We start from the raw sequence: 115,343 nt of genomic DNA on the forward strand, positions 1-115,343 counted from the left end.
CGCGCCTGCCGGGTTCGGCCACCGACATCGCCCTGGCGCGCAGTGTCATCGGCCTGTGCGCGGCCTATGGCATCACCGTGATCGCCGAAGGGGTGGAAACCCAGGCCCAGGCCGAATGGCTCAAGGACAACGGTTGCGCCTACGTGCAAGGCTTCCTGGTGGCGCGGCCGATGACCGCCGCGGATGCTGGCAACTTCCCGGCGGTTTTCCCATGGGCCTCGTGATTGGCTAAACTCGCGTCTCCTTGTGCCGACCCGCCTGCCATGACTGCCCTACGTTACCTGCAAGCCTACCCGCCCCACCTCCAGGAGCAGGTGCGTCAGATGATCGCCAGCGATCGCCTGGGCGACTACCTGCGCCAACGCTATCCCGAGGGGCATGGGGTGCAGAGCGACAAGGCGCTGTACAGCTATGCCCAGGAACTCAAGCAGGCGTACCTGCGCAGTGCGCCGCCGCTGGACAAGGTGCTGTTCGACAACCGCCTGGACTTGACCCACCGCGCCCTGGGCCTGAATACCGCGGTGTCGCGGGTGCAGGGTGGCAAGCTCAAGGCGAAGAAGGAAATCCGCATCGCCTCGCTGTTCAAGGAGGCGGCGCCGCAGTTTCTGCGCATGATCGTGGTGCATGAACTGGCGCACCTGAAGGAGCGCGACCACAACAAGGCGTTCTATCAGCTCTGCCAGCACATGGAACCGGACTACCATCAACTGGAATTCGACCTGCGCGTCTACCTGACCTATCGGGAGCTGCCGGGCAACACCTGAGGGACACGCACCCCATGACCACGGAAGTGAGCAAGACCCGCAGCAGCTTTTACCGCCGCCTGTACGTGGCCTGGCTGATCGACAGCCAGACCGCCACCAGCGTGCCGGCCTTGATGGAGGCCACCGGCATGCCGCGGCGCACCGCCCAGGACACCATCGCCGCCCTGGCCGACCTGGACATCGTCTGTGAGTTCGAACAGCAGGCCGGGGCGCGCAACCACGCCGGGCATTACCGGATCCGCGACTGGGGGGCGATCGACAAGCAGTGGATCATCCAGCACCTGCGCCAGATCAGGGATGTGCTGGGCTATCCGTGATTGCTGCGTGGTCGCGGTGGGGGCAACGGTCTTGCTGTAGGAGCGGCACAAGCCTTGAAGGTGACGCGCCCCCGGCGCTTTCAACCCTTGCGCATGCCGATATGAGGAATGTCGTCCTCCAGGTACTCCTCGCCCACCACCACGAAACCATGCCGGGCGTAGAACGCTTGCAGATGAGCCTGCGCGGACAAGTACACCGGTGTGCCGGGCCAGCAATGCTCGGCCGCCTCCAACCCCTTGAGCAGCAAGGGGTGCCCCAACTTCTGATCGCGCACCTCGGCGGCCGTCACCACCCGCCCGATGACCACCTCACCGCGCTGTGATTGCGGGTCGAGCAGGCGCAGGTAGGCCACCAGCCGCTCGCCGTCCCAGCCCATCAGGTGCAGGGTGTCGCCACGCAGGTCGAGCCCGTCGACCTCCTGGTAGGCGCAGCGCTGCTCGACCACGAACACCTCGGTGCGCAGTTGCAGGATGGCGTAGAGTTGTTCCTTGGTGAGGTCGGTATGGTGCTTGCAGATCCACTCGATAGGCATGGACAGGGACTCCTTGGGTTGACCGTCGATCATCGCAAATCCGGCCCGGGCCGACGAGGGCCAATGCTGCGTACCCGGTTCGGCCAAAATAGAGGCTAAATGACACTATCGTCCGCTGTCGCCAGGATGCGGCTTGTGTAATCTGCAAAGGTTGTTGCTAGAGATCGCCGTCACCAGCGTGGACCCCAAACTGCGAAAGGATTTGAGCATGCGGCCACTGCTTTGCGTTCTTGGGTTACTGGGACTGTTCTGCGTGGGGCCGGCCATGGCCCAGGGCAAGCTGCGGCTGGTGGCCGACAGCTGGCCGCCGTTCACCGACAGCGCAATGCCCGGCGGCGGCCTGGCCACCAGCATCGTCACCACGGCACTGAGCCGCGCCGGCTATGCCACCGAGTTCGAGGAAGTGCCCTGGGCTCGGGCGCTGATGGGCGTCGGCGAAGGGCGCTACGACGTGCTGATCAACGCCTGGTACAACGATGAGCGCAAGCTGATCGGCCTGTTCTCCGGCGCTTACCTGGTCAATCGCATTCGCCTGCTCAAGCGCCAGGGCGAGACGTTCGCCTATCAGCATCAGGCCGATCTGTATCCCTACAGCATCGCCGTGGTGCGCGATTACGCCTATTCCCCTGAATTCGACAGCGACGCGCGCCTGAACAAGGTGCCGGTGCGCAATTTCTCGTCGGCGGTGCGCATGCTGGCGGCCGGGCGGGTCAACCTGGCGGTGGAGGATGAGTATGTGGCCCGCTACAACTTGCAGCGCGAGCCGCAGCAGGTGCGTGAAGGCGTGGCATTCGTCGAGCCGCCGTTGGGGGAGAACAGCCTGCACATCCTGGTCAGCCTCAAGCACCCGCAGCACCAGAAGATCGTGGCGCGTTTCGAGAAGGCCATCGCCACGATGAAGGCCGATGGCAGTTACGCCCGGCTGCTGCGTCAACATGGCTTCTGAGCGTTGCGCGCGCTCGCCAGCAAGGCTGGCCCTTGCAGGGCGTGCTCAGCTGGCGGGGCTTTCCTTGATCAGGTGCCCGGCCAGTGTGCGCAATGGCCCCAACTGCCGGCAGATCAGCGCCAGTTGCGTCTGCACCAGCCGTTGATGCTCGTCCAGCTCCTCCGGCATCTGTTCCAGGGCGTTGGCCAGCGCTTCCTCGGCATCGCTGTGGATCGCCACCGGTAGCCGCGCCGCCAAGCCATTGGCGATCTCGTCGAGGCTCGACGCCAGGGTCTTCCCGGCGCCATCGAGCAACTGCTCGTGCACCTCTGCCGGCAGCGCGGTGTCGCGGTGTGCGCCCAACCCCGACAAATAGCTGAGCAGGGTGTGCGACAGCACCAGGAAGCGGAAGCCCACGTCGGCCTCCTTGCGGAAGTGCCCGGGCTCCATCAGCATGTTGGCCAGGGTGGTCGACAGCGCCGCATCGGCGTTGTGCGCGTTGCGTCGGGCCAGGCGGTAGGCGAGGTCGTCGCGCTTGCCGTGGGCGTACTGCTGCATGATCTGGCGCAGGTATTCGCTGGCGCAGGCCAGGGTGTTGGCCAATACCTTGTTGAGCCGGCGGCCTTGCCAGTCGGGCAGGAACAGGAACACCGCGAGGATGGCGATCAGGCTGCCGACCAGGGTATCGAACAGGCGTGGCAGGAACAGCCCGTAGCCATCGCCGATCTGGTTGAAGCAGAACAGCACCATCAGGGTGATCGCGGCGGTGGCCAGGGTGTAGCGGGTAGTGCGGTTGACGAAGAACACCACGCCGGCCACCACGGCGAATGCCGACTGCACCAGCGGGTTGGGGAACAGGTCGAACAGCGCCCAGCCCACGGTCAGGCCAACGGCGGTGCCGAAGATGCGCTGCACCAGCTTGCGCCGGGTCGCCCCGTAGTTGGGCTGGCAGACGAACAGCGTGGTGAGGATGATCCAGTAGCCCTGGGTGGGGTGGATCAGGTGCACCATGCCGTAGCCCACCGACAACGCCAGCGACAGGCGCAGGGCGTGGCGGAACAGCAGCGAGGTCGGCGTCAGCTGGGTGCGCAGGCGCTTCCACACGTCCTTGAGGGTGCGCGGCGAGCGATCGAGCAGGCTGCTGTCGCTGGCGTCGGCCAGGCTATCGGGGTTGCTCGCGGCGCTGAGCAGACGGTCCAGGGTCGACAGGTTGGCGGCCAGGGCGCGCAGCGAGCGCAGCAGGCCGCGCCAGGCCGGGTTGTGCTGGGTGCGCAGGTGCTCCAGCGAGGCGTTGAGGTCTTCCAGGGCTTCGGGGTAGCCGCTGGCCAGCACGAACGGCTGGCGCAGGCGGATCGAGCGGGCCAGCTCCTGGCACGACGCGCCCTGTTTGCGCAGCAGGCGCTGGCAACGGAACATCACGTCGCTGTGGAAGAAGGCGTCGGTCAGGGCGTTGTACGGATAGTGCGAGGCGCTCACCCGTTCATGGATGTCCTGGGCCAGGAAATACAGCTTGAGGTAGCGGCTGACCTTGGAGTTGGGCTGGCTGTTGCCGACCCGGTGCAGGATGATTTCCTTGGCGGCGTTGAGCGCCGCCACCACCTTGCCGTTCTGCCGGGCCAGCTCCAGGCGCGTGGCCTCGACGTCGAGGGTGCGCACCGGCTCGAACAGGCTGGCCTTGAGCTTGAGGTAGCTGCCCAGCTCGAAGAACAGCTTGGCCAGGCTCTGCTGTACCGGCTGGTTGGAGAACAGCGCCTGCCACAGCACCGACAGCAGCCCGTACCAGGCCGCGCCAGCCACCAGCAGCAAGGGTTCGTGCCAGAAGTCGCTGACCTGGCCACCGCGCTGGTCGACACCGATCATGGTGTACACCGAGAGGATCAGCGTGGCCGAGGCGATTGCCCCGTAGCGCTCGCCCAGGGCGCCGAGCATGGTCAGGCCGAAGGCCGCCAGGGCCAGGGCAACGGCGAAGATCCAGGGGTAGGGGAACAGCAACTCCACCGACAGCGCGGCGATGGCGAAGCACACCAGGGTCACGGCCAGGGCGCTGAGGCGGCCCTGCCAGCCGTCGTCGGTCTCGGCCAGGGCGCTGGCGATGATGCCGAGGAACAACGGGATCAGCAGGCTCATCTCGTTCTGGTACCAGCACCAGGCCATGCTGCCGGTCAGGGCGATGGTCACGCGGATGGCGTAGCTGAACTTGTCTTGGCCCCACAGGCGACGCAATGAATGGCGGAACGAGCTCGATGACATGATGGCCCTGGGCTGAGATCGGTTGAATAGCTTCGAGGCCGCTTGGGGCCGCTGTGCGGCCCTTTCGCGACACAAGGCCGCGCCTACAGGAGATCGCGTCCCTCTGTAGGCGCGGCCTTGTGTCGCGAAAGGGCTGCGCAGCAGCCCCAAAAAATGGCACTCCGAGCACAGACCAGCAAGAAGCGTTCCGTGCTGCTGAATGGATTCTACCTTAGACGAACTGCGCCGCCGCGTTGGCCGATGCCCAGGCCCACTGGAAGTTGAAGCCCCCCAGGTGGCCGCTGACATCCAGCACCTCGCCGATGAAGTACAGCCCCGGGCTTTTCAGCGATTCCATGGTCTTGGACGACACTTCGCGGGTGTCCACGCCACCGAGCGTGACCTCGGCGGTGCGATAGCCTTCGGTACCGGCCGGGACCACCTGCCAGGCCGACAGCTGCTCGGCGACCTGGGTCAATTCTGCCGGTGTGTACTGCTTCAGCGGTTTCGAAACGAACCACTGTTCGGCCAGCAGGTTGGCCAGCTTGCGGGTGAACACCTCGCCCAGCACGGTCTTCAGCTCGCTGTTGGGACGCTCGGCCTGCTGGCCTTGCAGCCACTCCAGCGCGTCGCGGTCGGGCAGCAGGTTGATCTCGACGGTGTCGCCGGCCTCCCAGAACGACGAGATCTGCAGGATCGCCGGGCCGCTCAGGCCGCGGTGGGTGAACAGCAGGTTTTCACGGAAGCTCGTGCCATTGCAGCTGGCGACGCAGTCCAGCGAAGTGCCCGACAGCTCGGTACACAGTGCCTTGAGCTGGGGCTCGGTGATGGTGAACGGCACCAGGCCGGCGCGGGTCGGCAGCAGTTCGTGGCCGAACTGGCGGGCCACCTGGTAGCCGAAGCCGCTGGCGCCAAGTGTGGGGATCGACAGGCCGCCGGTGGCGATCACCAGCGACTGGCAGGCGAATGGCCCGGCGCTGGTCTGCAGGGTGTAGCCGGCCTCGGTCTTTTCGATCTTGTCGATGCTGGTGTTCATGCGCAGCTCGGCGCCGGCCTGGTCGCATTCGGCCAGGAGCATGTCGAGGATGTCGCTGGACTTGTTGTCGCAGAACAGCTGGCCGAGCTTCTTCTCGTGGTACGGCACGCCGTGCTTGCCTACCAGCTCGATGAAGTCCCATTGGGTGTAGCGGGCCAGCGCCGACTTGCAGAAGTGCGGGTTGTGCGAGAGGAAGTTGGCGGGCTCGGTGTACAGGTTGGTGAAGTTGCAGCGCCCGCCGCCGGACATGAGGATCTTCTTGCCCGGCTTGTTGGCGTGGTCGAGCACCAGCACCCGGCGCCCGCGCTGGGCGCTGAGCAGGGCGCACATCAGGCCGGCGGCGCCGGCGCCGAGGATGATCACGTCGGTGGAATGCACGGTGTTACCTCTTCGGAATTGCCGGGGCTGCTGCGCAGCCCTTTCGCGACACAAGGCCGCTCCTACAGGAATATGCGATCCCCTGTAGGAGCGGCCTTGTGTCGCGAAAGGGGCGCGAAGCGACCCCAAAATAGGTCAGACGATACGGACTTTCAGGGCCCGGCCCTTGATCTTGCCGCTGTTCAGCCGCTGCATGGCCTGCTTGGCCACCGCCCGCTCCACCGCCACGAAGGCCACGAAGTCGAAGATGGCGATCTTGCCCACCTGCTTGCCCGGCAGCCCGGCATCGCCGGTCAGCGCCCCGAGGATGTCGCCCGGGCGCAGTTTGTCCTTGCGCCCGGCGCCGATGCACAGGGTGGTCATCGGCGGCAGCAGCGGCTCGCCGCCCTTGCTCTTGAGGTTGTCCAGCTGTTCCCAGCGCAGCGGCTTGTTCTGCAGGTCCTCGATGGCCTGGGCGCGGTGGCCCTCGGCCGGGGCCACCAGGCTGATCGCCACGCCCTTCTCGCCGGCGCGGCCGGTACGACCGACGCGGTGCACGTGGATCTCGGCGTCACGGGCCAGCTCGACGTTGATCACCAGGTCCAGGCCATCGATGTCCAGGCCGCGGGCGGCGACGTCGGTGGCCACCAGCACCGAGCTGCTGCGGTTGGCGAACAGGGTCAGCACCTGGTCGCGGTCGCGCTGCTCCAGGTCGCCGTGCAGGGCCTGGGCGACGATGCCCTTGGCGGTGAGGTGGGCGACCAGGTCCTCGCACTGCTGCTTGGTGAAGCAGAACGCCACGCAGGACTGCGGGCGGTAGTGGCCGAGCACGCGGGTCACCGCCTCCAGGCGCTGCTGCGGGTCGATCTCGATGAAACGCTGCTCGATCTGGCTATCGCTGTGCAGCGCCTCGACCTTGACTTGCTGCGGCTGGCGCATGAAGTCCTTGGCCAATTGCTCGATGCCAGCCGGGTAGGTGGCCGAGAACAGCAGGGTCTGGCGGCGCGATGGGGTCTTGCCGATGATCGCGGCGATGGCGTCGAAGAAGCCCATGTCGAGCATGCGGTCGGCCTCGTCGAGCACCAGGGTGTTGAGCCCGTCGAGCACCAGGGTGCCCTTGTCCAGGTGTTGCTGGATGCGCCCTGGGGTGCCGACGATGATATGCGCGCCGTGCTCCAGCGAGGCGATCTGCGGGCCCAGCGAAACGCCGCCGCACAGGGTGAGGATCTTGATGTTGTCCTCGGCGCGGGCCAGGCGGCGCAGTTCCTTGGCCACCTGGTCGGCCAGCTCCCGGGTTGGGCACAGCACCAGGGCCTGGCAGCCGAAGTAGCGCGGGTTGATCGGGTTGAGCAGGCCGATGCCGAAGGCCGCGGTCTTGCCGCTGCCGGTCTTGGCCTGGGCGATCAGGTCCTGGCCCTTGAGGATGACCGGCAGGCTCTGGGCCTGGATCGGCGTCATCGAGGCATAGCCCAGGGCGTCCAGGTTGGCCAGCATGGCGGCGGACAGCGGGAGGGTGGCAAAGGCGGTGGTTTCAACGGTCACGAGGCGGGCCTGCTGCGAAGCGAAAAATGCCGCACAGTCTACCAGCCTCATGGCCATTCGCCCTACGACTCGACGTGATGTTCCGGACGACGGGCGCGCCTTCCGTCTGTCGGCGCCAGTTGCAGGAAGATCGCCGCCGCCAGCATGGCCATTACGCCGATGGTGACGAAGGTCAGCTGGAACGCCCCCAGGGTGCTTTCTACGCCTTCGGCGCTGCCGGCGGCGGTGAAACCCCCGAGTAGTGCGCCGGCGCAGGCCACGCCCAGGCTCAGCGACAGTTGCGCGACCACCGACAGCAGGCTGTTGCCGCTGCTGGCGCTGGCGTCGTCCAGGTCGATCAGGGTCACGGTGTTCATCGCCGTGAACTGCATCGAGTTCACCGCCCCCAGTAGCGCCAATTGCACCAGCAGCACGGCATAGGGCGTCTGCCCGTCGACCAGGCCCAGGCTGGCCAGCAGGATGCCCAGCAGCAGGGTGTTGCCGGTGAGCACGATGCGGTAGCCCAGGCGCTCGATCAGCGGCCTGGCCACCGACTTGGCAAGCATCGCCGCCGCCGCCAGCGGGATCATGCTCATGCCGGCCTGGGCCGGCGAGTAACCCAGCGCCACCTGCAGCAGCAACGGCACCAGGAACGGCAGCGCGCCGCTGCCCAGGCGCGCGAACAGGTTGCCGAGAATGCCGATGGCGAAGGTGCGCACGCGAAACAGCTGCGGCGAGAACAGCGGCTCCGGGTCACGCCCGGCGCGCAGCCAGTAGGCGGCCAGGCAGGCCATGCCGGCGAACAGCAACAGCATCACCCGCAGGTGCGGCAGGTGCAGTTCGCCCAGGCCCTCCATGGCGATGGTGATCAGCACCATCGCCGCGCCGAACAGCAGGAAGCCGGGGGTATCGAAACGGGTGCGCTCGCTGCCGCGCAGGTCGGGGATGAACTTCCACACCGCGTAGCAGCCCAGGGCGCCCACCGGCAGGTTGAGCAGGAAGATCCAGTGCCAGGTGAGGATCTCCACCAGCCAGCCGCCCAGGGTCGGGCCGAGCAACGGGCCGAGCAGGCCGGGGATGGTGATGAAGCTCATGATCCGAACCAGTTCGCTGCGCGGGTAGGCGCGCAACACCACCAGGCGCCCGACCGGCAGCATCAGCGCGCCGCCCAGGCCTTGCACCACCCGGGCGAAGATCAGGAAACCGAGGCTGTTGGCCATGGCGCACAGCAGCGAGCCGAAGCTGAACAGCAGGATGGCGCAAAAGAAGATGCGCTTGGTGCCGAAGCGGTCGGCGATCCAGCCCGAGGCCGGGATCAGCAGGGCCACGGTGAGCATGTAGGCGATGATCACCCCCTGCATGCGCAGCGGGTCCTCGGCCAGCGAGCGCGCCATGGCCGGCAGCGCGGTGTTGAGGATGGTGCCGTCCAGCGACTGCATGAAGAAGGCGATGGCCACCACCCAGGGGATCCAGCGGGCGGTGACGGGGTCCAGCGGGGGGCGTTCGGGCATGGCTTGCTCTTCCGTCAGTGCCGGCCCTATCGCGGCTAAAGCCGCTCCTACAGGGATCGCATACCCCCTGTAGGAGCGGCTTTAGCCGCGATAGGGCCGGCAAGGCCAATTACAAAGTCAGGGTCAGCCCTTTGACCAGCGCCCCCGGCAGATGGCTCGACCCGGTGCTGCGCTCGCTGTAGGTGCTGCTCGACAGGATCATCTCGCGCTCCTGGGTCAGGTCCTCCAGCTGGCTGCCCAGCAGGCTGTACAGGCTGTCGTCGAAGCGCATGGTGCTCACCGGCCCCTGGATCTGCCCGTTCTCCACCCAGAAGGTGGCGAAGCGGGTCAGGCCGGTCATGCGTGCCGCTGGCAGGTCCGAGTAATTCAGGTACCAGAGGTTGCTGATGTACAACCCGGTGCCCAGGCGCTCTAGGATTTGCCTGCTGGCCAGGTTGCCCGGCGCCAGGCTCAGCGCGCAGGGCGATTCGTAGCTGTCGGCGCCATTGGCCTGCAGGGCGAATTCGGCGGCGCTGCGGGCGCTGACCAGACGCTCCCGCGCCTGGCCCTCGCCAATCAGCAGCAAGTCGCGGCGCGGCGAGCCTTCGTCGGAGAACGCCGGGCTCAGCGAGCCGCTGACCTGTTCGCTGAAACTCACCAGCGGGCTCAGCCGCGCATCGCCGTTGTAAAGGCGCTGCAGCGGGCTGTTGCCGGTGGCCAGGGCCTGGCCCGAGAAACCGCCCCAGCCGAGCATGCCGGCGATCTCGTCCATCGCCGCCGGGGCCAGGTAGGCGCGGTAGCTACCGGGCTTGAGGGTGATCGCCGGGCGGCCGAGATGCGCAAGCTGCTCGCGGGCCTGGCGCAGGCGCGCGACGAAGGCCTCGGCGCTCCAGTGCTGGCCGGCATAGTTGGCTTTGACCGCCTCGCCATTGCCATGGAACAGGCTCCAGTCGATGTTGAAGCTGTTGGCCTGGTGCCAGCCGAAGGCACCGTAGGAACTGGCGAAACCCCGGCAGATGGGGCCGGCGGCATAGATGCCGACCAGGTCCAGGTCGCCGGCTTCGCGCGCGATCAAGGCCAGCACCTCGTCCAGCTCAGGCAGCGTCGGCTGCAGCAGGCTGTGGCTGTGCCAGGCGCTTTCGTCGAGGCTCAGGTAGGGGTCGAGCGGCAGCAGCGCCAGGGTCTGGCGCAGTTGCTCGAGGCCCTCTTGCAGGCGCTGGCGGTCGAGCCCGGCATCGTCGCCCAGGGTGATGTGCTGCTCGGCCTGGCGGCCTTCGCGAACCAGCCGCAGCTGTACGCTGGCCTGGCTGACCAGCCCGGCCTGGCGCACCTTGGCGTGGTTAAGGCGCACGAACTGCGAGTGCTCGGCGCTGTAGCCGAGGGTGAACTGCTCATCTGCCGCCACGGCGCCGCGCAGGGCGCCGAGCAGGTCTTCGAAACGTTGTTGATAAGTGCTCATCAGGCGTCTCCCCCGAATACGTCGATCTGGCGGAACACGCAGGCCGGCGAGGCATGACCGACCCGCACCACCTGGTTGGGTTCGCCCTTGCCGCAGTTGGGTGTGCCGAGCACCTGGAAGGTGCTGCGATCACCGACCGCCGACAGGTTGCGCCAGAAGTCGGCGGAGATGCCGCGGTAATTCGGGTTCTTGACGATGCCCTTGAGCTCGCCGTTTTCGATCAGTTGACCCCACTCGCAACCGAACTGGAACTTGTTGCGCGCGTCGTCGATGGACCAGGAGCGGTTGGTGCGCATGAGGATGCCGTGTTCGATACCGCCGATCAGTTGCGCAAGCGACTGGTCGCCCGGCTCGATGTTGAGGTTGGCCATGCGGTCGATCGGCGCGCGGTTCCAGCTGCAGGCGCGGCTGTTGGCGACGCCGTCCAGGCCCGAACGCAGTTGCGAGAGGGCGCCACCCAGGGGGCGCACCAGCAGGCCATCACGGATCAGGAACTGCTTGCTGGCCGGGGTGCCGTCGTCGTCGAAGCTGTAGCTGGCCAGCTCCTCGTGGATGGTCGGGTCGAAGGTCACGTTGAGCAGTTTCGAGCCGTATTGCAGGTGGCCGAAGTCGCTGGCTTTGACGAAGCTGGTGCCGGCGTAGTTGCGCTCGTCGCCGAGAATGCGGTCCATTTCCAGCGGATGGCCGATGGATTCGTGGATCTGCAGCATCATCTGGTCGGGCATCAGCAGCAGGTCGCGCTTACCGCCCGGGGTGTTCGGTGCCAGCAGCAGTTGCAAGGCCTCGTCAGCCACGCGTCGGGCCGCGCCGACCAGGCCGCAGCGCTCGATTACCTCGAAACCACCCTGCTGGCCGAAGTTGTCGCGGCCCAGGGTACGGCTCTGGCTGTCCTGGCCATTGCTGGCGGTGACGCCCAGGCCTGGGTAGACGAAGCGCTGGGCATGGCGCAGCTCGGCGCCGGCGGAGTTCAGGTAGGTCTGCTCGACCAGGCTGATACCCAGGCTGGCCTGCCAGTCCACCAGGCGGCTGTCCTTGGGCACGCTGGCCGATTCGGCGGCGAGCAGCTCAAGGCAGTCGGCGAGGTTGGGCAGGGCTTGCTCGAAGTTGGGCGAGACATGGTCGTGGCGCGCGCTCGGCGCGGGCTGGCCGCTGAGGTCGAGCAGGCTGTGGGCCTTGATCTGCCGGGCCAGTGCCTCGGCCTGTTGCAAGGCCCTTTGCAGGCCGCCCTGCGACAGGTCGGCGGTGGCCGCGTAGGCCTCGACGCCCGCGACCCGCACGGTGAGCATGGCGCCCTCGTCGCGGCTGAAGTACGGCGGTTCGGCGACGTTGCGCCGAACCGACAGGGACTGGTGCGATTGCTTCACATGGCGAAGCGAGAACACTTCGGCCGTGCTGCGCAGCGCGGCGAAGCGCTGGCGCAGCAGGGCGCTGGAATCGAACATGCGGGAACCTCCGTGTGCGCGGTGGCTCCCCCTAGAACCACCCCTCTTGCATTGCGAGGCAAGTGTCGTCGCGGGCCTCGAGCAACGCGAGGTCATTATGGCAGCCCGGCACCTCCCAGGTGAGGAAATAACGCGCGGCCTGCAGCTTGCCCTGGTAGAAGTCGCGGTCGCTGCCCTTGAGCAGGCCAACTTCGGCATGGATGGCCTGTTCCAGCCAACGCCAGCCGATCACGCAGTGGCCGAACACCCTCAGGTACAGCGCCGAGTTGGCCAGGGCGCCGGCGACCTTGCCCTGGGCCAGGTCGCCGAGCAGGGCCAGGGTCACGCCTTGCAGGCGGTTGACCAGTTGTTCCAGCGGCTGGCGCAGCGGGTCGAGGCTGGGGTGGTGGCTGGCGCGCTCGGCGGTGGAAGCAATCAGGCGGATCAGCTGCTTGAGGCCGGCACCGTTGTTCTGCGCCAGCTTGCGGCCCAGCAGGTCGAGGGACTGAATGCCCTCGGTACCTTCGTGGATCGGGTTGAGGCGATTGTCGCGGTAGTACTGCTCGACCGGGTATTCACGGGTGTAGCCGTGGCCGCCGAGGATCTGGATCGCCAGTTCGTTGGCCTTCAGGCAGTAGGCCGAGGGCCAGGACTTGACGATGGGGGTGAGCAGGTCGAGCAGCTCCTGGGCCTGGCGACGGGCGTCGGCATCCGTCGCGGTGTGGGTGTCGTCGAACAGCCGGGCGGCGTACAAGCCAAGGTCGAAGGCGCCTTCGACATAGGCCTTCTGCGCCAGCAGCATGCGTTTGACGTCGCTGTGTTCGATGATCGGCACTGCCGGGCTGTGCGGGTCCTTGTTGTCCGGCAGGCGCCCTTGTGGGCGCTGGCGGGCGTAGTCCAGCGAATACAGGTAGCCGGCATAGCCGAGCATCACCGCGCCCATGCCGACGCCGATGCGCGCCTCGTTCATCATCTGGAACATGCAGGCCAGGCCCTGGTGCGGCTGGCCGACCAGGTAGCCCACGCACTGGCCATTGTCGCCGAAGTTCAGCGCGGTGGAGGTGGTGCCGCGCCAGCCCATCTTGTGGAACAGCCCGGCCAGCACCACGTCGTTGCGCGGGCCCAGGCTGGCGTCGGCGTTGACCAGGTACTTGGGCACGATGAACAGCGAGATGCCCTTCACCCCGGGCGGTGCGTCCGGCAGTTTGGCCAGGACCATGTGCACGATGTTCTCGGACAACGCGTGGTCGCCGCCGGAGATGAAGATCTTGTTGCCCTTGAGCCGGTAGCTGCCGTCGCCTGCGGGTTCGGCGCGGGTGCGGATATCGGCCAGCGACGAGCCGGCATGGGGCTCGGTCAGGGCCATGGTGCCGTAATAGCGGCCTTCGATCATCGGCTGCAGGAACAGCCGCTTCTGCTCGTCGCTGCCGAAGCTTTCGATCAGGTTGGCCGCGCCCATGGTCAGGAACGGGTAGGCCGTGGTGCCGGCGTTGGCGGCCTGGAAGTGGGCGAAGCAGGCCTGCGATACCAGGCTGGGCAACTGCATGCCGCCGACTTCGAAGTCGCGGTTGGCGTTGAGGAAGCCAGCTTCGAGGAAGGCATCCACCGCAGGTTTCACTTCCGGGATCAGCTCGGCGCGGCCGTCCACGTAGCGCGGCTCGTTTTCGTCGGCCTTGCGGTTGTGCGGGGCGAAGTATTTTTCGGCGATGGTGCGGGCGGTGGCCAGTGCCGCGTCGAAGGTCTCGCGGCTGTGCTCGGCGAAGCGCGGGCGCTGGGTCAGGGCCTCGGCGTCGAGGACTTCGTAGAGTTCGAAGGCGAGGTTGCGGGGGCTGAGCAGGGTCTCGGGCATGGGGGGCGGTCCTGAGGCGGGATACTGCGAGTCTAGGGGGTTGTGAGGGATAAGAGGAGGTTAATAGGTTTGGGTGATAGGGCTGTAAAAGCTGCAATGAAAACCTAGTGGTCTGGTGCCCGTGATAACAGCCCTAATAGGAGAAATTTCCTACAACTTTTTCGGAGGCCCTCATAGGGCATCGTCGAGCGGCATAATGTAAATGTCAGTCTTTTGCACGGACGGATTGGCAATGGAAGACTTGGTTCGCTGGTCAAAGGTAAAGAAAGAACAACTATGCAGAGTCGAAGATCCTTTTTTTTCGACATCTATAATTAGAGAATACTTGAAAAGCATGGGGTATGCGCAAAAGATATATGGTGTGAGTGACCTCCTAGGAGAGTGTGGGTTGTATGGTTCGATTGATCTGGATGGCGTTCAAGTTGATAGGGTGCTAAGTCGGGTTGCTTCAGGTGAGTGGATGCTCATTCGGAATGAAGCTTTCAAACCGATAGATCTTGAGAAGTGTTGGTACGCAAAGATGTGTAACAATAGTTTCGATAGTGACTGGTTGCTTAACACGTTGTCAGCAACGATGGGGTCGGGGAAATGGAAAATAGTAGATATACGAGTTAATAAGCTTTCTTCCGGCGCTGCTTTTGTTGCGAACTTTTTGGTGTCGAGAGGGGATGAGGGAAGAGTTTTCTTATCCTCAGGGAAAGATTTTGCAAACACGACAAGAACAGTAACTCAGAGATGGGTGCCGCTTGGGAGTGAGGAGCGCGACTTTGCGTCGTCCTCTGCAGTTCATAGATATGGGAAGGAGCATAAGATTACGCAAATTTATGTGGAAGCTGACGATGCTTGGGATATTTCGGGATTTTCATGGCATTGGCGGCCAGTCGTCGCAGATGAGGAATACGAACTCAAAGACAAGTGATGTGGAGTCCAAAATTGAAGCGTTCAGTTGAGTTGTTTTGGGCGGGGATGGATGCCTTTTACATCTTTTTCGTTGTGTTTAGTAGTTTCAATAGAGGTGTGATCCCCTTCGTGAGCGACTTCAGATCCGCCCTTGAAAACATGGAGCATTGGGGGGGAGGGCTTGAGTTTATGGTGTGGATGGGGCTTGTTGCCCAGATTTCACTTATAGCTAGTAGTTTATTGCTTTTCCTCGGCAGGGTTTTGGGAGTTTACCTGGCAGCCATTCAGCTTCCTTTCAGAGTCTTCTTTGTAATTCCGTCCTTTGCGTTGATTTTGCTCTTGCCTGATGTCGGTACATGGGTTTGGTTGAGCTTGATCACTGCCTCTGAATTGGCCAAATCTTGGAGCCTTTGGTGGCTGTGGAGAAGGCGTGGGTGAAAGTAGAAAGGATGGGGGTACGAGAGGGCCGCGATCACGGCCATGAAACCCGAAAACGATTGAAAGGGGGACTGTTTGTACATTTATCGATAATGGGCTCTGAGCTTGCCTTTAGCGGTACGGAATACTTTGGCCTCAGCCGGATTGTCGGCGAGTATCTGGGCTAGCTGTCGAATGCGCTGAGCAGATTCTATACACGGTTTATCAGTCTTTGGCGTGTTGGGGGCTTTTGTAGCCATCCCGACCTCCAATGGGGCGCGCAGGTTTAAGATCATGGTGAAGCTCAAGAAGCGATCGTTGGGTTTGCCAGTGTAACGATCCATGCAGGTGCCTGCCCTGACACGCCCTCAAGACATCACCCATAAAAAAGGAGAGCCGAAGCTCTCCTTTTTCATCCCATGGCCTCAGCCGATGGTCATCAGGCTGGCGTTACCACCTGCCGCCGCGGTGTTGACGCTCACCGCCCGCTCGATCACCAGGCGCTCCAGGGCGATCTGGTGGTCACCACTGGACAGCCCGTGCACGCCGACGATCGCCCCGGCACGCTTGGCCACTTGCTCGCAGACGCCGCGCAGTTGGTCCGAATCACCGTGGTGAATGACGGCGTCGAAGGCCACCTCGTCCTTGCTCCAGTCGGCCACCAGCTTGACCTTCGCTTGCAGCTCCTTGGGCAGGCGTGCGCGCACGGTCTTGGCCGGCTCGCCGTCCTGGAACAGCGCCGCGCTGCCCACGGCCAGTACCGCCGCCAGCTGGGCCAGCAGGTCGGCCTCGTTGTCGGCCAGGCACAGCACGTGTTCGCGTGGCAGCACGGTGTAGGTGTTGCGCTCGCCGGTCGGGCCTGGCAGCACGCGGCTGATGCCGCTCTGCGACTGCTCGGCGAACTGTTCGCACAGCGCGGCCAGGTCGCTCAGCTGGCTGCTGGCAGCCCAGGTCTTCAGCGTGGTCAGCGGCTTGAGCTGCTGGTCGCGCAGGGTGGTGTCGGCGGCAACGCGCGCGTCGTCGGCCTGGAAGTGGCGGGCGATGGCGTCGGCAGGGCGGGTCGACAGCAGGCGGTAAAGGTACAGCGGGCCGCCGGCTTTCGGGCCGGTACCCGACAGGCCTTCACCGCCGAACGGCTGTACGCCGACCACGGCGCCGACAATGTTGCGGTTGACGTACATGTTGCCGGCGTTGACGTTGTCCACCACCTTGGCGATGGTCTCGTCGATGCGGGTGTGCACGCCCAGGGTCAGGCCGTAGCCGGAGGCATTGATCTGCTCGATCAACTGGTCCAGGTCCTTGCGGTTGTAGCGCACCACGTGCAGTACCGGGCCGAAGATCTCGCGCTTGAGCTCGTCGAAGCTCTCCAGCTCGATCAGGGTCGGCATCACGAAGGTGCCGCGCTTGATCTCCTCGCCCTCGGCGATGGCCACCTGGTAGACGCTGCGGCCTTTGTCGCGCATGCCCTGGATGTGCTTCTCGATACCCGCCTTGGCTTCGGCATCGATCACCGGGCCGATATCCACTGGCAGGCGCTCCGGGTTGCCCAGGCGGCTTTCGGCCATGGCGCCCTTGAGCATTTCGATCACACGGTCGGCGGAGTCTTCCTGCAGGCACAGCACGCGCAGGGCCGAGCAACGCTGGCCGGCGCTGTCGAAGGCCGAGGACACCACGTCGATCACCACCTGCTCGGTCAGTGCCGAGGAGTCGACGATCATCGCGTTCTGGCCGCCGGTTTCGGCGATCAGCGGGATCGGCCGGCCCTGGTTGTCCAGGCGCCCGGCGATGTTGCGTTGCAGCAGGCGGGCGACTTCGGTGGAACCGGTGAACATCACGCCCTTGACGCGCTCGTCACCCACCAGGCCGGCACCGACGGTTTCGCCGCGGCCGGGCAGCAGTTGCAGCACGCCTTCGGGGATGCCGGCGTCGAGCATCAGGCGCACGGCCTGGGCGGCGACCAGCGGGGTCTGTTCGGCGGGCTTGGCCAGTACCGGGTTGCCGGCGGCCAGGGCCGCGGCCACCTGGCCGGAGAAGATCGCCAGCGGGAAGTTCCACGGGCTGATGCACACCACCGGGCCCAGCGGGCGGCAGTTGTCGTTGCGCAGGTCGTTGCGTGCCTGCACCGCGTAGTAGCGCAGGAAGTCCACGGCCTCGCGCACTTCGGCGATGGCGTTGGCGTAGGTCTTGCCAGCTTCGCGCACCAGCAGGCCCATCAGCGGCTGGATATCGGCTTCCATCAGGTCGGCGGCGCGTTCGAGGATCGCGGCGCGCTCGGCGGGCGGGGTGGCCTGCCAGATCGGCGCGGCGTTCAGCGCGCACTGGATGGCATTGTCGACGTCGGCGACGGTGGCTTCCTGCACGTGGCCGACGATGTCGCGGTGGTCGGCAGGGTTGAGCACTGGCGCGGCGGCCTCTTCACTGGCGGCGCAGGCCAGCAGCGGAGCGGCTTTCCAGTCGTTGTGAGCGGTTGCCAGCAGGGCGCAGGACAGCGACGCCAGGCGGTGTTCGTTGGCCATGTCGATGCCGGCCGAGTTGGCCCGCTCGCTGCCATACAGCTCACGCGGCATGGGGATGCGCGGGTGCGGCAGGCCGATGCTGCCTTCCTGGGCGCCCATGCGCTCGATGCTGGCGACCGGGTCGGCGACCAGTTCCTGGATCGAGATCGAGTGGTCGGCGATGCGGTTGACGAACGAGGTGTTGGCGCCGTTTTCCAGCAGGCGGCGGACCAGGTAGGCCAGCAGGGTTTCGTGGGTGCCGACCGGGGCGTACACGCGGCACGGACGGTTCAGCTTGCCTTCGGAGACCTTGCCGACAACTTGTTCATACAGCGGCTCGCCCATGCCGTGCAGGCACTGGAACTCGTACTGGCCCGGGTAGTAGTTCTGTCCGGCGATGGTGTAGATGGCCGACAGGGTGTGGGCGTTGTGGGTGGCGAACTGCGGGTAGATGGCTTCTGGCACGGCCAGCAGCTTGCGCGCGCAGGCGACGTAGGAAACGTCGGTGTACACCTTGCGGGTGTACACCGGGTAGCCTTCCAGGCCCTCGACCTGGGCGCGCTTGATCTCGCTGTCCCAGTAGGCGCCTTTCACCAGGCGGATCATCAGGCGGTGGCGGCTGCGCTTGGCCAGGTCGATGACGTAGTCGATCACGTACGGGCAGCGCTTCTGATAAGCCTGGATGACGAAGCCGATGCCGTTCCAGCCGGCCAGCGACGGCTCGAAGCACAGGCGCTCGAGCAGGTCCAGCGACAGCTCCAGGCGGTCGGCTTCCTCGGCATCGATGTTCAGGCCGATGTCGTATTGCTTGGCCAGCAGGGTCAGCGACAGCAGGCGCGGGTACAGTTCGTTCATCACGCGCTCGTACTGGGCGCGGCTGTAGCGCGGGTGCAGGGCCGAGAGCTTGATCGAGATGCCTGGGCCTTCATAGATGCCACGCCCGTGCGAGGCCTTGCCGATCGAGTGGATCGCCTGCTCGTAGGAGGCCAGGTATTTCTGCGCGTCGTGCTCGGTCAGCGCCGCTTCGCCGAGCATGTCGTAGCTGTAGCGGAAGCCCTTGGCTTCGAACTTGCTGGCGTTGGCCAGGGCCTCGGCGATGGTCTCGCCGGTGACGAACTGCTCGCCCATCAGGCGCATGGCCATGTCGACGCCCTTGCGGATCATCGGTTCGCCGCTCTTGCCGATGATGCGGGTGAGCGAGGAGGTCAGGCCGGCTTCGTTGTGGGTGCTGACCAGCTTGCCGGTCAGCAGCAGGCCCCAGGTGGCGGCGTTGACGAACAGCGACGGGCTGTTGCCCAGGTGCGGCTGCCAGTTGCCGGTGCTGATCTTGTCGCGGATCAGCGCGTCGCGGGTGCCTTTGTCGGGGATGCGCAGCAGGGCTTCGGCCAGGCACATCAGCGCCACGCCTTCTTGCGAGGACAGCGAGAACTCCTGCAGCAGGCCCTGGACGATGCCGGCACGGCCGCCGGCGCTCTTCTGGTTGCGCAGTTTGTCGGCCAGGCTCGCGGCAAGCTTGTTGGTGGCGTCTGCCTGCGCGGCCGGCAGGCGCGCCTGCTCCAGCAGCATCGGCACCACTTCCTGCTCGGGGCGGCGGTAGGCGGCGGTGATCGCCGAGCGCAGCACCGACTGTGGCAGGATGCTTTCGGCGAACTCCAGGAAGCACTGGTGGGCGTGGTCGGCTGGCACTTCGCCGGCGTCGTCGCCGGCAGCGGTGGCGTGGCCATTGAGGTCGTTCAGGGTGGCGCCACCCTCGAGCTTCTCGAGATAGTTGAAGATCGCTTGCTTGATCAACCAGTGCGGCGTGCGGTCGATGGACTGCGCAGCCGCTTTGAGTCGCTCACGGGTCGGGTCGTCGAGTTTGACCCCAAGGGTGGTCGTCGCCATTTCTTATCCTCGTTATTGGCCACGGATGTGGCCTAAGCTGTCGGCAAGATTAGCCTGTAGGACAATCGGGGTGCAACCGGGTGCAACCCGAATTTTTCGCGCCTTGGGTGCAACTCGTCTGAAGGGCTTTTCTGAACAGCCGAAAAGGCCGTTTTTGGTGCGTTTAAGTATGAAAAAGGCTGTTTTTGCTCCGAAAGGGAGCAAGAAAAGGGTTTTTTCTGAAAATGCAGGGTCGGGTGCAACTTGCAAATGAAAAATGGTTGCACCTGATTCATGTTGTTGCATAGGATGCGCCGCCTGGGTGCAACCGTCTGCTGCATGGCGGCTGCAAGAGATAAAAACAACGCCAGGGCACAACTCATGGGCAATCCACTAACGATCACCTTCGTGATCTACATTGCGGCAATGGTGCTGATCGGCTTCGCCGCCTATCGCTCCACCAAGAACCTTTCCGACTATATTCTCGGCGGCCGTAGTCTCGGCAGCGTGGTCACCGCGCTTTCCGCCGGCGCATCGGACATGAGCGGCTGGCTGTTGATGGGCCTGCCGGGCGCCATCTACTTCGCGGGCCTTTCCGAGGCCTGGATCGCCATCGGCCTGACCGTCGGCGCCTACCTGAACTGGCTGTTCGTCGCCGGCCGCCTGCGCGTGCAGACCGAGCACAACGGTGACGCCCTGACCCTGCCGGACTACTTCTCCAGCCGCTTCGAAGACAAGACCGGCCTGCTGCGCATCATCTCGGCCATCGTCATCCTGGTGTTCTTCACCATCTATTGCGCTTCCGGCATCGTCGCTGGCGCTCGCCTGTTCGAAAGCACCTTCGGCATGCCCTACGAGACCGCCCTGTGGGCTGGTGCCGCGGCGACCATCGCCTACACCTTCGTCGGTGGCTTCCTGGCGGTGAGCTGGACCGACACCGTGCAGGCTTCGCTGATGATCTTCGCGTTGATCCTGACCCCGGTGATCGTGCTGATCTCCACCGGTGGCTTCGACCAGACCTTCGCGGCCATCGAGGTGGTCAACCCGGCGCACTTCGACATGTTCAAGGGCGCCACCTTCATCGGCATCATCTCGCTGATGGGCTGGGGCCTGGGCTACTTCGGCCAGCCGCACATCCTGGCGCGCTTCATGGCCGCCGACTCGGTCAAGTCGATCGCCAACGCCCGTCGCATCTCCATGACCTGGATGATCCTGTGCCTGGCCGGTACCTGCGCCGTGGGCTTCTTCGGCATCGCCTACTTCTCGGCGCATCCTGAGCTGGCGGGCCCTGTCACCGAGAACCACGAGCGTGTGTTCATCGAGCTGGCCAAGATCCTGTTCAACCCATGGATCGCCGGTGTCTTGCTGTCGGCCATCCTGGCGGCGGTGATGAGTACCCTGAGCTGCCAGCTGCTGGTGTGCTCCAGCGCCCTGACCGAAGACTTCTACAAGGCCTTCCTGCGCAAGAACGCTTCGCAGAAGGAACTGGTATGGGTCGGTCGCCTGATGGTGCTGGCGGTCGCGCTGATCGCCATCGCCATGGCCGCCAATCCTGAGAACCGCGTGCTGGGCCTGGTGGCCTACGCCTGGGCAGGCTTTGGTGCCGCCTTCGGTCCGGTGGTGCTGATCTCGGTACTGTGGAAAGGCATGACCCGCAATGGTGCCCTGGCCGGCATCATCGTCGGCGCCCTGACCGTGATCCTGTGGAAGAGCTACGTCGGCCTGGGCCTGTACGAGATCATCCCGGGCTTCCTGTTCGCCAGCATCGCGATCTTCGTGGTGAGCAAGCTGGGCAGCCCGTCGAACAGCATGGTTTCGCGCTTTGAAACCGCTGATGCGCAGTATCACGCCGACAAGTAATACCTGCTGATTCAGCGCTGTCCCTGTCGCGGGGCAAGCCCGCTCCCACGCAGCCTCTACAAGTGGCGTGGGAGCGGGCTTGCCCCGCGATGCTTTTGGCGGCCGCCAAGGCAAGGTAAACTTGCCGCCTTCGCAGGAGCCGCCATGAACTATCGTCACGCCTTCCACGCCGGCAACCACGCCGACGTCCTCAAGCACATCGTGCTCACCCGCCTCATCGCCCTGATGTCGCGCAAGGAGCAGCCGTTCGCCTACATCGACACCCACGCCGGCCTGGGTCTGTACGACCTGCAGGGCGATCAGGCGAGCCGTACCGGTGAATACCTCGAAGGCGTCGCCCGCCTGTGGAACCGCGACGACCTGCCGGCCGTTACCGCCGATTACCTGGGCGTGATCAAGCGCCTGAACAAGAATGGCGAACTGCGCTACTACCCAGGCTCGCCTGAGTTGGCCCGGCGCCTGATGCGCGAGCAGGACCGCGCCCAGCTCAACGAAAAGCACCCCGAAGACGGCGTGCTGCTCAAAGAGAACATGAAGAAGGATCCGCGCGTCACCGTGCACCTGGGCGAAGGTTGGCACATCCCGCGGGCGCTGCTGCCGGTGCAGGAAAAGCGCGCGATCATGCTGATCGACCCGCCGTTCGAGCAGGCCGACGAACTCAAGCGTTGCACCGTGGCCATGAAAGAGGCGATCGGTCGCATGCGCCAGACCGTCGCGGCCATCTGGTACCCGATCAAGGACCAGCGCTCGCTGACCCGCTTCTATCAGGACCTCACCAGCACTGGCGCGCCAAAGCTGCTGCGGGTCGAGCTGTACGTGCACCACCAGGACAGCCCCCAGGGCCTGAACGGCTCGGGCCTGGCCATCGCCAACCCGCCGTGGGGGCTTGAGGACGAGCTCAAGGCGCTGCTGCCGTGGCTGGCCAAGGAGCTGGCGCAGACCGCCGGCAGCTACCGCATGGACTGGCTGATCGCCGAGTAAGTCGCGCGCCCCCTGTAGCAGCGGCCTTGTGTCGCGAAAGGGCTGCAAAGCAGCCCCGGCAATCCCCGCGACACAACGGAAACCTGGGGCCGCTACGCGCCCCTTTCGCGACGCAAGGCCGCTCCTACAAGGGGGCGGTGTGTCCGCCATCTTTGCGTTATAATCCCGCCCTTTAGCCGCCATCCGCCCGAGTGGCCGGTGGCGCACTTCATACCGATTTGAGAGGCTAGACCCTTGGCACTGACGATTCTTGGCCTGTCCGGCGCCCTTAGCCATGACCCTTCCGCGGCCCTGTACATCGACGGCAAGCTGATTGCCGCCGCCGAAGAAGAGCGCTTCGTGCGTGACAAGCATGCGAAGAACCGCATGCCCTACGAGTCGGCGAAGTTCTGCCTGGAACAGGCCGGCATCAAGCCGTCCGACGTCGACGTGGTCGCCATTCCGTTCGCGCCCATCAGCCTGTTCGGCAAGGCCCGCTGGCACTACGCCAAGCGCTACTGGTACGCCCCGGACCGCGCCCTCGACGCGCTGCTGATGGGCAACCGCCGCTACAAGCGCTACCGCAAGAAGATCGTCTGGTGCCTGGAGCAACTGGGCTTCGATCCGAAGAAGATCAAGATCGAGCCGGTCGAGCACCACCTGGCCCACGCCTCCAGCGCCTACCACTGCTCGGGCTTCAAGGAAAAAACCGCGATCCTCGGCATCGACGGCAAGGGTGAGTACGCCACCACCTTCTTTGGCTACGGCGAAAACGGCAAGATCCACAAGATCAAGGAATTCTTCGACCCAGACTCGCTGGGCGGCCTGTATGGCGCGATCACCGAGTTCCTCGGCTTCGAGATGCTCGACGGCGAATTCAAGGTCATGGGCATGGCGCCGTATGGCGACGCCAGCAAGTACGACTTCTCGCGCCTGGCCAGCTTCGAAAACGGCGAGCTGGTGATCAACACCGAGTACGCCAACGTTATTGGCCTGCGCCGCTACAAAGAGCAGGGCAAGGGCTTCTACTTCTCGCCCAAGCTGATCGAATGGCTGGGCCCGAAACGCGAAGGCGACATCGCCGACGAGCCGTACATCCACTACGCCGCCAGCATGCAGGCGCTGTTCGAGAAGCTGGCCCTGCAGATGATCGACCACTACCTGGGCGATACCCTGAAAGAGACCGGCAAGCTGGCCTTCGCCGGCGGCTGCGCGCTGAACGTCAAGCTGAACCAGAAGATCATCGCCCGCGACGACGTGAAAGAGCTGTTCGTCCAGCCAGCGTCCGGCGACGCCGGCACCGCGGTCGGTGCCGCGGCCTACGTCTCCCACGCCCGCGGCGTGCCGGTCGAGAAGATGGAGCACGTCTACCTCGGCCCTGCGTACTCCAACGAAGACGTGATCGCTGCCTGTGCCCGTCACCCGAGCCAGCCGAAATGGCGCAAGCTTGAGAACATGCCAGAGCAGATCGCCAAGATCATGGTCGATGGCAACCCGGTGGCCTGGTTCCAGGGGCGCATGGAATTCGGTCCGCGCGCCCTGGGTGGGCGTTCGATCATCGGCTGCCCGAGCGTGGAAGGCGTGGCCGATCGCATCAACCACCAGATCAAGTTCCGCGAGCGCTGGAGGCCTTTCTGCCCGTCGATGCTCGACACCGTGGCGCCGCAGATGATCAAGATCGATCACCCGGCACCGTTCATGACCTTCACCTTCGAAGTGGCTGAAGAGTGGAAGACCCGCGTGCCGGAAGTGGTCCACGAGGACGGTACGTCCCGTGCCCAGGTGCTCAAGCGTGAGTACAACCCGCGCTACTACGACATGATGAAGGCCCTCGAGCACCTGACCGGCAACGGCGTGTCGCTGAACACCTCGCTGAACCGCCGTGGCGAACCGATGATCTGCTCGCCGACCGATGCCCTGAACATGTTCTTCGGCTCGGACCTGCAGTACCTGATCATGGAAGACATCCTGGTGGTCAAGGACGGCGCGGCACCTTATGACCAGCCGCTCTGAATTGCGCGTCCTGCAGTTTTGCCACGGCTATGACGGGCCGTTCCTCGATTGTGCCCGTCAGTACGCCAACCTGTTCCAGGGCAGCGGCTACAAGGTCACCACCGTGTTTCTCACCGGGGCAGCCGACGCGCAGGTCGCGGCCGGTTGCGCCTCGGACGAGGTGCTGTTCCTGGAATTCAGCTCCAAGGCCGTGCGCGGCCTGAAGCTGGGTGCCATCGCCGCGCTGCGCAAGATCGCCGCGCAACGCAACTTCAGCTTCTGCATCGCCCACCGCTTCAAGCCGATCTACGTCGCGCTGCTGGGCACTGGCCTGCCGGTGATCGGCGTGCACCACGCCTTCGGTGACTATGAACGCAAGGGGCGGCGGCTGTTCGCCAACCTGTTTCGCAAGCGCCTGAGCCTGCTCGGGGTATCGGACGCGGTGCGCGACGACATGCGCCACTGCCTGGCGCAGTGGCCCGCTGAACGCATCCAGACCCTGTACAACCGCATCGACGTCGAGGCGTTGCAGGCCAGCCTGGTGCCCCGCGACGAGGCTCGCCGCGCGTTGGGGCTCGATGAGCAGGCGTGGGTGGTCGGCAACGTCGGCCGTCTGCACCCGGACAAGGACCAGGCCACCTTGCTGCGAGGTTTCGCCGAAGCCTTGCCCGGCCTGCCGGCCGGCGCACGCCTGGCGATTCTTGGCAAAGGTCGGCTGGAGGCCAAGCTCAAGGCGCAGGCCGTCGAACTGGGCATTGCCGGGCACGTCGATTTCCTCGGCCAGGTGGTGGATGCCCGCCGCTATTTCCAGGCGTTCGACGTCTTTGCCCTGAGCTCGGACCACGAGCCGTTCGGCATGGTTCTGCTCGAGGCCATGGTTGCCGGAGTACCGGTGCTGGCCACGGCCTGCGGCGGCGCCCGCGAGGTGGTCGAGGGTGTCGGCGTGCTGTTTGCGCTGCGCGATGCCGCGCAGTTGGCCCAGGGCCTGCAACACATGGCCGGGCTGGATGCGCAGCAGCGCGCGGCCTGCGCCCAGCATATGCTGCTGCGCCTGCGCCAGCGCTTCAGTGACCAGGCGGTCCGCGAGGCCTTCTGGCAACTGCCGCACGTGCGCGCGCTGGTCGCGGAGGCCTGATGCTCAAGCATTTTCAAGCCTGGCGCGAACGTGGCTGGCAGGTTATCGACGCGGCCGCCTACGCCGAGGCCTGGCAGCGTTTCGGGGGCAGTGTCGCGAGCCACCCTCTGGTGCTCGAACAGTTGGCCGAGCTGGCCGATATCCCGGTGCGTTACCTGGGCTGGCAGCAAGCTGGCGAGCTCAAGGCCGCCGTGCCGACATGGGGGCGTCATCTGGCGCTGTCCAAGGACGTGCTCAAGCGCCACGGCAAGAAAGGCCTGTTCGACCTGGGCAACGCCGAAATTATCCTGCCCGCCGCCTGTGATGCCGCAGCGCCCCTGCGCCACGCCGGGCGCTACCTTTCGGCGCTCAATGAGGGCCGCTTCAGCGGCTTGAAGGCACAGCCGGAGCAACTGGCCATGGCCCGTGCGCACGAAGACCTGTCGAAGAAGTTTCGCTACAACCAGCGGCGCGAACTACGCCTGCTGGAAGAGGCGGGCGGGCTGGTGCGGCCGATCAGCGATTTCAGCGCGGCCGAGATCGCCGCCATGTACTGCGATCTGTTCCAGCGCCGCTGGGGCTTCCCGGCAACCGGCGCGGCGCGCATGGCTGAGGTGGTCGAACGCTTGCGCGCGCTGCTGATCGGCTCGGTGTTGTTTCTGCAGGGCGCGCCGATCGCCATCCAGCTGGTGTATCGCGTCGAGGCTGCGCAGTGGATCAGCGTCGAATACGTCAACGGTGGCGTCGACCCTGAAACCAAGGCCTTCAGCCCCGGCAGCGTGCTGAGCTTTCTCAATACCCAGGCTGCCTGGGAGGACGCCAATGCCCGTGGCAAGGCGTTGCGTTTCTCATTCGGGCGAGCAGATCGCGAGTACAAGGACCGATGGTGCAACCCTGTGCCGGTGTTCCAGTCATGAGTCGCAAGCAGCAACTGCTCAAGCGCCACCGGCGCAACAAGCGTATCGGCCTGCTGGCGGCGTTGGCCGCTCTGCTGTTGCTGGCGCTGTTCAGCTGGTGGTGGCTGCCGTTGCTGTTGCTGCCGCTGCTGTGGGTGGCGCACGAGGCCTGGTTCGCCGACCACCTGTTCTATGCGCCGACCGACGACTACGCCTATCGCTTCGCGCAAACCGACGAGGTGCCTGGGGTCAGCCTTGCAGCGGGGCGCCTGGTTGTCCCGGGGCTGCAAGTGCAGGGTGATGAAACCCTGGTGCTGCAGGTGGGCCTGCGCTGTGGCTGGCTGGGGCGCTTGCTCGATCCCGGCGTGCGCGTGTCCTGCGCCGAAGGTGACGACCTGCAGGTCTTCGAGCGCGGTGTGCGCGGCCTGCGCTATCTCAATCTCAGCGGCATGGGCCCGGCGTTGGCCGAAGGGCGCCTGACCCTGGCCGGTCGCTATTGCCGACTGGTCGGGCAGCCTCGGCTGTGGCTGTTCCGCCAGGCCGATCCTCGTCGCCAGCGGGTCATGGTCATCGCGCCACATGCCGACGACGCCGAGTTGGCGGCCTATGGCCTGTATCGCCAGGCCGACGAAGCCTGGATCGTTACGCTGACCGCGGGTGAAATCGAGGCCGAGCATTACCAGCGGATGGGCCTGGAGCGCGCCGAGGCCGCGCGTCTGAAAGGGCGTCTGCGGGCTTGGGACAGCTTGGCGGTGCCGCTCTGGGCGGGTGTGCCGCAGGCGCGGTGTGCGCAATTGGGTTATTTCTGTCTGCAACTGCCAGCCATGCGCGCGGCGCCGGATCAGCCGGTGGGATCGCGCGAGGCCGAACTGAGCGACACGCGACCGTTCCGCCAGCTCAACAGCCTGGCCCTGCCGGGCGACGATGGCGTGCCGAGCTGGAACAACCTGCTGGCCGACCTGCGCGCGCTGTTGCTCAAGGCGCGCCCTGAGGTGGTGGTCATGCCGCATCCGGCCCTTGACCCGCACCCTGACCATGTCTGCGCCGAGCAGGCGGTGCGCGAGGCCTTGCAGGGGCTTGAGTGGCAGCCGACGCTATTGCTCGGCTACGCCAATCACCTGCACGATAACGACCGCTGGCCGATGGGCGACAGTGGCGCAGGGGTGGCGTTGCCACCGGTGATGGACGACCAGGCGCTGGGGAGGCCCTGCTGTCTGTCACTTGACACTGCGCTGCAATACGACAAGGCCATGGCGCTGGGTATGATGCATGACCTGCAGCCGCGGCCGCCGTTCAAGCGCCGCCTGCGCCGGCTGATCCAGCGCTGCCTGGCGGGGCGTCGCCCTTCACCGTTCGGTGAGAACGAGTTCTTCCGCAAGGCGGTGCGCCGCCACGAGCTGTTCTGGATACTCAAGTAGAACAACGATGTATGGATACATCAGATAAAGTGAGCTTCAAGTGAACCTACCGACTCCACGCGTCCTGTTCGTCATCCCGTATTTCGGGCAATGGCCGTTCTGGATGCCGTTCTTCCTCGAAAGTTGCCGGCGCAATGCGGATATCGACTGGCTGTTGTTCAGCGACTGCGGCATGCCGGCGGATGTGCCCGCCAACGTGCGCATCGAGGCGATCAGCTATGGCGAATACTGCCAGCTGGTGTCCGAGCGCCTGGGTATCGACTTTGCCCCGCAGCAGCCGTACAAGCTGTGCGACATCAAGCCGGCGCTGGGCTATATCCACGCGGACCGCCTGGAAGGCTACGACTTCTGGGCATTCGGCGATATCGACCTGGTGTATGGCGATCTGCGCGCGTATTTCACCAACGAGCGCCTGGCGCGTTTCGACTTTTTCTCCACCCATGAGCGGCGCGTGGCCGGGCATCTGTGCCTGATGCGCAACACGCCCTGCAAGCGTGCCTTGTTCATGGGCATGAAGGGCTGGCGCACACGCTTCACCGACCAGGAGCACCACGCGCTCGACGAAGGGGCGTTCAGTCGCTTGTTCCTGCGCCGCAAGAACCTGCCCAAGCCGTTGTTCAAGCTGTTCGGCCAGCTGAACCCGTTGCGTCGGCGCAGTGATTTCACCGAGGCCTACAGCACGCCGGATGGCTGCATCGCCTGGCATGACGGCAGCAACGTGTTCCCCAAGACCTGGTACTGGCGCGAGGGGCGCCTGAGCAACGATCTGGATGGCGAGCGCGCTTTCCCTTACTTCCACTTCGTGTGCTGGAAGCGCAACGAATGGTCGAAGCTGGCCATACCCGACCCGCAGCAGGTGCGTGACATGGCAGCCTCGTCGAACTGGGTCATCAATGACCGCGGTTTTCATCAGGAAAACGTATGAAGCAGCGTTACAAGGTCTTGCAGTTGCAGCCGGACTACAACATCAAGCAGCATGATTTTGCCGACCTGGCCGAGCAGATCTTCAAGGCGCTGCCGGCCGAGCGCTTCGAGACCACGATGGCCTTCCTCAAGGGCAAGCCGGCCCCGGGCCAGCCGGTCAGCCGTGCCGAGCGCTCGGTGTATTTCGAGTTCTCCGACAAGGCGCTCAAAGGCATGCGCCTGAAAGCCCTGTGGCAGTTGTTCCAGTTCTGCCGTCGGGAGAAGTTCGATGTGGTCATCTGCAACCGCTTCAAGCCAGTGAACATGCTGCTGCAGCTCAATCGCTGGTTGAAGATCCCGTTGTGCATCGGGATCTCCCATGGTTTCGGTGAGTACGACCGCTTCTACCGCCGGCGGCAGACCCAGCGCCTGATCAGCCGGAACTGGCAGTTCGTCGGCGTCTCGCCCGCAGTCAAGCAGTACCTGCTTGACTGCAAGTGTGGCTTTACCGATGCCAATACCCACGGCATCACCAATGCCATCGATATCGAGCAGGCCGAAGCCCTGCAGCTTGACCGTGCCGAGGCTCGGCAGCGGCTCGGCCTGGCGCAGGATGCCCGCCTGATTGGCGCGCTCGGGCGCCTGGTGCCGGTCAAGGGACATACCTATCTGCTGCAGGCGTTCGCCGCACTCAAGGACAAGTACCCTGACGCGCAATTGGCCATTATCGGTGCCGGGCGCGAGCAGGCACGCCTGCAGGCAGACATCGAGCGCTTGGGCCTGGGCGGGCGCGCGCACTTGCTGGGGTTCCAGGAGAATGCCTTGCAGTATGTCCGGGCGTTCGATGTGTGGACCATGCCGTCGTTGGCCGAAGGGCTCGGCCTGGCGCTGCTCGAGGGCATGAGTGGCCACCTGCCAGTGATCGCCACCGACGTGCCGGCCATGCTGCCGTTGATCCAGGGTGCCGGCGGCCTGGCGGTGAAACCCGCCGACGTGGCCAGCCTGACCGCGGCCTTGGATGCTTACCTGGCACTCGACGATCAGGCCCTGCGCGCCAAGGGTGAGCAGGCTTATCAGTATCTCAACCACCACCACGACATCGAAGTGTTCCGTCAGAAGTATCTGAAGTTGATCGAGTCGGGCTTGTCCGCTGCAAAGGAGTCGAAATGACTGCGTACCAACCCCTGGTGACGGTGATCATCGCATCGTACAACCACGGGCCCTACATTGAGGAAAGCATCCTCAGTGTGCTCAATCAGACCTACCCGAACATCGAGTTGCTGGTCGTGGATGATGGCTCGCCCGACGACAGTGTGGAGCGCATCCAGCGTCTGCAGGAAAAACACGGTTTCGATTTTCGCGTGCAGAAGAACATGGGGCTCACCCACACGCTCAATAGCGCGGTGGCTCGGGCCAAGGGCGAGCTGATCGCGCCATTCGGTTCCGATGACATCATGATGCCCGACCGCATCGCGATTCAGGTCGAGTACATGGCCGACAAGCCGGAAGTGGGCATCTGCGCAGGCAACATCGAGCTGATCGATTCGCAGGGCACGCTGTTCCCCGAAGAGCGCCAGCGCCGCAACGTACCGTTCCGGCGCATGGACTTCGACGACATGTTCCTCGAGCGCAAGCCTTATCCGCCGGCACCGACCTTGCTGTTCCGTCGTGAAGCGCTGGAGAAGGTCGGTGGCTTCGACCCGAACATCCGTCTCGAGGACTTGCTCATCGAGCTGAAGGTCACCCGCGCCGGGTACTTCATCGACGGCCTGAGTGTAGTGATGGCGCGTTATCGCAAGCACGCGACCAACTCCTACAAGAACCACCGCTTCATGATCGACAACATCATGCGCACCTACGCCTTGTTCCGCGACCACCCCTGCTATGAAGAGGTGAAGTACAAGGCGCTGAACTCGATGTTCCTGAAGACCAGCAACCGTGATCGGGCGCTGGCTCGCGAACTGCTCGCGCAGATCCCGCTGCGCCAGTTCACCCGCAAGACCTGGCGGGGGCTGGGCCGCCTGTACTTCAGCCCGCTGGAGCGTGGCTGAGACAAATGAAGAAGGGGCGCGTTGCGCCCCTTCTGCTACCTCGTCTCTGTCGCCTCAGGCCCTGTTCGCCTGGATATGCCGCTCGAGGCGTGCCACGGCCGGGGCACTGGCCTGGTCGGCATAACCTTCCAGCAACTGTGCGACATGGGCCTCGAACAGCCAGCCACGGTCCTGCTGGTAGCGCTGCATGTGGCGCAGGTTGCGCTGGCGCAGTTCCAGTGACAGAGGGGACGGCAGGATGCGCATGTCGGCCACGTCGATCAGCGCCAGTTCACCTTCATTGATCAGTACATTGCCCAGGTGCAGCGAGCGGAAGTACACGCCTTGCTCGTGCAGCTGCGCCAGGTAGCGGCCAAAGCGCAGGGTCAGCGCCTGGCGCGCCTCCACGCTGGGCGCCTGTTCCAGGGCCTGGCGCAGGGTGTGCCCCGGCAGCGGCTGGTAGTGCACGGCGGTGCTGTCGTCGGCAAGGCGGTACAGTCCGAGGATACGCGGCGCCACGAAGCCCAGGGTGACCAGTTGCTGGCTATTGTTGGCAAAGCGCGTGGCATAAGGGTTGAAGCTGCCGGAGGTAAGCCAGCGGCGACGACGGAACAGCTTGAGGAAGCTGCCATCAGCCAGGCGCAGGACCTTCGGCCCCAGGCCGTCTTCCTCGATGACGTGGGCGTTGGCCATGAGTTGGCGGGCAGCCTCTGGGGCCAGGGCCTGCATCACCTGTTGGGGCAGCATTCCTGTGCGCCGGGCGATGTTCAAGGCGCCAAGCAGCGCGAGGGGGATCCACAGCAGGAACCAGTGCTCCTTGGGCCGGGACATGATACCGCCGCCTTCGGTCAGGCCGGCGGCGATGCCGTACATCAGCAAGGTGGAGGCCAGCACGAACAGGGGGTTGGCGCGATTGCGCCAGCCGCTGTACAGGCCGTACCCCAGCAAGCCCAGCCAGGGCAGCAGGCCGAGCAGGCCAACGTCATAGAGCACGCCAAGGGCAAAGTTATGGGGTTCGCTCAGGGTGTAACCGGCGCTTGTATCCAGCGTCAGCGGCGTGCCATAGCCATGCCCCAGCAGTGGGCGCTGGCTGATCAGCTCGAGTGCCATGCGCCAGATTTCAAAGCGCAACGAAGAGCCTCGCTCCAGAATCATCTGCCCGAAAAGCAGCACCGTCGCGACCGCAGCCAGCACCAGGCCGGCCAGCAATAGTTTGGCGCGGCCGTCGCGGCGCAGGCAGGCCAGCCAGATTGCGGCCAGGGTCATGGCCAGCAGCGGTGTGCGTGAACCTGTGGCAAGGATCAGCACGCCCATCACCGCCAGGGCGCAGCCACTGATCGCCAGTACCCGCAGGTCGCGGCTGGTCATGCACAGCACAAGCCAATAGATGCTGAAGAAGCCAAACAGATGCGAGCTCAGCAGCGGATTGTCCAGTGCGCCACCCCCGATCAGGCGCTGATCAGTCGGCGGGTGCTGGAAAAAATCGACCAGCGCCGGCAGGGTGCCGAACAGCGCCACCAGGGCACTGGCCAGTAGCAGCGGTGGCAAGGCTTCCAGGCGGTGGCGCACGAGCAAGGTCATGCCGGCGAACAGCATGAAGATATGCAGCGGGCGCTTGATCAGGCTGGACGTGCCCTCATCGCTGGCGCTCCAGCCCAGGCTGACGATGGCAATCGCGGCGAACAGCACGAACAGCTGTACCAGTGGCTCGCGCAGCAAAGGCTTGAACTCGCCTGGGCGCAGGCACAGGGCGAGCAGCGTCGGAATGCTGAACAGCGCGTAATAGAGCTTGTGCTGCACGCTACGTTCGGGGAACAGGAACAGCGCGCTGAGCAGGAAGAACAACCCGGCCGGTAGCAGCCACAGGCTGATCGTATCGAAGAGGCGGTTGGCCCCGGTCTTGACGCAACTCAGATGCATGGCAAGGAACGACGGTTGAAAAAGGGGCGGCCATGTTAGCGCAAGTTGTCCGGCGGTGCGCTGTCATCTGGCCAGCTTGGATGCAGTTCCGGCGCCTGTGGTAAAGTCTGCGTCCCTCTTTGGATTGCTCACCTGTCATGACCGAAACCAGCGGCTCCTCGAGCCCTTCGAGCCTGAAGATCTACTTCCGCCTGCTCGGCTACGTGCGGCCTTACATCGGCCTGTTCCTGCTGAGTATCGTGGGCTTTCTGATCTTCGCATCGACCCAGCCGATGCTGGGCTACATCCTCAAGTATTTCGTCGACGGGTTGTCCAACCCCGAGGCCAGCCTGTTCCCGAACGTGCCCTACCTGCGCGACCTGCAACTGCTGCACACGGTACCGGTGCTGATCATCCTGATCGCCGCCTGGCAGGGGCTGGGCTCCTACCTGGGCAACTATTTCCTGGCCAAGGTCTCGTTGGGGTTGGTCCATGACCTGCGCGTGCAGTTGTTCAACAACCTGCTGACCTTGCCCAATCGCTACTTCGACCAGAACAACTCCGGGCACCTGATCTCGCGGATCACCTTCAACGTGACCATGGTCACCGGCGCGGCCACCGATGCCATCAAGGTGGTCATACGCGAGGGCATGACCGTGGTGTTCCTGTTCGGCTCGCTGCTGCTGATGAACTGGCGCCTGACCTTGGTGATGGTGGCCATCCTGCCGTTGATCGCCTTCATGGTCGGTCGCGCCAGCAAGAAATTCCGCAAGCAGAGCAAGAAGATCCAGGTGGCCATGGGCGATGTCACCCACGTCGCCTCGGAAACCATCCAGGGCTACCGCGTGGTGCGCAGCTTCGGCGGCGAGGTCTACGAGCGCGAGCGCTTCCTCAAGGCCAGCCAGAGCAACACCGACAAGCAACTGCGCATGACCCGCACCGGCGCCATCTACACGCCGCTGTTGCAACTGGTCATCTACATGGCCATGGCTATCCTGATGTTCCTGGTGTTGTACCTGCGTGGTGATTCCTCCGCAGGCGACATGGTGGCCTACATCACCCTGGCCGGCTTGCTGCCCAAGCCTATTCGCCAGTTGTCCGAGGTCAGCTCGACCATCCAGAAGGGCGTCGCCGGTGCCGAGAGCATCTTCGAGCAGCTGGACGAGCCGCAGGAAGTGGACAAGGGGACCGTGGAGCGTGATGCGCTGAGCGGCCGTCTCGAGGTGCGCAACCTCAGCTTCACCTACCCGGGCACTGAGCGCCAGGTGCTCAGCGATATCGACTTCACGGTCGAACCGGGGCAGATGGTGGCACTGGTCGGGCGCTCTGGCAGCGGCAAGTCGACCCTGGCCAGCCTGATTCCGCGCTTCTACCACCACAGCAAGGGCGAGATTCTGCTCGATGGCGTCGAGGTGGAGGATTTCAAGCTGCTCAACCTGCGCCGGCACATTGCCCAGGTGACCCAGCATGTGACGCTGTTCAGCGACACGATTGCTAACAATATCGCCTACGGCGACCTTGCCGGAGCCCCCCGCGAAGCGATCGAAGCCGCGGCCGAGGCGGCTTACGCCAAGGATTTCGTCGAGCAACTGCCGCACGGTTTCGACACCCAGGTCGGGGAGAACGGCGTGCTGCTGTCCGGTGGCCAGCGCCAGCGCCTGGCAATTGCCCGGGCGCTGCTCAAGGATGCGCCGCTGCTGATCCTCGACGAGGCCACCTCGGCCCTGGATACTGAGTCCGAACGGCATATCCAGGCGGCTCTCGACCATGTCATGAAGGGCCGTACCACCCTGGTCATCGCCCACCGCCTGTCGACCATCGAGAAGGCTGACATGATCCTGGTCATGGATCAGGGGCGCATCGTCGAACGCGGCAACCATGCCACGCTGATGGCCCAGAACGGCTACTACGCCCGTCTGCACGCCATGGGCCTGGACGAGCCCGACACCGCCGACGTGACCTGATACCTGGCAGGGCGGCGGCGCCCTGGATGGCGCCGCCGTTTCGCCTGTCCCCTCGACAGATGCCTGGGCCGGCGCGCTCAGACGTTTGTTCGCCTGTGCTAATATCCTGCCCCTGTTCACTTTTCCAATATGGGTTGCCCATGAAGTTGTCCATGCCGCGTTTCGATCAAGCCCCCGTATTGGTGGTCGGCGATGTCATGCTCGACCGCTACTGGCATGGCGGTACTTCACGTATTTCGCCTGAAGCGCCGGTGCCGGTGGTCAAGGTCGATCAGATCGAGGACCGCCCCGGCGGTGCGGCCAACGTTGCCTTGAACATCGCCGCCCTCGGCGCCCCGGCGGCGCTGGTTGGCGTCACTGGCCAGGACGAGGCTGCCGACAGCCTTGCCAACAGCCTGCAAGCCGCCGGCGTGCGCTCGATCTTCCAGCGCATCGCCCACCAACCGACCATCGTCAAGCTGCGGGTGATGAGCCGTCACCAGCAACTGCTGCGCATCGACTTCGAAGAGCCCTTCGCCACCGACCCACTGTCGCTGGGCGCCGAGGTCGACGGCCTGCTCGAAGGCGTCAAGGTGCTGGTGCTGTCCGACTACGGCAAGGGGGCGCTGAAGAACCACCAGGCGCTGATCCAGGCCGCTCGTGCCAAGGGCATCCCGGTGCTGGCCGACCCCAAGGGCAAGGACTTCTCGATCTACCGCGGCGCCAGCCTGATCACCCCGAACCTCAGCGAGTTCGAGACCATTGTCGGTCGTTGCGCCGATGAGGCCGAGTTGGTCGGCAAAGGCCTGAAGCTGCTCGAGGAACTGGACCTGGGTGCCTTGCTGGTGACCCGTGGCGAGCACGGCATGACCCTGCTGCGCACCGGCCATCCGGCCCTGCACCTGCCGGCCCGGGCCCGCGAGGTGTTCGATGTCACCGGTGCCGGTGACACCGTGATTTCCACCCTCGCCGCCGCCATCGCCGCCGGCGAGGACCTGCCCCACGCGGTGGCCCTGGCCAACCTGGCCGCTGGCATCGTGGTTGGCAAGCTGGGTACCGCGGCCATCAGCGCGCCCGAGCTGCGCCGGGCGATCCAGCGCGAGGAAGGTTCCGAGCGCGGCGTGCTGGGCCTGGAGCAGTTGTTGCTGGCCATTGACGATGCCCGCGCGCACAACGAGAAGATTGTCTTCACCAATGGCTGTTTCGACATTCTTCATGCTGGCCATGTCACCTATCTGGAACAGGCTCGCGCCCAGGGTGATCGCCTGATCGTCGCGATCAACGACGATGCCTCGGTCAGCCGCTTGAAAGGCCCAGGCCGGCCGATCAACAGCGTCGACCGGCGCATGGCGGTGCTGGCTGGTCTGGGCGCGGTGGACTGGGTGATCAGCTTCCCCGAGGACACCCCGGAGAACCTGTTGCGCCAGGTGAAACCTGATGTGCTGGTCAAGGGCGGCGACTACGGCATTGACCAGGTGGTTGGTGCCGATATCGTCAAGGCCTATGGCGGCACGGTGAAGGTGCTGGGCTTGGTGGAAAACAGCTCGACCACGGCGATCGTCGAGAAGATCCGCAAGCACTGAGGTGGATCATCGTGGTGCCTGGCACCGGCTGTGCCGGTGTTCGCCGGCAAGGCCGGCTCCTACGCCGTCTGTGACCTGCAATGCCCGTAGGAGCCAGCCTTGCTGGCGAACCAGGCACCGCGCGATTCGCCGGCAATGCCGGTGCCCACAGCCCCCATCGCCCGTAGGAGCCAGCTTGCTGGCGAACCAGGCACCGCGCAATTCGCCGGCAACCCTGCGCCCACAGCACCCATCGCCCGTAGGAGCCAGCCTTGCTGGCGAACCAGGCGCCGCGTGATTCGCCGGCAATGGCGGCGCCTACAGCACCCACCGCCCGTAGGAGCCAGCTTGCTGGCGAACCAGGCACCGCGCAATTCGCCGGCAACCCTGCGCCCACAGCACCCATCGCCCGTAGGAGCCAGCCTTGCTGGCGAACCAGGCGCCGCGCTATTGGCCGGCAACCCGGCGCCTACAGGACGCGGGCGAGCAGTTTCTTGGCCTTGTCACTGAACCGCTCCAGGTGCGACGCCGGTTCGCGCTTGCGCTCCACCAGGCCCTGCAGCTTCAGCCAATCCTTCCAGCGTACCCGCTCATCCCGCACCACCCAGCCATCCTGTGGCGCAAAGCTCTCGGCCAGCCACAGGCCGCGGGTGCTCGCCTGCACCAACTGGTCCTTCTTCAGGGTGTACAGCTCAGCCAGCGGTTGACCATCCTGCAACGGCATCAGGTACAAATCCGGCCGCTTGCGGTTCAGCCGTGCCACCAGTTGATCGCCTTCGAGTCGTTCGTCGACATGGAACAGGCTCAGCCCCTTGGCCTCCCGGGGCACCTGCAGGCGCAGGTCGTAGATAAGCTGCAGCGATGCGGTGGGCAGGTGCACATAGGCCCGTGGCCGTTCCAATAGCATCAGGTTGGCGCAGTGCACCGGGCGAGCGGCGCCGGACGCCGGCGTCAGCACGAAGGGCAGGGCTTCGCGATAGTGCAGCGCGGCAGCGTAGGGCGCCGGCAGCCAGGTGTCGTTGAAGCGCCCGCCCAGCCAGCCCTCCGGGGTTTCCAGCAGGCACTCCTCGGCCACCTCCTGGATGGCGGTGTGCAGCGGCAGGTTCAACTCGTGGGCAGGCACGTAGCCGGAGATCAGCTTGAGCACCACGTCGCCGCGGTCCTGGCGGCGTTGGCGCACCAGCACCCAGTAGTCGCGGCCCTGCCAGTGCAAGGTCAGGCGTACCGACACGCCGAGGTTGGCCAGTTCGACCACGAAGCGCTGCGGGTCGGCCAGCTGGATGGCCTTGCGCCGCTGCAGGGTCTGGGCGAAGTTCAGTGGCATGCCGATGCTCTGGTAGCTCAGGCCCTCGGGGCTGGCCTCGACATGCAGGGGCAGGGTCTTGAAATTGCTCGGATTCTTGCGGATCAGCGTTCGCGGCACGAGGCTCCTCCTTGCGTTGACTCCGGGCCCGGGCGGCTCAGGGCCGGCCGAGAATACGGGCGACGGTGGCCACGTTATGGGCCAGGTGCAGCGGATTGATGGTGCCGACGATGGCACTGCTCACGCCGGGGTGGGCAAACAGCAACTCGAAACTGGCCTGCACCGGGTCGACCCCGGGCGCCAGGCAGATATGCCCGCTGGCGAGGGCCTTCTTCACCAGGATGGCCTTGCCGTGTTCGGCAGCGTAGTCGAGCACCGGGCGCTCTGCCTGCTCGTTGAGGTTGTAGGTGACCATGGCGCAATCACCTTGCTCCAGCGCTTTCAGGCCGCCAGCGACGGTCTTGCCGGACAGCCCATAGCCGAGGATCTTGCCTTCCTGCTTCAGCGCCGCCAGGGTTTCATACACGCCCTGCTGCTCGAGGATGGCCAGGTCGTTGCCGTCGGAGTGCACCAGCACCAGTTCGATACGGTCGGTTTCCAGGCGCTTGAGGCTGCGTTCCACCGATCGGCGGGTATGGGCGGCGCTGAAGTCGAAGTGCGACTGGCCGGCGTCGAACTCCTCGCCGACCTTGCTGACGATCACCCACTGCTCGCGCTGGCCGCGCAGCAATGGGCCGAGGCGCTCTTCACTGCGACCATAGGCGGGTGCGGTGTCGATCAGGTTGATGCCCAGCTCGCGGGCTTGGGCCAGCAGCAGGCGGGCGGCATCGTCATCGGGGATGGTGAAGCCGTTGGGGTATTTCACCCCCTGGTCGCGGCCCAGCTTGACCGTGCCCAGGCCCAGTGGCGAAACCCGCAGGCCGGTGCTGCCCAGCGGGCGCTGATGGTCGTGCAGGGTTGGCAGGCTCATGGCAGCAGTTGCTCCCAGGCCGGCACGCCCAGCGCCGGGCGGGGCAGGTCGGCGAGCTGTGCTTGCGCGGCTGGGCGGATGCCATCGCGTTCGAAGCTGGCCAGTACGCGGTCGGCGAAGTCCGGCGCCAGGGCCAGCTTGGTCGGCCAGCCCACCAGCAGGCGCTGCTGCTCGGCGAGGAAGGCGTTGTCCGGGCGCGCCAGGCCCGATTGCGCAGGCTCGGCGCGGTCGATACGCAGGGTGGCCCAGCGCATCTGGCTTTGATCGACCCAAGGCATCAGGCTGGCGACCTCCTTTTGCGCCGCGGCAATTTGCGCGGCAGGCTCGCGGGCCACGCCATCGGCCTCGGCCAGGTCGCCACCGAGGTACCACACCCACTGGCCGTCGGCCGCCGGGTGGCTGGTCACGGTGATGCGCGGCTTGGGCCCGCCCCCCAGGCAATGGGCGTACAGCGGCTTGAGGTTCGGGCCCTTGGCCAGGACCATGTGCAGTGGCCGGCGCTGCATGGCTGGCTGGTTGAGGCCGAGGGCGCGCAGCAGCGCTTCGGTGCCGCCACCGGCGCTGAGGACGATGCGCTGCGCGCGGATCTGGCGGCCATCGACGATCAGCCCGACCAGCTCATCGCCTTCGCGCAGCGGCTCGATGCGCTCGCCGGCCAGCAGGCTGTCGCCGGCCAGTTGGGCCAGGTTGGCCAGCAGGCTGGGGACGTCGATGACCAGCTCGGCCAGGCGGTAGACCTTGCCCTTGAACGCGCGGTCCTGCAGGGCCGGCGGCAATTGCTCGCCCTTGACCTGGTCGACTCGGCCGCGCACGGCCTTGCTGGCGAAGAAACTGGTGAGGTTGCCGGCCAGGGTGCCGGGCGACCACAGGTAGTGGGCCTCGGACAACAGGCGGGTGTGGGTGAGGTCCAGCTCGCCGTTGCCGGCCAGGGCCTCGCGCCAGCGCCGCGGCATGTCGGCGATGGCCTCGGAGGCGCCGGTCAGGGCACCGTGCAGGGCGTACTTGGTGCCGCCATGGATGATGCCCTGGGACTTGATGGTCTGTTCGCCGCCAAGGCTGGCACGCTCCACCAGCACCGTCGAGTAGCCCTGGCCGCGCAGGCGGGCGTTGAGCCAGAGGCCTGCGACCCCGGCGCCGACGATCAGCACGTCAGTGGAAATGGCAGATGGCATGCGGGCACCTCGAAAGCTGGGACAGGTGCGCAGTATACCGCGTCGGGCCGGCATGGGCTTGGCGATCCTGGGGCCGATGCGCAGCCCTTTCGCGACACAAGGCCGCTCCTGCAGGGACCGCCAAGGCCTCAGATCGGCCGCAAAATCCTCAGGGGAGCATCAATGCCCGGCAGTATTGGAAAACACCTGGATCACCACCACGCCGCCAACGATCATGGCCATGCCCAGCATCGCCGGCACATCCAGCTTCTGCCCGTAGATCACCAGCGCCGCCACGCTGATCAGCACGATTCCCAGGCCCGACCAGATGGCATAGGCGATGCCCACCGGGATGCTGCGCACCACCAGGGTCAGCATCCAGAACGCCACGCCATAGCCGCACACCATCAGCAGCAGTGGCAAGGGTGTGCTCAAGCCCTTGACCGCCTTCATGGACGCCGTGGCGATGACTTCGGCACAGATGGCGATGGCGAGATAGGTATAGGCGTTCATGGTGCGGGTCCTCCGTTGCTGGTCGGGCATTCTAGGGGATCCCTGGATGCGGTAAAGTCATTTCCTATCTGTAATGGAGATAGGTGGCCATGGCCGAGCAGTGGAATCTGGAGCAGCTTCGTCTATTCGTGCGCACCGCCGAGCTGCGTTCGTTCTCGGCCGTGGCCCGTGAGCAGCGCAAGGCGCAGTCGGCGGTGAGCAATGCCATCGCGCTGCTCGAGGCCGACCTGGGCGTGACCCTGTTCGAGCGCAGCAGCGGCCGCCAGCCACGCTTGACCGAGCGCGGCGGCGCGCTGCTCGAGGATGCCCGCGAGCTGCTGCGCCAGTGCGAGCGCCTGGACGGTCGCGCGCTGGCGTTGATGCGGGGCCAGGAGGCCCTGCTGCGGGTGGCCCAGGATGAAGCCATGCCTTACCAGCCGGTGATCGACAGCCTCGACGAACTCGCCGCGCGCTATCCGTACCTGGAAGTGCAACTGGCCAGCGGCGCCCAGGGCGATGTGGCGCGCAAGCTGGTGGAGCGGCGCGCCGACCTGGGCTTGTTCTTTCACCACGAGCGCATTCCGGCTTCGCTGGAGCGGCGCGCCCTGGGCAGCGTGGAAATGGTCACGGTCTGCGCCATCGACCATCCCCTGGCGCACCTGGCCAAGGTCACTCGCCAGCAACTGGCACGCCACAGGCAACTGTTGATCACCCCGCAGCAGAGCGGTTACCCCGGTGGCGAGGCGATCAGCCCGCAGGTCTGGCGCTGCGACAGCTTCTACGCCATGGCCGAGCTGCTCATGCGGGGCCTGGGCTGGGCCTGGCTGCCACGGCATGTGGTGCAGTACCCCACCTACCAGACCCAGATGGTCGAGCTCGACAGCGAGTGGCGCCCGCCGGCATTGGTGGCGGAACTGGCCTGGCGTCGAGACGAACCCCTGGGCCCGGCGGCGCAGTGGCTGGCCGAGCGCTTCGCCATGCACCTGCGCGCGATCGGCTGACAGGCCTTTTCATCCAGTTCCTAGTAAACTCCGCCGCCATGAACAGAACCCTCTATACCCTGCTGTTTCACCTGGGCCTGCCGCTGGTCGCGCTGCGCCTGTTCCTGCGCGGGCGCAAGGCGCCGGCGTACCGCCAGCGCATCGGCGAGCGCTTCGCCTGCCAGTTGCCGGCCATGCGCCAGGGCGGCATCTGGGTGCACGCGGTGTCGGTGGGCGAGAGCATCGCCGCCGCACCGATGGTCCGCGCCCTGCTCAAGCAGTACCCGGACCTGTCGATCACCCTGACCTGCATGACCCCGACCGGTTCCGAGCGCATCCGCGCGATGTTCGAGGGCGAGCCACGGGTACAGCACTGCTACCTGCCTTACGACCTGCCCTGGGCGGCCGGGCGCTTCCTCGACCATGTGCGTCCGCGGCTGGGCATCATCATGGAAACCGAACTGTGGCCCAACCATATCCACCAATGCGCCAAGCGCGGCATTCCGGTGGCCTTGGCCAATGCCCGCTTGTCGGAGCGCTCGGCCCGTGGCTACGCCCGCTTCACCGGCCTGACCCGGCCGATGCTCGAGCAGATGAGCCTGATCGCCGTGCAGACGGCCACCGAGGCCGAGCGTTTCCGTGCACTGGGTGCGCGCAATGAGTGTGTGCAGGTGACCGGCTCGATCAAGTTCGACCTGAAGATCGACGACCAGCTGCTGCCCCGTGCCCAGGCGCTGCGTGCGCAGTGGGGGGCAACGCAGCGCCCGGTGTGGATCGCCGCCAGTACCCATGAGGGCGAAGATGCGCTGATGCTCGAGGCCCACCGTGAGCTGCTCAAGGTGCACAGCGACGCGTTGTTGATCCTGGTGCCGCGGCACCCCGAGCGCTTCGATGCCGTGCATGCTTTGTGCGCCGAGCAGTTCGCCACGGTTCGCCGCTCCGGCGCTGCGGCGGTCGAGGCCAGCACCCAGGTGTTGCTTGGCGACACCATGGGCGAACTGCTGTTCCTCTATGCCCTGGCCGATATCGCCTTCGTCGGCGGTAGCCTGGTGCCCACCGGCGGGCACAATCCGCTGGAGCCGGCGGCGCTGGCGCTGCCGGTGATCATGGGGCCGCACGTGTTCAACTTCCTCGAAATCAGCGCGATGCTGCGCCAGGCGGGGGCGTTGCAGCAGGTGGACGATGCCGAAGGGCTGGCCGGCGCGGTGCGCCGTTTGATCGAGCTGCCGCAGGATGCGCGGCGCATGGGCGAGGCGGGCAGGGCGGTGATGCAGGCCAACCAGGGGGCGTTGCAGCGGTTGCTGGATGGCTTGGCTGCGTTGATCCGCTGATCTGTGAAATGCCGCGACCCCTGTAGGAGCGGCCTTGTGTCGCGAAAGGGCCGCGAAGCGGCCCCGGCGATCCATACGGCGCAGCTGAAACCAGGGGCCGCTGCGCGCCCCATCGCGGCACAAGGCCGCTCCTACATCAAGGCCTGCGTTCGAAGTTCTTCGCCGCCGCGGCCGCCAGGTCCGGGGGCAGGAAATCCTTGTCCGGGTTGTAGTCGGCCTTCAGGTACCGGCCCAGGTCCTGCAGGTCCTGCGGGCTCAGGGTGCCGGCGGCCTGCTTGAGGCGCAGGTTGTCGAGGATGTAGTCGTAGCGGCTGTTGTTGTAGTCGCGCACCGAGGTGTACAGCTGGCGCTGCGCATCCAGCACGTCGACGATGTTGCGGGTGCCGACCTGGTAGCCGATCTCGGTGGCCTCCAGCGCGCTCTGGTTGGAGATGATCGACTGTTTGCGCGCCTGCACCTGTTCGACATCGGTGTTCACCGCGCGGTGCAAGTTGCGCGTGTTCTCCACCACCTGGCGGCGCAGGCTCTCGCGTTGCTGCTCGCTCTGGGTCAGCCGTGAGTAAGCCTCGCGCACCTGGGAGCTGGTCAGGCCGCCGCTGTAGATCGGGATATTCAGCTGCAGGCCGACGCTGGTCTGCTCGACGTCACCGCCATAGCGCACGCCGTTCTGCGAGGGGTTGGTGAAGCCCAGGTTGTCGTTGTCGCCTTTCTGGTACTTGGCCACTGCGTCCAGGGTCGGTGCGTGGCCGGCCTTGCGCTGGCGCACCGTCTCTTCGGCCGCGGCCACGGCGTGGTTGGTGGCCAGCAGGTTGAGGTTCTGCCGCCCGGCGGTCTCGACCCAGGCCTTGGCGTCGTTGGGGATCGGCACCTGCACCGGCAGGCTGTGGACCACGCCCTGGATCGCCGAGTACTGGCGGTTGGTCAGGGTGATCAAGGCTTCGAAGGCATCCTGCACCTGGCGCTCGGCGATGATCCGGTTGGCCCGGGCGGTGTCGTAGCTGGCTTGCGATTGCAGCACGTCGGTCTTGTCCGAGAGGCCGACGTCGAAGCGCTCGTTGGACTGGTCCAGCTGGCGTTTGAAGGCGGCTTCCTCGGCCTTGGTCGAGGCCAGGTTGTCCTGGGCGCGCAGCACCGCGAAGTAGTTCTCGGCGGTTTGCAGGATCAGGTTCTGCTCGGTGGCCGACAGCTCCAGCGCGGCCTGTTCGTTGACCGCTTCGGCCGCCTGTAGCTGGAACCAGCGGTCGGCGCGGAAGATCGGTTGGGCCAGGGTGGCGCTCCAGGCATTGCCGCTGCGGTTGGAGGTCACCGACGGTTCGTCGAGCTTGGTGCGGGTGTTCATCATCTCGGCACCGGCCGAAAGGTTGGGCAGCAGGCCGGCACGGGCCTGGGGCACCACTTCGCGGCGGGCACCGTAGTCGGCGCGGGCAGCCGCCAGGTCGGCGTTGTTGTCGACCGCTTCCTGGTAGACGCTGACCAGGTCGGTTTTCACCGTCGTGGGCGTGTCCACTGCCCACGCCACTCCGTTGGACGCACAAGACACGGCAATCGCCAGTGAGAGTTTGCGCAGCATAGGGCAATCCTTGATCAAGATTTATTTACTGTACTGTCGGGTATCGAGCGATGGGCCAGTGTAGTGCCGCGCGCTTTCGCCAACAATCCGCTGCTTGCGCCATTTATCGCGCCTGGATATACCCGCTTGGCTTTGCCGACCACTCCAGTCTAGACTGCGCATGTTCTTGTCGGGGTGCCTTGAAGCAAAGGCTGAGATCGCAGAGGTGCGGATCCCGTTGAACCTGATCAGGTTAGCGCCTGCGTAGGGAACAAGATTGCTCTCAGTCCCGGGAGCCTCTTGTGCCAGGTCCGGGATCGCCACAGCTGCTTGCAGCCCACGGCACCCCACATCCGGCACTGCACTCGTCACCCCGAGTGCGTCCACGCCTTTCAGGTTCACCCCGACATTCCACCGCTGGAAGCTGTCTGGAGAGCCTGTGATGAGCAAACAAGAAAAATCGATCCACCTCAGCGAGTCGGCGCAAGTCGATCAGCAGTCCGTGCAACCCTTGCCCAATTCGCGCAAGGTCTATGTCCAGGGTTCGCGCCCCGACATCCGCGTGCCCATGCGCGAGATCAGTCTGCACGACACCCCGACCGATTTCGGTGGCGAGCAGAACGCCCCAGTGCTGGTGTACGACACCTCGGGTCCCTACACCGACCCTGAGGTCATCATCGACGTGCGCAAGGGCCTGGGCGATGTGCGTTCGGCATGGATCGATGCCCGTGGCGACACCGAGCGCCTCGAGGGCCTGAGCTCGCACTTCGGCCAGCAACGCCTGAACGACGCCGAGTTGACCAAGCTGCGCTTCGCCCACGTGCGCAACCCGCGTCGGGCCAAGGCCGGCGCCAACGTCACGCAGATGCACTACGCCCGTCAGGGCATCATCACCGCCGAGATGGAATACGTCGCCATCCGCGAGAACATGAAGCTGCAGGAGGCCCGCGCCGCCGGCCTGCTCAGCCAGCAGCACGCCGGCCACAGCTTCGGCGCGAGCATCCCGAAAGAGATCACCCCCGAGTTCGTCCGCGAAGAGATCGCCCGCGGCCGCGCGATCATCCCCGCCAACATCAACCACACCGAGCTTGAGCCGATGATCATCGGCCGCAACTTCCTGGTGAAGATCAACGGCAACATCGGCAACAGCGCCCTGGGTTCCTCGATCGAGGAAGAAGTGGCCAAGCTGACCTGGGGCATTCGCTGGGGCTCGGACACGGTCATGGACCTGTCCACCGGCAAGCACATCCACGAGACCCGCGAGTGGATCATCCGCAACTCGCCGGTGCCGATCGGCACCGTGCCGATCTACCAGGCCCTGGAAAAGGTCAATGGCGTCGCCGAGGACCTGACCTGGGAGCTGTTCCGCGACACCCTGATCGAACAGGCCGAGCAGGGCGTGGACTACTTCACCATCCACGCAGGCGTGCTGCTGCGCTATGTGCCGCTGACCGCCAAGCGGGTCACCGGCATCGTCAGCCGTGGCGGCTCGATCATGGCCAAGTGGTGCCTGGCGCATCACAAGGAAAACTTCCTGTACACGCACTTCGACGAGATCTGCGAAATCATGAAGGCCTACGACGTCAGCTTCTCGCTGGGCGACGGCCTGCGTCCCGGTTCGATCGCCGATGCCAACGACGCGGCGCAGTTCGGTGAACTGGAAACCCTCGGCGAGCTGACCAAGATTGCCTGGAAACACGATGTGCAGTGCATGATCGAAGGCCCCGGCCACGTGCCGATGCAACTGATCAAGGAGAACATGGACAAGCAGCTGGAGTGCTGCGACGAGGCGCCGTTCTATACCCTCGGCCCACTGACCACCGACATCGCCCCTGGCTACGACCACATCACCTCCGGCATCGGCGCGGCGATGATCGGCTGGTTCGGGTGCGCCATGCTCTGCTACGTGACGCCCAAGGAGCACCTGGGGCTGCCGAACAAGGATGACGTCAAGACCGGCATCATCACCTACAAGATTGCCGCGCACGCCGCCGACCTTGCCAAGGGCCATCCGGGCGCGCAGATTCGCGACAACGCCTTGTCCAAGGCGCGCTTCGAGTTCCGCTGGGAAGACCAGTTCAACCTGGGCCTGGACCCGGACACCGCGCGCGCCTTCCATGACGAGACCCTGCCCAAGGAGTCGGCCAAGGTCGCGCACTTCTGCTCGATGTGCGGGCCGAAGTTCTGCTCGATGAAGATCACCCAGGAAGTGCGTGAGTACGCCGCCAAGATCGAAACCGTGGACGTCACGGTCGAGCAGGGCATGCGCGAGCAGGCCGAGCGGTTCCGCCAGGAAGGCAGCCAGCTGTACCAGAAGGTTTAAGTAGACCTTGGGGGCCGCTTTGCGGCCCTTTCGCGACACAAGGCCGCTCCCACAGGTCCTCTGTATGGCTCAAGCCATGCGCGGAACCTGTGGGAGCGGCCTTGCGTCGCGAAACGAGGACGCAGTCCTCGCCAGCCACAACCCCATACTTCGGCGAGCCCCCATGACAACTTCCAGCCACTTCTCCCCCGACCACCCGGTCCCCAGCCACCATCGCCAGTTCGGCGCCCGCGACCTGTTCTCGCTGTGGTTCTCCCTCGGTATCGGCCTGATGGTCCTGCAGGTCGGCGGCCTGCTGGCGCCGGGGCTCGGCCTGGCGGGCTCGATCCTGGCGATTGCCCTGGGCACAGCGGTGGGCGTGTTGCTGCTGGCCGCGGCGGGGGTAATCGGCAGCGACACCGGCCTGTCGGCCATGGCGACCCTGCGCCTCACGCTCGGTAGCCATGGCGCGCGCCTGCCAGCCTTGCTCAACCTGCTGCAACTTGTGGGCTGGGGTTCGTTCGAGATCATCGTCATGCGCGACGCCGCCAGCCTGCTGGGGGCACGCGCGTTCGGCGACGCCAGCGGCTGGAGCAGCCCGCTGCTGTGGACCCTGTGCTTCGGCGCCCTGGCCACGTTGCTGGCGGTCAGCGGGCCGTTGGCGTTCGTGCGCAAGGTGCTGCGCAAGTGGGGGATCTGGCTGCTGCTCGGCGCTTGCCTGTGGCTGACCTGGAACCTGTTGGCCAAGGCCGACCTGGCCGCGCTGTGGCGCCGCCCGGGCGATGGCTCGCTGTCCCTGGCGCTGGGTTTCGACATCGTGATTGCCATGCCGCTGTCATGGTTGCCGCTGATCGCCGACTACTCGCGCTTCGGCCAGCGTGCCAGCCGGGTATTCGGTGGTACGGCGCTGGGCTTTTTCATCGGCAATGCCTGGCTGATGAGCCTGGGCGTGGCCTATACCCTGGCCTTCGCTCCTGGCGGTGAGGTGAATGCGCTGCTGCTGGCGCTGGCCGGTGCCGGGCTGGGTATCCCGCTGTTGCTGATCTTGCTCGACGAGTCGGAGAACGCCTTTGCCGACATTCATTCGGCAGCTGTGTCCAGTGGCCTGCTGGTGCGGCTCAAGGTCGAGCATCTGGCCTTGGCCATCGGTGTGCTGTGTACGCTGATCGCCCTGCTGGCGCCGCTGGCGCAGTACCAGAATTTCCTGCTGCTGATCGGCTCGGTGTTCGCGCCGCTGTTCGGCGTGGTGCTGGTGGACCACTTCGTGGTGCGCCGCAGGCGCTTGCCGACCCTGGTGCGGGGGCTGCACTGGCAGGCATTGCTGGCCTGGGCGGTGGGGGTGGCGGCCTATCACGTGATGGCGACCCAGGCGCCGGAGCTGGGGGCGACCCTGCCGGCACTGCTGCTGGCAGGGGGGCTATACAGGCTGCTGGCGCTCAGCCGCGGCCAGGAAACAGCTCGGGCTTGAGCACGCCGTTGAGGCGTGGGTAGGGGATCTTCAGCTCGACGTGGCCCATGGCATAGGGCGCGATGGCATAGACCTCGTACTTGATCACCACCGCGCCGTAGGTCAGGGCGATGTGCGGCGATTGCTTGAACGGCCAGGTCTTGACGAACTCGGGGTCCTTGTCCATGCCGGTGCTGATCAGCCAGGCGCGGTGGGACTCCTCGGCGGTCTTCCAGAAGGTCGCGGCCTGGCCGGGCAGCAGCATGTCGTCCAGGGTCAGCACCTTGTCCAGCTTGCGCGAGTAGTTGATGAAGCCGCGCCCGGGCATGCCGTGGGCGCCGCCGCTATCGAGGTAGCTGGACAGCTCGACGATCACCAGCCCGTCATGCTGCTCGCGTACCTTGGCCTGCAGGTAGCTGCTGTTGCGCTTGTCGGCGCGGGCCAGGTAAGCCTGTTCATAGGCTTGCAGCGAGGCCGGCGGGGTGCCGCGCTGGTTGTCCTCGGTCAGTTGCAGCAGGCGTTTCTCGACGATGGCGTCGAGTTTCGGCAGGGCCGGGAAGTGCACGGTGTCGATGTTCACCAGCGGGCAGTCGCTTTCGCTGCAGCCGGGCTTCACGTGCTCCCAGGCCTCGCGCTTGACCTCGAGCGGAGCCCGGTAATTGGGCGCGAACAGGCTCTGGCAGGCGCCGAGCGCCAGTGCCAGAACGGCCACGGAAGTCAGTTTGACTAGCCTCATGTTGATCCTTGCGGGGCAGTGATGATCGGCCTTGGACCGCCTGCGCGGCCTTCGGTTCGCCACTAAGCTAACAGAGAGCGCCGCGCCTGTCCCGGCCGCCCGAACGGTCGACGGAAAGGGATGAAACCGGCCGGTTCGCAGAGTAGGATTGCGCGATGCGGTAAACGAGGTATCAAGGAGTTTGCATGACGGACACGTTCAATCCAGCGCCCACCCAGATCGACATCGTTCGGCGTGAGCCACTGTTCAAGGGCTTCTACAAGCTCGACAAGGTTCATTTGCGCCACGAATTGTTCGCCGGCGGCATGAGCCGCGAATTCACCCGCGAGCTGTTCGTGCGCCATGACGCGGTGTGCGTGCTGCCCTACGACCCGCAGCGCGACGAAGTGGTGCTGATCGAGCAGTTCCGTGTTGGGGCCGTGGGCAAGATCGACAATCCGTGGCTGATCGAGATGGTCGCCGGCCTGATCGACAAGGACGAGCAGCCCGAAGAAGTCGCCCACCGCGAAGCCGAGGAAGAAGCCGGCCTGAGCTTTTCGGCGCTGTGGCCAATGACCAAGTACTTCCCGTCACCGGGCGGCAGCGACGAGTACGTCCACCTGTTCCTGGGCCGCTGCGTCAGCCAGGGCGCCGGTGGCCTGCATGGCCTGGAAGAAGAGAGCGAGGACATTCGCGTGCGCGTGTGGTCGTTCGAGGATGCCCTGCAGGCCGTGCGCGATGGGCGCATCTGCAACGCCGCGGCGATCATCGGCCTGCAATGGCTGGCGCTCAACCGTGATGAAGTCCGAGGTATGTGGAAGTGAACCTGCTGCGCGAGCGCTATCGGGTCGACCTGGTCGGGCTGCAATCGGCCTGCGAGGCCAACTATGCCCGGCTGATGCGCTTGCTGCCCGACATGCGCACCACCCAGAGTTCGCGCCGCATCGGCATGACCCAGGGCGACCAGATGCTCGGCGTGCTGGTGCTCGAGGTGCTGCTGGCCTGCCCTTACACCACCACCCTCAAGGTGCGCCAGGAGCACAGCCTGCCCTGGCTGCCGGTGCCTGAGCTGGAAGTGCAGGTGTATCACGACGCGCGCATGGCCGAGGTGGTCAGCGCCGAGCACACCCGCCGCCTGCGCAGTATCTACCCGTATCCCAACACGGCGATGCACCAGCCGGACGAGAAAGCCCAGCTCAACCTGTTCCTGGGCGAATGGCTGAGCCACTGCCTGGCCTGCGGCCACGAACTCGAAGCGGTGCGCTGAAATGTGACCTGTGTCGGTTTCGTGTGTTTGCGCCAAACCGATCCGCCGCCATAATCGCTGCTGAATCCGTTCGAGGAGACGGCCGTTGCCGCAGCCACCCCATTTCCCGTCACCCGTCCATGTGGTGCAACTGACCGACGCCCACCTGTTCGCCGACCCGGCGGGCACCTTGTTGGGCCTCAATACCCGCGCCAGCCTCGGGCACGTGGTCGGCCAGGTTCGCCGCGAACAACCGCGCATCGACCTGCTGCTGTGCACGGGCGATCTTTCCCAGGATGCCAGCGGCGAATCCTACGCAGCCTTTCGCGAGCTGACGTCGACGCTCGGCGCGCCAGCGCGTTGGCTGCCGGGTAACCATGACGAGGCGCGGATCATGGCCGAGGTGGCGCCGGAACTGGTGCAGGCAGTGACCGATATCGGTGCCTGGCGCATCGTCATGCTCGACTCGGCAGTGGTCGGCGCCACCTTCGGCCTGTTGGCCGATGACCAGTTGGTCGTGCTGGACCAGGCGCTGAACGGTGCGGGCGAGCGCCATTGCCTGGTGTGCTGCCATCACCAGCCGGTGGATATCGGCTGTGCCTGGATCGCGCCGATCGGTTTGCGCAACGCTGATGAGCTATTGCAGCGCCTGCGCGGTTATCCACAGGTGAAGGCGCTGCTTTGGGGGCATATTCACCAGGAGTGGGACGAGGTGCGCGACGGCATCCGTTTTCTCGCCACGCCTTCGACCTGCATCCAGTTTGCGCCGCGCAGCGAGGAGTTCAAGGTGAGCGAAGAACAGCCGGGCTACCGCTGGCTGCGCCTGCATGCCGACGGACGGTTGGAGACCGGAGTGGAGCGGTCGCGCGATTTCGAGGTGAAGCTGGATTTCGACAGCCCGGGCTACTGAGTCGGGGGACCGCTTTGCGGTCCTTTCGCGACACAAGGCCGCTCCCACAGAGATCGTGCCCCGGCTGTTTGAAGAATTTGTTGCGAAAATCCCCACGCTGCGCCAATGCCCTTCGAACACGCTACACTGCGCGTCTTTGCGTCCGGGGGGCAGCATGTCGGGTTCCATCCTCTATATCCATGGCTTCAACAGCTCGCCGCTGTCGACCAAGGCACGCCAGCTCGAAGCGGTGATGCAGCGGCTCGGCCTGGCCGAGCAACTGCGCGTCCCGGCGCTGCACCATCACCCGCGCCAGGCTATCGCCCAGCTGGAGGCAGCCATCGGTGAGCTGGGCGCGCCGCTGCTGGTCGGCAGCTCCCTTGGCGGCTACTATGCCACCCATCTTGCCGAGCGCCACGGGCTCAAGGCTTTGCTGGTCAACCCGGCGGTGGCCCCGCACCGGCTGTTCGACGGCTACCTCGGCACCCAGCGCAACCTTTATACCGACGAGGCCTGGGAGCTGACCCACGACCACGTGGACGCCCTGGCCGAGCTGGAAGTGCCGCCGCCCCAGGATGCCGCGCGCTATCAAGTGTGGTTGCAGACCGCCGATGAAACCCTGGACTATCGCCAGGCCGAGCGCTATTACCGTGCCTGCGCCTTGCGTATCCAGGCCGCAGGCGACCACAGCTACCAGGGCTTCGCCAGGCAATTGCCGGCCCTGCTGGCCTTCGCCGGTATTGCCCGCGGGCAGTATGCGGCGCTGGATTTTTCTGTATTTTGACTTTTGCACTCACCAGACTGACGACGAGACCCCATGGCCAATCCCAGCGCTAGCGCCTATAACGCAGACGCCATCGAAGTCCTCTCGGGCCTTGACCCGGTCCGCAAGCGGCCGGGCATGTACACCGACACCAGCCGGCCCAACCACCTGGCCCAGGAAGTCATCGACAACAGTGTCGACGAAGCCCTGGCAGGCCATGCCCGTTCGGTACAGGTCATCCTCCACGCCGACCACTCGCTGGAAGTCAGCGACGATGGCCGCGGCATGCCGGTGGACATCCACCCCGAAGAGGGCGTGTCCGGTGTCGAGCTGATCCTCACCAAGCTGCACGCCGGCGGCAAGTTCTCCAACAAGAACTACCAGTTCTCCGGTGGCCTGCACGGCGTCGGCATCTCGGTGGTCAACGCCCTGTCGAGCCAGGTGCGCGTGCGCGTCAAGCGCGATGGCAACGAGTACCAGATGACCTTCGCCGATGGCTTCAAGGCCAGCGAGCTGGAAGTGGTCGGCAGCGTCGGCAAGCGCAACACCGGCACCAGCGTGTACTTCACCCCCGATCCGAAGTACTTCGACTCGCCGAAGTTTTCCATCAGCCGTCTCAAGCATGTGCTCAAGGCCAAGGCCGTGCTGTGCCCGGGGCTGTCGATCAGCTTCGAGGACAAGGGCACCGGCGAGAAGGTCGAGTGGCACTACGAGGACGGCCTGCGTTCCTACCTGGTCGACTCGGTCAGCGAGTTCCTGCGCCTGCCTGACGAGCCGTTCTGCGGCAGCCTGGCGGGTAACAAGGAAGCCGTGGACTGGGCCCTGCTGTGGCTGCCCGAGGGCGGCGACAGCATTCAGGAAAGCTACGTCAACCTGATCCCCACCGCCCAGGGCGGTACCCACGTCAACGGCTTGCGCCAGGGCCTGTTGGATGCCATGCGCGAGTTCTGCGAATTCCGCAACCTGCTGCCGCGCGGGGTCAAGCTGGCCCCCGAGGACGTCTGGGAGCGCATCAGCTTCGTGCTGTCGATGAAGATGCAGGAGCCGCAGTTCTCTGGCCAGACCAAGGAGCGCCTGTCCTCCCGCGAGGCGGCGGCGTTCGTCTCCGGCGTGGTCAAGGACGCCTTCAGCCTGTGGCTCAACGCTCACCCCGAGCTGGGCATGCAACTGGCGGAGCTGGCCATCAGCAATGCTGGCCGCCGCCTGAAGGCGAGCAAGAAGGTCGAGCGCAAGCGCATCACCCAGGGCCCGGCGCTGCCGGGCAAGCTGGCCGACTGCGCCGGGCAGGACCCGATGCGCGCCGAACTGTTCCTGGTCGAGGGCGACTCGGCCGGTGGTTCGGCCAAGCAGGCGCGGGACAAGGAATACCAGGCGATCCTGCCGCTGCGCGGCAAGATCCTCAACACCTGGGAGGTCGATGGTGGCGAGGTCCTGGCCAGCCAGGAGGTGCACAACATCGCCGTGGCCATCGGCGTCGACCCGGGCGCCAGCGACCTCAGCCAGCTGCGCTACGGCAAGATCTGCATCCTCGCCGACGCCGACTCCGACGGCCTGCACATCGCCACCTTGCTGTGCGCGCTGTTCGTCCAGCACTTCCGCCCGCTGGTCGAGGCTGGGCACGTCTACGTGGCCATGCCGCCGCTGTACCGCATCGACCTGGGCAAGGAGATCTACTACGCCCTGGACGACGCCGAGCGTGACGGCATCCTCGACCGGCTGGTCGCCGAGAAGAAGCGCGGCAAGCCGCAGGTCACCCGCTTCAAGGGCCTGGGCGAGATGAACCCGCCGCAGCTGCGCGAAACCACCATGGATCCGAACACCCGGCGCCTGGTGCAGTTGACCCTGGACGACCTGGCGGGCACCACCGAGATCATGGACATGCTGCTGGCCAAGAAACGTGCGGGCGACCGCAAGAACTGGCTGGAGACCAAGGGCAACCTGGCCGAGGTCCTGGTTTGATGCGTCTGCTGCTGGCGGCCTGCCTGGCGTTGTGCGCCCTGCAGGCCCAGGCGGACAGCTGGCCGGAGCTCAAGCTGAGCGGCGAGCACGTGGTCGAAGGCATGCGCGGTGGCAACCTGTCGGGCCTGGCGTTCTGCCGTGGTGCGTTGTGGGCGGTGTCCGACCGCGACGACGACCGCATCTACCGGCTCGACCAGGAGCCCGGCGCCTGGCGTGCCCAGCCGCTGACCTTCACCCCGCCCGAGGCGCCGGACACCGGCCTGCCCTGGGGGCTGAAGTCGCGCAACTGGGCGGCGTCCTATATCCGCGGTGGCGCGCTGGACTTCGAAGGCATCACCTGTGACCAGGCCGGCACTATCCTGATCGTCAGCGAGGCCCACGCCGCGGTGCTGCAACTGCCGGTGGAGGGCGAGCCGGACTGGCTGCGCATCGATCAGGCCATGGTCCGCCAGGCACGCGCCAGCGGCATGCTGCTGCACTTCAATGCGTTGTTCGAAGGCCTGGCGATCAACCCGGCGGGCGACCGCCTGTGGCTGGCTGCCGAGCGCGAGCGCCGCGGGCTGTTGTCGGTGCAGCGCCAGCAGTCGGTGTGGACCTGCGGGCGCAGTTGCGTGCTGCTCAGCGAGGCCGGGGTCGAGATGCAGCCGCCGCAGTTTCCCGGCGCGCGTCCGGTAGCGCGGGATTTCGCCGACCTGGCCTGGTTCGAGGGCAAGCTGTACACCCTCGAGCGCAATGCCTACCGCATCTGCCGGCGTGACGTCGACAGCGGCGCGGTGGAGCGCTGCTGGTCGTTCGCCGCCGAGGCATTGCAGGACAGCCGGCGCTACGACCAGGCGTACGGCCTGACCGAAGCCCTGGTGATCGACAAGGACGGGGCCTGGATCGGCGTGGACAACAACGACCGCCCGCGCGCCGACGGTGAAACCCGGCCGGTGGTCTGGCGCTTCGCCGCGCCGCAAGGTGGCTGGAGCGCCAAGCCGTGAGCCAGCCACCGGGCAAGCGTGCGGGCAGGATATTGATGATCGTCGCCTGGGCGGCGGCGATGTTTCTTGCCACGCGCTTTTTCGGCCAGTGGCAAGACCGCCAGCAGAACCCCAATAGCGTGGTGCAGAGCGAACAGGGCGATGGTTTCATCGAAGTGCGCCTGCTGAGCAATGGCCAGGGGCATTTCGTCGCCGATGGGGCGATCAATGGCCGCGTGGTGCATTTCATGCTCGATACCGGCGCTACCGATGTGGCGATCCCCGAGGCCCTGGCCCGCGACCTGGACCTGGCCCGTGGCGCGCCGGTGCAACTAAGCACCGCCAACGGCCGCACCGAAGGCTACCGCACCCGGCTCGACAGCCTGCGCCTGGGTGACATCCACCTGCGTGACGTGCGCGCGCTGGTGGTGCCCGGCCTGGATGGCCAGGCCGTGCTGCTGGGCATGAGTGCCTTGAAACAACTTGAATTTACCCAGCGCGGCGGCACCATGCTGCTGCGCCAGAACCTGAAATGACGAGGCCCGCATGAGCGACTCACTCGAACTCAGTCTCGAAGGCGTCGAACGCCGTTCCCTGGCTGACTTCACCGAACAGGCCTACCTCAACTACTCCATGTACGTGATCATGGACCGCGCCCTGCCGCACATCGGCGACGGCCTCAAGCCGGTGCAACGGCGCATCGTCTATGCCATGAGCGAGCTGGGGCTCGATGCCGACTCCAAGCACAAGAAGTCGGCGCGTACCGTCGGCGACGTGCTCGGCAAGTTCCACCCCCACGGCGACTCGGCGTGCTACGAGGCCATGGTGCTGATGGCCCAGCCGTTCAGCTATCGCTACACCCTGGTCGACGGCCAGGGCAACTGGGGGGCGCCGGACGATCCGAAGTCGTTCGCCGCCATGCGTTACACCGAGGCGCGCCTGTCGCGCTACTCCGAGGTGCTGCTCAGCGAGCTGGGCCAGGGCACCGTAGACTGGGTGCCGAACTTCGACGGTACCCTGCAGGAGCCGGCCGTGCTGCCGGCGCGCCTGCCCAACATCCTGCTCAACGGCACCACCGGCATCGCCGTGGGCATGGCCACCGACGTGCCGCCGCACAACCTGCGGGAGGTGGCCAGCGCCTGCGTGCGCCTGCTCGACGAGCCCAAGGCCACCCTCGAGCAGCTCTGTGAGCACATCCAGGGCCCGGACTACCCGACCGAAGCCGAGATCGTCACCCCGCGCGCCGACATCCTGAAGATGTACGAAAGCGGCAAGGGTTCGATCCGCATGCGCGCGGTGTACCGCATCGAGGATGGCGACATCGTCGTCACCGCGCTGCCGCACCAGGTCTCCGGGGCCAAGGTGCTGGAGCAGATCGCCGCGCAAATGCAGGCCAAGAAGCTGCCGATGGTGGCCGACCTGCGCGACGAGTCGGACCACGAGAACCCCTGCCGCATCGTCATCATCCCGCGCTCCAACCGGGTGGACGCCGCCGAGCTGATGCAGCACCTGTTCGCCACCACCGACCTGGAAAGCACCTACCGGGTCAACGTCAACATCATCGGCCTCGACGGCCGGCCGCAGCTGAAGAACCTGCGCCAGCTGCTGCTGGAGTGGCTGGAGTACCGGGTTGGCACCGTTCGTCGCCGCCTGCAGCACCGCCTGGACAAGGTCGAGCGGCGCCTGCACCTGTTGGATGGCTTGCTCACCGCGTTCCTCAACCTGGATGAAGTGATCCACATCATCCGCACCGAGGAGCACCCCAAGCAGGCGTTGATCGCCCGCTTCGACCTGACCGAGATCCAGGCCGACTACATCCTCGAGACGCGCCTGCGCCAGCTGGCCCGCCTGGAAGAGATGAAGATCCGTGGCGAGCAGGACGAACTGCTCAAGGAACAGAAGCGCCTGACCACCCTGCTGGGCAGCGACGCCAAGCTGCGCAAGCTGGTGCGCAGCGAGCTGCTCGAGGACGCCGAGACCTACGGCGACGAGCGCCGCTCGCCGATCGTCGAGCGTGCCGAGGCCAAGGCCCTGTCGGAAAACGAGCTGATGCCGACCGAGCCGGTCACCGTGGTGCTGTCGGAAAAAGGCTGGGTGCGCTGCGCCAAGGGCCACGATATCGACGCCACGGGGCTGTCGTACAAGGCGGGCGACGGCTTCAAGGCCGCCGCCGCCGGCCGCTCCAACCAGTTCGCGGTGCTGATCGACTCCACCGGGCGCAGCTACTCGCTGGCTGCCCATAGCCTGCCGTCGGCCCGTGGCCAGGGCGAGCCGCTGACCGGGCGCCTGACGCCGCCGCCGGGCGCCACCTTCGAGTGCGTGCTGCTGCCCGAGGACGATGCGCTGTACGTGGTGGGCTCCGATGCCGGTTACGGCTTCGTGGTCAAGGGCGAGGACCTGCAGGCCAAGAACAAGGCCGGCAAGGGCCTGCTCAGCCTGCCCAACGGCGCCAAGGTCATGACCCCGCGCCCGGTGAGCAACCGCGAGCAGGACTGGCTGGCCGCGGTGACCACCGAGGGCCGGCTGCTGGTGTTCAAGGTGGCCGACCTGCCGCAACTGGGCAAGGGCAAGGGCAACAAGATCATCGGCGTGCCGGGCGATCGGGTGGCCAGCCGCGAAGAGTATGTCACCGACCTGGCGGTGATCAGCGAGGGCGCGACCCTGGTGTTGCAGGCCGGCAAGCGTACGCTGTCGCTCAAGCCGGATGACCTGGAGCATTACAAGGGTGAGCGTGGGCGTCGTGGTAGCAAATTGCCACGTGGTTTCCAGCGCGTCGATGCCCTGCTGGTGGAAACCCCCGCTTGAGTGAATGGGCCGTCCGCAGCGGCGCTTTCGGCGCCGCTTCGGGCGGAAATGCTGGAGTCTGGCGGCTATTTCGCGGATGATAGTGCCCTTGCGGCACCGGCGTGGCCGAGTGCCCGATTGAATCTACACGAGTATCACTGCGGTCTGTCCGTGACGACCGCCTGGATGGGATGAATGAAATTTCTGCGCCTTCCATTTGCGCTGCTGATGACTGGCCTGCTGGGCCTGAGCGGGTGCAGCATGCACCAGCCGGTCGCCCTGTATCAGCTCGACAGCGGTGAGCCCGGCCAGCCGACCCAGGCGGCGGGCATGGCGGTGGTGCTTGGCCCCGTGTCGGTGGCCGACTACCTGCAACGCGAAACCTTCTTGCAGCGCCAGACCGATGGCAGCCTGACCGCGGCGACCGACGGTCGTTGGGCCGGCAGCCTTTCGTCGGATATCGACCAGTTGCTGGTGCGCCAGCTGGCGTGGCGCCTGGACAGCCAGCGCGTGGTCCTGGCACCGGCCAGCGCCGGCTTCACCCCGGACGTGCAGGTGCTGCTGTCGATCACTCGCCTGGACTCCGGCAAGGACCAGCCCGCGATCCTCGACGCCCAGTGGCGTGTGCTCGACCGCCGTGGCCAGGTGCGTGACAACCGCATCGTCCACCTCGAGCAACCACACGCCGGCAGCGAGTCGGCGCAGGTCCAGGCCCAGGGGCAATTGCTGCAAAAACTGGCCGAGCAACTGAGCACGGCGGTCAAGCCACTGGCCAACCAGCCGGCCATCGCCGAAGAGGCCCCGCGCAAGCAGGCCGCGCCGGTACAGGTGAAGAAAGAGCCGGAGAAGCCGAAGATCCCGATGGCCTCGCCGATTCGCACCGATATGGAAGTGTTCCGCTTCTGATATCCACAGCCCACAAAAAAGCCCGCAGCGATGCGGGCTTTTTTGTGGGCTGTGGACGATCCCCTGTAGGAGCGGCCTTGCCGAGGCGTCGTACCGGTCGGAAAGGGCTGCGTAGCAGCCCCAGGATCTCAGTGTTGATGCCAAGATTGCTGGGGCCGCTCTGCGGCCCTTTCGCGACACAAGGCCGCTCCTACAGGGAGCGCACAACCTCTAAATCTCAGGCGCGGTGCTCGTCCATCCGCGCCAGCTGGCGCTCGAGCATCGACGGGTACGGCTCCATCAGGCGTTCCACGCAGCAGGCGCCCTCAGGGCTGGCGATCGGGCGGATGCGGGCGCGCTGGCGTACCAGGGCATCATCGCTGATGCGCCGCTCCACCAGCAGCAGGTTGCGGCTGTGCTGCGACAGGGCCAGGGCGTCCTGAGCCTGCTCGGTCATCAACAGCTCGACCTGGTCCAGGCCCTGCAGGTCGTCGGCCAGCACCAGGCCCAGCTGCAGTTGCAGGGTGATGCCGCTGTCGGCCACCTCGATCTGCAGGGCATGGCCCAGGGCGCGCAGCAGTTCGCCGCAGCAGATGGCGTTGGTCAGGTAGTCTTCGCCGCTGTCACGGCTGTGGAACAACAGCAGCGTGCTGCCGTCGTTGAGGGTGTGGATTTCCCCTTCGTACAGCGAGGCGGCCTGGTCCAGGCAGTCGCGGTAGCGCTCCAGCAGCTCGGTCAGGCGCGTGCGCGGCAGGCGTCGCAGCTGCTCCTGGGAGCCTAGCTGCACGGCCAGCACGGCGCTGTGCTGCGGCTCGTCGGGCTCGACCACGGCCGGCTTGGCCGGTTCGCTCTGCGCGTCCATCAGGTCGGCGAAGGCGTCGTCGTCATCCTCCTGCGCCTGGGACTGAGGCTGGGCCACGGCCGTCGCCCGCGGCGCCGGTTTGGCCGCGGGCAGGTCGTCGAAGTCGTCCTCCTCGTCCTCGATTTCGGGCTCCGGCGGCGGCGGCGGGGCCAGGCGCGCGTGCAGTTGGCGGGCAAGGTCGCCGATTTCGTCCTGGCGGTCGATGGCCGGGGTGTAGGGGTGCGGGTCGCGCAGCCATACGCGCAGTTGCAGCAGCGGCGTGGAGATGAAGCGACCCAGGCGCAGGCTCAGGGTCAGCGCCAGGGCCAGCAGGATGGCGGCAAGGATGCCCATGCTCTGCAGGCTGATCAGCATCGGCTGCTGGAACTGGCTCATGTCCAGGCTGATACGCAGCTGGCCGGCGGTCACGTCCTGGAAGGTGATCTTGGTCTGGTACACGCCTTCGGCTTCGCCCAGCAGGCTGTTGCGCGGGCGCTGGCCGGCCTCGGCGAGGATTCGGCTGTCGACGCTGTAGATGGCGGCGTGGGCCACCAGCGGGTTCTTCACCAGGTTGCCGAGCAGCACGTTGAGGCTGAGGATGTCGTTGGACACCAGCAGTTCGGTCGCCGAGGTGGCTGTCTGCGTGGTCAGGCTCTGGCCCACGGCGTCGGCCTGCTCATGCATGGCCTGCTTGAACTGCAGGCCCATGACGCAGGCATAGATCACCAGGGCCAGGGCCACCAGGAAAATATTGTGGCTGGCGATACGCAGGGCCAAGGGGATTCGGCGCTGGCTCAGGGCTCGGTAGATCATCAGGAAGAAGTTGTCGGGTTTGACGGGCGTGGGCCGGTTCACAGAGCGCGGCTCTTCATGGCGAGAAAGTTGCTGCGCAGTATAGCGATACGTGTTTTGTCGGCAAAGTGGCGTTGGCACCCGATGGTCACGGAAAATCGGTAGAATGCGCATTTTTCATCGAGTTGGAGCCCGGTCTTGCGCGAAATCGTCCTGATCAACATCACTGGGGAAGACCGTCCAGGTCTTACCGCGGCCATCACCGGCGTCCTGCTCCAGGGCGGTGTGAACATTCTCGACATCGGCCTGGCGGTGATGCACGGCACGCTGTCGTTCGGCATCCTGGTCGACATTCCCGACAACGAGGTGGCCACCGCGCTGCTGCAGAGCGTGCAGGCCAAGGCCCACGAGCTGAACCTGCAGGCGCGCTACACGCCGATTTCCGAGGCCGACTACCAGCACTGGGCCGACAGCCAGGGCGAGGCCCGCCATATCGTCACCCTGCTCAGCCGCCGGGTCACCCCGCAGCAGTTGCAGCGGGTCAGCGCGATCATCAGCCAGTCCGGCCTGACCATCGAGCGCATCGAGCGCTTGTCGGCACGGGTGGCGCTGGATGCGCCGAGCGAGAAGGGCAAGTCGGCCCTGGAAATTTCCGTGCGGGGCGAGCCAGGCGACGCCCAGGCCCTGCGTGCGGCGTTCTTCGCATTGTCCGAGGAATTGAACATCGACATCGCCTTCCAGCGTGACGACCTGTTCCGCCGCAATCGCCGCCTGGCGGTGTTCGACATGGACTCGACGCTGATCGAGGCCGAGGTGATCGACGAGTTGGCCAAGGCTGCCGGGGTTGGCGAGCAGGTGGCGGCGATCACCGAGCGCGCCATGCGCGGCGAGCTGGACTTCCGCGCCAGTTTCAAGGAGCGCATGGCGCTGCTCAAGGGCCTGGATGTGGGCGTACTTGACCAGATCGGCGCCTCGCTGCGCCTGACCGAGGGCGCCGAGCACCTGTTCGCCGAGCTCAAGCGCCTGGGCTACAAGACCGCGATCCTCTCTGGCGGTTTCTCCTACTTCGCCAAGCAGGTGCAGGCGCGCCTGGGCATCGACTATGTGTTCGCCAATGAGCTGGAAGTGGTCGATGGCAAGGTGACCGGCGTTGCCGTCGAGCCGATTGTCGACGCCCAGCGCAAGGCTGACTTGCTGCAGCAGCTGGCCAGCGAAGAAGGCCTGCAACTGGAGCAGACGATAGCCGTGGGCGATGGCGCCAACGACCTGCCGATGCTGTCGCTGGCCGGCCTGGGCGTGGCGTTCCGCGCCAAACCGCTGGTGCGTCAGTCGGCCAAGCAGGCGATCTCGACCTTGGGCCTGGACGGTGTGCTTTATCTGCTCGGCGTGCGTGATCGCGAAGCGCGCGCTTGATCTTGATCCCTGGGGCCGCGTTGCGGCCCGTTCGCGGCACAAGGCTGCTCCTACAGATGATCGCGTACCCCTGTAGGAGCGGCCTTGCGTCGCGAAAGGAGGGCCAAGCCCTCCCTGCAATCCCAAGGTAAAAAAGCCCTGCATGATTTGAATCATGCAGGGCTTTTTTTATTAGCGGATGGTCAGGCCTGGCTCGGCTGCGCCAGCAACTCACCCATGCGCACGGCGGAGCCGGCACCCAGGCTCTCGGCCCACTTCACCTGCTCTGGCCCGAACAGCACGATGGCGGTGGAACCCAGCTTGAAGCGCCCCAGTTCGGCGCCTTTTTCCAGGTGGATTGGCGCACGGCTGGCGTCGTCGTAGCGGAAGGTCTTCAGCTCACGCTTCGGTGGCGTGACCAAGCCGGCCCAGACGGTCTCGATCGAGGCAACGATCATCGCGCCGACCAGGACCACGGCCATCGGTCCGCGCTCGGTGTCGAACAGGCACACCACGCGCTCGTTGCGGGCGAACAGCTCAGGCACGTTCTCGGCGGTGGTCTGGTTGACCGAGAACAGCCGGCCCGGCACGTAGACCATCTCGCGCAGGGTGCCGGCCAGCGGCATGTGCACGCGGTGGTAGTCCTTGGGCGACAGGTAAATGGTGGCGAACTCGCCGCCCATGAACGGCGCGGCCAAGGCCGGGTCGCCGCCCAGCAGCTCCAGAGCGCTGTAGCCGTGGCCCTTGGCCTGGAAGATGCGGCCATGCTCGATCGGGCCGAGCTGGCTGACCGCGCCGTCGGCCGGGCAGAGCACCGCGCCAGGTGTTTCGTCCAGCGGCCGGGCACCGGGCTTGAGGGCGCGGGTGAAGAAGGCGTTGAAGTGCTCGTAGGCGCTGAGGTCTTCGACCAGCGCCTCGGACATGTTCACCTGGTAGCGCTTGGCGAACCAGGCGGTGAAGGCGTTCTTGAACCAGCGCGCGCGGCACTCGGCGACGCAGCCGGCCAGCCGCGACAGCAGGTGGTGCGGCAGCAGGTACTGGCTGATGATGAACAAACGGGATTTCATTGAGTGTCCTTAAACTTCGACGGGCGTGTCGGGGTGGTTGCCCCATTCGCCCCAGGAACCGGCGTAGCCCTTGACCCGTGGGTAGCCGAGGGCCTTGGCCACGAGGTAGGTGAAACCGGAGCGGTGGTGAGTCTGGCAATGGGTGATCACTTCCTTGTCGGGGGTGATGCCCAGGTTTTGCAGGACTTCGGCGATGTCCTTGCGGATGCGCAGGTGGTCGTTGAGGTCCATGCCGGCGGTCCACTCGAAGTTGATCGCGCCGGGAATGTGCCCACCCTTGGCCGCGAGCACCTTCTCGCCGCTGTACTCCAGCGGCCCGCGGGCGTCCCAGATGACCAGGTCGGCGGCGCCCAGGCGGCTTTGCAGGTACTCACGGGTGGCGGTTGGCTCCGGGTGCAGGTGCAGGGCGACCGGGCCGCCCGCGCTGGTGGGGGTGTCGGTGGACAGCTTGTCCGCCGGCCAGGCCTGGATACCGCCGTTGAGGTAGTGGTAGGCCTTGTGGCCGATCACGTCGAGCAGCCAGATGAAGCGCCCGGCCCAGCCGCCGCCTTCGTCGTCGTACACCACGTATACCGCGTCGTCGCGGTGGCCGAGCTCACCGAACAGTTTTTCCAGGTCGGCGCGGGCCGGCAGCAGGCCCGGTGCCGGTGGCTGGCCCAGTTGGGTGCGCTTGGGATCGACGAAACGGGCCCCGGGGATGTGGCCGCTGCCGTAGCGGTTGACGCTGGTCAGATCGACCAGGATCAACTGCGGCGAATCCAGACGCGGCAGCAGGTCCCCGGGTTCGATCACCAGGGGCAAGCCGGAAAAGTCAGTCATCCACGGTCTCCAGGGTGCAAAGGGGGCGATTGTAGCGCAAGGCTCATCAATTGCGGTTGCCGAAGGTGGCCAGGGCGCGCTCGATGCATTGCGCGGTTTTACCGAAGGCCTGCACGCTGACATCGGCCAGGGGCTTGCCGGCCTGGTCGGCCACCGCCAGCATCAGCACCTGGTCGCCGACCGCCAGCGAGCGCAGCAGCAAGTGTTCGCCACGGAAGAAGGCGCGCAGCGGCGCCGGCAGCAAGGCGCTGAACTGGGCATGGTTGTCTGGCGTCAGGCGCAGCTGGCCGGCCTTGCTCATCAGTTTTTGCAGCAGTTTGTGCTGTGGCAGCGACAGCGCCATGGCCGCGGCCTCTTTCGGCAGGCCGGCCGTTTGCTGCACGCGCAGGTAGTCGCTGGCCTTGTCCAGGCTCAACAGCATCACCCGTTGCATGCCGCAGGCCAGCAAGGCATCGCGGGCCTGGGTGGCCAGGTGCACGCCGTTGCTGAATGGGCTGGGCTGGGCCAGCAAGGTCTGGCACAGCGCGCGCCAGCGGCCGAGGTCCTCGGTGCTGGGCGGTGGTGGCGTGAGCATGTCCGGGTGCGGACGGCGCTGGTGCCAAGGCCAGATCAGTGCCTCGGCCGGGTGGAACAGGGCATGGCGGGCATGGTGGCGGGCACTCGCCGCGGCTTGCTGGTGCACCTGCTGCTGGACGTCGTCCAGGCTGGTTTGCAGGTACAGCGCGGTGAGCAGCTGCCAGCGCAGCAGGTGCGGGTTGTCCCAGCCAACCTGGGCGGCCAGGGCCAGGCCGTTGGCCAGCAGCACGGTGTTCGGCGGCTGGTTGAACCAGCGGCGCAGGGCCGGCTCTTCATCCAGGCGCTGCTGCTGTGCCAGTGGCTCCTGTTCGCGGGCGATGGCCAGCACCTGGGCCAGTTGCTCGCGCTCTTCGAGCAGCAGGCGATAGCCCTGGATGACCCACTCGGGCAGGCGCCAGTGTTCGGCCAGGCTGCGGCACAGCAGCATCAGGCGCACCCCGAACAGCTCCTGCTCGACCACGGCGGCGTCCTCGCCCTTGTGGATGACCCGCAGTTCCCAGGTGTCGAGCAGCTTGGGGTAGGCCAGGGCCAGCGGCCACATCGGCGAAAGGAACAGCAGGCTGCCCCAGTGGATCTCCTGCCACAGCCGCGCCAGGCGGCTGGCGAACAGACCATTGGCCTGCTGCGTGGCGTGCTGGCTGATCAACAGGAACTGGCGCAACACCGGCGGAATATCATCGCCCGGCAGCGCCGGCAGGCGCGCCAGCAACTGGCTGGTGCGGGCCAGGCCAAGGCGGTTGAGGGCGATTTCCAGGCTTTCGGCGGGCTCGGCCTGGCTGGCATTGGCCGAATGGTTGGCCTCGCGCATCACGCACAGCACCAGCGCGGGGCTGTCCTGCATCAGTTCGGCAATGTCGCGCAGGGATCGACGGCTGTCGTTGATGGCCTGCAGAACACGGTCGTGGCTGTCTTTGGGCACGGGTACTCGAATCCCGTCGAGCAGCTTTACCCAGGCCTCTAGACTCGACGGAACCTGACTTGGCACCTTGGTTTCAATTGGCATATTGACATCAGTCCGAACTGGCTTTTCGCAATGAGTGGCTATAGTCTGGCGCAGTTCTGCCGATAAGTAGAAGAAGAGTTTTCAAGCTTCCGTTCCCCATCCTGACCACGACAGCAAGTGCTTCCAACTTATGGCTAAAATTATCGGCATCATCGTCGTATTCGCGAGCGTGCTCGGCGGCTACGTGCTTTCCCACGGCAAGATCGCGGCCCTGATCCAACCGTTCGAGGTGCTGATCATCGGCGGCGCGGCCTTTGGTGCGTTCCTCCAGGCCAACCCTGGTTACATGACCATGCATGTGATCAAGAAGTCGCTGAAGATGTTCGGCACCCGTTTCACCCACACCTTCTACCTGGAAGTGCTGGGCCTGGTGTACGAGATCCTCAACAAGAGCCGTCGTGAAGGCATGATGGCCATCGAGGGCGACATCGAGGACGCGGCGGCCAGCCCGATCTTCGCCAAGTACCCCGCAGTGCTCGGCGACGAGCGCATGACCGCGTTCATCTGCGACTACCTGCGCATCATGTCCACCGGCAACATGGCGCCCCACGAGCTCGAAGGCTTGTTCGACATGGAGCTGCTGAGCATGAAGGAAGAGCTCGAGCACCCGTCGCACGCGGTCACCGGCATCGCCGACGGCATGCCCGGCTTCGGTATCGTCGCGGCGGTACTGGGCATCGTGGTGACCATGGCCTCGCTGGGGGACGGCGACCAGAAGTCCATCGGCCTGCACGTGGGTGCGGCGCTGGTCGGTACCTTCTTCGGTATTCTTGCCGCCTACGGCTTCTTCGGCCCGCTGGCCAACGCCCTGCGCCACGACGCCAAGGAAGAGCTGAACGTCTACGAGGCGATCAAGGCCTCGCTGGTGGCTTCGGCCTCTGGCATGCCGCCATCGCTGGCCGTGGAATTCGGGCGCAAGGTGCTGTTCCCGGCGCACCGTCCGAGCTTCGCCGAGCTGGAACAAGCAGTACGCGGTCGCTAAGCCATGGAGAACAATCAGCCCATCATCGTCAAGCGCGTCAAGCGCTTTGGCGACGGCCACCACGGCGGGGCCTGGAAGATCGCCTTCGCCGACTTCGCCACGGCGATGATGGCGTTCTTCCTCGTGCTGTGGCTGCTGTCCACCGCCACGCCCGAGCAGAAGATCGCCATCGCCGGCTACTTCAAGGACCCGATCGGTTTCTCCGAGAGCGGCACGCCGTACATCATCGACCTGGGCGGCACGCCGCAGCTGGCGCCGGAAAAGACCATCAACCCGGAAGAGAAGTCCGAGCCGACGCCTGATACCAGCCTGCAGCTGGACAAGGACAAGGTCGAGACCCTGGCCGAGCAGGTCGAGCGCGAACGCCTGGAGCTGTTGCTGCAAGAATTGCAGAACAAGGTCGAGGAAAACCCGCAGCTGCAGAAGTTCAAGGACCAGATCCTGTTCGAGATCACCCAGGACGGCCTGCGCATCCAGATCATGGATGCCGAGAACCGGCCGATGTTCGACCTGGGCAGCGCGCGCCTGCAGCCGTACTTCGAGGACATCCTGCTGGCGATGGCCGACACCATCAAGGCGGTGCCGAACAAGATCAGCATCAGTGGCCATACCGACGCCAAGCCGTATTCCGGCACGGGCGACTTCGGCAACTGGGAGCTGTCGGCCAACCGCGCCAACGCTGCCCGTCGGGCACTGGTAGCCGGTGGCTATCCGGACGAGCAGGTGGCGCGGGTGGTCGGTTATGCGTCGTCGTCGCTGTTCGATCGGGCCAACCCGTTCAACCCGGTCAACCGGCGCATCGATATCATCGTCCTGACCAAGAAGGCCCAGCGCGATATCGAGGGCGAGCAAGGCGCGCCAGAGAAGACCCCGCCGGCCGATGCCGCGCCGCCTGCCGGCGCTGCAACCGCGCCAGGGGCGGGGGATGCGCCGATGCAGCCGCGCGAGCTGCGCCAGAAGCTGAACATCTTCGAGGAGGGTGTGTTGAAGATGGACGAGGCCAAGGACCAGTAAGGACGCCGTAGGCGCGAGCTTTGCTGGCGCATCCAGGCGACGCGCTGGATGGCACCGGCTGTGCCGGTGTTCGCCGGCAAGGCCGGCTCCTGCGGGAGCCACACTAGAATCCGCGCCTGATCTTGGCCTTGAGGTCGGCATGGAAGAAGTCGGCATTGTCGCGGTCCGCGGCACTGCCTCGCGGCAGCGCTGCTTGCATCCCCCGGCCGAATGTCTGCTCGTCGTGGTAGGCCCAGACGAACAGGTCGATATGCCCGCGATCGCGCATGACCGGCCATTTGCCCAGGCGTTCAGGCACTTCCCCCGGGCTGCCCAGATAGAAGCTCACCCGCCGGCCGGTCATCGCGGCTGCGCCCAGCAGCCAAGCCGTCCACCAGCCTTCCTGGTCGCCTGCGGCCAGCACCCCGACCCAATGCGTGGCATCGGCCATCTGCTGGCAAAAGCCGCCATGCAGGTCGTCGAAGGTCTGCCCTTGGCTGTCGAACAGCACCAGTTGCGTGGGGATGCCTTCGAGCAGCAGGCGTTCGTTGAGAATGAAGGCGTCGAGCCGCTCTGCGTGGCGATAGCTGATGAAGACCGGCATTGGCGTTGCCCTCCTTGATCCAGGCCGACAAGCCATGACCATCGAGGAAAGCCAGGAGCAGGACAATAGGTGTCGGCAAAACCGGAGCGGTCTTACACCGCTCGGTAATGCATCCTACATTTGGGCGGGGTTAGTAGCTGTCTTCCGGCAGGCTGGCGATGATCGAGCGATAGCTGTTCATGCGTTGCTGCGTGACGCTGCCGTCCTCGAGGGCCTTCAACAGCGCGCAGCCCGGCTCGCGGTCGTGCTTGCAGTCGCGGAAGCGGCAGTTGCCGATGAGCTCGCGGAACTCGATGAAGCCATCTTCGACGTCATCGCGGCTGACGTGGCCGAGGCCGAACTCGCGGATGCCCGGCGAGTCGATCAGGTCGCCACCGTTGGGGAAGTGGTACAGGCGCGCGGTGGTGGTGGTGTGGGTACCCTGGCCGGACCACTCCGAGAGGTCGCCGACCCGGGTGCCGGCCTCGGGCAGCAGGCTGTTGACCAGCGACGACTTGCCCACGCCCGATTGCCCGACGAACACGCTGATATGGCCGTCGAGCGTCTGTTGCAGGCGTTGCATGCCGTCGCCCTGGTGCGCCGAGACCTCCAGCAGCGGATAGCCCAGGCCACGGTAGACCTCGAGCATGGCATGCAGGGTCGGGCCGTTGTCGGCGTCGATCAGGTCGGCCTTGTTCAGCAGCAGCAGCGGGCGGATGCCGGCATGTTCGGCGGCCACTAGGTAGCGGTCGATCAGGTTGGGGTGCGGCTCGGGGGCCGGGGCGAAGACGATGACGATCAGGTCGACGTTGGCCGCCACCGGCTTGAGCTGCCCATGGTTGTTCGGCCGGCACAGCTCGGTGCTGCGTGGCATTTGCGCGACGATCACGCCGATGCCCTGGTTGCCGGCGCGCCAGACCACGCGGTCGCCGGTGACCAGCGCCGGCAGGTTGGCCCGCAGGTGGCAGCGGAAGACCTGGCCGGCGGCTTCGCCGTCCTGGGCCTCGACCTCGACCTGCACACCGAAGTGGGCGATCACCAGGCCCAGTTGCTCTGGGCCCAGGTCGCCGCCTTCCAGCTCTTGCAGCACGTGCTGCTCGCGTTTGGCGGCGCGGGCGGCGCGTTCGCCCTGGATCTTTTCGATGCGCCAGTTCTGGCGGCGGTTGAGCTGGCGTTTGGCCATGAAGGTTCCGTGTTGGCGGGGCAGAAAGAAAACGGCGGCAGTTTAGCACGCTACGCCCATGAGCCGCCTGGCTAGGCTAATATGACGGGCTATTCGAGGAGCACCTGCATGCACAACCCACAGAACCTGATCTGGATCGATCTGGAAATGACCGGCCTGGATCCGGACAGCGACGTCATCATCGAGATGGCCACCATCGTCACCGACAGCGAGTTGAACACCCTGGCCGAAGGCCCGGTGATCGCCATCCACCACAGTGATGAAGTGCTGGCGCGCATGGACGAGTGGAACACCCGCACCCATGGCGCCTCGGGCCTGACCCAGCGTGTGCGCGAGAGCAAGGTGAGCATGGCCGAGGCCGAGGCGCAGACCATTGCCTTCCTCGAGCAGTGGGTACCGAAGGGCAAGTCGCCGATCTGCGGCAACAGTATCTGCCAGGATCGTCGTTTCCTTTACCGGCACATGCGCGCGCTGGAAAACTATTTCCACTACCGCAACCTGGATGTCTCCACGCTCAAGGAGCTGGCTGCGCGCTGGGCGCCGGAGGTGCGTGACAGCTTCAAGAAGGGTGGTACCCACCTGGCGCTGGACGATATCCGCGAGTCCATTGCCGAGCTGCGTCACTACCGTGAGCATTTCATCAAGGTCTGACCTTGCCGGGCGCCGACGATCGTCGGCGCGCCCCCTTTTGGTGCCGCGCCTGACTGGGTAGACTGCGCGCCTTTCCTGCTCGGGGCCGCACCATGTTGTTGATGCTCTACCTCATCGCCATCACCGCTGAAGCCATGACCGGCGCGTTGTCTGCCGGCCGACGGGGCATGGACTGGTTCGGCGTGGTGCTGATCGCCTGCGTTACCGCGCTGGGCGGCGGCTCAGTGCGCGACGTGCTGCTGGGGCATTATCCGCTGACCTGGGTGAAGCACCCTGAGTACCTGGTGCTGACCAGTTTTGCCGCGCTGTTGACGATCTTCATTGCGCCCTTGATGCGCCATCTGCGCTCGCTGTTCCTGGTGCTCGATGCCCTGGGGTTGGTGGCGTTTACCTTGATCGGCTGCATGACGGCGCTGGAGATGGGGCAGGGGTTCCTGGTGGCTTCGATCAGTGGGGTGATCACCGGGGTGTTTGGCGGGATCCTGCGGGATATCTTCTGTAACGACATTCCATTGGTGTTTCGGCGGGAGCTGTACGCCAGTGTGTCGTTCGCGGCTGCGTGGTTCTACCTGGGGTGCGTTTACTTCAAGGTGCCGGCGGAGCAGGCCATGCTCCTGACCTTGTTCGGTGGTTTTCTGGTTCGATTGTTGGCGATTCGGTTTCATTGGGAAATGCCGAAGTTTCATTACAACGATCAACAGTAACCTCGGGCAATACGCTGAATTTTTCAGTTTCCCCGTAGGAGCCGGCTTGCCGGCGAGAGGTCATCACTGTAGAAACGCGGCAGTCGTTTGATAACCACTCAAGGTTTTGCTCTTGCTCTTGCTCTGTTTTTTGATTTTGCTTCTACGCGCGCGATAGTTCAGGCGCCGCCAATTGCGACTTCAGGAGGCCGAGCGGAGTTCTTGCGTAGTGGGGCGACGGCCATGGATGGCCGTCGAGCGCTGCGCCCCAGGATGGGGCGTACAGCGCGGTACCCACGGGAGCAAGAACGGAGCGAGGGGACCCCGGAGCGAAGCGTAGGGGCCGGATGAATGGAGCGAGGATTTTTTGGTTCCTTTTTGATCCTTCAAAAAGGGACCCGCCGTAAGGGCGGAAAGGTGACTATGCGTCGCCATCGCCAATGAATGCGCGTATAACTTTCAAAACTCACGCTCTGAAAGTCAAAGTCAAAGTCAAAGTCAAAGTCAAAGTCAAAGTCAAAGTCAAAGTCGATCGGCGTGGGTATTCACAGAAGTAAGCGCATTCATTGGCTATATCGACGCTTAATCACCTTTTCGCCCTTACGGCGAGTCACTTTTTGTCAAACGCGACAAAAAGTAACCAAAAAACGCTGCGCTCCATTCATCCGGCCCTACGCTCCGCTCCGGGTTCCCTCACTCCGGCCTTGCTCCCGGGAGGACCGCGCTGTAGGGCCCATCCTGGGCCCCAGCGCTTGACGGGCATCCATGCCCGTCACCTCCCTACGCAAGGCCTGCGTTCGGCCTCCTGAAGTCGCGAAGTTACGGGCGGCGCCTGCACTGGCGCAGCTGACGCTAGCGGGATGTGGCGTTAACCTCTTGATCGACAAAGCCAAAGCCAAAGCCAAAGCCAAAGCGGCGGAGTGGGGTGGCTGCGGGGGGGGGGGTTAAAGGGCGTTGTGGCGGGCCAGCGCCCACTCTACATGCTCGCGTACCAGCACCGACGGATCATCCCGCCGCGTCTTCAGCGCCTCCACCACGGGAATGGTCGACGGCGCGTTGCCAAGCCCCACCGCAAGGTTGCGCAGGAACCGTTCATACCCCGCCCGACGCAAGGGCGAGCCCTCGGTGCAGCCGAGAAAGCGCTTTTCATCCCACAGGAACAGCTCGGCCAGCTCGATATTGTCCAGCCCCCGGCGGGGAATGAAGTCATCTTCGGCAGTGGTCTTGGCGAAACGGTTCCACGGACAGACGATCTGGCAATCGTCGCAACCGAACACCCGGTTGCCGATCAACGGCCGCAGCTCCAGTGGAATGGCACCGCGCAGCTCGATCGTCAGGTACGAGATGCAACGCCGCGCATCGAGCTGGTAAGGCCCGACAAAGGCCTGGGTCGGGCAGATGTCCAGGCACGCCTGGCAGCGGCCGCAGTGGTCGCTGCCCTGGATGCCATCGATCGGCAGCGGCAGGTCGACGAACAGCTCGGCAAGAAAGAAGTAGCTACCCGCCTTGCGGTTGAGCAACAACGTGTTCTTGCCGATCCAGCCAAGACCCGCCTCCTGCGCCAAGGCCTTCTCCAGCACCGGCGCGCTGTCGACGAAGGCACGGTAGCCGAACGGGCCGATGGCCTCCTGGATACGATCGGCGAAGTGCTGCACGCGCTTGCGCACCAGCTTGTGGTAGTCGCGGCCCAGGGCGTAGCGCGAGATATAGGCCTTCTCCGGCTGCGCCAGGCGCTGGGCCATCTGCGTGTCGCCAGGCAGGTAGTCCATGCGCAGCGAAATCACCCGCACAGTGCCCGGAATCAGCTCGGCCGGGCGCGAACGCTTGGTGCCATGGTCACCCATGTACTCCATTTCGCCGTTGTAGCCAGCCGCCAGCCAACGCTGCAGGTGCTGTTCGTGCTCGCCAAGCTCGACGCCGGCAATGCCGACATGGGCAAAACCGAGTTCGCGGCCCCAATCCTTGATCGATTGGGCCAGTGTGGCGATATCTGGGAGGTCGGCGGACATGGATGTGCAGGCATTACAGGCGGAGGTGCGTATAATTCTGCCAGACATCGGAGCCTTTGACCCCATGCCTCAGACCAAACACCCACAGAATGCCCCGCACATCCTCAGTAGCCTCACGCTGCCGGGCCTGGCGGCGCGCCCGGCGAACGCCCACAAGGGCGACTTCGGCCATGTGCTGGTGGTCGGTGGTGACCTCGGCACGGGCGGCGCGGTGATGCTCAGCGCTGAGGCGGCGCTGCGTTGCGGTGCCGGGCTGGTCAGCGTGGCAACCCGCCCCGAGCACGTGGCCGCCGGCCTTACCCGCCTGCCCGAGACCATGTGGCTGGGCGCAAGCTCGGCCAACCAGCTGATGGCCGCGCTCGAGCGCGCCACGGTGCTGGTGGTCGGCCCCGGGCTTGGCCAGGCAGCCTGGGGCCGCAGCCTGCTGTCGGCGGTGGCCAACGCGCAGCAACCGCAGGTGTGGGACGCCGATGCGCTCAACCTGCTGGCGCGCACGCCGTTGGCGTTGCCCAGTGCCAGCATCCTCACCCCGCACCCCGGGGAGGCGGCGCGGCTGCTGGGCATCTCCACCGAGGCGGTGCAGGCTGACCGGGCAGGGGCCGCGCGCAAGCTGGCGCGCCGCTATGCCAGCGTGTGCGTGCTCAAGGGCGCCGGCACCCTGGTGGCCGACCCCGCAGGCCAGCTGGCGCTGTGCGAGCGGGGGCACCCGGCCATGGCCGGTGCCGGGCTCGGCGATGTGCTGACCGGGGTGTTGGCCGCGCTGCTGGCGCAAGGGCTGCAAGCCTGGCAGGCGGCGTGCCTGGGCGTATGGCTGCATGCCTGCGCCGGCGAGCGCCTGGGCGTTAAAGGTAGAGGGCTGGCAGCCAGTGATCTGGTGCCGGTCATTAGAGCGTTATTGGAGGAGCATTCAGCGTGTCAGGTGTAACCCTGTTTCTGGCCGACGAGCCAGCCACCGTCGCCTTTGGCGCGAAGCTGGCCAAAGTGACCGGCGGTCATGGCGTGATTTTTCTCGAAGGCGACCTGGGCGCCGGCAAGACCACATTGTCACGTGGCCTGATTCGTGGCCTGGGCCACCAGGGGCCGGTGAAAAGCCCGACCTTTACCGTGGTCGAACCCTACGAAATCGGCGATATCCGTGCCTTCCACTTCGACCTGTATCGCCTGGTCGACCCGGAGGAGCTCGAGTACCTGGGCATCCGCGACTATTTCGAGGGCGATGCGCTGTGCCTGTTCGAGTGGCCCGATAAAGGCGCAGGCGTTTTGCCAAAGCCCGACCTGACCATTACCATAAGCCCGCAAGCGGGCGGACGTTCGCTTAACCTGTCGCCGCAGGGGGCACGCGGCGAATCCTGGTGTGCCGTTCTGGCCGAAGAATTCAAACAGTAAGTGGGGAAAGGTATGCGCATACGCGCACTGGTCGCTGTCGTTGGGCTGCTGCTGACCGCGGTGACCGTTGACGCTCTGGCCGTCACTCAAGTCAAGAGCATGCGCCTGTGGCGCGCTCCGGACAACACGCGGCTGGTCTTCGACCTGTCCGGGCCTGTGCAGCACAGCGTCTTCACCCTGACCGCACCCGATCGCCTGGTGATCGACATCAACGGCGCCACCCTCGGTGCGCCGCTGAACGTCTCCACTTCGAACACGCCGATCACCAGCGTGCGCTCGGCGCAGCGCACGCCCACCGACCTGCGGGTGGTGGTCGACCTGAAAAAGGCCGTGTCGCCGAAGAGCTTCACCCTGGCGCCGAACGCCCAGTACGGCAACCGCCTGGTGGTCGACCTGTACGACCAGGAAGCCGACGCCATTGCCGCCAGCAACCCGACCCCGCCACCGGCGCCACAAACGCCGGCGACCACCCCGGCCGTGCCGGTGACCCCGGCGCAGCCGGCGATCAAGCTGCCGCCGGCACCGGCCGGCAAGCGCGATATCGTGGTGGCCATCGACGCCGGTCACGGCGGCGAGGACCCGGGCGCGTCAGGCTCGCGCGGCCAGCATGAAAAAGACATCGTGCTGCAGATCGCCAAGGAGCTGCAGCGCCAGATCAACACCGAGAAGGGTTACCGCGCCGAGCTGACCCGCACCGGCGACTACTTCATCCCGCTGCGCAAACGCACCGAGATCGCCCGCAAGAAGGGCGCCGACCTGTTCGTCTCGATCCACGCCGACGCCGCGCCGTCCAAGGCCGCCTTCGGCGCCTCGGTGTTCGCCCTGTCCGACCGTGGCGCCACCTCCGAGACCGCGCGCTGGTTGGCCGACACGGAAAACCGCTCCGACCTGATCGGCGGTGCCGGCAACGTCAGCCTCGACGACAAGGACCGCATGCTTGCTGGCGTGCTGCTCGACCTGTCGATGACCGCCACCTTGAGCTCCAGCCTCAACGTCGGGCAGAAGGTGCTGGGCAACATGGGCCGGGTCACGCCGCTGCACAAGCAGCGCGTGGAACAAGCCGGGTTCATGGTGCTGAAGTCGCCGGACATCCCGTCGATCCTGGTCGAAACCGGGTTCATCTCCAATGCCAACGAGGCCGCCAAGCTGGCCACCCGTGGCCACCAGCAAGCCCTGGCTCGCTCGATCCACACCGGGGTTCGGCAGTTCTTCCAGCAGAACCCGCCGCCAGGCACCTACATCGCCTGGCTGCGTGACAGCGGCAAGATCGCCCAGGGCCCGCGCGAGCACAGCGTGCGCCCCGGTGAGACGCTGGCGATGATCGCCGTGCGCTATCAGGTGAGCGTCGCCGCCCTGCGCAGCAGCAACAACCTCAAGAGCGACGAGCTGAAAGTCGGCCAGCACCTCGATATCCCCACCACCGCCCTGGCGTCGCAGCAATGAGTGGCGGTTCGCGCATCCAGCTGCTCAGCCCGCGGCTGGCCAACCAGATCGCCGCCGGCGAGGTGGTCGAGCGCCCCGCCTCGGTGGCCAAGGAGCTGCTGGAGAACAGCCTGGACTCCGGTGCCCGGCGCATCGAGGTCGAGGTCGAACAGGGCGGCGTGAAGCTGCTGCGGGTGCGCGACAACGGCAGTGGCATCGCCCCCGATGACCTGCCGCTGGCCTTGGCGCGCCACGCCACCAGCAAGATCCGCGAGCTCGAGGACCTCGAAGGCGTGCTCAGCCTGGGCTTTCGCGGTGAGGCGCTGGCATCGATCAGCTCGGTGGCACGCCTGACCCTGACTTCGCGCACCGCCGAGGCCAGTGAAGCCTGGCAGGTGGAGACCGAAGGCCGCGACATGCTCCCGCGGGTGCAGCCCGCGGCGCACCCGGTCGGCACCTCGGTGGAAGTGCGCGACCTGTTCTTCAATACCCCGGCCCGACGCAAGTTCCTCAAGGCCGAGAAGACCGAGTTCGATCACCTGCAGGAAGTGATCCGGCGCCTGGCGCTGGCGCGTTTCGACGTCGGTTTCCACCTGCGGCACAACGGCAAGACCATCTTCAGCCTGCACGAAGCCGTCGACGAGATGGCCCGGGCGCGGCGCGTCGGCACCATTTGCGGCCCGGGTTTCCTCGAGCAGGCACTGCCGCTCGACGTCGAGCGCAACGGCTTGCGCCTGTGGGGCTGGGTTGGCCTGCCGACCTTCTCGCGCAGCCAGGCCGACCTGCAGTACTTCTTCGTCAACGGCCGCGCCGTGCGCGACAAGCTGGTCGCCCACGCCGTGCGCCAGGCCTATCGCGACGTGCTGTTCAATGGCCGTCACCCGACCTTCGTGTTGTTCCTCGAGTGCGACCCGACCGGCGTGGACGTCAACGTCCACCCCACCAAGCACGAAGTGCGCTTCCGTGAAGGGCGCATGGTCCACGACTTCCTCTATGGCACCTTGCACCGGGCCCTGGCCGATGTGCGCCCGGAAGACCAGCTCGCGGCCCCGGCGGCGGCGAGCGAAATGGTCCGCCCCAGCGGCCAGCAGGCCGGCGAGTTCGGCCCCCAGGGCGAGATGCGCCTGGCCTCGCCGATGCTCGAGCAGCCCCAGGGCGAGCAACGCTCGACGTTCTCCGCAGGCTCGGGTGCGGGCTATCAGTACCAGTACACGCCGCGGCCTTCGCAGCCATTGAACGTCGGCGAGGCCCAGGCGGCCTATCGCGAATTCTACGCGCCGCTGGACAACGCCAGCGCCGCGCCCAGCAGCCTGCCGCAAAGCCAGGGCGACATTCCGCCGTTGGGCTACGCCCTGGCCCAGCTCAAGGGTATCTACATCCTGGCCGAAAACGCCGTCGGCCTGGTGCTGGTGGACATGCACGCGGCCCATGAACGCATCATGTACGAGCGCCTCAAGGTGGCCATGGCCAGCGAAGGCCTGAGCGGCCAGCCGCTGTTGGTGCCGGAGTCGCTGGCGCTGAGCCAGCGCGAAGCCGACTGCGCCGAGGAGCACGCCCAGTGGTTCCAGCGCCTGGGCTTCGAGCTGCAGCGCCTGGGCCCCGAGACCCTGGCGATCCGCCAGATTCCTGCGCTGCTCAAGCAGGCCGAGGCCAACCGCCTGGTCCAGGACGTGCTCGCCGACCTCATGGAGTACGGCACCAGCGACCGTATCCAGGCGCACCTCAACGAGCTGCTCGGGACCATGGCCTGCCACGGCGCGGTGCGTGCCAACCGGCGCCTGGCCATCGCGGAAATGAACGCGCTGCTGCGCGACATGGAAAACACCGAGCGCAGCGGCCAGTGCAACCATGGCCGGCCGACCTGGACCCAGATGGGCCTGGACGACCTGGACAAGCTGTTCCTGCGGGGCCGATAAGATGAGCGCGAAACCCCCGGCGATTTTCCTCATGGGCCCGACCGCGGCCGGCAAGACCGACCTGGCCATCGAGCTGACCAAGGTGCTGCCTTGCGAGCTGATCAGCGTCGACTCGGCCCTGGTCTACCGCGGCATGGACATCGGTACCGCGAAACCCTCCAAGGCGGTGCTGGCCGCCCACCCGCACCGGCTGATCGACATCCTCGACCCGGCCGAAAGCTATTCGGCCAAGCGCTTCTGCACCGATGCCCTCGAGGCCATGGCCGAGATCACCGCGCGCGGCAAGATCCCGCTGCTGGTCGGCGGCACCATGCTTTATTACAAGGCGCTGGTCGAGGGCCTGGCCGACATGCCGGCCGCCGACCCTGCGGTGCGCGCCGAGCTCGAGGCCCAGGCCAGTACCCTGGGCCTGGCCGAGCTGCACCGCCAGCTGGCCGAAGTGGACCCGGAATCGGCCGCGCGTATCCATCCGAATGACCCGCAGCGGCTGATTCGCGCGCTTGAGGTGTACCGTGTCAGCGGCGAAAGCATGACCGCCCACCGGCAGCGTCAATTCGCGGAAAGTCGCGGCGCAGACGCAGGCGCGGACGGGCATTTGCCCTATACTGTCGCCAGCCTGGCGATAGCGCCTACAGATCGTCACATTTTGCATGAGCGAATTGCGTTACGATTTTCGCAGATGCTGGAACAGGGCTTCATCGACGAGGTCCGAACGCTGCGAGGCAGAAGTGACTTGCACGCGGAACTGCCGTCTATACGGGCAGTGGGATATCGGCAGGTCTGGGACTATCTCGACGGCAAGCTGTCTGAGAATGAGATGCGTGAACGCGGTATCATTGCCACGCGCCAGCTGGCCAAGCGCCAATTCACCTGGCTGCGCGGCTGGCACGACGTACACTGGCTGGATAGCCTGGCCTGCGACAATCTGTCCCGCACCTTGAAATACCTGGGGACCGTCTCCATATTGAGCTGAGTCCCTGCCAAATGCCGTCTATTCTTGCGAAGGGGCGGCATAATTTATCGATTTTCTTGATTTTCTACTATTGATCCTTACAGGAGTGCGGCATATGTCAAAAGGGCATTCGCTACAAGACCCTTACTTGAACACCTTGAGAAAAGAAAAAGTCCCGGTTTCGATCTATCTGGTCAACGGGATCAAGCTGCAGGGCCAGATCGAATCCTTCGACCAGTTCGTTGTGCTGCTGAAGAACACCGTCAGCCAGATGGTCTACAAGCACGCCATTTCGACCGTCGTCCCTGCCCGTCCGGTTCGCCTGCCAAGCCCGACTGATGCCGATCACGGCGATAGCGAGCCAGGCAACGCTTGAAAGTAGGAGCCTGCATTGTTCTTTGAGCGCCACGGTGGTGGTGAGCGAGCGCTGCTCGTTCACTTGGAAGGTCAGAACCCTGAGGCGCGCGAAGACCCGCAGGAGTTTCAGGAGCTGGCGCTGTCGGCCGGAGCCGATATCGTCTCGCTGGTAACAGTGGCGCGGCATCAGCCCACCGCCAAGTTTCTGATCGGCAGCGGCAAGGTCGAGGAGCTACGCGACCTGGTCCATTCGGCCGAAGCCGACCTGGTGATTTTCAATCACACCCTCACGCCCAGCCAGGAACGCAACCTCGAACGTGTCTTCGAGTGTCGCGTGCTGGACCGTACCGGGCTGATTCTCGATATCTTCGCCCAACGGGCGCGTACTCACGAAGGCAAGCTGCAGGTCGAACTGGCCCAGCTCGAGCACATGAGCACGCGGCTGGTGCGCGGCTGGACCCACCTTGAGCGGCAGAAGGGTGGTATCGGCTTGCGCGGCCCGGGCGAGACCCAGCTGGAAACCGACCGCCGACTGCTGCGGGTGCGCCTGCGCCAGATCAAGGCACGCCTGGAGAAGGTGCGCAGCCAGCGCGAGCAGGCCCGTCGCGGGCGCAAGCGCGCGGACATCCCGTCGGTGTCGCTGGTGGGCTACACCAACGCCGGCAAGTCGACCCTGTTCAACGCCCTTACCCAGTCCGAGGTGTATGCCGCCGACCAGCTGTTCGCCACCCTCGACCCGACCCTGCGCCGGCTCGAGCTGGCCGACCTGGGGCCGATCGTGCTGGCCGACACCGTGGGCTTCATTCGCCACCTGCCGCACAAGCTGGTCGAGGCATTTCGGGCTACGCTCGAAGAGTCGAGCAACTCCGACCTGCTGCTGCACGTGATCGACGCCCATGAGCCCGAGCGCATGGAGCAGATCGAGCAGGTACTGGCGGTGCTGGGCGAGATCGGCGCCGAGAGCTTGCCGATCCTCGAGGTGTATAACAAACTCGACCTGCTCGAGGATGTCGAGCCGCAGATCCAGCGCGATGCCGATGGCAAGCCGCAACGGGTCTGGGTATCGGCACGCGACGGACGCGGCCTGGAGCTGGTGGGCCAGGCGGTGGCCGAGTTGCTGGGGGACGACCTGTATGTCGGCACCCTGCGCCTGGAGCAGCGATTTGCCCGCTTGCGCGCGCAATTCTTTGCCCTGGGTGCCGTGCAGAGTGAAGAGCATGATGAAGAAGGGCGCAGCCTGCTGAGCGTGCGACTGCCCAGGGTCGAGCTGAATCGCCTGGTCAGCCGCGAAGGCATGGAGCCGCAAGTGTTTGTCGAGCAACACACTTTGCAATAAATGCCCGTCGAGGTCGGCGGGCAGCGGTGACAGGCATTCTGTAGCATTGGACGGCGCGCCGTGGGCGCGTCTTTGCTTTATCAGATGGAGAGCGCTATGGCTTGGAACGAGCCGGGTGGCAACTCGAACAATCAGGATCCCTGGGGCGGCCGCCGTAATGGTGGCGGCGGTGGTGGCGACAAGAAAGGTCCACCGGATCTGGACGAGGCCTTCCGCAAGCTGCAGGACAGCCTGAACGGCATGTTCGGCAGTGGCAAGAAACGCGGTGGCGGTGGTGACCGCAACATCGGCAAGGGTGGCAGCTTCGGCTTGCTGGGCATCGGCCTGGCGGTGCTGGCGGCGATCTGGCTGTACAACGCCGTGTACGTGGTGGACGAGCAGGAGCAGGCCGTGGTGCTGCGCTTCGGCAAGTACTACGAGACCGTCGGTCCCGGCCTGAATATCTATTTCCCGCCGATCGACCGCAAGTACATGGAAAACGTGACCCGCGAGCGGGCGTACACCAAGCAGGGGCAGATGCTCACCGAAGACGAGAACATCGTCGAAGTGCCGCTGACCGTGCAGTACCGCATCAGCAACCTGCAGGACTTCGTGCTCAACGTCGACCAGCCGGAAGTCAGCCTGCAGCATGCGACCGACAGCGCCCTGCGCCACGTGGTGGGTTCCACCTCGATGGACCAGGTGCTGACCGAGGGCCGCGAGCAGATGGCCGTGGACATCCGCGAGCGTCTGCAGCGTTTCCTCGACACCTACCGCACCGGTATCACCGTCACCCAGGTCAACGTGCAGAGCGCGGCAGCCCCGCGTGAAGTGCAGGAAGCCTTCGACGACGTGATCCGTGCCCGTGAAGACGAGCAGCGGGCGCGCAACCAGGCCGAGTCCTACGCCAACGGCGTGGTGCCGGAGGCCCGTGGCCAGGCGCAGCGCATCATCGAGGACGCCAACGGCTACCGCGACGAAGTCATCGCCCGCGCCAAGGGTGAGGCCGATCGCTTCAGCAAGCTGGTCACCGAGTACCGCAAGGCGCCGGAAGTCACGCGTCAGCGCCTGTACCTGGACACCATGCAGGAGGTTTACAGCAACTCCAGCAAGGTCCTAGTCACGGCCAAGGACGGGCAGAACAACCTGCTCTACCTGCCGCTGGACAAGATGGTCGAAGGTAGCCGCAGCACCCCTGCAGCGCCGGTCGGCAGCGTTTCGCCGTCGGTCAATGACGCCGCCGCGCGCGCCGCCCAGGACCTGCAACCACAACCGCCGCTGCGTTCCAGGGAGAGCCGCTGATGAGCAATAAATCGCTGTTCGCCCTGATCGGCGCCGTGGTGCTGGCGATCGTCGCCTGGAACTGCTTCTACATCGTCTCGCAAACTGAGCGCGCGGTACTGCTGCAGTTCGGTCGCGTGGTCAAGGCCGATGTCCAGCCTGGCCTGCATGTGAAGGTGCCGTACGTGAACCAGGTGCGCAAGTTCGACGCCCGCCTGATGACCCTCGACGCCCCGACCCAGCGTTTCCTGACGCTGGAGAAGAAAGCCGTGATGGTCGATGCCTATGCCAAGTGGCGGGTGAAGGACGCCGAGCGTTTCTACACCGCGACCTCGGGCATGAAGCAGATCGCCGACGAGCGCCTGTCGCGTCGTCTGGAAAGCGGCCTGCGTGACCAGTTCGGTAAACGCACCCTGCACGAAGTGGTTTCCGGTGAACGTGACGCGCTGATGGCCGACATCACCGCTTCGCTGAACCGCATGGCCAGCAAGGAGCTGGGCATCGAGGTGGTCGACGTGCGCGTCAAGGCCATCGACCTGCCGAAGGAAGTCAACCGCAGCGTGTTCGACCGCATGAGCACCGAGCGTGAGCGTGAGGCCCGCGAGCACCGCGCCAAGGGTAACGAGCTGGCTGAAGGTATTCGTGCCGACGCCGACCGCCAGCGCCGCGTGCTGCTGGCCGAAGCGTATCGTGAAGCGGAAGAGACCCGCGGTGATGGCGACGCCCAGGCGGCGGCCATCTATGCCAAGGCCTACACCCAGGACGCCGATTTCTATGCGTTCTACCGTAGCCTCAAGGCCTATCGCGAAAGCTTCTCCAGCAAGAGCGACGTGCTGGTCCTGGACGCGAAGAACGAGTTCTTCCGCTACCTGGACAAGAGCAAGCCCTGATGGCACTCGCATGAGGGAACGCCCCGTCTGGCAGCTAAAATGCCAGGCGGGGTGCATCCTGAATGAAAAGGGGTGTATGATGCGGCAGCCGGGAAATTCCCGGCTTTTTTGCGTCTGCAAGGTTGATTGGCCGCTGGCCTGTTGACGGTTTGGTCAGGACGCAAGGCAATTCGAGGGTATTGGCTACGGTGGTTGCGCTGGGATCGGTGCTGCCCGCTATTGTGCGCCAATGCCTGCTTTACTCACGGCTCGCCAGCTGGCAGGCCGCCCGGACCAGAGGGGAAATGGCGTAATGGCAACGGTAGACCGCTGGCTGCTGCCAGATGGCATCGAGGAAGTACTGCCACCTGAAGCCGCGCGCATCGAAATCGCGCGTCGCCAGGTGTTGGACCTGTTCCAGAGTTGGGGTTACGAACTGGTCGTCACGCCGCATATCGAGTACCTGGAGTCGCTGCTGACCGGCGCCGGCCAGGACCTGGACCAGCGCACCTTCAAGGTGGTCGACCCGCAGTCGGGCCGCCTGATGGGCTTCCGCGCCGACTTCACGCCGCAGGTGGCGCGTATCGACGCCCACACCCTGCGCCGTGAAGGCCCGAGCCGCCTGTGCTACGCCGGCAGCGTGCTGCACGCCCAGCCACGTGCCCTGTCCACCTCGCGCAGCCCGATCCAGCTGGGCGCCGAGCTGTACGGCGACGCCAGCCCGACCAGCGATGTCGAGATCATCAGCCTGATGCTCGCCACGCTGCAGCTGACCGACGTGGCGGATGTGCACATGGACCTTGGCCACGTCGGTATCTACCGTGGCCTGGCCCGTGCCGCCAACCTGTCCGGCGCGGTCGAGCAGCAGCTGTTCGACGCCCTGCAGCGCAAGGCCGTCGATGAAGTGCAGGCGCTGACCGCCGACCTGCCGAAGGACCTGGGCAACATGCTGCGCGCCCTGTGCGAGCTGTGCGGTGGCCGTGAAGTGCTGGCCGAGGCCCGCGTGCGCCTGGGCCGTGCCCCGGCCAGCGTGCTGGCGGCGCTGGACGACCTGTTGGCGATCGCCGACCGCCTGGCCGCGCGCTACCCGCAACTGCCGCTGTACTTCGACCTCGGCGAGCTGCGCGGTTACCACTACCACACCGGCGTGGTGTTCGCCGTGTTCGTCCCGGGCGAGGGCCAATCGATCGCCCAGGGCGGGCGCTACGACGACATTGGCGCCGATTTCGGCCGGGCCCGCCCGGCCACCGGTTTCTCCACGGATTTGAAGACCCTGGTCACACTGGGGCGAGCGGAGGTCGTATTGCCTGCTGGCGGCATCTGGATGCCCGACAGCAGCGATGCGGCCCTCTGGCAGATGGTCTGCCAGTTGCGCAACGAGGGCCAGCGTGTGGTCCAGGCCCTGCCTGGCCAGCCGCTGAGTGCTGCTCTCGAGGCGGATTGTGATCGGCAATTGATTCAGCAAGACGGGCGCTGGCAGGTTCTGCCGCTGACCCATTGAGATTCTGTGCCGGCAATGGGCCGGCAACCAAGTTTGCGTGAATGAGGACAAGTGTTATGGGTAAGAATGTCGTCGTCCTGGGCACCCAGTGGGGTGATGAGGGCAAAGGCAAGATCGTCGATCTGCTGACCGAACATGCTGCCGCCGTAGTGCGCTACCAAGGTGGCCACAACGCGGGTCACACCCTGGTGATCAACGGTGAGAAGACCGTTCTGCACCTGATTCCTTCGGGCATCCTGCGTGAAGGCGTACAGTGCCTGATCGGCAACGGCGTGGTCGTTGCGCCGGACGCCCTGATGCGTGAAATCACCAAGCTGGAAGAGAAGGGCGTACCGGTGCGCGAGCGCCTGCGCATCAGCCCGGCCGCGCCGCTGATCCTGTCCTACCACGTGGCGCTGGACCAGGCCCGTGAGAAGGCCCGTGGCGAAGCCAAGATCGGCACCACCGGCCGTGGCATCGGCCCCGCCTACGAAGACAAGGTCGCCCGCCGTGGCCTGCGCGTCGGCGATCTGTTCCACCGCGAGCGTTTCGCCGCCAAGCTCGGTGAGCTGCTGGACTACCACAACTTCCAGCTGGTCAATTACTACAAAGAGCCGGCCATCGACTTCCAGCAGACCCTGGACGAGTGCATGGCTTACGCCGAGCAGCTCAAGCCGATGATGCTCGACGTCACCGCCGAGCTGCACAACCTGCGCCGCGCCGGCAAGGACATCATGTTCGAAGGCGCCCAGGGCTCGCTGCTGGACATCGACCACGGTACCTACCCGTACGTCACCAGCTCCAACACCACCGCTGGCGGCATCTCCACCGGTTCCGGCGTTGGCCCGATGTACCTGGACTACATCCTCGGTATCACCAAGGCCTACACCACCCGCGTCGGTTCCGGTCCGTTCCCGACCGAACTGTTCGACGAGACTGGCGCCACCCTGGCCAAGCGTGGCCACGAGTTCGGTTCGACCACCGGCCGTGCCCGTCGCTGCGGCTGGTTCGATGCCGTGATCCTGCGTCGCGCCATCGACGTCAACAGTATCTCGGGCATCTGCCTGACCAAGCTGGACGTGCTGGACGGCCTGGAGACCATCAACATCTGCGTGGGCTACAAGAACGAGAACGGCGCCGTCATCGACGCGCCTTCCGACGCCGACAGCTACATCGGCCTGGAGCCGGTGTACGAAGAGATGCCAGGCTGGAGCGAGTCGACCCTGGGCATGAAAACCCTGGAAGAACTGCCAGCCGCCGCGCGCGCTTACATCAAGCGCATCGAGGAGTTGGTAGGTGCGCCGATCGATATCATCTCGACCGGCCCGGACCGCAACGAGACCATCGTGCTGCGTCATCCGTTCGCCTGATCAGCTACCCCGCTAGCTGACTGAACGCCGCGCCCCCGCAAGGAGGCGCGGCGTTTTCATGTGCGCAGCCCACGTGCGCACAAATGCCTTGCCTCGCGCTTTCCTTTGGCGTTTATGCCTGCTGCCTTCGGCACAACCCTTGCTGTAAGAAGTTTCTGTAGATGCCATCAAAGTAATGGCCCCAGAAACACGAGGGTTACAACGTGTCCGCCATCCTTTCACTGTTACGAAGCCGCCTGTTGCGGCCTGTGTTTGTTGCGCTTGGTATCGCTCTTCTGGTGCAGGTGCTGGTTGCCGTCGCACTGACACGGAGCACGGTCACCGCCCTGGAGGCCGACCTGGGCGAGCGCCTGGGTAACGACAGCCGGCAATTGGCCGCCGAGCTGGAGCAGGCCGGGCAGGATGTGCGCGCTGGCCTCGACAGCCTCTCGGCCAGTACGCGTCAGCGCCTGAGCGCGGGCCTGTCCAGTCGCCTGCACGACGAGCAGCAGCAATTGCGCGCCACCCTTGAACAGAACCTCAAGGACTCGGCCAACGACATGGCCGAGCTGCTGGCCTCGGTCGCGCCGCGGGCGATCTGGGACAACGACGTGCCGATGCTGTCGGACTTCGCCCGCCGCGCCCAGCGCAATCCCAACGTGTTGTTCGTGATCTACGACGATGCCCAGGGCCAGCACCTGACGCGCTACCTCAACCGGCAGAACCCGATCAACCAGGCGTTGATCGACAAGGGCCAGGGCGAGCGGGCGCTGGACAAGGTGCTCGATGCGGCGCGCAAGGACCCGTCGGTGTACTTCATCGAGGCGTCGATCAACCCTAATGGCGCCGAGATCGGCAAAGTGCTGATGGGGGTGTCCACGGCTGGAGTCGACAAGGAACTGCAGGCCCTGGACCTGCGCTTCAACGCGCTGATCGCCAGCGGTGAGCAACTGGTCGGCGACAGCCTGGTGGCCGCCGCAGCCGACAGTGGCAAGGCCCTGCGCGCGCGCCTGGAGACCGCGCAGAACAGTGCCACGGCGATGCAGGCCAATACCGCGCAGACCGTGCGTGATGCCGCCGCCGAGCTGCGCTGGCGGATTGGCCTGGGCCTGGTGCTGGTGGGCCTGGGCGTGCTGCTGGTGGTGGCCGTGGTGCTGGGGCGGCGGGTGCTCAGCAAGCTGCGCCTGTTGATCGCTGCGCTCAACGACCTGGCGGCAGGCGAAGGCGACCTGACCAAGCGCGTGACCCTGGACAGCCGCGACGAGATTGGCGACATGGCCTCGGCGGTGAACCGCTTCGTCGACAAGCTGCAGCCTATCGTCCGCGAGGCGGGCGAGGTGGCCCAGCGCACTGGCGTGGAAATCGGCGCCATGGCCCAGCGCAACGCCGGCGCCGATGCCGCCGCCGCGTTGCAGCGCGACGAGGTGGCGGCCAGCCTGCGTGACCTGTCGAGCATGGCGGACGAGGCCCAGGCCGAGAGCCAGGCGATGCAGGCGGCGTTGCAGCAGGTGGTCGATATTCGCCAGGCCACCGATGAGAACAGCCAGGCCACCACGCAGTTGGCGCGGCTGATCGAGAACCTGGCCGGCGAGGTGCAGACCGGCTCCCAGGTGATCGAGCGTCTGGCCCAGCAGAGCGAGCAGATCGAGGTGGTACTGACGGTGATCCATGGCATCGCCGAGCAGACCAACTTGCTGGCGCTCAATGCGGCCATCGAGGCGGCGCGGGCGGGGGAGACCGGGCGTGGCTTTGCCGTGGTGGCCGACGAGGTGCGGGCGCTGGCGAGCAAGACGCAGAGCTCGACCGGGGATATCCAGTCGCACATCGCCGCGCTGCAGCAGGGGGCCAAGGAAGCGGTGGCGACCATCAGCCAGGCTGGGCGCCAGGCCAGCGAAGGCTTGCTGGTGCTGCGTGACAACGAGCGGCGTCAGCAGTCGGTACAGGCTGCGGTGGAGCAGGTGCATGCGGCAATCGGCCTGGCCACCCGTGCGGCGGAGCAGCAGGCCAATGGCGCGCAGGCGGTGCGCGGGCGAGTGGAAACCATCCACACCCAGGCCGAGCGTTCGGCCGAGGTGGTGATGCAGACCACCGCCAGCAGCAAGGTGCTCGATGACCTGGCGGCGCAGTTGCGCGCCAGCCTTGGGCAGTTCAGGGCCTGAGGTTCGCCGGCAAGCCGGCTCCTACACGAAACCCGTAGGAGCCGGCTTGCCGGCGAACAGGGGTGTCACGCCTTGTTCAGATACATCCGCGTGGTCAGCAGATACACCGGCAGCCCCGACACCAGGATCAGCAACGCCGCATACGGCGCCGCCGCGGCGAACTCGACATTGGCGGTGTGCGCCCACACCTCGGTGGCCAGCGTAGTCATGCCGGTGGGGCTGAGCAGCAAGGTCGCGGTCAGCTCCTTCATCGCATCCAGGAACACCAGGGCGAAGGCCGCCGCCATCGCCGGGAAGATGATCGGCAGGGTGACCCGACAGAACGCCGCGAAGCTGCTCGCGCCCAGGGTTCGCGCCGCCTCTTCCAGGGTTGGCGAGGCCTTGTTCAGCGCCGTGCGCACCGGCGACTGGGCCAGCGGCAGGAACAGCAGGGCGTAGGCCAGGATCAGCAAAGCGGTGGTCTGGTACAGCGCCGGCACGTAGTGCAAGGCGAAGAACACCAGGGTCAGCGCGATCACCAGGCCGGGCAGGGCGTGCAGCAGGTATGGCAGGCGTTCGGCCCAGATCGCCAGGCGCCCCTTGTAGCGCACCACCAGGAAGCTGATCGGCAACGCCAGCAGCACGCAGAAGCCAGCGCCGCCCAGCGACACCGACAGCGAAGTGACCAGTGCCTTGCCGATGGCTGCAACCGGGAACGCCGCCGACGAGCCGACGCTCAGCCAGTAGCCGAGCATCGCCAGCGGAATGCCGCTGCCCAGCACCGCCAGTGTCAGGCAGAACAGCTGCCCCAGGGGCATCCAACCGCGCAGGCGCAGCGGCTGGGCGCGGCGTGCCACGCCTTGGCCGATGCGCACGTGGCGGGCCTTGCCGCGCACCCGCAGCTCCAGCCACAGCATCGCCAGGCACAGCACCAGCAGCACGGCCGAAAGCATCGCGGCATTGGCGTTGCTGAACTCCAGCTCGAACTGCTGGTAGATCGCCGTGGTGAAGGTCTGCAAGCCGAGGATCGACAGTGCGCCGAACTCCACCAGCATGTGCAGGGCGATCAGCAGCGCGCCGCCGAGCATCGATGGCCACAGCAGTGGCAGGGTGATCTTGCGGAACACCCCCCAGCGACTGCAGCCCAGGGTGCGTGCCGACTCCTCGAGCGCGGTGTCGAGGTTGCGCAAGGTGGCGGCCACCGGCAGGAACACCAGTGGGTACTTGGACAGCGCCATCACCAGGATCGCCCCGCCGAGGCCTTCGAAGTCCGAGCTCAGCGACACCCAGGTGAAGCTGCTGACAAACGACGGCACGGCGAACGGCAGGCACAGCAGCACGCCCCACAGGCGCCGGCCCGGCAGGTCGCTGCGTTCCAGCAGCCAGGCCAGGGCCACGCCGACGACCAGGCACAGCAGGGTGACGCCGACCATCAGCAGCAGGGTGTTGCGCAGCAAGCCCCAGACGAACGGGCGCCAGAGCAGGCGCAGCGCTTCATGCCAGCCGGCATCCCAGGCCTTGAGCCCGACATACAGCAAGGGCAGCAGGCTCATGGCCACCAGGAACAATACAGGCAGCACCACCCAGACGGACGGGCGCTTGCGCCGCGCAACGAAGCGAGCCAGGGCGGGCGAGGGCAGGGCGGCGGTCATCAGAGCAGGCCAACCTCACGTTCGAGCTCGATGGCCTCCTCGGCATTGCCCAGGTCGGCTGGCGAGATCTGCGGCGGGCGCAGTTCGTTGAACGGCTTCAGGCCGCGATCGGAGACCATGCCTTTGTGCAGTGGGTACTCGGCGGTGGTCTGGGTGATCACGCGCTGGCCTTCTTCACTGGCCATCCAGTTGAGCAGGGCCTGGGCTTGCTTGGGGTGCTTGCTGGCCTTGACCACCGCGGCGCCGGAAACGGTGACCAGGTTGCCGGCATCGCCATCGGCGAGGTAGTACAGCTTGGAATCCAGCTTGCCGCGTTCGCGCTCAAGGGCATACCAGTAGTAGTTGTTCACCAGTACTGCGGCCACTTCACCTTTTTCCACGGCTTTGAGGGCAACCATGTTGTTGGTGTAGGTCTTGCCGAACGCTTTCAGGCCGGTCAGCCATTCCTCGGTGGCTTCGCGTCCGTGCATCTTCAGGATGGCCACGGCCTGTTCCTGGAAGGCGCCGCTGGTGGGGACATAGCCGACGCGTCCGTCCCATTCGGGGTTGGCGAAATCCATCACCGTGGTCGGCAGGTCTTTCTCGTCGATCTTCTTCGGGTTGAACACCACGATGCGGGTGCGGGCGGTGATGCCCATCCAGGTGCCGTTGGCGCCTACATACTCCTTGGGCATCATGTTCGCGGTGGCGTCGTCGATCTTGGCCAGCAGGCCCAGCTCGCCGAGGTTGTTCAGCGGTGGCGATTCTTCGGTGTAGATGATGTCGGCCGGCGAGCGCGCGCCTTCCTCGATGATCTGGCTGGCCAGCTGGTTGCTGCTGCCCTTGCGGATATTGATATGGATGCCGGTCTTGGCCTCGTAGGCCTTGGCGATGGCTTCGCCGATTTCCTTGTGCTGGCCGTTGTACATCGTCAACGTGACGGGCTCGTCTGCCAGGGCGGCCGGAGCGCCGATCACCAGGCTCAGAACTGCAGCGGCCAGGGTGCGCATCAGCGGTTGCGGGCGGATCGTCATGCGGGTACTTCCTCGCTTACGGCTACATATTTGGAAACAATGGTAAACGAAATCGTTTCTCAAATGGGCGCATGACGGGAAATTCATGGGCGTTCGCCTTGATGCATTCTGGGCCTGTGAGACCGAGCGCCGCGCGGGCGGCGCTCGATCCTGAATGTGCCAGAGAATCATCGGCGGGCGAGAGGGGCAACCAAAAATCGCAGGCAAGAAAAAACCCACTAGCAAGCTAGTGGGTTTTTGTATGGTGCCCAGGAGAAGACTCGAACTTCCACGACCGTTAAGTCACTGATACCTGAAACCAGCGCGTCTACCAATTCCGCCACCTGGGCAAAGCTTTGCATCATCTGTCGAAGGCGACTATCGTACGCTTTCACACAGTAGCAACAGATCCTTGGTCATCTGTTACTTGAAAATATTTGGTGCCCAGGAGAAGACTCGAACTTCCACGGCCGTTAAGCCACTGATACCTGAAACCAGCGCGTCTACCAATTCCGCCACCTGGGCACACATTCGAGATCAAGATGCTTTACAGCGTCGTTCATCTCTACTACAACTTCGGGGTTGTCCGTCGTTGTGGTGCGCACTATACGGACGCTCCTGATGCCTGTAAAGCCCCCGATCGAAAAAAATCTCAAAAAATTCAACTTGTTGATTCCGCAGGCCTATTGTCGCTCACCGAACACCGTGGCGGGGCTGTCCAAGGCTGAGATTTCCGGTTTCAATACGCCTATGCCAGAATTCCTATCTATATACCCCAAGGTGAACCCCTTCTGATGGCCGATTGGCAATCCCTCGATCCCGAGGCCGCTCGCGAAGCGGAAAAATACGACAATCCTATTCCTAGCCGTGAGCTGATCCTGCAGCGCCTCGCCGACCGTGGCGAACCGGCTGCCCGCGAACAGCTGGCTGAAGAATTCGGTCTTTACGAAGAAGACCAGATCGAAGCCCTGCGCCGCCGCCTGCGCGCCATGGAGCGTGACGGCCAGCTTATCTACACCCGGCGCGGCACCTATGCCCCGGTGGACAAGCTCGACCTGATCTGCGGCCGTGTCTCCGGCCACCGCGATGGCTTCGGCTTCCTGATCCCCGACGACGGCAGCGAGGACCTGTTCCTCAGCCCTGCGCAGATGCGCCTGGTGTTCGACGGCGACCGTGGCCTGGCCCGGGTTTCCGGTGTCGATCGCCGTGGTCGCCGCGAAGGCGTGCTGGTGGAAGTCATCTCCCGCGCCCATGAAAGCGTGGTCGGCCGCTACTTCGAAGAAGGCGGCATCGGCTACGTGACCCCGGACAACCCGAAGATCCAGCAGGAAGTGCTGGTCACCGCCGGGCGCAACGGCGGGGCGAAGATCGGCCAGTTCGTGTCGATCAAGATCACCCACTGGCCCACTCCGCGCTTCCAGCCGCAGGGTGACGTGGTCGAGGTGATCGGTAACTACATGGCCCCGGGCATGGAGATCGACATCGCCCTGCGCAGCTACGACATCCCGCATGTCTGGCCCAAGGACGTGATCAAGGAAGCGCGCAAGTTCCGCTCGGAAGTCGAGGAGAAGGACAAGGAGAAGCGCATCGACCTGCGCCACCTGCCGTTCGTCACCATCGACGGCGAGGACGCCCGCGACTTCGACGACGCCGTCTACTGCGAACCCCTGGGCAAGCTGCGCCTGTTCTCCGGCGGTTGGCGCCTGTACGTGGCGATCGCCGACGTGTCCAGCTACGTGCGCCTGGGCTCGGCCCTGGACGTCGAGGCCCAGCAGCGCGGCAACTCGGTGTACTTCCCCGAGCGGGTGATCCCGATGCTGCCCGAGGAGCTGTCCAACGGCCTGTGCTCGCTGAACCCGCACGTCGATCGCCTGGCCATGGTGTGCGAAATGACCATGAACAAGGCCGGCCAGATGGTCGACTACCAGTTCTACGAAGGCGTCATCCACTCCCATGCTCGCCTGACCTACAACAAGGTCAGCAGCATGCTCGAGCATGCCCGCACCCGTGAGGGCAAGGCGCTGCGCGAGGAGTACAAGGAGGTCCTGCCGGACCTGAAGAACCTGTACAACCTGTACAAGGTGCTGGTCGATGCCCGTCACACCCGTGGCGCCATCGATTTCGAAACGCAGGAAACCCGCATCATCTTCGGCGATGACCGCAAGATCGACGAAATTCGTCCGACCGTGCGCAACGACGCCCACAAGCTGATCGAAGAATGCATGCTGGCGGCCAACGTCGCCACCGCCGAGTTCCTGCAAAAGCACAACGTCCCCTCGCTGTACCGCGTGCACGACGGCCCGCCGCCGGAGCGCCTGGAAAAACTGCGCGCCTTCCTCGGCGAGCTGGGCCTGACCCTGCACAAGGGCAAGGACCCGTCGCCCAAGGATTACCAGGCCCTGCTGGCGAGCATCGCCGGGCGCCCGGACTTCCATCTGATCCAGACCGTCATGCTGCGCTCGCTGAGCCAGGCGGTGTACAGCGTCGAGAACAACGGCCACTTCGGCCTGAACTACGAGGCCTACACCCACTTCACCTCGCCGATCCGCCGTTACCCGGACCTGCTGGTGCACCGCGCCATTCGCAGCGTGATCCGCTCCAAGGTCGACACCCCGCACGTCAAGCGTGCCGGTGCCATGAGCATCCCCAAGGCGCGTATCTACCCGTACGACGAGAACAGCCTGGAGCAGATGGGCGAGCAGTGCTCGATGACCGAGCGCCGCGCCGACGAGGCCACCCGCGACGTGGTCAACTGGCTCAAGTGCGAATACATGCGCGACCGCGTGGGCGAGACCTTCCCTGGCGTGATCACCGCGGTGACCGGTTTTGGCCTGTTCATCGAGCTGACCGATATCTATGTCGAGGGCCTGGTGCACGTCAGCGCCTTGCCGGGCGACTACTACCACTTCGATCCGGTGCACCACCGCCTGTCGGGTGAGCGCAGCGGCCGCAGCTTCCGCCTGGGCGACACCGTGGAAGTCAAGGTCATGCGCGTCGACCTCGAGCAGCGCAAGATCGACTTCGAAATGTCCGAAGCCACGGTCAACGCGCCGGTCGGCCGCAAGCCTGCCGCCGCAGGTAAGGCCGTGGCCGGCAAGGCCGCGCCTGAGCCAGCCCCGGCGCCCGAGGCGAAGATCTCGCCCAAGCCGCGCAGCCGCAAGAGCGAGGCCGCCGAGGCGTACTTCCCGAAAGACGCCGTGCAGCGCAACGCCGAAGTGCGCAAGAGCCGCGAGATGAAAAAAGCCCTGATGGGCGAAGCGCGCCATGCCGGCAGCAAGCCGGAGAAGGGCGCCAAGGCGGCGGGCAAGACCAAGCATCGCAAGGGGCCGTCGAAGTCCGGCGCGCCACGTAAGGGCAAGAGCAAGCCATGAGTCAGCTGGAAAAGATCTACGGCGTGCATGCCGTCCAGGCACTGCTGCAACACCACCCCAAGCGGGTCAAGCAGATCTGGCTCTCCGAGGGGCGTAGCGAGCCGCGTATCCAGGCGCTGCTGGAGCTGGCCGCGCAGAATCGCGTGCAGGTCGGCCAGGCCGAACGCCGCGAGCTCGACGCCTGGGTCGAGGGCGTGCACCAGGGCGTGGTCGCCGAGGTGAGCCCGAGCCAGGTGTGGGGCGAAGCGATGCTCGACGAGTTGCTCGAGCGCACCGAGACCCCGCCGCTGATCCTGGTGCTCGATGGCGTCACCGACCCGCACAACCTCGGCGCCTGCCTGCGCACCGCCGATGCTGCCGGCGCCACCGCCGTGGTGATCCCCAAGGACAAGTCGGCCACGCTCACCGGAGTGGTGCGCAAGGTCGCCTGCGGCGCCGCCGAGGTGATGCCGCTGGTGGCCGTGACCAACCTGTCCCGTACCCTGGAGAAACTCCAGCAGCGCGGGCTGTGGGTGGTCGGCACCGCTGGCGAGGCCGAGCAGGAGGTCTACCAGCAGGACCTGACGGGCCCGCTGGTGATGATCATGGGCGCCGAAGGCAAGGGCATGCGCCGCCTGACCCGCGAGCACTGCGACTTCCTGGTCAAGCTGCCGATGGCCGGTAGCGTCAGCAGCCTGAACGTCTCGGTGGCCACCGGGGTGTGCCTGTTCGAGGCCGTGCGTCAGCGTCAGAAAACCTGAAGGCTGGCGTTATCTCTGTAGGAGCCGGCGAACACCGGCGTAGCCGGTGCCATGCACTGCGCTGCCTGTTTCGCCAGCAATGGCTCCTACAAGAACGGCCGATGCCGGGTTGTTCAAATAATCGCCAATTACCTTGCTTGTCCCCGCGGCCTTCTCTACAATTGCGCCCCTTGCCGAGTTGGCCGGCGCGCATGCGCCTTCGCTCAGGGCAAGACATACAGTGTCATTCACTCCTTGTCTGACCAGATTGCTGGCAGACTACTAACCCGTAAGGAGCATTCATGCGTCATTACGAAATCATCTTCCTGGTTCACCCGGACCAGAGCGAGCAAGTCGGCGGCATGGTTGAGCGTTACACCAAGCTGATCGAAGAAGATGGTGGCAAGATCCACCGCCTGGAAGACTGGGGCCGCCGTCAGCTGGCCTACGCAATCAACAATGTTCACAAGGCTCACTACGTGATGCTGAACGTTGAGTGCACCGGCAAGGCCCTGGCCGAGCTGGAAGACAACTTCCGCTACAACGATGCCGTGATCCGTAACCTGGTCATCCGTCGCGACGAAGCCGTTACCGGCCCGTCCGAGATGCTCAAGGCCGAAGAGAACCGCAGCGAGCGCCGTGAGCGTCGTGAACGTCCTGAAAATGCTGATGGCGCCGATGGCGACGACAGCAATGACAGCGACAACAGCGACAACGCTGACGAGTAATCCACGGACCTTCTTGAGGAGCCAATCACATGGCACGTTTCTTCCGTCGTCGTAAATTCTGCCGCTTCACTGCTGAAGACGTGAAAGAGATCGACTTCAAAGATCTCAACACCCTGAAAGCTTACGTATCCGAAACCGGCAAGATCGTTCCAAGCCGCATCACCGGTACCAAAGCTCGTTATCAGCGTCAGCTGGCTACCGCTATCAAGCGCGCCCGCTTCCTGGCCCTGCTGCCCTACACCGACAGCCACGGCCGCTGAGACCGGGTCGTCGACTAGGTAGCAAGGGATACGCATGCGAGCGTTAGCTAGTTTCATCATGCGCGGTCGTGTGCAGGCCACCCTCGTGGTGGTCATCAGCGCGGTACTGCCGCTGCTGTTCTGGTTGAGTGCCGCCGCCGGGAGCCTGGTGTTCCTGCGGCGCGGGTTCAAGGATGCATCATCGGTCATCGCCTGGGGCCTTTTGCCCGGCGTGGCGATGTGGGTATTCGGCGAGCCAAGCACCTTGCTGGTGTTTCTGGGGACGCTGGGGCTGGCCGCGCTATTGCGCGCCGAGCACAGTTGGGCCCGGATACTGCTGTCAAGCATCGTGCTGGCGCTGCTGTATGGCCTGGTCCTTGATGTGGTGCTGCGTGACACCTTCGAGGTGCTGGCCCAGGCGCTTGAAAAAGCCCTGCCGCAGTTCGAAGGCAAGCCGGTGCTGCCCGGTGAGCTGATCAGTCCGTTGCTGATCGCTTCCAGTGCGGTAATGCTGCAGTTGTTCAGTGTGCTGGCGTTGATGCTGGCGCGTTACTGGCAAGCGGCGTTGTACAACCCCGGTGGCTTCGGTCGCGAATTTCGCGAACTGCGGTTGCCGAAAGTGCCCATGCTGGCACTGGTGTCGCTGATGGTGCTGGGTCCGTTCCTCGGGCCGCAGTTCATCGTGCTGGCATCGGCCTCCAGCCTGGTGCTGCTGCTGGCAGCCATCGCCCTGGTTCATGGGCTGGTGGCGCAGGGGCGACTCGCCGGCTTCTGGCTGGTGGGGCTGTACGTGACGCTACCGCTGCTCATGCAGCTGATTTATCCGTTGCTCGTGGTTCTGGCCATTGTCGACAGCCTGATTGATTTTCGCGGTCGCAAGTCCCCTTCACAGGGTGACGACTCCGCGAACGGTGAAGGTTAAAAGTTAAGAGGTTTTACCAAATGGAACTGATCCTGCTGGAAAAAGTCGCCAACCTGGGCAACCTGGGCGACAAAGTAAACGTTAAGGCTGGTTACGGCCGTAACTACCTGCTGCCGTTCGGCAAGGCCACCGTTGCCAACGCCGCCAACCTGGCCGCGTTCGAAGAGCGCCGCGCCGAGCTGGAAAAAGCTGCAGCAGACAAGAAAGCTTCGGCTGAAAGCCGCGCTGCCCAACTGGCCGAGCTGGAAGTGACCATCACTGCCACCGCTGGCGACGAAGGCAAGCTGTTCGGTTCGATCGGCACCCACGACATCGCTGACGCCCTGACCGCCTCCGGCGTTGAAGTGGCCAAGGCTGAAGTTCGTCTGCCGAACGGCACCATCCGTCAGGTTGGCGAATACGACGTAGCCGTGCACCTGCACAGCGACGTCGAAGCCACCGTACGCGTGGTCGTCGTAGCTGCCTAAGCGGCTTTAATCGACTGGCCCCTGGTGGGTCAGGCGGTTAACATCGGGCACGGTCCTGTTTCCTACAGGCCGTGCCCTTTGTCTTTTTCATCTTCCAGAATTCTTTCGTGGCCATGAACGAGATCACTACCTCCGAACAGCTCGACCTGCAAACCGCTGCCCTGAAGGTGCCGCCGCATTCCATCGAGGCCGAACAGGCCGTGCTCGGTGGCCTGATGCTGGAGAACAGCGCCTGGGAGCGGGTGCTGGACCAGGTTTCGGACGGTGACTTCTACCGGCATGACCACCGCCTGATCTTCCGCGCCATCCACAAGCTGGCGGACCAGAACCAGCCGTTCGACGTGGTCACGTTGCACGAGCAGTTGGACAAGGAAGGCCTGTCGACCCAGGTCGGCGGGTTGGCCTACCTGGCCGAGCTGGCCAAGAACACCCCGTCGGTGGCCAACATCAAGGCCTACGCCGCGATCATTCGCGAGCGGGCCACGCTGCGCCAGCTGATCAGCATCAGCACCGACATCGCCGACAACGCCTTCAACCCGCAAGGGCGCAATGCCGAGGAGATCCTCGACGACGCCGAACGGCAGATCTTCCAGATCGCCGAAGCGCGGCCGAAGACCGGCGGCCCGGTGGGGGTCAACGAGCTGTTGACCATGGCCATCGACCGCATCGACACGCTGTTCAACTCCGACAGCGACATCACCGGCATCTCCACCGGCTACACCGACCTGGACGAGAAGACCAGCGGCCTGCAGCCGGCCGACCTGATCATCGTGGCCGGCCGTCCGTCGATGGGCAAGACCACCTTCGCCATGAACCTGGTGGAAAACGCCGTGCTGCGCAGCGACAAGGTGGTGCTGGTGTTCTCCCTCGAGATGCCAGGTGAGTCGCTGGTCATGCGTATGCTCTCCTCGCTCGGGCGCATCGACCAGACCAAGGTGCGTTCCGGCCAGCTGGACGACGACGACTGGCCGCGCCTGACCTCGGCGGTGAACCTGCTCAACGACCGCAAGTTGTTCATCGACGATACCGCCGGCATCAGCCCGTCGGAAATGCGCGCGCGTACCCGGCGCCTGGCCCGTGAGCACGGCGAGATCGCCATGATCATGGTCGACTACCTGCAGTTGATGCAGATTCCAGGCTCTGCCGGTGACAACCGCACCAACGAGATTTCCGAGATCTCCCGCTCGTTGAAAGCCCTGGCCAAGGAGTTCAACTGCCCGGTGATCGCCCTGTCGCAGCTCAACCGCTCCCTGGAGCAACGCCCGAACAAGCGCCCGGTGAACTCCGACTTGCGTGAATCCGGAGCGATCGAGCAGGACGCCGACGTGATCATGTTCGTCTACCGCGACGAGGTGTATCACCCCGAGACCGAGCACAAGGGCGTGGCCGAGATCATCATCGGCAAGCAGCGTAACGGCCCCATCGGCTTTATCCGCCTGGCGTTCATCGGCAAGTACACCCGCTTCGAGAACCTCGCGCCGGGCATGTACAACTTCGACGACGACGAATAAGCCACTGGCCGCTTCGCCGGCAAGCCGGCTCCTGCGGGTGGATGCAGGAGCCGGCTGGTATCGCTCGCCCATGAATCCGACCACTATCGTCGGATTTGGTCAAAATTTGTGCTATATTCCGCGCCCGCGATTTTCCTGCACACCAGAACCGGTCACTGACATGCAAGCAGCCAAACCACTCTACGACTATCCCAAGTACTGGGCCGAATGCTTCGGGCCAGCGCCTTTCCTGCCCATGAGCAGGGAGGAGATGGATCAGCTCGGCTGGGATTCCTGCGACATCATCATCGTGACCGGGGATGCCTACGTCGACCATGCCTCGTTCGGCATGGCCATCATCGGCCGCCTGCTCGAAGCCCAGGGCTTTCGCGTAGGCATCATCGCCCAGCCCAACTGGCAGTCCAAAGACGACTTCATGAAGCTCGGCGAGCCGAACCTGTTCTTCGGCGTGGCCGCGGGCAACATGGACTCGATGATCAACCGCTACACCGCGGACAAGAAGATCCGTTCCGACGACGCCTACACCCCCGGCGGCCTGGCCGGCAAACGCCCGGACCGCGCCAGCCTGGTATACAGCCAGCGCTGCAAGGAAGCCTACAAGCATGTGCCGATCGTGCTCGGTGGCATCGAGGCCTCGCTGCGCCGCATCGCCCACTATGACTATTGGCAGGACAAGGTCCGCCACTCGATCCTGATCGATGCCAGCGCCGACATCCTGCTGTACGGCAACGCCGAGCGCGCCATCGTCGAGGTGGCCCAGCGCCTGTCCCAGGGCGAGCGTATCGAAAGCATCACCGATATTCGCGGCACCGCCTTCGTGCGCCGTGACACCCCCGAAGGCTGGTTCGAGATCGACTCCACCCGCATCGACCGCCCGGGCCGGGTCGACAAGATCATCAACCCCTACGTGAACACCCAGGACACCCAGGCCTGCGCCATCGAGCAGGCCAAGGGCGACCAGCAAGACCCCAACGAAGCCAAGGTGGTGCAGATCCTCGACAGCCCGAGCGTGACCCGCGAAAAATCGGTCATCCGCCTGCCGTCGTTCGAGAAGGTGCGCAACGACCCGGTGCTCTATGCCCACGCCAACCGCGTGCTGCACCTGGAAACCAACCCGGGCAACGCCCGCGCCCTGGTGCAGAAGCATGGCGAGGTGGATGTGTGGTTCAACCCGCCACCCATTCCCATGACCACCGAGGAAATGGACTACGTGTTCGGCATGCCGTACGCGCGTATCCCGCACCCGGCCTATGGCAAGGAGCGCATCCCGGCCTACGAGATGATTCGCTTCTCGGTCAACATCATGCGTGGCTGCTTCGGTGGCTGCACCTTCTGCTCGATCACCGAGCACGAAGGGCGAATCATCCAGAACCGCTCGCACGAGTCGATCCTGCACGAGATCGAGGAGATGCGCGACAAGGTGCCGGGCTTCACCGGCGTGGTCTCCGACCTTGGCGGGCCGACCGCCAACATGTACCGCATCGCCTGCAAGAGCCACGACATCGAGAAGCACTGCCGCAAGCCGTCGTGCGTGTTCCCGGGCATCTGCGAGAACCTCAACACCGACCACAGCTCGCTGATCGAGCTGTACCGCAAGGCCCGTGCCCTGCCGGGGGTGAAGAAGATCCTGATCGCCTCGGGCCTGCGCTACGACCTAGCGGTGGAATCGCCGGAGTATGTGCGCGAGCTGGTCACCCACCACGTCGGTGGCTACCTGAAGATCGCCCCGGAACACACCGAGCGTGGTCCGCTGGACAAGATGATGAAGCCGGGGATCGGCACCTACGACCGCTTCAAGCGCATGTTCGAGAAGTTCTCGAAAGAGGCGGGCAAGGAGCAGTACCTGATCCCGTACTTCATCGCCGCCCACCCGGGCACCACCGACGAAGACATGATGAACCTGGCCCTGTGGCTCAAGGGCAACGGCTTCCGCGCCGACCAGGTGCAGGCGTTCTACCCTTCGCCCATGGCCTCGGCCACGGCCATGTACCACTCGGGCAAGAACCCGCTGCGCAAGGTCACCTACAAGAGCGAAGGGGTGGAGATCGTCAAGAGCGAGGAGCAGCGCCGCCTGCACAAGGCGTTCCTGCGCTATCACGACCCGAAGGGTTGGCCGATGCTGCGCGAGGCGCTGCAACGCATGGGCCGTGCCGACCTGATCGGGCCGGGCAAGCACCAGCTGATTCCGCTGCACCAGCCTGCGACCGACAGTTACCAGAGTGCCCGGCGCAAGAACTCGACCCCGGCCGGCAGCCACAAGGTGGGCAAGGACCAGAAGATCCTCACCCAGCACACCGGCCTGCCGCCACGCGCCAGCGATGGCAGCAAGCCGTGGGACAAGCGCGAGAAGGCCAAGGCCGAGGCATTCGCCCGCAACCAGCAGGCGGCCAAGGAGCGCAAGGAAGCGGCCAAGGGTGGTGGCAAGGGCAAGAAGCCGCGCCAGCCTGTCATCCCGCGCTGATTGATCTTTCATGGGGCTGCTTTGCAGCCCTTTCCGACCGGTCAGACGCCTCGGCAAGGACCGCAAAGCGGTCCCATGATATCAGCGTTCAATCAGGCTGCTTGTCGACCCACTTCGGCAGCACCGGCGACTCGAACCGATCCATCCCGTCCAGCAGTTCATCCGCCTGCTCCCCAAGCAACAGCATCGCCCGGTGCTGCGGCCGCACGAAGCCTTCCTCGACGATATGGTCGAGGAACCCGCCGAGCTTCGCATAGAACCCATTCACATCCAGCAGCCCCAGCGGCTTGGCGTGATACCCCAGTTGCCCCCAGGTCCAGACCTCGAACAGTTCCTCCAGCGTGCCCAGGCCACCGGGCAGGGCGATGAAGGCGTCGCTGAGCTCGGCCATGCGCGCCTTGCGCGCATGCATGCCGTCCACCACTTCCAGGCGGGTCAGGCCCTTGTGGCCGATCTCGGCGTTCATCAGGCTCTGGGGAATGATGCCGATGACTTCGCCACCGGCGGCCAGCGCGGCATCGGCGACGATGCCCATCAGGCCGACCGCGCCGCCGCCGTACACCAGGCTCAGGCCGCGGCGGGCGATGGCCTGGCCGAGGGCGATGGCCGCTTCACGGTAGGCGGGGTTGGCGCCGATGCTGGCGCCACAGAACACACAAACGGAACGTACAGGCATAGCTTCTCTCCCTTCACTGGCGCACAGGGTAAGGCGCATGCCTGTCGCTTCCAAGCGTCATTCACTCGGGGCGGGCGAACTCGCAAACGGCGGAGCCGGCGGCGCCGCAGGCATAGGCGGCCAGCAGGCCGCGCAGCAGGTTATTCAGTGTCATCACAGGTGCTCCTAAATGAGAGGTTGTCCCATCGTCTACTAAGAGGGCATGATGTGCACCTTGATTGGTTGTATACAATCCATTGAACAAATTTACTGCCTGGCCACTTGACGGCCCTTGACCCATATCAGGGACGGGCGTTCCGGTTTCAGGCAATCTCGCAATTGATAAAACCCTGCCAAGGAGATTCATGATGTTTGCGAAAGCTGTAGCGGTATCCCTGCTGACCCTCGCCAGCGCCTCGGTCTTTGCTGCCGACTGCAAGGTGACTGTCGACTCCACCGACCAGATGTCGTTCAACACCAAGGAATTCACCATCGACAAGAGCTGCAAGACCGTCGAGATCGAACTGACCCACGGTGGCAGCCTGCCAAAGAACGTCATGGGCCATAACCTGGTGATCAGCAAGACCGCCGACATGCAGGCCATCGCCACCGAAGGCATGTCCCAGGGCCTGGACAAGGACTACATCAAGGCCGACAACGCCGCGATCATCGGCCACACCAAGATGATCGGCGCCGGCGAAAAAGACACCATCAAGCTGGACACTGCCAAGCTGGAAGCCGGTGGTGACTACAGCTTCTTCTGCACCTTCCCGGGCCATATCTCGATGATGAAAGGCAAGGTTGTCGTCAAGTAACGATTGGCTGAGCAGGGGAGGGCTTTGCCCTCCTTTCGCGACACAAGGCCGCTCCCACAGGGAAATGTGATCCCCTGTGGGAGCGGCCTTGTGTCGCGAAAGGGCTGCGTAGCAGCCCCATTGGCCTCAAGGCGCGAACGGCAGCTCGCGCTTGTGCTGGGTCTTGCGGTAGGTGGCGACGATGATGTCGAACGCCTCCTGGCTCACCGGCTGCCCATGCAGGAACGCATCGATCTGCTGGTAGGTCACGCCGTGTGACGCCTCGTCCGGCTTGCCCGGCTCGAGGTCTTCCAGGTCCGCGGTCGGTACTTTCTCCACCAGTGATTCCGGCGCGCCAAAGCTGCGCGCAATGGCCCGCACCTGGTTTTTCACCAGCCCGCTCAGCGGCGCCAGGTCGCACGCCCCGTCACCAAACTTGGTGAAGAAGCCCATCACCGCTTCGGCCGCATGGTCCGTGCCGATCACCAGGCCGGCACGGGCACCCGCGACAGTGTACTGCGCGACCATGCGCGTGCGCGCCTTGACGTTGCCGACGACGAAGTCCACCAGGCTTGGCGAGCCGTTCTTCAATTCCTCGACTTCTGCGGCCAGGGCCTTTACGGCGGGCGCGATGTCGATGGTGTGTACCTCGTCGGCCTTGATCACCTCCAGGCAGGCCTGGGCGTCGTGCTCATCGTGCTGCACGTGGTACGGCAGGCGCACGGCGATGAAGGTGTAGGCCTTGTCGCCGGTCTCGGCGCGCAGCTCGTTGATGGCGCGCTGGGCGAGCAGGGCGGCGGTCAGCGAGTCGACACCGCCGCTGATGCCCAGCACCAGGGTCTTGAGCCGGGCGTTGGCCAGGCAGTCCTTGATGAAGGCCACGCGCCGGGCGACTTCCGTCTCCAGCGCGGCGGCATCGGCGAACGGCGGCTGCACCTTCAGGGCCTGGGCAATCTCTTGCTGTACGGCTTGCATGGGTTACTCCTTGCTGGGGACTTTGAATACGTGACGCAGGTAGGCGACGAAGTTGGCGTCGCGGCACTGGGTCTTGGCGGCTTCGTCGGAGATCTTCGCCACCGGCGAGCCGTTGCAGTCGGTCATTTTCAGCACGATGCTCATTGGCGCCACGCCCGGAATATCGCAGGTCAGGTTGGTGCCGATGCCGAAGCTGACGTTGATGCGCCCGCGCAGGGCGCGGAAGATTTCCAGCGAACGGGTCAGGTTCAGGCCGTCGGAGAACACCAGGGTCTTGGTCATCGGGTCGATGCCGAGCTTCTGGTAATGGGCGATGGCCTTTTCCGCCCACTGTACCGGCTCGCCCGAGTCGTGGCGCAGGCCATCGAACAGCTTGGCGAAGTACAGGTCGAAATCCTTCAGGAAGGCATCCATGGTGATGCAGTCGGTCAGGGCGATGCCAAGCAGCCCACGATACTCGCGCACCCAGCAGTCCAGGGCGGCGATCTGGCTGTCGATCAGCCGTGGGCCGAGTTGCTGGTGGGCCATGATCCATTCGTGGGCCATGGTGCCCAGCGGCTTGATGTCCAGCTTCCAGGCCAGGTCGACGTTGCTGGTGCCAACGAAGCGCCCCGGGAAGTCATCGCGCAACACCTGCACCACCTCGGCCTGGACCCGGCTGGAGAAGCGCCGACGGGTGCCGAAGTCAGCCACTTGCAACTCGGCCAGCTCGTCGGCGCTGGCATGGGCGCGCAGCCAGTCGAACTTGCGGTGCAGCTGGTCGCGGGCTTCGCTCAGGCGCATGCGCGGATGCAGCTGGCGGTTGCGCACCTCGCTGATGATCGCCAGCAACGGCACCTCGAACAGGATCACATGCAGCCATGGGCCTTTCAGGCGCAGGAACAGCTGGTCGTTGTCGATGCCGATGCGCACGTAGCGCAGGTTGAAGCGGAACAGGCGCAGGAAGCGCAGGAAGTCTGGCTTGAGGAAACTGATGCGCTCGAGGAAGGCCAGCTGGCCGTCATCCAGGGTGAGCTCGGCGAGCAGCTCGAGCTGGTGGCGGATCTCGCCCAGGTAGGGGCGCAGGTCCTCGCCATTACGGCAGCGAAACTCCCATTCGACGTCGGCGTCCGGGTAGTTGTGCAGCACGGCCTGCATCATCGTCAGTTTGTAGAAGTCGGTGTCGAGCAGGTTGTGCACGATGCGCTCGGCGAATGCGCTCTCGCTCATCAGGGGGAAGCTCCAGGGCGGGCAATGGTGGGTATTGTGCCAGCCTTTGCGGCTTTGATGTGCCTCTTCGCCGGCAAGCCGGCGCCACAGGCAACCTGCAGCAGGTGGCCGAGCAGGTAATTTTCCGTGCACCCGCTAGCCTTCAAACAGTGCTCCCTGTAGCAGTCGCGCACCAGTGGTGTGCAGTTCGGTGACGTCCGCTGTTACAGCGTGGTTGCACGTTAACACTTGCCAGGGTTGCAATGATGGCACTCGACGGTTGCTCCTTGTCTAGGCGTGTCGGTGGCGCTTGCCTCATGGCAGACGGTTGCACGCTCAATAAAGAAAAGGCCGCCGGTCGCATCCGCGCGCCCGTCACAGTGTGTTTTCCCAGAAGACAAATCCAATGGCACGGCCCTTGCTCGGAGCACAGGGCTGAGAAGTTGTAGTGCCAACCAAAAAAAATACTCTAGGAGCACCACCTCATGTCGCAGACGTTTTACAAGAAAGGTTTCCTGGCACTGGCCGTGGCCACGGCCCTGGGTGTTTCTTCGTATGTTCAGGCCGACATCAAGATCGGCGTCGCGGGCCCGATGACCGGGGCCAACGCAGCGTTTGGCGAGCAGTACATGAAAGGTGCGCAGGCCGCGGCCGATGTGATCAACAAGGCCGGTGGCGTGAATGGCGAGAAGATCGTCCTGGTCAAGGGCGATGACGCCTGCGAGCCCAAGCAGGCGGTATCGGTGGCCAACCGCCTGGTCGACCAGGACAAGGTGATCGGCGTGGTCGGCCACTTCTGTTCCTCCAACACCATTCCCGCCTCCGAGGTCTACGACGAGGCCGGCGTGATCGCCATCACCCCCGGTTCGACCAACCCGCAGGTCACCGAGCGCGGCCTGAACGCCATGTTCCGCATGTGCGGCCGTGACGACCAGCAGGGCATCGTCGCCGGCAACTACATCGTCGATGTGCTCAAGGGCAAGAAGGTGGTGGTGCTGCATGACAAGGACACCTATGGCCAGGGCCTGGCCGACGCGACCAAGGCGCAGTTGATCAAGCGCGGCGTCACCCCGGTGCTGTACGAGGGCCTGACCCGCGGCGAGAAGGACTTCAGCGCCGTGGTCACCAAGATCCGCGCCGCCGGTGCCGATGTCGTCTACTTCGGCGGCCTGCACCCCGAGGCCGGCCCGCTGGTGCGCCAGCTGCGCGAACAGGGCCTGAAGGACGTTGCGTTCATGTCCGACGATGGCATCGTCACCGACGAACTGGTGGCCACCGCTGGCGGCGCCCAGTACACCAACGGCGTGTACATGACCTTCGGCGCCGACCCGCGCCTGCTGCCCGACAGCAAGGCGGTGGTCGAGGAGTTCCGCAAGAACGGCACCGAGCCGGAAGGCTACACCCTGTACGCCTATGCCTCGGTCCAGGCCCTGGCCGCCGCGTTCAACGGCGCCAAGTCGAACAAGGGCGAAGACGCCGCCAAGTGGCTCAAGGCCAACCCGGTCAAGACCGTCATGGGCGAGAAGAAGTGGGACAGCAAGGGCGACCTGACCGTCTCCGACTACGTGGTCTACCAGTGGGATGCCAACGGCAAGTACCACCAGCTGGAAAAACAACAATAACAACGGCCCGCGGCCCGGGCGCGCGACGCCCCGGGCCGCTGCCCCGCGGTACCTGTCATTGTCAGTAGATGTGCACAGTTCTGCGCTGCGAGGGCCGCTGCATCCGGGCCCTGCGTGGTCGGCGCTCGTGCAATCTCAATCAGGTGAGATTGCGTTATGGATGGTATTTTCCTGCAGCAACTGGTCAACGGCCTGACCCTCGGGTCGGTCTACGGCCTGATCGCCATCGGCTACACAATGGTCTATGGCATCATCGGCATGATCAACTTCGCGCACGGCGAGGTGTACATGATCTCCGCGTACCTGGCGGCGATCAGCCTGGCATTGCTGGCCTATTTCGGCATCGAGTCGTTTCCGCTGCTGATGCTCGGCACGCTGTTGTTCACCGTTGTCGTCACCGGCGTCTATGGCTTCACCATCGAACGCATCGCCTACAAACCCCTGCGCAACTCCACCCGCCTGGCGCCCTTGATCAGCGCCATCGGTATTTCGCTGATCCTGCAGAACTACGCGCAGATCAGCCAGGGCGCCCGCCAGCAAGGCGTGCCGACCCTGCTCGAAGGGGCCATGCGCGTCGAGGTGGGCACAGGCTTCGTGCAACTGACCTACACCAAGATCTTCATTCTCGTGGCCGCCTTCGTCGGCATGGGCCTGCTCACCTACGTGATCAAGTACACCAAGCTCGGACGCATGTGCCGGGCTACCCAGCAAGACCGCAAGATGGCCTCGATCCTCGGCATCAACACCGACCGGGTGATTTCCTACGTGTTCGTCATCGGTGCGGTGATGGCCGCGCTGGCCGGCGTGCTGATCACCATGAACTACGGCACCTTCGACTTCTACGCCGGCTTCATCATCGGCATCAAGGCGTTCACCGCCGCGGTGCTCGGCGGCATCGGCTCGCTGCCGGGGGCCATGCTCGGCGGGATCATCCTGGGGATCTCCGAGTCGCTGTTCTCGGGCATGATCAACTCCGACTACAAGGACGTGTTCAGCTTCTCGCTGCTGGTGATCATCCTCATCTTCCGTCCACAAGGCCTGCTGGGCCGCCCACTCGTGGCTAAGGTGTGAACATGTCTGTTGCCAATACTGCCCAAGCTACACAAACCAAGAGTTTCGACCTCAAGCGCAGCCTGATCGAAACGGTCGTCGCCGGCCTGCTGGCGCTGATCGTGTTCGGCCCGGTGGTCGGCGTGGTGCTCGACGGCTACAGCTTCAACGCCCAACCCGCGCGCGTGGCCTGGCTGGTCGGCGCGGTGATGCTGGGGCGCTTCGTGCTCAGCCTGTTCCTGCAGACCGCCGCCGGCCAGCGCATCCAGCAAGGCTTCGACAGCGGCGGCTCCGGCGTGCATGTGCTGGCGCCCAACTACAAGACGCGGCTGCGCTACATCATCCCGGCGTTGATCGTGATCGCCATCGTGTTCCCGATCTTCGCCAACAAGTACCTGCTGACGGTGGTCATCCTCGGCCTGATCTACGTGCTGCTGGGCCTGGGCCTGAACATCGTGGTGGGCCTGGCCGGCCTGCTCGACCTTGGCTACGTGGCGTTCTACGCCATCGGCGCCTACGGCCTGGCGCTGGGCTACCAGTACCTGGGCCTGGGCTTCTGGAGCGTGCTGCCACTGGCGGCCATCGCCGCGGCACTGGCCGGATGCATACTCGGCTTCCCGGTGCTACGGATGCATGGCGACTACCTGGCCATCGTCACCCTGGGCTTCGGCGAGATCATCCGCCTGGTGCTGAACAACTGGCTGTCGTTCACCGGCGGCCCCAATGGCATGCCGGCGCCTTCGCCGACCTTCCTGGGCCTGGAGTTCGGCCGCCGGGCCAAGGACGGCGGGGTGCCGATCCATGAGTTCTTCGGCTTCGAATACAACGCCAACCTCAAGTTCGTGTTCATCTACGCGGTGCTGTTCCTGGTGGTGCTGGCGGTGCTGTACATCAAGCACCGGCTGACCCGCATGCCGGTGGGCCGTGCCTGGGAAGCGCTGCGCGAAGACGAGATCGCCTGCCGTTCGATGGGCCTGAACCACGTGCTGGTCAAGCTCTCGGCGTTCACCCTCGGGGCATCCACCGCGGGCCTGGCCGGGGTGTTCTTCGCCACCTACCAGGGCTTCGTCAACCCGTCGTCGTTCACCTTCTTCGAGTCGGCGCTGATCCTGGCCATCGTCGTGCTCGGCGGCATGGGCTCGACCGTGGGCGTGGTGATCGCCGCCTTCGTGCTCACCGTGGCGCCGGAGCTGCTGCGCAGCTTCTCGGAATACCGGGTGCTGCTGTTCGGCGTGCTGATGGTGCTGATGATGATCTGGCGACCGCGGGGGCTGATCCGCATCAGCCGTACCGGCGTGGTCCCGCGTAAAGGAGTGGCGCCATGAGCGACGAAATCATTCTGTCGGTCGACAACCTGATGATGCAGTTCGGCGGGATCAAGGCGCTCAGCGATGTCAGCCTGAAAGTGAAGCGCAACCAGATCTTCGCCCTGATCGGCCCCAACGGCGCCGGCAAGACCACCGTGTTCAACTGCCTGACCGGCTTCTACAAGGCCAGTGGCGGGCGCATCGAGCTGAACGTGCGCGGCAGCACCACCAATGTCATCCAGCTACTGGGCGAACGCTTCCAGGTGGCAGACTTCGTGTCCCCGGCACGCTTGGCCAACCGCCTGTACTACAAGATGTTCGGCGGCACCCACCTGGTCAACCGCGCAGGTCTTGCGCGGACGTTCCAGAACATCCGCCTGTTCAAGGAAATGTCGGTGGTGGAGAACCTGCTGGTGGCCCAGCACATGTGGGTCAACCGCAACCTGCTGGCCGGGGTGCTCAACACCCCCGGCTACCGCAAGGCCGAGAGCGACGCGCTGGACCATGCCTTCTACTGGCTGGAGGTGGTCGACCTGGTGGACTGCGCCAACCGCCTGGCCGGCGAGCTGTCGTATGGCCAGCAGCGGCGCCTGGAAATCGCCCGGGCCATGTGCACCCGGCCGAAGATCATCTGCCTGGACGAGCCGGCCGCCGGCCTCAACCCCCAGGAAACCGAGGCGCTCAGCCGCATGATCCGCGTGCTGCGCGACGAGCACGACATCACCGTGGTGCTGATCGAGCACGACATGGGCATGGTCATGAGCATCTCCGACCATATCGTCGTGCTCGACCACGGCAACGTGATCGCCGAGGGCGCGCCACAGGACATCCGCAACAACCCGACGGTGATCGCCGCCTACCTGGGTGCCGACGAAGAGGAACTGGTATGAGTGCACCCATTCTCGAGCTGAAGGACCTGGACGTGTTCTACGGGCCGATCCAGGCGCTGAAGAAGGTCTCGATGCACATCGACGAGGGCGAGACGGTGAGCCTGATCGGCGCCAACGGCGCGGGCAAGTCGACGTTGCTGATGTCGATCTTCGGCCAGCCGCGGGCGGCGTCCGGGCAGATCGTCTACCGCGGTACCGACATCACCCGCAAGTCGTCGCACTACATCGCCTCCAACGGCATCGCCCAGTCCCCGGAAGGGCGCCGGGTGTTCCCCGACATGACCGTCGAGGAAAACCTGATGATGGGCACCATTCCCATTGGCGACAAGCACGCCGATGCCGACATGCAGCGCATGTACGAGCTGTTCCCACGGCTCAAGGAGCGACGCAACCAGCGGGCGATGACCATGTCCGGCGGTGAGCAGCAGATGCTGGCGATTGCCCGGGCGTTGATGAGCCGGCCCAAGCTGCTGCTGCTCGACGAGCCGTCGCTGGGGCTGGCGCCGATCGTGGTCAAGCAGATCTTCGCGACCCTGCGCGAGCTGGCGCAGACCGGCATGACCATCTTCCTGGTCGAGCAGAACGCCAACCATGCGCTGAAGCTGTCGGACCGCGCCTACGTGATGGTCAACGGGCAGATCCGCATGACCGGTACCGGGCAGGAGCTGTTGGTCAACGAGGAGGTGCGCAGCGCCTATCTGGGCGGGCACTGAGGATTAAGCACGGCCTTTGTAGGAGCGGCCTTGTGTCGCGATCGGGCCGCGAAGCGGCCCCGGCGATTTTGTGTGATGCCGAAGTCTTGGGGCCACTTCGCGGCCCAATCGCGACACAAGGCCGCTCCTACAGGGAATCGCGGCGCCTGGCGACATGTGGACAACTTGTCGCATATCTTTCTTGGAACACGCCACAACCCTGCTGCAAACCCTTGTTTGCACAGGTGGAAAACTTTCCACGGATTATGTGGAACCGCCTGTGGAAAACATGGTGGCATCTCTCTGTATCCCTTGATTATCAAAGCCTGTGGTGACCTGTGTGTTTTTTGATCAGGTGCCCTTCAGGGCTGATTGCACAGGCTATTTTCGACCATTCGGCACTGCTGCACAGCCTTGCCAAACCCTGTGGATAACTCTGTGCAAAAACCTTGGACAGAGCGCCGCAGGCGGCATGGTTGAAAGCCTTGGGCCATCATGCGCTGATCTGTGCTGCAGCCCTGGGTTCCCCTGGCCCGACGAGTTGCCCCCAATCCATGGGGAAAGCCTTGTGGATAAGATGCGCATAGCCTTGTGAAAGCCGCCTATTGCGGGGGTTTAGCACAGCTGCTCAGTTTTTGCTCAGTGCGGGAAACGGTTGTCGGCAAGCCGCGCGTTGGGCATGCTGCGAGGCCTGCAAAAAGGCAACCCACCGCTAAGGAAAGGAGAAGAGCATGACGTCCACCGTATTCATCACTGGCGCGACTTCCGGTTTCGGCGAGGCCACCGCCCGCCGGTTCGCCGACGCCGGCTGGAAACTGGTGCTCACCGGTCGACGCAAGGAGCGTCTGGATGCGCTGTGCGAAGAGCTTTCGGCCAAGACCGAAGTGCACGGCCTGGTGGTCGATGTGCGTGATCGCCAGGCGATGGAGGCTGCCATCGCCAGCCTGCCGCCAAGCTTCGACAAGCTCCAGGGCCTGGTCAACAACGCCGGCCTGGCGCTGGGCGTCGATGCCGCGCAGAACTGCAGCCTGGACGACTGGGAAACCATGGTCGACACCAACATCAAGGGCCTGATGTACACCACCCGCCTGCTGCTGCCGCGGCTGATCGCCCATGGGCGCGGCGCATCGATCCTCAACGTCGGTTCGGTGGCGGGCAACTATCCGTACCCGGGCGCCAACGTCTATGGCGGCACCAAGGCCTTCGTCGGCCAGTTCTCGCTGAGCTTGCGCTGCGACCTGCGCGGCACCGGGGTACGGGTGAGCAACATCGAGCCTGGGTTGTGCGAAAGCGAGTTCTCGCTGGTGCGCTTCGGCGGCGACCAGGCCAAGTACGATGCGACTTATGCCGGTGCCGAGCCGATCCAGCCGCAGGATATCGCCGAGACCATCTTCTGGATTCTCAACCAGCCGGCGCACATCAACATCAACAGCCTCGAGCTGATGCCGGTGAGCCAGGACTGGGCTGGGTTCTCCATCACCCGCCGCTGACCCTTGAGCCGTAGGAGCCAGCCTTGCTGGCGAAGCTGGCTGCGCGGTGGCTGGCACCGGCTATGCCGGTGTTCGCCGGCAAGCCGGCTCCTACAGGTAGGGCGCCGATCTTGAACGTGACGCGGTCCCTGTAGGAGCGGGTTTACCCGCGAAAGCGTCAGTTCAGGCGCTGCAAGCCTTCGAGGCAGGTCGCCAGGTGATAAGGGGTAGTCGAAGGCATGTCATGGCGGCTCACCGTCCCCGCGCCATCACGGCACTCATGCCAGCCGCCTTCATGCAGGAACCGCGACGCCAGCACCTGTAGCTGCGCCAGCAACTTCGCTTCGCTGTCCGGCCGCAAGGCCAGCGCCCGCACGTATTCGGCTTGCGCCCAGATCCGCTGGGTCGCGTCGATGACCTTACCGTCCACATCCAGCATCGCCAGCACTGCCGAATCCTTCACTCCGCACTGCTCGGCGTAGTCGAAGGCGCGGGTGATGGAGGCGTGCAGCGCTGTCCCGCGCAGCAGCGGCGAGGTGTCCAGCAGGTAGAACCACTCGAACTGATGGCCCGGCTCGAACCAGTTATCCACAGCCCCGCGCGGTTTCTCCAGCATCAGCCCGTGGGCCGGGTCGATGAACTGCGCCTGCAAGGCGTCGCACAGTTGCAGCAGTGCCTGGCGCACTGGCTCGTCCTCACGCACGGCCAGCACCTGCAAGAAGGCTTCGGCCAAGTGCATCTGCGGGTTCTGCAGCGGCCCGCTGCCCAGGTCCGCCCAGTCTTCGCCGAGGCTGGCCTCGTACAGGCCGTCGTCGCGGGCGAACTGCCCGGCGATCACTTCCAGCGCGCCATTGAGCGTGGCTTCGACCAGCCCGTCGCCGACCTTGCCCCAGTAGTGGGCGCAGGCGAAAACGATGAAGGCGTGGGTGTAGAGGTCCTTGCGCCGGTCCAGCGGCTTGCCCTGGGCGTCGATGCTGTAGAACCAGCCGCCGTGCTCGGCGTCATGGAAATGCTTTTGCAGCGAGCGCAACAGCGCTGCCGCGCGCTGCGCCGCGCCCGGTTGCTCGATGCGGCTGCTGAACAGGTACAACTGGCGGGCGCAGGCCATGGCCCGGTAGCGCTGCACCGGCAGTGGCCGGTGCTCGGCGTCGAGGGCCTCGAAGGGCAGGGCCATGTCGGCGTTCCAGCCAGGCCCCTGCCACAGCGGCACGATGCGCTCGGCGAAATGCTGGCGGAAACGGGTCAATGCAGGGCAGGGGTCGGACATGGTGACGCTCGTGACGGTCGGGCAGGGCGCCATGGTAGCAGAAGTGGCCAGCGGTTCGTTCCCAGGATCCTGTTGGGCAACAGCGTCAGCCTGGATTGCCCAGCCCCTGCCAGTGCCGAGCGCCGACGAAGATGAAGCGCAGCTGCTGGGTGATCTTTTCCTGCGCGCTCATGGCCTGTGGATTGGCCGGGTCGTTGCTGTCGATCAGCTCCGGCAGGGTGGCGAACACGGTCTTGACCACCAGGTCGGCCATTACCGTCAGGGCGGCGCCGTCCAGGTGCTGCCAGCGCGGCATGCGCGCAAGGTCGGTGGCCAGGTCCGAGCTGATGTCCTGGCGCAGGCGGGCGATGGCCTGGCGCACCGCTTGCGAGCCGCCGTATTGCTCGCGGGCGAGGAACAGGAACTGCGCGCGGTGGGCGGTGACCACATCGAGGAAGATGCGCACCGAGGCGTCGGTGATGCCACCCAGCTCGAATTCGTTGTGGCGCACCAGGCGGATGGTCTGGCGGAACGTGGTATCGACCTCGGCCACCAGGGCCAGGCCCAGGGCGTCCATGTCGGGGAAGTGGCGATAGAAACCGGTGGGCACGATGCCAGCGGCCTTGGCCACCTCACGCAGGCTGATACTGCCAAAGCCTCGGCCGCTCTCCATGAGCAGGCAGGCGGCATCCAGCAGGGCCTGGCGGGTTTGCAGCTTCTGTTCGGCGCGCGGCAGCATGGGGCAGGGTTCTTTGACTGTACGGCCTGCGATTGTGGATAAAAAAACGAAGCCCGGTCAATGGACCGGGCTGGGAGGGGAGCAGGCGCAGCGGGGCGGGTTGTTGTTTTTGGCCATGGCGATCAGCTCACGCGGCTGAGTTCGACCAGACGATCCGAGCCACCTTCGGCCACGCGGTTGTTACGTTCGTTCAGGCGCTCTGCGCCACCCTCGGCGACACGGTTGCTGCGTTCGATCAGGCGATCCGAGCCCCCTTCGGCGACACGGTTGCTGCGTTCGATCAGGCGGTCCGAGCCACCTTCGGCGACACGGTTGTTGCGTTCGATCAGGCGGTCCGAGCCCCCTTCGGCGACACGGTTGTTGCGTTCGATCAGGCGGTCCGAGCCACCTTCGGCAACGCGGCCTGCGCGTTCTTGCAGGCGTTCGGCGCCACCTTCTGCCAAGGTGTTCAGCGGTTGCGCGACAGTGGCCGCGCTGGAGCGCGATTCGGCGTTCAGGTGCTGGTCGGCGGCCGGCAGGGCGAAAGCGTTGGCAGCAAGGACAGACAGGGTCAGGCTCAGCAGCAGATGGCGTTTCATGATTCGGTGCTCCTCTCGGGGGCTGGAAAGTGGGTACGGAGCCAATGCTACGCTCGGTAACTGCAGAGAGAAGTTCATCAGGATAATGGTAACAATCGACGCGATTGATACTGAGTCGCAGGCGCTCTGGTGCAATGTTTACAGGGTGTTCCCCGAAAAAGTGGCACGCCAATGGCCCGGTAACAAGGGCGATCGCCACCGACCAAAAGCTGAGAAAGACGTCAGGAAAAACCTGGTTATCATGGCCTGCGGATTAAACCCGGCGGGTTTTCATCAGTCCGACATAATGAGTGCCATTAGCGCGCCGCCCTTGTGCCATGCAGTCAGGAGAATCCCGCAATGACGCGCCCTGTCAGAATCCTCATCTGGACCTTCGCCACCCTCGCCACCCTGCTGGCGATCCTGGTAGTGGTCATCGCCACCTTCGACTGGAACCGCGTCAAGCCGCTGCTCAACGAGAAAGTTTCCCAGGCCCTGCATCGCCCCTTCGCCATCAACGGCAACCTGGCCGTGCATTGGCGCACCGAACCCGAGGAGGGCGGCTGGCGGGCCTTCGTGCCCTGGCCGCACTTCACCGCCGAAGACCTCAGCCTGGGCAACCCCGAGTGGCTCAAGGAACCGCGCATGGTGGGCCTGGAGCGGGTGGAGTTTCGCCTGGCGCCGCTGGCGTTGATCGTCCAGCGCATCAGCATCCCGCGGATCGACCTGGTCAAGCCCGTTGCCAGCCTGACCCGGCTGGCTGACGGCCGGGCCAACTGGGTGTTCGACTTCGGGCCCAAGGACGAAAACCAGGCACCCTCCAGCTGGGAGCTGGATATCGGCGCCATCGGTTTCGACCAGGGCAACATCAGCTTCGACGACCAGACCCTCAAGACCCGCATGAAGGTCCAGGTGGACCCCTTGGGCAAACCGGTGCCGTTCAGCGACATCGTCGGCAAGGCCCGCGCCGAGAAGGCCGGCAAGGCCCAGGACTATGCCTTCGGCCTCAAGGCCCAGGGTCGCTACAAGGGCCAGGCGGTGGCCGGCACCGGCAAGATCGGCGGCCTGCTGGCGCTGCAGGACGCCAGCCAGCCATTCCCGCTGCAGGCCGACGTGCGCATTGGCGATACCCATATCGCCCTTGCCGGTACCCTGACCGACCCCCGCAACCTGGGTGCCCTCGACCTGCGCCTGAAACTCTCTGGCAGCAGCCTGGGCAACCTCTACCCGCTGACCGGCGTGACCCTGCCCGACACTCCGCCCTACGCCACCGACGGCCACCTGAGCGCCAACCTGCATGCCGCCGAGGGCGCGCATTTTCGCTATGAAGGCTTCAACGGCAAGATCGGCGACAGTGATATCCACGGCGACCTGGCCTTCGTCGCCAGCCAGCCCCGGCCGAAACTGTCCGGCAACCTGGTTTCCAATCAATTGCTGTTCAAGGACCTGGCACCGCTGATCGGCGCCGACTCCAACGCCGAGCAGAAGGCCCGCGGTGGGGCCAGCAAGCAGCCGGCCAACAAGGTGTTGCCGGTAGAGGCGTTCCGCACCGAGCGCTGGCGGGCCATGGATGCCGACGTGACCTTTGCCGGCAAGCGCATCGTGCACAGCGAGAAGCTGCCGTTCAACGACCTGTCCGCCCATGTGATCCTCGAGGACGGCCTGCTGCGTCTTGAGCCGCTGCGCTTCGGCGTGGCCGGGGGCAATCTTGACTCCAACATTCGCCTGGACGGGCGCAGCACGCCGATGCAGGGGCGCGCCCAGCTCACCGCCCGGGGATTCAAGCTCAAGCAGTTGTTCCCCAGTTTCGCGCCCATGCAGACCAGCTTCGGCGAGCTCAATGGCGACGCCGACATCACCGGCCGTGGCAACTCGGTGGCGGCGTTGCTCGGCACCGCCAACGGTGACCTGCGCCTGTTGATCAACGACGGCGCGATCAGCCGCAGCCTGATGGAGATCGCCGGGCTCAACGTCGGCAACTACGTGATCGGCAAGTTGTTCGGTGACGAAGAGGTGAAGATCAACTGCGCGGCGGCCGATGTCGGCATCAAGGAGGGCCTGGCGACCACTCGCCTGTTCGTGTTCGATACCGAGAACGCGATCATCTACATCAACGGCACGGCCAATTTCGCCAGCGAGCAGTTGGACCTGAAGATCACCCCGGAGTCGAAAGGCCTGCGCTTGTTCTCGCTGCGTTCACCGTTGTATGTGCGCGGGCCGTTCGCCAAGCCGAGCGCCGGGGTGCAGGCGGTGCCGCTGGCATTGCGCGGGGCCGGGATGGTGGCGCTCGGCGTGGTGGCCGGGCCGGCGGCGGGGCTGCTGGCGCTGATTGCGCCGAGCAGCGGCGATGCGCCCAACCAGTGCACGCCGTTGTTGCAGCAGATGCGCGCCGGCAAGGCGCCGGCGGCGGTGAAGGGCAAGAAATAGGGCCGCTTTGCGGCCCTTTCGCGACGCAAGGCCGCTCCCGCACAGGTTGCCGAGCCCTTGCAATCACAGCCCCTGCAACAGATCGGACATATCGTCGGCGTGCTCTTCTTCCTGGGCCAGGATGTCCTCGAAGATGCGCCGGGTGGTCGGGTCCTTGTCGCCGATGTACTGGATGATCTCGCGGTAGCTGTCGATGGCGATGCGCTCGGCCACCAGGTCCTCCAGCACCATCTCCTTCAACGAACTGCCCGCCACGTACTGGGCGTGGGAGTTCTTTGTCAGGTTGTCCGGGTTGAAGTCCGGCTCGCCGCCCAGCTGCACGATGCGCTCGGCCAGCTTGTCGGCGTGTTCGGCTTCCTGGTTGGCATGCTCGAGGAACTCCTCGGCGGCGACGCTGGCCTTGATGCCGCTGGCCATGAAGTAGTGGCGCTTGTAGCGCAGCACGCACACCAGCTCGGTGGCCAGCGACTCGTTGAGCAGGCGCAGGATCTTCTCGCGGTCGGCGTGGTAGCCCTCGGTCACCGCGCCTTGCTCGACATGCTGGCGGGCGCGTTCGCGCAGGGTCTTCACATCGGTCAGTTCAACGCTCATGTTCATCTCCGAAACGATCAGGGTGGTCATGGGGTGTCATGCGCCGTGCACGGCGTCGCTGTCTTGTTGGCGTTGCTTGCAGGTCTTGAAGCCCTTGGCATCGACGTGGCCGGTGGCGTCGAAGCGCACGTAGTAGGGCTGCTGGTGGCCATCGCGGTT

Annotated in this window: 97 protein-coding genes, 2 tRNA genes and 1 riboswitch (2 of these 100 running past the window's edge); of the genes, 63 read left to right on the forward strand and 36 right to left on the reverse strand. The window is 65.1% G+C overall.

Going from position 1 to position 115,343, the window contains the following annotated elements; translation table 11 throughout:
• The 3 genes in view from KSS95_RS05230 to KSS95_RS05240 are tightly spaced (at most 39 nt apart) and all read left to right on the forward strand, a layout consistent with a single transcriptional unit that may run on beyond the window.
• A protein-coding gene (locus tag KSS95_RS05230; RefSeq protein WP_217852242.1) for a putative bifunctional diguanylate cyclase/phosphodiesterase crosses the window boundary here: on the forward strand, positions 1–224 show its end. Its footprint begins 1,894 nt before the window's first position; only the last 224 of its 2,118 coding nucleotides appear in the window; its start codon lies off the left edge, out of view; its stop codon occupies positions 222–224.
• A gap of 39 nt (positions 225–263) precedes the next feature.
• Positions 264–764 (forward strand): M48 metallopeptidase family protein, encoded by a 501-nt coding sequence (locus KSS95_RS05235; protein ID WP_217852244.1) that lies wholly within the window; start codon positions 264–266, stop codon positions 762–764.
• A gap of 14 nt (positions 765–778) precedes the next feature.
• Entirely contained in the window at positions 779–1,081 is a 303-nt protein-coding gene (locus KSS95_RS05240; protein ID WP_217852246.1) for a winged helix-turn-helix domain-containing protein, read from the forward strand.
• 80 nt (positions 1,082–1,161) lie between these two features.
• On the opposite strand, the gene KSS95_RS05245 is transcribed toward KSS95_RS05240, so the two are convergent.
• Positions 1,162–1,614, reverse strand: a complete 453-nt coding sequence (locus KSS95_RS05245; protein WP_217852248.1) for a GNAT family N-acetyltransferase — start codon at positions 1,612–1,614, stop codon at positions 1,162–1,164.
• A gap of 208 nt (positions 1,615–1,822) precedes the next feature.
• Between KSS95_RS05245 and KSS95_RS05250 the strand changes: the two genes are divergently transcribed.
• Positions 1,823–2,560 carry a substrate-binding periplasmic protein gene (locus KSS95_RS05250; RefSeq protein ID WP_217852250.1) on the forward strand — a complete coding sequence of 246 codons (738 nt, stop codon included), beginning with the start codon at positions 1,823–1,825 and terminating at the stop codon, positions 2,558–2,560.
• A gap of 45 nt (positions 2,561–2,605) precedes the next feature.
• Here the strand turns inward: KSS95_RS05250 and yccS are convergent, their stop codons facing one another.
• The 7 genes from yccS to KSS95_RS05285 all read right to left on the reverse strand — a co-directional run bounded on the left by yccS (position 2,606) and on the right by KSS95_RS05285 (position 13,901).
• Entirely contained in the window at positions 2,606–4,789 is a 2,184-nt protein-coding gene (gene yccS / locus KSS95_RS05255) for a YccS family putative transporter (RefSeq protein WP_217852252.1), read from the reverse strand.
• Between the two features lie 211 nt (positions 4,790–5,000).
• Positions 5,001–6,182, reverse strand: a complete 1,182-nt coding sequence (locus KSS95_RS05260; protein ID WP_217852254.1) for a BaiN/RdsA family NAD(P)/FAD-dependent oxidoreductase — start codon at positions 6,180–6,182, stop codon at positions 5,001–5,003.
• Positions 6,183–6,317: 135 nt separating this feature from the next.
• Entirely contained in the window at positions 6,318–7,655 is a 1,338-nt protein-coding gene (gene dbpA / locus KSS95_RS05265) for an ATP-dependent RNA helicase DbpA (RefSeq protein WP_437179601.1), read from the reverse strand.
• A gap of 110 nt (positions 7,656–7,765) precedes the next feature.
• Positions 7,766–9,193 (reverse strand): multidrug transporter subunit MdtD, encoded by a 1,428-nt coding sequence (gene mdtD, locus KSS95_RS05270; protein ID WP_217852257.1) that lies wholly within the window; start codon positions 9,191–9,193, stop codon positions 7,766–7,768.
• 109 nt (positions 9,194–9,302) lie between these two features.
• Positions 9,303–10,631, reverse strand: a complete 1,329-nt coding sequence (locus tag KSS95_RS05275) for a TldD/PmbA family protein (protein ID WP_217852259.1) — start codon at positions 10,629–10,631, stop codon at positions 9,303–9,305.
• The gene (locus KSS95_RS05280; protein WP_217852261.1) at positions 10,631–12,073 is read right to left on the reverse strand and encodes a TldD/PmbA family protein; all 1,443 of its coding nucleotides are present in this window, start codon (positions 12,071–12,073) and stop codon (positions 10,631–10,633) included. Before KSS95_RS05280 ends, KSS95_RS05275 begins: the two co-directional genes overlap by 1 nt.
• Before the next feature lie 31 nt (positions 12,074–12,104).
• A complete protein-coding gene (locus KSS95_RS05285) occupies positions 12,105–13,901 on the reverse strand; it encodes an acyl-CoA dehydrogenase (protein ID WP_217852263.1) in 1,797 nt (598 codons plus the stop codon).
• A gap of 232 nt (positions 13,902–14,133) precedes the next feature.
• On the opposite strand from KSS95_RS05285, the gene KSS95_RS05290 reads away from it, so the two are divergent.
• On the forward strand, positions 14,134–14,820 hold the full coding sequence (locus tag KSS95_RS05290; RefSeq protein WP_217852264.1) for a hypothetical protein: 687 nt from the start codon (positions 14,134–14,136) through the stop codon (positions 14,818–14,820).
• 14 nt (positions 14,821–14,834) lie between these two features.
• Positions 14,835–15,239 (forward strand): hypothetical protein, encoded by a 405-nt coding sequence (locus tag KSS95_RS05295; RefSeq protein ID WP_225935560.1) that lies wholly within the window; start codon positions 14,835–14,837, stop codon positions 15,237–15,239.
• 404 nt (positions 15,240–15,643) lie between these two features.
• Here the strand turns inward: KSS95_RS05295 and putA are convergent, their stop codons facing one another.
• Positions 15,644–19,597: a trifunctional transcriptional regulator/proline dehydrogenase/L-glutamate gamma-semialdehyde dehydrogenase gene (gene putA / locus KSS95_RS05300; protein ID WP_217852268.1), complete on the reverse strand. Its 3,954-nt coding sequence runs from the start codon at positions 19,595–19,597 to the stop codon at positions 15,644–15,646.
• 12 nt (positions 19,598–19,609) lie between these two features.
• Positions 19,610–19,882: a hypothetical protein gene (locus KSS95_RS05305; protein ID WP_217852270.1), complete on the reverse strand. Its 273-nt coding sequence runs from the start codon at positions 19,880–19,882 to the stop codon at positions 19,610–19,612.
• 75 nt (positions 19,883–19,957) lie between these two features.
• Between KSS95_RS05305 and putP the strand changes: the two genes are divergently transcribed.
• The 9 genes from putP (at position 19,958) to KSS95_RS05350 (ending at position 30,770) form a co-directional block, all read left to right on the forward strand.
• Positions 19,958–21,436: a sodium/proline symporter PutP gene (gene putP / locus KSS95_RS05310; protein ID WP_217852272.1), complete on the forward strand. Its 1,479-nt coding sequence runs from the start codon at positions 19,958–19,960 to the stop codon at positions 21,434–21,436.
• Positions 21,437–21,580: 144 nt separating this feature from the next.
• Positions 21,581–22,417, forward strand: a complete 837-nt coding sequence (locus tag KSS95_RS05315; protein WP_134690349.1) for a 23S rRNA (adenine(2030)-N(6))-methyltransferase RlmJ — start codon at positions 21,581–21,583, stop codon at positions 22,415–22,417.
• Positions 22,418–22,651: 234 nt separating this feature from the next.
• Positions 22,652–24,409 (forward strand): carbamoyltransferase family protein, encoded by a 1,758-nt coding sequence (locus tag KSS95_RS05320; protein ID WP_217852274.1) that lies wholly within the window; start codon positions 22,652–22,654, stop codon positions 24,407–24,409.
• Positions 24,393–25,523 (forward strand): glycosyltransferase, encoded by a 1,131-nt coding sequence (locus KSS95_RS05325; protein ID WP_217852276.1) that lies wholly within the window; start codon positions 24,393–24,395, stop codon positions 25,521–25,523. Before KSS95_RS05320 ends, KSS95_RS05325 begins: the two co-directional genes overlap by 17 nt.
• Complete coding sequence (locus KSS95_RS05330) at positions 25,523–26,419, forward strand: antimicrobial resistance protein Mig-14 (RefSeq protein WP_217852278.1); 897 nt, start codon at positions 25,523–25,525, stop codon at positions 26,417–26,419. The genes KSS95_RS05325 and KSS95_RS05330 overlap by 1 nt, the downstream gene beginning before the upstream one ends.
• A complete protein-coding gene (locus KSS95_RS05335; protein ID WP_217852280.1) occupies positions 26,416–27,816 on the forward strand; it encodes a PIG-L family deacetylase in 1,401 nt (466 codons plus the stop codon). Before KSS95_RS05330 ends, KSS95_RS05335 begins: the two co-directional genes overlap by 4 nt.
• Positions 27,817–27,856: 40 nt before the next feature.
• Positions 27,857–28,741: a DUF6625 family protein gene (locus KSS95_RS05340; RefSeq protein ID WP_217852282.1), complete on the forward strand. Its 885-nt coding sequence runs from the start codon at positions 27,857–27,859 to the stop codon at positions 28,739–28,741.
• Positions 28,738–29,889, forward strand: a complete 1,152-nt coding sequence (locus KSS95_RS05345; protein WP_217852284.1) for a glycosyltransferase — start codon at positions 28,738–28,740, stop codon at positions 29,887–29,889. Before KSS95_RS05340 ends, KSS95_RS05345 begins: the two co-directional genes overlap by 4 nt.
• Positions 29,886–30,770, forward strand: coding sequence for a glycosyltransferase (locus KSS95_RS05350; protein ID WP_217852286.1), 885 nt, complete (start codon positions 29,886–29,888; stop codon positions 30,768–30,770). Before KSS95_RS05345 ends, KSS95_RS05350 begins: the two co-directional genes overlap by 4 nt.
• Positions 30,771–30,824: 54 nt before the next feature.
• On the opposite strand, the gene KSS95_RS05355 is transcribed toward KSS95_RS05350, so the two are convergent.
• Complete coding sequence (locus tag KSS95_RS05355) at positions 30,825–32,669, reverse strand: bifunctional O-antigen ligase/aminoglycoside phosphotransferase family protein (RefSeq protein WP_217852289.1); 1,845 nt, start codon at positions 32,667–32,669, stop codon at positions 30,825–30,827.
• A 137-nt stretch (positions 32,670–32,806) separates the two neighbouring features.
• Here KSS95_RS05355 and msbA point away from each other — a divergent pair, with 137 nt between their 5' ends.
• The gene (gene msbA / locus KSS95_RS05360) at positions 32,807–34,612 is read left to right on the forward strand and encodes a lipid A export permease/ATP-binding protein MsbA (protein WP_217852290.1); all 1,806 of its coding nucleotides are present in this window, start codon (positions 32,807–32,809) and stop codon (positions 34,610–34,612) included.
• Positions 34,613–34,752: 140 nt separating this feature from the next.
• Positions 34,753–36,174, forward strand: a complete 1,422-nt coding sequence (gene hldE, locus KSS95_RS05365) for a bifunctional D-glycero-beta-D-manno-heptose-7-phosphate kinase/D-glycero-beta-D-manno-heptose 1-phosphate adenylyltransferase HldE (protein ID WP_217852292.1) — start codon at positions 34,753–34,755, stop codon at positions 36,172–36,174.
• Positions 36,175–36,622: 448 nt separating this feature from the next.
• Here the strand turns inward: hldE and KSS95_RS05370 are convergent, their stop codons facing one another.
• The 4 genes from KSS95_RS05370 to KSS95_RS05385 all read right to left on the reverse strand — a co-directional run bounded on the left by KSS95_RS05370 (position 36,623) and on the right by KSS95_RS05385 (position 40,090).
• Positions 36,623–37,576, reverse strand: a complete 954-nt coding sequence (locus tag KSS95_RS05370; RefSeq protein WP_217852294.1) for a metal ABC transporter ATPase — start codon at positions 37,574–37,576, stop codon at positions 36,623–36,625.
• A 37-nt stretch (positions 37,577–37,613) separates the two neighbouring features.
• Positions 37,614–38,426: an aldo/keto reductase gene (locus KSS95_RS05375; protein ID WP_217852296.1), complete on the reverse strand. Its 813-nt coding sequence runs from the start codon at positions 38,424–38,426 to the stop codon at positions 37,614–37,616.
• Positions 38,423–39,598, reverse strand: a complete 1,176-nt coding sequence (locus tag KSS95_RS05380; protein WP_217852298.1) for an NAD(P)/FAD-dependent oxidoreductase — start codon at positions 39,596–39,598, stop codon at positions 38,423–38,425. The genes KSS95_RS05375 and KSS95_RS05380 overlap by 4 nt, the downstream gene beginning before the upstream one ends.
• 159 nt (positions 39,599–39,757) lie before the next feature.
• Positions 39,758–40,090 carry a DMT family transporter gene (locus KSS95_RS05385; protein ID WP_023632892.1) on the reverse strand — a complete coding sequence of 111 codons (333 nt, stop codon included), beginning with the start codon at positions 40,088–40,090 and terminating at the stop codon, positions 39,758–39,760.
• A gap of 89 nt (positions 40,091–40,179) precedes the next feature.
• Between KSS95_RS05385 and KSS95_RS05390 the strand changes: the two genes are divergently transcribed.
• Positions 40,180–41,070, forward strand: a complete 891-nt coding sequence (locus KSS95_RS05390) for a LysR family transcriptional regulator (RefSeq protein WP_217852300.1) — start codon at positions 40,180–40,182, stop codon at positions 41,068–41,070.
• 38 nt (positions 41,071–41,108) lie between these two features.
• On the forward strand, positions 41,109–42,380 hold the full coding sequence (gene waaA, locus KSS95_RS05395; protein WP_217852302.1) for a lipid IV(A) 3-deoxy-D-manno-octulosonic acid transferase: 1,272 nt from the start codon (positions 41,109–41,111) through the stop codon (positions 42,378–42,380).
• Positions 42,381–42,516: 136 nt separating this feature from the next.
• Here the strand turns inward: waaA and KSS95_RS05400 are convergent, their stop codons facing one another.
• A complete protein-coding gene (locus KSS95_RS05400; protein ID WP_217852303.1) occupies positions 42,517–43,950 on the reverse strand; it encodes a TolC family outer membrane protein in 1,434 nt (477 codons plus the stop codon).
• 160 nt (positions 43,951–44,110) lie between these two features.
• Positions 44,111–44,217: riboswitch (TPP riboswitch) on the forward strand.
• Between the two features lie 154 nt (positions 44,218–44,371).
• Between KSS95_RS05400 and thiC the strand changes: the two genes are divergently transcribed.
• Positions 44,372–46,252 (forward strand): phosphomethylpyrimidine synthase ThiC, encoded by a 1,881-nt coding sequence (gene thiC / locus KSS95_RS05405; protein ID WP_217852305.1) that lies wholly within the window; start codon positions 44,372–44,374, stop codon positions 46,250–46,252.
• Between the two features lie 163 nt (positions 46,253–46,415).
• Positions 46,416–47,699 carry a putative hydroxymethylpyrimidine transporter CytX gene (cytX, locus tag KSS95_RS05410; protein ID WP_217852307.1) on the forward strand — a complete coding sequence of 428 codons (1,284 nt, stop codon included), beginning with the start codon at positions 46,416–46,418 and terminating at the stop codon, positions 47,697–47,699.
• Here the strand turns inward: cytX and KSS95_RS05415 are convergent.
• A complete protein-coding gene (locus tag KSS95_RS05415; protein WP_217852309.1) occupies positions 47,668–48,414 on the reverse strand; it encodes an RsiV family protein in 747 nt (248 codons plus the stop codon). The two genes, cytX and KSS95_RS05415, sit on opposite strands and share 32 nt — an antisense overlap.
• A 185-nt stretch (positions 48,415–48,599) precedes the next feature.
• Here KSS95_RS05415 and KSS95_RS05420 point away from each other — a divergent pair, with 185 nt between their 5' ends.
• From KSS95_RS05420 to KSS95_RS05460, 9 genes are all read left to right on the forward strand, one after another.
• Entirely contained in the window at positions 48,600–49,217 is a 618-nt protein-coding gene (locus KSS95_RS05420) for an NUDIX domain-containing protein (RefSeq protein WP_217852310.1), read from the forward strand.
• On the forward strand, positions 49,208–49,660 hold the full coding sequence (locus tag KSS95_RS05425; protein WP_186662787.1) for a DUF1249 domain-containing protein: 453 nt from the start codon (positions 49,208–49,210) through the stop codon (positions 49,658–49,660). The genes KSS95_RS05420 and KSS95_RS05425 overlap by 10 nt, the downstream gene beginning before the upstream one ends.
• Positions 49,661–49,745: 85 nt before the next feature.
• Positions 49,746–50,549 (forward strand): 3',5'-cyclic-AMP phosphodiesterase, encoded by an 804-nt coding sequence (cpdA, locus tag KSS95_RS05430; RefSeq protein ID WP_217852312.1) that lies wholly within the window; start codon positions 49,746–49,748, stop codon positions 50,547–50,549.
• A 154-nt stretch (positions 50,550–50,703) separates the two neighbouring features.
• Positions 50,704–51,312, forward strand: a complete 609-nt coding sequence (locus KSS95_RS05435) for a YqiA/YcfP family alpha/beta fold hydrolase (RefSeq protein ID WP_217852314.1) — start codon at positions 50,704–50,706, stop codon at positions 51,310–51,312.
• A 33-nt stretch (positions 51,313–51,345) separates the two neighbouring features.
• Positions 51,346–53,250, forward strand: a complete 1,905-nt coding sequence (gene parE / locus KSS95_RS05440) for a DNA topoisomerase IV subunit B (protein WP_217852315.1) — start codon at positions 51,346–51,348, stop codon at positions 53,248–53,250.
• Entirely contained in the window at positions 53,247–54,233 is a 987-nt protein-coding gene (locus KSS95_RS05445; RefSeq protein WP_217852317.1) for an esterase-like activity of phytase family protein, read from the forward strand. The genes parE and KSS95_RS05445 overlap by 4 nt, the downstream gene beginning before the upstream one ends.
• Positions 54,230–54,748, forward strand: coding sequence for a retropepsin-like aspartic protease family protein (locus KSS95_RS05450; RefSeq protein ID WP_217852319.1), 519 nt, complete (start codon positions 54,230–54,232; stop codon positions 54,746–54,748). Before KSS95_RS05445 ends, KSS95_RS05450 begins: the two co-directional genes overlap by 4 nt.
• 10 nt (positions 54,749–54,758) lie before the next feature.
• Entirely contained in the window at positions 54,759–57,017 is a 2,259-nt protein-coding gene (gene parC / locus KSS95_RS05455) for a DNA topoisomerase IV subunit A (RefSeq protein WP_217852321.1), read from the forward strand.
• A gap of 174 nt (positions 57,018–57,191) precedes the next feature.
• The gene (locus KSS95_RS05460) at positions 57,192–57,902 is read left to right on the forward strand and encodes a PqiC family protein (RefSeq protein ID WP_217852324.1); all 711 of its coding nucleotides are present in this window, start codon (positions 57,192–57,194) and stop codon (positions 57,900–57,902) included.
• Between the two features lie 217 nt (positions 57,903–58,119).
• Here the strand turns inward: KSS95_RS05460 and KSS95_RS05465 are convergent, their stop codons facing one another.
• Positions 58,120–59,577, reverse strand: coding sequence for a histidine kinase (locus tag KSS95_RS05465; RefSeq protein ID WP_217852326.1), 1,458 nt, complete (start codon positions 59,575–59,577; stop codon positions 58,120–58,122).
• Between the two features lie 135 nt (positions 59,578–59,712).
• Between KSS95_RS05465 and serB the strand changes: the two genes are divergently transcribed.
• Positions 59,713–60,927 (forward strand): phosphoserine phosphatase SerB, encoded by a 1,215-nt coding sequence (serB, locus tag KSS95_RS05470; RefSeq protein WP_217852328.1) that lies wholly within the window; start codon positions 59,713–59,715, stop codon positions 60,925–60,927.
• 182 nt (positions 60,928–61,109) lie between these two features.
• Here serB and asd read toward each other — a convergent pair whose 3' ends face one another.
• Genes asd through KSS95_RS05485 form a run of 3 tightly spaced genes read right to left on the reverse strand, consistent with a single transcriptional unit; the run spans position 61,110 to position 64,371 of the window.
• A complete protein-coding gene (gene asd, locus KSS95_RS05475) occupies positions 61,110–61,973 on the reverse strand; it encodes an archaetidylserine decarboxylase (RefSeq protein WP_217852331.1) in 864 nt (287 codons plus the stop codon).
• 9 nt (positions 61,974–61,982) lie between these two features.
• Positions 61,983–62,792: a thiosulfate sulfurtransferase gene (gene rhdA / locus KSS95_RS05480; RefSeq protein WP_217852334.1), complete on the reverse strand. Its 810-nt coding sequence runs from the start codon at positions 62,790–62,792 to the stop codon at positions 61,983–61,985.
• 46 nt (positions 62,793–62,838) lie between these two features.
• Positions 62,839–64,371 (reverse strand): HDOD domain-containing protein, encoded by a 1,533-nt coding sequence (locus tag KSS95_RS05485; RefSeq protein ID WP_217852336.1) that lies wholly within the window; start codon positions 64,369–64,371, stop codon positions 62,839–62,841.
• A gap of 130 nt (positions 64,372–64,501) precedes the next feature.
• Between KSS95_RS05485 and motA the strand changes: the two genes are divergently transcribed.
• On the forward strand, positions 64,502–65,353 hold the full coding sequence (gene motA, locus KSS95_RS05490; RefSeq protein WP_217852338.1) for a flagellar motor stator protein MotA: 852 nt from the start codon (positions 64,502–64,504) through the stop codon (positions 65,351–65,353).
• A gap of 3 nt (positions 65,354–65,356) precedes the next feature.
• Positions 65,357–66,367 carry a flagellar motor protein MotB gene (motB, locus tag KSS95_RS05495; RefSeq protein WP_217852340.1) on the forward strand — a complete coding sequence of 337 codons (1,011 nt, stop codon included), beginning with the start codon at positions 65,357–65,359 and terminating at the stop codon, positions 66,365–66,367.
• 103 nt (positions 66,368–66,470) lie between these two features.
• On the opposite strand, the gene KSS95_RS05500 is transcribed toward motB, so the two are convergent.
• A complete protein-coding gene (locus KSS95_RS05500) occupies positions 66,471–66,950 on the reverse strand; it encodes a molecular chaperone Tir (protein ID WP_217852342.1) in 480 nt (159 codons plus the stop codon).
• Positions 66,951–67,080: 130 nt separating this feature from the next.
• A complete protein-coding gene (gene rsgA, locus KSS95_RS05505) occupies positions 67,081–68,112 on the reverse strand; it encodes a small ribosomal subunit biogenesis GTPase RsgA (protein WP_217852344.1) in 1,032 nt (343 codons plus the stop codon).
• A gap of 108 nt (positions 68,113–68,220) precedes the next feature.
• Between rsgA and orn the strand changes: the two genes are divergently transcribed.
• Both orn and KSS95_RS05515 read left to right on the forward strand, forming a co-directional pair.
• Complete coding sequence (orn, locus tag KSS95_RS05510) at positions 68,221–68,763, forward strand: oligoribonuclease (RefSeq protein WP_217852346.1); 543 nt, start codon at positions 68,221–68,223, stop codon at positions 68,761–68,763.
• Between the two features lie 92 nt (positions 68,764–68,855).
• Positions 68,856–69,467: a trimeric intracellular cation channel family protein gene (locus KSS95_RS05515; RefSeq protein WP_023630647.1), complete on the forward strand. Its 612-nt coding sequence runs from the start codon at positions 68,856–68,858 to the stop codon at positions 69,465–69,467.
• A gap of 923 nt (positions 69,468–70,390) precedes the next feature.
• On the opposite strand, the gene queG is transcribed toward KSS95_RS05515, so the two are convergent.
• On the reverse strand, positions 70,391–71,455 hold the full coding sequence (gene queG / locus KSS95_RS05520) for a tRNA epoxyqueuosine(34) reductase QueG (protein WP_217852349.1): 1,065 nt from the start codon (positions 71,453–71,455) through the stop codon (positions 70,391–70,393).
• 64 nt (positions 71,456–71,519) lie between these two features.
• On the opposite strand from queG, the gene KSS95_RS05525 reads away from it, so the two are divergent.
• The 12 genes from KSS95_RS05525 (at position 71,520) to KSS95_RS05580 (ending at position 85,941) form a co-directional block, all read left to right on the forward strand.
• Positions 71,520–72,380, forward strand: a complete 861-nt coding sequence (locus tag KSS95_RS05525; protein ID WP_217852351.1) for an NAD(P)H-hydrate dehydratase — start codon at positions 71,520–71,522, stop codon at positions 72,378–72,380.
• Positions 72,368–72,841: a tRNA (adenosine(37)-N6)-threonylcarbamoyltransferase complex ATPase subunit type 1 TsaE gene (tsaE, locus tag KSS95_RS05530; protein WP_217852354.1), complete on the forward strand. Its 474-nt coding sequence runs from the start codon at positions 72,368–72,370 to the stop codon at positions 72,839–72,841. The genes KSS95_RS05525 and tsaE overlap by 13 nt, the downstream gene beginning before the upstream one ends.
• Before the next feature lie 12 nt (positions 72,842–72,853).
• A complete protein-coding gene (locus KSS95_RS05535; protein WP_217852356.1) occupies positions 72,854–74,284 on the forward strand; it encodes an N-acetylmuramoyl-L-alanine amidase in 1,431 nt (476 codons plus the stop codon).
• On the forward strand, positions 74,281–76,179 hold the full coding sequence (mutL, locus tag KSS95_RS05540; RefSeq protein WP_217852358.1) for a DNA mismatch repair endonuclease MutL: 1,899 nt from the start codon (positions 74,281–74,283) through the stop codon (positions 76,177–76,179). Before KSS95_RS05535 ends, mutL begins: the two co-directional genes overlap by 4 nt.
• A 1-nt stretch (position 76,180) precedes the next feature.
• Positions 76,181–77,152 (forward strand): tRNA (adenosine(37)-N6)-dimethylallyltransferase MiaA, encoded by a 972-nt coding sequence (gene miaA, locus KSS95_RS05545; RefSeq protein ID WP_217852360.1) that lies wholly within the window; start codon positions 76,181–76,183, stop codon positions 77,150–77,152.
• 94 nt (positions 77,153–77,246) lie between these two features.
• Positions 77,247–77,507, forward strand: coding sequence for an RNA chaperone Hfq (gene hfq, locus KSS95_RS05550; RefSeq protein WP_134690293.1), 261 nt, complete (start codon positions 77,247–77,249; stop codon positions 77,505–77,507).
• 15 nt (positions 77,508–77,522) lie between these two features.
• Positions 77,523–78,824 carry a ribosome rescue GTPase HflX gene (gene hflX, locus KSS95_RS05555; protein ID WP_217852362.1) on the forward strand — a complete coding sequence of 434 codons (1,302 nt, stop codon included), beginning with the start codon at positions 77,523–77,525 and terminating at the stop codon, positions 78,822–78,824.
• A gap of 96 nt (positions 78,825–78,920) precedes the next feature.
• Entirely contained in the window at positions 78,921–80,105 is a 1,185-nt protein-coding gene (gene hflK, locus KSS95_RS05560) for an FtsH protease activity modulator HflK (RefSeq protein WP_217852364.1), read from the forward strand.
• Positions 80,105–80,974: a protease modulator HflC gene (gene hflC, locus KSS95_RS05565; RefSeq protein ID WP_134690290.1), complete on the forward strand. Its 870-nt coding sequence runs from the start codon at positions 80,105–80,107 to the stop codon at positions 80,972–80,974. The genes hflK and hflC overlap by 1 nt, the downstream gene beginning before the upstream one ends.
• Before the next feature lie 292 nt (positions 80,975–81,266).
• Positions 81,267–82,454, forward strand: coding sequence for an ATP phosphoribosyltransferase regulatory subunit (locus KSS95_RS05570; RefSeq protein ID WP_217852366.1), 1,188 nt, complete (start codon positions 81,267–81,269; stop codon positions 82,452–82,454).
• Positions 82,455–82,510: 56 nt separating this feature from the next.
• Positions 82,511–83,803 (forward strand): adenylosuccinate synthase, encoded by a 1,293-nt coding sequence (locus KSS95_RS05575; protein ID WP_217852368.1) that lies wholly within the window; start codon positions 82,511–82,513, stop codon positions 83,801–83,803.
• Positions 83,804–84,006: 203 nt separating this feature from the next.
• The gene (locus tag KSS95_RS05580; RefSeq protein ID WP_217852370.1) at positions 84,007–85,941 is read left to right on the forward strand and encodes a methyl-accepting chemotaxis protein; all 1,935 of its coding nucleotides are present in this window, start codon (positions 84,007–84,009) and stop codon (positions 85,939–85,941) included.
• 65 nt (positions 85,942–86,006) lie between these two features.
• Here KSS95_RS05580 and KSS95_RS05585 read toward each other — a convergent pair whose 3' ends face one another.
• The 4 genes from KSS95_RS05585 to KSS95_RS05600 form a co-directional block, all read right to left on the reverse strand.
• Positions 86,007–87,572, reverse strand: coding sequence for an ABC transporter permease (locus KSS95_RS05585; RefSeq protein ID WP_217852372.1), 1,566 nt, complete (start codon positions 87,570–87,572; stop codon positions 86,007–86,009).
• Entirely contained in the window at positions 87,572–88,585 is a 1,014-nt protein-coding gene (locus tag KSS95_RS05590; RefSeq protein ID WP_217852374.1) for an extracellular solute-binding protein, read from the reverse strand. The genes KSS95_RS05585 and KSS95_RS05590 overlap by 1 nt, the downstream gene beginning before the upstream one ends.
• 242 nt (positions 88,586–88,827) lie before the next feature.
• Positions 88,828–88,914: transfer RNA gene (locus KSS95_RS05595), tRNA-Leu, on the reverse strand.
• Positions 88,915–89,002: 88 nt separating this feature from the next.
• A tRNA-Leu gene (locus tag KSS95_RS05600) sits at positions 89,003–89,089 on the reverse strand.
• 269 nt (positions 89,090–89,358) lie between these two features.
• Between KSS95_RS05600 and rnr the strand changes: the two genes are divergently transcribed.
• The 8 genes from rnr to KSS95_RS05640 all read left to right on the forward strand — a co-directional run bounded on the left by rnr (position 89,359) and on the right by KSS95_RS05640 (position 98,982).
• Complete coding sequence (gene rnr / locus KSS95_RS05605; RefSeq protein WP_217852377.1) at positions 89,359–91,935, forward strand: ribonuclease R; 2,577 nt, start codon at positions 89,359–89,361, stop codon at positions 91,933–91,935.
• Entirely contained in the window at positions 91,932–92,675 is a 744-nt protein-coding gene (rlmB, locus tag KSS95_RS05610; RefSeq protein WP_217852379.1) for a 23S rRNA (guanosine(2251)-2'-O)-methyltransferase RlmB, read from the forward strand. Before rnr ends, rlmB begins: the two co-directional genes overlap by 4 nt.
• A 281-nt stretch (positions 92,676–92,956) precedes the next feature.
• Positions 92,957–93,382, forward strand: coding sequence for a 30S ribosomal protein S6 (gene rpsF, locus KSS95_RS05615; RefSeq protein ID WP_134690282.1), 426 nt, complete (start codon positions 92,957–92,959; stop codon positions 93,380–93,382).
• A gap of 29 nt (positions 93,383–93,411) precedes the next feature.
• Positions 93,412–93,642 (forward strand): 30S ribosomal protein S18, encoded by a 231-nt coding sequence (gene rpsR / locus KSS95_RS05620; RefSeq protein WP_003249563.1) that lies wholly within the window; start codon positions 93,412–93,414, stop codon positions 93,640–93,642.
• A 34-nt stretch (positions 93,643–93,676) separates the two neighbouring features.
• Entirely contained in the window at positions 93,677–94,543 is an 867-nt protein-coding gene (locus KSS95_RS05625; protein WP_217852381.1) for a hypothetical protein, read from the forward strand.
• 20 nt (positions 94,544–94,563) lie between these two features.
• Positions 94,564–95,010, forward strand: a complete 447-nt coding sequence (gene rplI / locus KSS95_RS05630; protein WP_134690280.1) for a 50S ribosomal protein L9 — start codon at positions 94,564–94,566, stop codon at positions 95,008–95,010.
• A gap of 113 nt (positions 95,011–95,123) precedes the next feature.
• Positions 95,124–96,521 carry a replicative DNA helicase gene (dnaB, locus tag KSS95_RS05635; RefSeq protein WP_134690279.1) on the forward strand — a complete coding sequence of 466 codons (1,398 nt, stop codon included), beginning with the start codon at positions 95,124–95,126 and terminating at the stop codon, positions 96,519–96,521.
• 160 nt (positions 96,522–96,681) lie between these two features.
• Positions 96,682–98,982, forward strand: a complete 2,301-nt coding sequence (locus KSS95_RS05640) for a YgiQ family radical SAM protein (RefSeq protein WP_217852384.1) — start codon at positions 96,682–96,684, stop codon at positions 98,980–98,982.
• Positions 98,983–99,070: 88 nt separating this feature from the next.
• On the opposite strand, the gene KSS95_RS05645 is transcribed toward KSS95_RS05640, so the two are convergent.
• Positions 99,071–99,658 (reverse strand): cytokinin riboside 5'-monophosphate phosphoribohydrolase, encoded by a 588-nt coding sequence (locus tag KSS95_RS05645; RefSeq protein WP_217852387.1) that lies wholly within the window; start codon positions 99,656–99,658, stop codon positions 99,071–99,073.
• A 347-nt stretch (positions 99,659–100,005) separates the two neighbouring features.
• On the opposite strand from KSS95_RS05645, the gene azu reads away from it, so the two are divergent.
• Positions 100,006–100,452: an azurin gene (gene azu / locus KSS95_RS05650; RefSeq protein WP_134690276.1), complete on the forward strand. Its 447-nt coding sequence runs from the start codon at positions 100,006–100,008 to the stop codon at positions 100,450–100,452.
• Between the two features lie 126 nt (positions 100,453–100,578).
• On the opposite strand, the gene nadE is transcribed toward azu, so the two are convergent.
• Both nadE and pncB read right to left on the reverse strand, forming a co-directional pair.
• Positions 100,579–101,406, reverse strand: coding sequence for an NAD(+) synthase (gene nadE, locus KSS95_RS05655; protein WP_217852389.1), 828 nt, complete (start codon positions 101,404–101,406; stop codon positions 100,579–100,581).
• A 3-nt stretch (positions 101,407–101,409) separates the two neighbouring features.
• The gene (gene pncB / locus KSS95_RS05660) at positions 101,410–102,615 is read right to left on the reverse strand and encodes a nicotinate phosphoribosyltransferase (protein ID WP_217852391.1); all 1,206 of its coding nucleotides are present in this window, start codon (positions 102,613–102,615) and stop codon (positions 101,410–101,412) included.
• A 464-nt stretch (positions 102,616–103,079) separates the two neighbouring features.
• Between pncB and KSS95_RS05665 the strand changes: the two genes are divergently transcribed.
• From KSS95_RS05665 to KSS95_RS05690, 6 genes are all read left to right on the forward strand, one after another.
• Entirely contained in the window at positions 103,080–104,216 is a 1,137-nt protein-coding gene (locus KSS95_RS05665) for a branched-chain amino acid ABC transporter substrate-binding protein (RefSeq protein WP_217852393.1), read from the forward strand.
• 156 nt (positions 104,217–104,372) lie between these two features.
• Entirely contained in the window at positions 104,373–105,287 is a 915-nt protein-coding gene (locus KSS95_RS05670) for an ABC transporter permease subunit (protein WP_134690271.1), read from the forward strand.
• A gap of 2 nt (positions 105,288–105,289) precedes the next feature.
• On the forward strand, positions 105,290–106,591 hold the full coding sequence (livM, locus tag KSS95_RS05675) for a high-affinity branched-chain amino acid ABC transporter permease LivM (protein ID WP_217852394.1): 1,302 nt from the start codon (positions 105,290–105,292) through the stop codon (positions 106,589–106,591).
• Entirely contained in the window at positions 106,588–107,463 is an 876-nt protein-coding gene (locus KSS95_RS05680; RefSeq protein WP_217852395.1) for an ABC transporter ATP-binding protein, read from the forward strand. Before livM ends, KSS95_RS05680 begins: the two co-directional genes overlap by 4 nt.
• The gene (locus KSS95_RS05685) at positions 107,460–108,176 is read left to right on the forward strand and encodes an ABC transporter ATP-binding protein (protein WP_134690268.1); all 717 of its coding nucleotides are present in this window, start codon (positions 107,460–107,462) and stop codon (positions 108,174–108,176) included. Before KSS95_RS05680 ends, KSS95_RS05685 begins: the two co-directional genes overlap by 4 nt.
• 710 nt (positions 108,177–108,886) lie before the next feature.
• Entirely contained in the window at positions 108,887–109,645 is a 759-nt protein-coding gene (locus KSS95_RS05690; RefSeq protein ID WP_217852396.1) for an SDR family oxidoreductase, read from the forward strand.
• Positions 109,646–109,802: 157 nt separating this feature from the next.
• Here KSS95_RS05690 and KSS95_RS05695 read toward each other — a convergent pair whose 3' ends face one another.
• The 3 genes from KSS95_RS05695 to KSS95_RS05705 all read right to left on the reverse strand — a co-directional run bounded on the left by KSS95_RS05695 (position 109,803) and on the right by KSS95_RS05705 (position 112,187).
• Positions 109,803–110,891 (reverse strand): AGE family epimerase/isomerase, encoded by a 1,089-nt coding sequence (locus KSS95_RS05695; RefSeq protein WP_217852398.1) that lies wholly within the window; start codon positions 110,889–110,891, stop codon positions 109,803–109,805.
• Between the two features lie 85 nt (positions 110,892–110,976).
• Positions 110,977–111,609 (reverse strand): TetR family transcriptional regulator, encoded by a 633-nt coding sequence (locus tag KSS95_RS05700; protein WP_217852400.1) that lies wholly within the window; start codon positions 111,607–111,609, stop codon positions 110,977–110,979.
• A 122-nt stretch (positions 111,610–111,731) separates the two neighbouring features.
• Positions 111,732–112,187: a phage infection protein gene (locus KSS95_RS05705; protein WP_217852402.1), complete on the reverse strand. Its 456-nt coding sequence runs from the start codon at positions 112,185–112,187 to the stop codon at positions 111,732–111,734.
• Positions 112,188–112,526: 339 nt separating this feature from the next.
• On the opposite strand from KSS95_RS05705, the gene KSS95_RS05710 reads away from it, so the two are divergent.
• Positions 112,527–114,593 carry an AsmA family protein gene (locus tag KSS95_RS05710; protein ID WP_217852404.1) on the forward strand — a complete coding sequence of 689 codons (2,067 nt, stop codon included), beginning with the start codon at positions 112,527–112,529 and terminating at the stop codon, positions 114,591–114,593.
• Between the two features lie 63 nt (positions 114,594–114,656).
• Here the strand turns inward: KSS95_RS05710 and KSS95_RS05715 are convergent, their stop codons facing one another.
• Together KSS95_RS05715 and osmE are read right to left on the reverse strand one after the other, a co-directional pair.
• A complete protein-coding gene (locus KSS95_RS05715; RefSeq protein ID WP_225935561.1) occupies positions 114,657–115,214 on the reverse strand; it encodes a ferritin-like domain-containing protein in 558 nt (185 codons plus the stop codon).
• A gap of 6 nt (positions 115,215–115,220) precedes the next feature.
• A protein-coding gene (osmE, locus tag KSS95_RS05720) for an osmotically-inducible lipoprotein OsmE (protein WP_217852406.1) crosses the window boundary here: on the reverse strand, positions 115,221–115,343 show its 3' end. 219 nt of this gene lie beyond the right edge of the window; only the last 123 of its 342 coding nucleotides appear in the window; its start codon lies off the right edge, out of view — the gene reads right to left on this strand; the stop codon is at positions 115,221–115,223.

The sequence above is a fragment of the Pseudomonas muyukensis genome, assembly GCF_019139535.1.
GTDB lineage: Bacteria > Pseudomonadota > Gammaproteobacteria > Pseudomonadales > Pseudomonadaceae > Aquipseudomonas > Aquipseudomonas muyukensis.

Coding starts and splice junctions, on each gene's coding strand:
- mdtD (WP_217852257.1), bottom strand. CDS start 9,193: ATGCCCGAACGCCCCCCGCTGGACCCCGTCACCGCCCGCTGGATCCCC.
- KSS95_RS05285 (WP_217852263.1), bottom strand. CDS start 13,901: ATGCCCGAGACCCTGCTCAGCCCCCGCAACCTCGCCTTCGAACTCTAC.
- KSS95_RS05670 (WP_134690271.1), top strand. CDS start 104,373: ATGGATGGTATTTTCCTGCAGCAACTGGTCAACGGCCTGACCCTCGGG.
- rplI (WP_134690280.1), top strand. CDS start 94,564: ATGGAACTGATCCTGCTGGAAAAAGTCGCCAACCTGGGCAACCTGGGC.
- waaA (WP_217852302.1), top strand. CDS start 41,109: ATGAACAGAACCCTCTATACCCTGCTGTTTCACCTGGGCCTGCCGCTG.
- rlmB (WP_217852379.1), top strand. CDS start 91,932: ATGAGTCAGCTGGAAAAGATCTACGGCGTGCATGCCGTCCAGGCACTG.
- KSS95_RS05515 (WP_023630647.1), top strand. CDS start 68,856: ATGTTGTTGATGCTCTACCTCATCGCCATCACCGCTGAAGCCATGACC.
- KSS95_RS05375 (WP_217852296.1), bottom strand. CDS start 38,426: ATGAGCCTGCCAACCCTGCACGACCATCAGCGCCCGCTGGGCAGCACC.
- KSS95_RS05330 (WP_217852278.1), top strand. CDS start 25,523: ATGCTCAAGCATTTTCAAGCCTGGCGCGAACGTGGCTGGCAGGTTATC.
- KSS95_RS05525 (WP_217852351.1), top strand. CDS start 71,520: ATGCCTCAGACCAAACACCCACAGAATGCCCCGCACATCCTCAGTAGC.
- queG (WP_217852349.1), bottom strand. CDS start 71,455: ATGTCCGCCGACCTCCCAGATATCGCCACACTGGCCCAATCGATCAAG.
- azu (WP_134690276.1), top strand. CDS start 100,006: ATGTTTGCGAAAGCTGTAGCGGTATCCCTGCTGACCCTCGCCAGCGCC.
- KSS95_RS05590 (WP_217852374.1), bottom strand. CDS start 88,585: ATGACGATCCGCCCGCAACCGCTGATGCGCACCCTGGCCGCTGCAGTT.
- rsgA (WP_217852344.1), bottom strand. CDS start 68,112: ATGGCCAAACGCCAGCTCAACCGCCGCCAGAACTGGCGCATCGAAAAG.
- dnaB (WP_134690279.1), top strand. CDS start 95,124: ATGAACGAGATCACTACCTCCGAACAGCTCGACCTGCAAACCGCTGCC.
- KSS95_RS05460 (WP_217852324.1), top strand. CDS start 57,192: ATGAAATTTCTGCGCCTTCCATTTGCGCTGCTGATGACTGGCCTGCTG.
- KSS95_RS05250 (WP_217852250.1), top strand. CDS start 1,823: ATGCGGCCACTGCTTTGCGTTCTTGGGTTACTGGGACTGTTCTGCGTG.
- KSS95_RS05625 (WP_217852381.1), top strand. CDS start 93,677: ATGCGAGCGTTAGCTAGTTTCATCATGCGCGGTCGTGTGCAGGCCACC.
- livM (WP_217852394.1), top strand. CDS start 105,290: ATGTCTGTTGCCAATACTGCCCAAGCTACACAAACCAAGAGTTTCGAC.
- KSS95_RS05485 (WP_217852336.1), bottom strand. CDS start 64,371: ATGCCAATTGAAACCAAGGTGCCAAGTCAGGTTCCGTCGAGTCTAGAG.
- rpsF (WP_134690282.1), top strand. CDS start 92,957: ATGCGTCATTACGAAATCATCTTCCTGGTTCACCCGGACCAGAGCGAG.
- KSS95_RS05640 (WP_217852384.1), top strand. CDS start 96,682: ATGCAAGCAGCCAAACCACTCTACGACTATCCCAAGTACTGGGCCGAA.
- KSS95_RS05415 (WP_217852309.1), bottom strand. CDS start 48,414: ATGAGGCTAGTCAAACTGACTTCCGTGGCCGTTCTGGCACTGGCGCTC.
- KSS95_RS05235 (WP_217852244.1), top strand. CDS start 264: ATGACTGCCCTACGTTACCTGCAAGCCTACCCGCCCCACCTCCAGGAG.
- KSS95_RS05685 (WP_134690268.1), top strand. CDS start 107,460: ATGAGTGCACCCATTCTCGAGCTGAAGGACCTGGACGTGTTCTACGGG.
- KSS95_RS05680 (WP_217852395.1), top strand. CDS start 106,588: ATGAGCGACGAAATCATTCTGTCGGTCGACAACCTGATGATGCAGTTC.
- KSS95_RS05355 (WP_217852289.1), bottom strand. CDS start 32,669: ATGCATCTGAGTTGCGTCAAGACCGGGGCCAACCGCCTCTTCGATACG.
- KSS95_RS05305 (WP_217852270.1), bottom strand. CDS start 19,882: ATGCAACAACATGAATCAGGTGCAACCATTTTTCATTTGCAAGTTGCA.
- KSS95_RS05695 (WP_217852398.1), bottom strand. CDS start 110,891: ATGTCCGACCCCTGCCCTGCATTGACCCGTTTCCGCCAGCATTTCGCC.
- KSS95_RS05700 (WP_217852400.1), bottom strand. CDS start 111,609: ATGCTGCCGCGCGCCGAACAGAAGCTGCAAACCCGCCAGGCCCTGCTG.
- KSS95_RS05645 (WP_217852387.1), bottom strand. CDS start 99,658: ATGCCTGTACGTTCCGTTTGTGTGTTCTGTGGCGCCAGCATCGGCGCC.
- KSS95_RS05665 (WP_217852393.1), top strand. CDS start 103,080: ATGTCGCAGACGTTTTACAAGAAAGGTTTCCTGGCACTGGCCGTGGCC.
- dbpA (WP_437179601.1), bottom strand. CDS start 7,655: ATGCTGGCCAACCTGGACGCCCTGGGCTATGCCTCGATGACGCCGATC.
- KSS95_RS05570 (WP_217852366.1), top strand. CDS start 81,267: ATGGCAACGGTAGACCGCTGGCTGCTGCCAGATGGCATCGAGGAAGTA.
- nadE (WP_217852389.1), bottom strand. CDS start 101,406: ATGCAAGCCGTACAGCAAGAGATTGCCCAGGCCCTGAAGGTGCAGCCG.
- KSS95_RS05290 (WP_217852264.1), top strand. CDS start 14,134: ATGGAAGACTTGGTTCGCTGGTCAAAGGTAAAGAAAGAACAACTATGC.
- KSS95_RS05710 (WP_217852404.1), top strand. CDS start 112,527: ATGACGCGCCCTGTCAGAATCCTCATCTGGACCTTCGCCACCCTCGCC.
- KSS95_RS05705 (WP_217852402.1), bottom strand. CDS start 112,187: ATGAAACGCCATCTGCTGCTGAGCCTGACCCTGTCTGTCCTTGCTGCC.
- KSS95_RS05420 (WP_217852310.1), top strand. CDS start 48,600: ATGACGGACACGTTCAATCCAGCGCCCACCCAGATCGACATCGTTCGG.
- thiC (WP_217852305.1), top strand. CDS start 44,372: ATGAGCAAACAAGAAAAATCGATCCACCTCAGCGAGTCGGCGCAAGTC.
- putP (WP_217852272.1), top strand. CDS start 19,958: ATGGGCAATCCACTAACGATCACCTTCGTGATCTACATTGCGGCAATG.
- parC (WP_217852321.1), top strand. CDS start 54,759: ATGAGCGACTCACTCGAACTCAGTCTCGAAGGCGTCGAACGCCGTTCC.
- KSS95_RS05715 (WP_225935561.1), bottom strand. CDS start 115,214: ATGACCACCCTGATCGTTTCGGAGATGAACATGAGCGTTGAACTGACC.
- rhdA (WP_217852334.1), bottom strand. CDS start 62,792: ATGACTGACTTTTCCGGCTTGCCCCTGGTGATCGAACCCGGGGACCTG.
- hflC (WP_134690290.1), top strand. CDS start 80,105: ATGAGCAATAAATCGCTGTTCGCCCTGATCGGCGCCGTGGTGCTGGCG.
- KSS95_RS05400 (WP_217852303.1), bottom strand. CDS start 43,950: ATGCTGCGCAAACTCTCACTGGCGATTGCCGTGTCTTGTGCGTCCAAC.
- mutL (WP_217852358.1), top strand. CDS start 74,281: ATGAGTGGCGGTTCGCGCATCCAGCTGCTCAGCCCGCGGCTGGCCAAC.
- KSS95_RS05245 (WP_217852248.1), bottom strand. CDS start 1,614: ATGCCTATCGAGTGGATCTGCAAGCACCATACCGACCTCACCAAGGAA.
- KSS95_RS05335 (WP_217852280.1), top strand. CDS start 26,416: ATGAGTCGCAAGCAGCAACTGCTCAAGCGCCACCGGCGCAACAAGCGT.
- cytX (WP_217852307.1), top strand. CDS start 46,416: ATGACAACTTCCAGCCACTTCTCCCCCGACCACCCGGTCCCCAGCCAC.
- hfq (WP_134690293.1), top strand. CDS start 77,247: ATGTCAAAAGGGCATTCGCTACAAGACCCTTACTTGAACACCTTGAGA.
- putA (WP_217852268.1), bottom strand. CDS start 19,597: ATGGCGACGACCACCCTTGGGGTCAAACTCGACGACCCGACCCGTGAG.
- KSS95_RS05690 (WP_217852396.1), top strand. CDS start 108,887: ATGACGTCCACCGTATTCATCACTGGCGCGACTTCCGGTTTCGGCGAG.
- KSS95_RS05325 (WP_217852276.1), top strand. CDS start 24,393: ATGACCAGCCGCTCTGAATTGCGCGTCCTGCAGTTTTGCCACGGCTAT.
- msbA (WP_217852290.1), top strand. CDS start 32,807: ATGACCGAAACCAGCGGCTCCTCGAGCCCTTCGAGCCTGAAGATCTAC.
- KSS95_RS05345 (WP_217852284.1), top strand. CDS start 28,738: ATGAAGCAGCGTTACAAGGTCTTGCAGTTGCAGCCGGACTACAACATC.
- parE (WP_217852315.1), top strand. CDS start 51,346: ATGGCCAATCCCAGCGCTAGCGCCTATAACGCAGACGCCATCGAAGTC.
- KSS95_RS05315 (WP_134690349.1), top strand. CDS start 21,581: ATGAACTATCGTCACGCCTTCCACGCCGGCAACCACGCCGACGTCCTC.
- KSS95_RS05275 (WP_217852259.1), bottom strand. CDS start 10,631: ATGAGCACTTATCAACAACGTTTCGAAGACCTGCTCGGCGCCCTGCGC.
- hldE (WP_217852292.1), top strand. CDS start 34,753: ATGAAGTTGTCCATGCCGCGTTTCGATCAAGCCCCCGTATTGGTGGTC.
- yccS (WP_217852252.1), bottom strand. CDS start 4,789: ATGTCATCGAGCTCGTTCCGCCATTCATTGCGTCGCCTGTGGGGCCAA.
- hflK (WP_217852364.1), top strand. CDS start 78,921: ATGGCTTGGAACGAGCCGGGTGGCAACTCGAACAATCAGGATCCCTGG.
- KSS95_RS05385 (WP_023632892.1), bottom strand. CDS start 40,090: ATGAACGCCTATACCTATCTCGCCATCGCCATCTGTGCCGAAGTCATC.
- KSS95_RS05390 (WP_217852300.1), top strand. CDS start 40,180: ATGGCCGAGCAGTGGAATCTGGAGCAGCTTCGTCTATTCGTGCGCACC.
- miaA (WP_217852360.1), top strand. CDS start 76,181: ATGAGCGCGAAACCCCCGGCGATTTTCCTCATGGGCCCGACCGCGGCC.
- KSS95_RS05575 (WP_217852368.1), top strand. CDS start 82,511: ATGGGTAAGAATGTCGTCGTCCTGGGCACCCAGTGGGGTGATGAGGGC.
- motB (WP_217852340.1), top strand. CDS start 65,357: ATGGAGAACAATCAGCCCATCATCGTCAAGCGCGTCAAGCGCTTTGGC.
- orn (WP_217852346.1), top strand. CDS start 68,221: ATGCACAACCCACAGAACCTGATCTGGATCGATCTGGAAATGACCGGC.
- pncB (WP_217852391.1), bottom strand. CDS start 102,615: ATGAGCGAGAGCGCATTCGCCGAGCGCATCGTGCACAACCTGCTCGAC.
- KSS95_RS05280 (WP_217852261.1), bottom strand. CDS start 12,073: ATGTTCGATTCCAGCGCCCTGCTGCGCCAGCGCTTCGCCGCGCTGCGC.
- KSS95_RS05240 (WP_217852246.1), top strand. CDS start 779: ATGACCACGGAAGTGAGCAAGACCCGCAGCAGCTTTTACCGCCGCCTG.
- KSS95_RS05500 (WP_217852342.1), bottom strand. CDS start 66,950: ATGCCGGTCTTCATCAGCTATCGCCACGCAGAGCGGCTCGACGCCTTC.
- KSS95_RS05380 (WP_217852298.1), bottom strand. CDS start 39,598: ATGCCATCTGCCATTTCCACTGACGTGCTGATCGTCGGCGCCGGGGTC.
- KSS95_RS05435 (WP_217852314.1), top strand. CDS start 50,704: ATGTCGGGTTCCATCCTCTATATCCATGGCTTCAACAGCTCGCCGCTG.
- asd (WP_217852331.1), bottom strand. CDS start 61,973: ATGAAATCCCGTTTGTTCATCATCAGCCAGTACCTGCTGCCGCACCAC.
- rpsR (WP_003249563.1), top strand. CDS start 93,412: ATGGCACGTTTCTTCCGTCGTCGTAAATTCTGCCGCTTCACTGCTGAA.
- KSS95_RS05535 (WP_217852356.1), top strand. CDS start 72,854: ATGCGCATACGCGCACTGGTCGCTGTCGTTGGGCTGCTGCTGACCGCG.
- rnr (WP_217852377.1), top strand. CDS start 89,359: ATGGCCGATTGGCAATCCCTCGATCCCGAGGCCGCTCGCGAAGCGGAA.
- KSS95_RS05350 (WP_217852286.1), top strand. CDS start 29,886: ATGACTGCGTACCAACCCCTGGTGACGGTGATCATCGCATCGTACAAC.
- KSS95_RS05585 (WP_217852372.1), bottom strand. CDS start 87,572: ATGACCGCCGCCCTGCCCTCGCCCGCCCTGGCTCGCTTCGTTGCGCGG.
- motA (WP_217852338.1), top strand. CDS start 64,502: ATGGCTAAAATTATCGGCATCATCGTCGTATTCGCGAGCGTGCTCGGC.